Here is a 112,782-nt window from a genome sequence, read left to right as displayed (position 1 = left end):
GCGGTCGAGCAGAAGCTGCGCGAAGCGCTGGATGGTCAGCACATCTCGATCGTCAACGTCAGCGGCGGGCAGACCCTGCTGGAACTGCGTGGGCCGAAGGTGCGTGAGGTGCTGATGAAGTCCACCAGCTACGACGTGCACCCGAGCAACTTCCCGGTCGGCAAGGCGGTGGGCACCCACTTCGCCAAGTCGCAACTGGTGATCCGCCACACCGCCGAAGACACCTGGGAACTGCTGATTCGCCGCAGCTTCTCCGATTACTTCTGGCTGTGGCTGCAGGACGCCAGCGCCGAATACGGCTTGGCGATCAAGGCCTGACGGCAACAAACATCCTGTGGGAGGGGCTTTAGCCGCAACTGTTCTCGTGGTTAAAGCCGATCGCGGCTAAAGCCCCTCTCACGAGTTCCACCGAGGGACTGACCATGAGCCGCACCCCCGATACCTGGATTCTCACCGCCCACTGCCCGAGCGTGCTCGGCACGGTGGATGCGGTGACGCGCTTTCTGTTCGAGCAGCGCTGCTACGTCACCGAACACCACTCCTTCGATGATCGCCTGTCGGCAAGATTCTTTATTCGCGTGGAATTCCGTCAGCCGGATGACTTTGACGAGCAGGCCTTTCGCGCCGGTCTGAACGATCGCCTGAGCGCCTTCGGCATGCAGGTTGAACTGACCCCGCCGGGCTACCGGGCCAAGGTGGTGCTGATGGTCAGCAAGGCCGATCACTGCCTCAACGACCTGCTCTACCGCCAGCGCATCGGCCATTTGGCCATGGACGTGGTGGCGGTGGTGTCCAACCACCCGGATCTGGAGCCGCTGGCACGCTGGCACGACATCCCCTATTACCACTTCCCGCTCGACCCGCAAGACAAGCCGGCGCAGGAAAGCAGGGTGCTGCAGGTGATCGAGGACAGCGGTGCCGAGCTGGTGGTACTCGCCCGTTATATGCAGGTGCTCTCACCCGAGCTGTGCCGCCGGCTGGACGGCTGGGCGATCAATATTCACCACTCGCTGCTGCCCGGTTTCAAGGGCGCCAAGCCCTATCACCAGGCCTACGAGAAGGGCGTCAAGCTGGTCGGCGCCACCGCGCATTACATCAACAACGACCTCGACGAGGGGCCGATCATCGCCCAGGGCGTAGAGCCGGTGGACCATGCCCACTACCCCGAAGACCTGATCGCCAAGGGCCGCGATATCGAGTGCCAGACCCTGGCCAAGGCCATCGGCTATCACCTTGAGCGCCGCGTCTTCCTCAATGACGGCCGCACGGTGGTGCTGCACGCCTAAGCCGCAGCGCTGGAAGTTCCCGCTACGGGTGGATCACCGACTGCCAAGTCCTCGGCCTACCCGGCAACAGACTTAAACGCTCCAGTACAAGGCCGCGCGACCGTTGGCTGCGCCTTTGTATTCACAACAAGAAAGGAGAAATACGTATGTCTGGTAATCGTGGCGTCGTCTATCTCGGCGCTGGCAAGGTCGAAGTGCAGAAAATCGACTATCCGAAAATGCAGGATCCGCGCGGTCGCAAGATCGAGCACGGGGTCATCCTGCGTGTGGTCTCCACCAATATCTGCGGCTCCGACCAGCATATGGTGCGCGGTCGCACGACAGCGCAAGTGGGCCTGGTGCTGGGCCACGAGATCACCGGTGAGGTGGTCGAGAAGGGCAGCGACGTGGAAAACCTGAAGATCGGTGATCTGGTTTCGGTGCCGTTCAACGTCGCCTGCGGCCGCTGCCGCAGCTGCAAGGAAATGCACACCGGCGTCTGCCTGACCGTCAACCCGGCGCGTGCCGGTGGTGCCTATGGTTATGTCGACATGGGTGACTGGACCGGTGGTCAGGCCGAGTATGTGCTGGTGCCCTACGCCGATTTCAACCTGCTCAAACTGCCGGACCGCGACAAGGCCATGGAGAAGATCCGCGACCTGACCTGCCTGTCCGACATCCTGCCGACCGGTTATCACGGGGCTGTGACTGCTGGAGTGGGGCCGGGCAGCAGCGTGTATATCGCCGGTGCCGGCCCGGTGGGTCTGGCGGCCGCCGCTTCGGCACGCTTGCTCGGTGCGGCGGTGGTGATCGTCGGCGACGTCAACCCGGTGCGTCTGGCCCATGCCAAGGCCCAGGGCTTCGAGATCGCCGACCTGTCTCAGGACACTCCGCTGCACGAACAGATCGCCGCGCTGCTGGGCGAGCCGGAAGTCGATTGCGCCGTCGATGCGGTGGGCTTTGAGGCCCGTGGTCACGGCCATGCAGGCGTGCAACACGAAGCGCCAGCCACCGTGCTCAACTCGCTGATGGGCGTGGTGCGGGTGGCTGGCAAGATCGGTATTCCCGGTCTGTATGTCACCGAAGATCCGGGCGCGGTGGACGCGGCGGCGAAGATTGGTTCCCTGAGCATCCGCTTCGGCCTCGGCTGGGCCAAGTCGCACAGCTTCCACACCGGCCAGACCCCGGTGATGAAATACAACCGCCAGTTGATGCAGGCGATCATGTGGGACCGCATCAATATCGCCGAAGTGGTTGGCGTGCAGGTCATCAGCCTGGACGACGCACCGCGCGGTTACGGCGAGTTCGATGCCGGCGTGCCGAAGAAGTTCGTCATCGACCCGCACAAGCTGTTCAGCGCGGCCTGATTGCCCTCAGCGATGCAGGCGGGCAGCTAGTTTGCCCGCCTGTCGTGGTATGCACGCCCCTCAACCGAGGAGCGTGCTCGCGTTCTGCTTGTCTTCTGCTCCGTCCAAATAGAACCCGAAAAGTGGCTAAAGTAAGTGCACGGCACGGCTGCTCAGTGCTCACTTTCCAGGGCAGGATCTTATGCGGGCGATCTGCTTCATCCTCTGTTGGCTTTGGATCAGCTGCCAGGCATGGGCTACGGACTGGTACCCCGTGGAGGTGCTGGCCGATGGGGTATCGCAGCAGTATCAGCCTTTGTCGCAAGCGGCCAAACCCTGGCGGGTCTGTGCATTGTTGCCGCATGGCAAGGATCGCTATTGGTGGGGTGTGGCCTGGGGCCTGGATGAGGAGGCAGCGCGCCAAGGTGTGCGGCTAGGCATCTATGAGGCCGGTGGCTATGAAAACCCGCAGGTGCAAGCGCAGCAGTTGCGCACCTGTCAGCAGCTCAATGCCGATGCCTATGTAATTGCGGCGATTGATGCCCAGGCCCTCTGTGCGCCCATCGCCCAGCTGGTCGAACAGGGCAAGCCGGTGATCGATCTGGTCAATGGCATCGCCTGTCCGGGGCTGAGCGCCAGCTCCAGCGTGGACTTTGCCGATATGACCGGCGCTGCTCTGACCTATATCGATGACCATCGCTCGCCAGGGCCTTTCAGCCTGGGCTGGTTACCCGGGCCGCAAGGCGCAGGCTGGGTGCTGGATTCGGAAAAGGCACTGCGTCAGGCTGAGCAGAGCAAGCCGATGACCGTGCAACACGGTGGCTATGGCCCGGTGGATCGTGCCAGCCAGGCGCAACTGGTGCGCGAGCTGCTCAGGCAGCATCCGCGCCTCGACTACCTGCTGGGTAATGCTGAGGCTGCCGGCTTTGCCGCGCAGCTGGTGCAGACCTCAGGGCAGAACTACCAGGCCCGGGTTCTGGCTACCTACACCACGGAACGGATTGTCGAGCAGATTCGTGATGGCTTTATTGTTGCCGCGCCCACCGATTCCCCGGTGCTGCAGGCACGGATTGCGGTAGACCTGGCGGTGCGCGCGCTGGAAGGTCGTGCGCATGCACGGCGGGTCGGTCCGATGATCGAGATGCTCGATCAGGCCAGCCTGGAGCAGTTCGATATCAGCCGTCTGATGCCGCCGCCGGAGCATTGGATGATTCGCCGTGAGCTGCCGCAGTAGTTGATCAGCAGCGGTGCCTGGTCAGCAGGGCTGTTCGGCGCGAATCTGCGCGATCCGCGCATCCTTGTCTTGCCACATCTGCGTGACCCAGTTCTGCACAAACTGACGGAATACCGGGTCGTTTTCGTAGTCGCCCTGCCACAGCGCCGGGTCCAGTTCGCGGGTCTGGATATCGACGATCACCTTGTCCACCTGACCACTGACCAGCTCCCAGAAGCCGGGCACATGCGTGCCTGGATAGACCACGGTCACGTCCAGCACGGTGTCCAGTTGCTCGCCGAGTGCGGCCAGAACAAAGGCCACACCACCGGCCTTGGGCTTGAGCAGATACTGATAGGGCGAGCCTTGTTGGGCCTGTTTGGCTGGGGTGCAGCGGGTGCCTTCGAGGTAGTTGACCACGGTGACCGGCAAGTCCTTGAACTTCTCGCAGGCGCGCTTGGTGATCTCCAGGTCCTGGCCCTTGAGTTCGGGATGTTTGGCCAGAAATGCCTTGGAATAACGGCGCATAAAGGGGTAGTCCAGCGCCCAGAACGCCAGGCCGAGGAAGGGTACCCAGATCAGCTGCTGCTTGAGGAAGAACTTGAAGTAGGGCGTCTTGCGGTTGAAGGCCTGTACCAGCGCAGGAATATCGACCCATGACTGGTGGTTGCTGATCACCAGATAGGAGGTGCTCTGACGCAGGTCGGCACTGCCGCGAATATCCCAGTGCACCGGGAGCAGGCTGGCGAAGATCAGCTTGTTCAGCTCTGCCCAGGTTTCTGCTACCCACATCACCCCGCGTGAGCTGGTCGTTTTCAGTGCCTTGCCGGGCAGGACGAACTTGCCGAGGGCGATTAGCAATAGCGGGCCGATCAGTATCAGCGTGTTGAGGAGCAGCAGAATAATGACACAAAGACCGGTCAACAGGCGGCGCATGGCAACTCCTTAGGGTGCGCTTGAGCGGCAATGATAAGCAGTCGTGCCAAGGCTTCCAAGCCGCTGATCTGCAACTGATGTCCAATGGCCATTGGTTGTATCAAGTCAGCGTAATGCTGGCTATTGTTCATCTATTCTTGTCCGACAAGAGCCGGGTTACTTTCTCGTCTGAGGGCACCCATGTTGAAGTGCATTGCTGTGACCGATGTACGCGTCGGTATGTATGTTCACGAGTTCTGTGGCGCATGGATGGACCACCCCTTCTGGAAGTCCAAGTTTCTGCTCAAGTCTGAAAAAGACCTGCAGCGGATCAAGGCCAGCAGCATTGGTGAGCTGTGGATCGATGTCAGCAAAGGTCTGGATGTCGAGGACGGCACCGTCAGTGTCAGTCCCGAGGAGGTCGCAGCCCAAGCCGAGGCCGCTCTCTTGGCTGCGGTGCAGAGCCCGCCAGTCAACCTGGCGGTGTCGATGGAGGATGAGGTGCAGCGTGCGGCCAAGCTCTGCGACCGCTCCAAGGCTGCGGTGGTCAGCATGTTTGGCGATGCGCGCATGGGCCAAGCCTTGCAGTTTGAGCAGGCCGGGGAGTTGGTCGAGGAGATTTCCGCCTCGATCATGCGTCACCCCAATGCGCTGATCAGCCTGGCGCGGCTAAAAAACGCCGATGAATACACCTATATGCATTCGGTGGCGGTCTGCGCACTGATGATCGCCCTGGCGCGCAGTCTGGGCCTGAATGAGGGGCAGGTGCGTGAGGCCGGGCTGGCCGGTTTGCTCCACGACATCGGCAAGATGGCGATTCCAAATGATGTGCTGAACAAGCCCGGCAAGCTGACCGACAACGAGTTCGCTCAGGTGCGCGACCACCCCGAAGCGGGCTCGCGCATGCTGATTGATAGCAAACAAGTCAGCGCGCTGGTGCTGGACGTGTGCCTGCATCACCACGAAAAGGTTGATGGCAGTGGCTATCCGCACCGTCTGGTCGGTGAGCAGATCAGCCTGTACGCGCGCATGGGCGCAGTGTGCGACGTGTATGACGCGATCACTTCCAACCGACCGTACAAGCAGGGTTGGGATCCAGCCGAGTCGATCCGCAAGATGGCCGAGTGGAAGGGCCATTTTGATCCTGTGGTGTTCCAGGCCTTTGTCAAAACCGTAGGCATCTACCCGGTGGGTTCGCTGGTGCGTCTGGAGAGCGGGCGCATCGGCGTGGTCATGGAACAACAGGCGAAGTCTCTGCTCGCGCCGAGGGTCAAGGTGTTCTTCTCGGCCAAATCGAAAACCCCGATCCCGCAGGAAATTCTTGACCTGAGCAAGCTGGTTGGGCGCGACAGGATTGTCGGTCGTGAGTCTGCCGAAGAATGGGGCTTCCGCGATGTCGAGGAACTCTGGAGCGGTATTTCCCGCTAGGTTTTTCGACCGCTAGCGCTGCTCGCGACCGGGTAACGGGCCGTGGTCCGGCCACTCATCTATGCTCATTAAACATTACCGTCTGCAGGCGCGCTGCTTGGGCGTGCTTCTTGCTTGAAGTTTTGCTTTGGCGCGCCCCTGAAGTTGGCGCGCTCAACAGGTTGAGGTGTGTATGACTGGAGTACTCAAACCGGGTGTGCGGTTGCTGGAACGTTTCAGTTTCGCGCGCAAGTTTCAGTTGGTGTTTGTCCTGTTCGCTTTGCCGCTGGGCTTCTCTCTGTGGGTTATCAGTGGCAACTATCAGGATCGACTCAACGCCATCGATAACGAACTGGAAGGTATCAATGCCCTGCAGGGCATGGCTGACGTGCAGCAGGAGCTGATAGAGCAACGCACGTTGCTGTCACGCTGGAAGGGCACCGAGAAAGCCGCCGAAGCACTACTGCGTGAACAGGCCAATGGTCTTGGCCCAGTCCTGCAGGCTCTGCAGCAACCGCTTGAGTCCGAGCTGTTGAGTGATCAGGCGCGCCAGCATTTGCAGAGTCTCAGCGCCGGTCAGGCCGAGCTGAGTGTCGATGTACTGGGTAAGCTGGCCTTGCCCGATGCCCTCGAACGTTACCAAAAGAACCTGCTGAGCCTGCTGGCCCTGCGCGAGCAGGTAGCAACCGACAGCGGGTTGATCCTCGATCCGCAGCTCGACACCTACCTGATGATGGAGCAGCTGACCTACACCTTGCCGCGTCTGCTCGAACAATTGGGCAGCTTTACCAGTCAGGGCTACGGCGCGGTGGTGTCGCAGCATTTCACCTTGCAGAGCCGGGTGCTGATCCGTGATTTGCGCCGCAGCCTGGATGAGTCGCGCAGCCAACTGCTCAAGGCCCAGGCCACGCTCAAGCTGGAGGCGCCGCGTGCCATGCGCCAGCTGCAGGGGCCCTATGATGAGGCTCTGCAGGGTTACGAAGCCTTTCTCACGGGCATTGACCGCGACATGTTCGAGGCCAGTCCCATGGCCCTGACCCCGGAGCAGTTTGTGCAACGCACCGATGCCCTGCAGGGCCAATTGCTCAGTCTGCAGGCCGCGTTGTACCAGCAGTTTGCTGCCAGTCTTGGTGATTACCGGCGCAAGGCCCTGACCGCGATGATCGAAGTGGTCGGCGTGTTCAGCCTGCTGACCCTGCTGGCGCTGTATGTATTGTTCTGCCTCAACGCCTCGATCCGGCGTAGCACCGCTGGCATCATTGATGCTGCCGAAGGTCTGCGCGATGGTGACCTGCGCGTGCGCATGCAGGTGCATGGCGCGGATGACCTGGCGAGTATCGCGATGGCGCTGAATACCGCGGTTGGCCAGTTGCGCGACTCCATGCAGGGCGTCAATCAGCAGAGCCAGCAACTTGGTGACACGGTGCAAATGCTTAACGGCGAGGCGCGCAATGCCCTGGAATCGGTGGAACAGCAGCAGGCGCAGATGAGCCAGATTGCTGCTGCCGCCACCGAAATGGCCGCCACCGCGCAAAGCGTGGCGCAGAGCTGCGAGCAGGCCGCGGTGGAAGCCAGCCAGACCCGTGAGATCGCCAACCAGAGCAATCAGCGCAGCGCGCGTACCAGCGAGAGCATGCGCCAGCTCAGCAGTCGCCTGGGCGACAGCGCTACCACGCTGCAACAGTTACGCAGCCAGACCGAGCAGATCACCCGGGTGGTGGACGTGATCAAGGGCATCGCCGAGCAAACCAACCTGCTGGCGCTCAACGCGGCCATCGAAGCGGCGCGTGCAGGCGATCAGGGCCGCGGCTTTGCTGTGGTGGCCGACGAGGTGCGTTCGCTGTCGCAACGCACGCAGAACTCCACGGCGGAAATCGCCGAAACCGTGGCCAACCTGCACCGCGTGGTCGGCCAGTCGGTGACCCAGATGGAAGATGCCGTGCGTCAGGCAGAAGGTGATGTCGGCAGCGTGCTGGCCATGGGCGAGGACCTGAATGCCATTGTCGAGTCGGTGCAGCTGGTGACTGACCGCCTGGCGCAAATTGCCACTGCCGCCGAGCAGCAGGCGGCCACTGCTGATGAAGTCAGCGGCAATATCCAGCAGGTTGATCACGCGGCCAGCACCTTGCTGGAAGGGGCGCAGGCGGTGAGCAATGCCGCCGAACAGCTGCGTCAGGGCAGTCAGGCGTTGGAGCACAATACTGGGCGCTTCAAGCTGGACTGAGGCCGTAGGGTGGGTGAGGTTCTGCGTTCAGCCTTTACGCTGGCCGCAGTGTAGGTTGGGTTGAGTCGCGCAGCGGCGAAGCCCAACGATATGGCCGCCACTTGTTGGGCTTCGCTGCGCTCAACGCCAACCTACGAGTCGGGCTGCACCGGCGGCATGCTTGACGCTGGCAGCGGCCTGCCGCAGGCTCCTCGCCGAGTTGCCACGAGCAGGACGCCAATGCCGCATATTCTGATTGTCGAAGACGAAGCCGCCATCGCCGATACCCTGATTTTCGCCCTGCAGAGCGAAGGCTTTACCACCACCTGGCTGAGCCTGGCCGAGCAGGCTCTGGCCGAACAGCAGCGCAATCCGGCCGACTTGCTGATTCTCGATGTCGGCCTGCCGGATATCAGCGGCTTTGAGGCCTGCAAGCGGCTGCGGCGGTTCTCCGAGGTGCCGGTGATTTTTCTCACCGCGCGCAGCGAAGAAATCGACCGGGTGGTGGGCCTGGAAATCGGTGCCGACGATTACGTGGTCAAACCCTTTAGCCCGCGTGAAGTCGCGGCGCGGGTCAAGGCCATCCTCAAGCGCATGGCACCGCGTGAAGCGCCGGCCACCAACTCCGACAGTGGCCCGTTCCAGCTGGATATCGAGCGGGTGCAAATCCATTACCACGGCCAGCTACTGAGTCTCACGCGTCACGAGTTCCGTTTGCTGCAAAGCCTGCTGGCGCAACCCGAGCGGGTGTTCTCCCGCGAGCAGTTGCTTGACGGATTGGGCGTGGCCGCCGATGTCGGCTACGAGCGCACCATCGACAGTCATATCAAAAGCCTGCGCGCCAAGCTGCGTCAGGTGGCTGCTGCGGCTGAGCCGATCCAGACTCACCGCGGCCTGGGCTATAGCTACTCGCCGAGGCACGCCTGATGCCCTTGGGGATTCGCATCTTTCTGGTGTACTTCCTGTTTGTCGGGCTGGCCGGCTGGTTTGTACTGAGCACGGTGATGGACGAAATCCGCCCCGGCGTGCGCCAGAGCACCGAGGAAACCCTGGTCGACACCGCCAACCTGCTGGCGGAAATTCTGCGTGATGAGGTCAAGGCCGGGCGTCTGCAGCAGAGCCGCCTGCCCGCGTTGCTGCAAGCCTACGGTCAGCGTCAACCGCAGGCGCAGATCTGGGGTGTGGAGAAGACTCAGGTCAACCACCGCATCTATGTCACCGACGCCAAGGGCATTGTGTTGCTCGACTCCACCGGCGCGGCGGTGGGCGAGGACTATTCGCGCTGGAACGACGTGCTGCGCACCCTGCGCGGCGAGTACGGCGCGCGCTCGACCAAGGAAGACCCGAACGATCCCGACTCCTCGGTGATGTACGTGGCCGCACCGATCATGGATGGCGCACAGATTATCGGCGTGGTCTCGGTGGCCAAGCCCAATCGCACCCTGCAGCCCTATATCGAACGCTCCGAGCAGCGTCTGGCCTGGCTCGGCGGCGGCTTGATCGTGCTCGGTCTGTTGATCGGTGCGCTGTTGTCCTGGTGGCTCAGCGGCGCCTTGCGCAAGCTGACCCGCTACGCCCAGGCGGTCAGCGCCGGGCAGCGTGCCGAACTGCCCAGCGTGCGCGGTGGTGAGCTGGCGCAACTGGCCGAAGCCATCGAGCGCATGCGCACCGAGCTGGAAGGCAAGGCCTATGTCGAGCGCTACGTGCACACCCTGACTCATGAGTTGAAAAGCCCGCTGGCGGCGATTCGCGGTGCAGCGGAATTGCTCGATAGTGAAATGCCCGCGCCACAACGGCAGCGCTTTGTGGCCAATATCGAGCAGGAAAGTGCACGCATGCAGCAGTTGATCGAGCGCCTGCTGCACCTGGCTCAGGTCGAACAGCGCCAGGGCCTGGAAGAGCAGGTGGCGGTGCCACTGCAGGCGCTGGCCGACTCGCTGTTGCAGGCGCAGATGGCGCGTATTGAAGCCGCCGGCCTGCAGATTGAAAACCATATCGGTGCTGAATTAAGCGCGCGTGGTGAGGCCTTTCTGCTGCGTCAGGCGCTGGCCAATCTGCTGGATAACGCGCTGGACTTCACCCCACCAGGCGGGCTGATCCGCTTTAGTGCTGAGGCCCGCTCCGGGCAGGTTGAGTTGCGCCTGTTCAACCAGGGCGAGGCGATTCCTGATTACGCCCTGGCGCGCCTGAGCGAGCGGTTCTACTCCCTGGCGCGCCCCGGCAGCGGGCGCAAGAGCACCGGTTTGGGGCTGAATTTTGTTGAGGAAGTCATGCAGCTGCACGGCGGCGCATTACACATCGGTAATGTCGCAGGCGGAGTCGAGGTGCAACTGCGTCTGCCGCTATTTCCGGGCAATTGACGCGTTGCTTGGCACCGACCTTGCTGGCCTGCAATGGTTGCGCTGAGCCCGCGCAGATGCTCTGATCGGGTCATCGGGTTGGCCAGCAATGGCCGGCCTGCGCACTATCCTCAATGCCAATAAGAAACAGAGCAGGAGCCGCTGCATGAAAACAGTTGCCGAGATTCTTCGCGCCAAGCCCCAGGCCGCCGTGTACAGCGTCACGCCCAGTACTTCGGTGCTCGATGCTATCAAGCTGATGGCCGAGAAAGGCATTGGTGCACTGGTGGTGCTGGATGAAAAAGGTCGCCTGGCTGGCATCGTCAGCGAGCGTGACTACGCGCGCAAAGTGGCGCTGCTGGAGCGCTCCGCATTCAGTGCGATGATCAGCGAAATTATGACCGCAGATGTCCTGACCGTCGGCCTGCGCGACACCTCGCAGCACTGCATGCAACTGATGACCGACCGCCACCTGCGCCACCTGCCCGTATTGGCGGAAGGCGAACTGATCGGCCTGCTATCGATTGGTGACCTGGTCAAACACACCATCGCCGAACAGGCCAGCCTGATTCAGCAACTGGAACAGTACATTCGCGGCGAGTAAAGCCGCGTAACAGGGATAGGTTGATGGATATCCGCAGTGTCGGCGCCGGTGAGCTGGATGCGCTGCTCGCCCTGTATGAGCATTTACATCCTGAGGATCAACCGCTGCCCGCACGCGATCAGGTTGAGGTGGTGTGGCAGGCGATCATCGCCAACCCCGCCCAGCAGTGTTTTGGCCTGTACTGCGATGCGCAGCTGGTGGCCAGCTGCAGCATCAACCTGGTGGCCAACCTGACCCGCGGCTGCCGGCCCTTTGCCCTGATCGAAAATGTAGTCACCCATCGCGAGCATCGCGGGTGTGGCTATGGTCAGGCGTTGCTGGCGCACGCCAAAGCGTTTGCCTGGGGCCAGGGCTGCTACAAGGTCATGCTGATGACCAGCAGCAAGGACCCCGCCACCCTGCGTTTCTATGAGCGCGCCGGATTTGATCGGCATGACAAGCAGGCCTTTATTGCCAAGCCTCCGGTTTAGCTCGCTTCGCGGCGCTGCGGCTGATCCTGATGCAGAAAGCGCGTGTAGATGTCCCGTGGTGGTGCCAGTTGCAGTTGCGCGATGATCCGGCCGACGGCGCCACGGTGGTAGCCGCCGTGGGTGACGATATGCGCGAGCATTTCCTCGCGGCTCATGCAGCCGGTATCACCATCGACAAACGTGAAGCTCAGGCGCTCGGCCAACTGTTGGGCGCTTAGTCTTGCGGCATAGTCCAGATACCAGCGATCCGTCTCCTGCACCGCCTGCTGCAGTGCTGCCAGCGTGGGTGTTTCCGCTGTGTTGGTGGCGCTGTAGCTGTGGTTGATGCCTTGCAGGTTGGCGACAAATATCCGCTCGACCACGTGGATGTGATTGAGGATGCGCAGGGCGGCGTGCAGCTCGCTTTGTTGGGTGAGCGGATCAAGTCGCTGCAACTCAGCAAAGAGTTCCTGATTGGCCCAGGCCTTGTAATGCAGCAAGGAGCTGAGCAGGGCGTGGTTGCTCATTGGCGTGCTCCGGACGCAGCGTCGCTGTACGGCGAAGCGGGATTTGGCAAGGCGCGAAGCACCAGGTACAGCAACGGCCCTACTGATACGAAAACCAGGGTCAGGGCAAAGAATGGCAGCAGGTAGAGCAACGACTTGCCTCGCGCACGGCCATCTCGATACATCCACACACACGCCAGTGCCGCGAGGATATACAGATCGATCACCACCTGGGCGGTATCGGGTCTGGACATCAACTGCATGCCAAATTGCAGCAGCGAATGTTCTGCGTGCAGCATCACGTACAGGGTGTAGGCGCTGAAGGCCAGCAGGGTGATCAGCGGCAGTGCGAGCTTTTTCATGGTGCCATCCTTGGGTTGTTGTCAGTCGAGGGAGCCGGGGGAGTTATCAGCCTGGCACGCGGGTGGCTGAGCTATTCAGCTGCACCGTCGCCATCACGGCTTGAGCATTCTCCAGCAGGCAGGAGTAGTGCGCTTGTTCGGCACAACTGATCATCGTGTTGGCATTGCGCAGATGCTCCTGCAGGTAACTCGACATGGCAATGGGTGCCCAGTTATCTGCGTCGCCATGCCACAGGCTGACTGCTGCCGTGACGTTATCCAGTTCTGCCGCCCAGGGCTCGACGTAGAGTTTTACGTCACGCACATAGCTGCGAGTGCCATGTTTGAAACACGCGCGCTGAATATCTGCCAGCCAGGTCTGGGTGTCGGCTTGATGCAGTAACTCGGGGTCTTTGCCGCCAGCGCCGCTGAACAGCAACTTCAGCAGCAGGTGCGGGCTGACTTTCGCCAGCAGTGCCTGATACCCGGCAAAGGCCCGGAACAGCCATGGGTAATGCTGCGCCCAAAGGAAGGTATAACGGCCCGCGCCCATACCGACGCTATTGCTGGGAGTTTCCAGCGGTGCGGCGGCCGATAGCAGGTACACCTCAGCTACCCGCTCTCCCAGCAGCGCGGCGACCCGCAACGCCAGGCAGGCCCCAATGGAAAAACCGAGCAGGCGAATCGGCTGGCCCGCCGCGCGATCACTGATCTGTTGCGCCAGTTGTTGCAGATATGCCGTGCTGCCGAGTTCGCCGGGCAGATTGCGCTCCACCACCAGCAGCTGGATGCCGTGCGCCAAGGCAGCCTGATGCAGCATCACCGCCTCAACCGCTGCGCCCGGCACGCCATGGAAGTAGAACAATGGCTGTCCATCGGGGCAGCCGTATGCAGTTGGGTTCACGCCTTATCCCCTCGCATCAGCCGTTATGGTTAAACGGCATCTTCGCGTTGTAGTCGATGCAGCCTGTGTGGCGTTACTCGCTAAATCGCGGTTGGCAGCGTACTTCGGACTTTACCGAATTGGCGATAAAGCACTCTTCATGGGCCTGGTGGTGCATGTGCTCAATCTGTTCGCGGCTGGGTAGGCGTTCGCCAGAAAAGCTGACCGCAGGGCGCAGGGTGACCTGGGCGATAAACAGCTTGCCGGCAGCATTTTCCTGCATCAGACCGCTGGCACTGTCGCGGTAGTCATCGACGCAGAAGCGGCGCTTGGCGGCGATGGAGAGAAACCACAGCATATGGCAGCTGGCGAGTGAGGCGACAAAGGCTTCCTCGGGGTCGACGGCGTTGGCATCCGACATCGGCAGCGGCACCACATGCGGTGAGGACGAGCCGGCGACCTCCAGGCCACCATCAAAACGCAGCAGATGCTTGCGGCTGTAGCGGTTGCCGAGAAAGTCCTGCTCGCCGCGTTGCCAGATCACCTCAGCGACATACTCCGTCACGTTTATTCTCCTGATGCAGTTGGGTTAGCAGGCCGTTGAAGGTACAGGCAATAGCAATCCAGGTGGTTCCAGCAGGCCTGGGCACTTACCACCAGCCGTTATCGTTCAGCAGCATCTTCTTGTAGTAATCGATATTGGCGCGCGTGGCGAATACCGCGCTGATGCCATAGCCCAGCGCGTTGGCGACTTTGCTGTAGCCGAGATAGTCCAGGCCGATGCCGAGGATGATCACCACCGCCGCGCAGACGAAGAACAGCGCCAGACCCTTTTTCCACATGCCCTTGATGGCGTAGTAGATCGGCCCGAAGAAGAACGCCAGAAAGTTGAAGCTGAAGGCCTTGCGCCGCTCCTCGGCGGGAAGCTCCTTGAACTTGGGCATCTTGATGCCGCCGGCATGGTGGATCGCGCTAAAGCGCTGCTTCCATTTATCCGAGATGGGGAGTGCGGCGATCTGCTCGTCGGAAACCAGTGATTCTGCGTCGGCGACGCTGGCTTGCGGGGTGGCGTAGGGGTTGTGCTGGGTCATGGCCGTTCATCCTTAAGTGGCGATCAGCGGCACGCTACGCATTTCTTTAAATACTGTCCATTTGTGCCCTGGCGGTTTGTGTTGTTGCGCGACTATTTCTGCCTGGCTGAGTGACCTTAGCCGATAAAGGGCCCGGGGCTGCTGCCTGCCCCGGGATCAGGCGAATTACTCGTAGCGCCAGTAAAGGGTCACACCGGAGAAGCTGGAGTAGCCACGCACACCGATATGCCAAGTACCGGCGGCAGGGTTTTCCTGGGTGCAGGTTTCCTGGTTGCCGTCGAGGTAGGGCCTGCAGGTCCATTGGCTGGTGCTGGGTTGGCTGCCCAGGCGGGTGTAAAGGTCGGCATCACCGCTGCCGCCGCTGATTCGTACGGTCAGACGCTGGGCGCCGCTTGGCACGACCACGTTGTAACGTACCCAGGCGTCCCGCGCGCCGGAGAGGTTGGGGTAGGTCTTTTCCTCGCCATTGTCGCCACCCGTGGCATCACAGCCACGCTGGGCGATCAGGTCGCTGGCGCGTTTGGCTTTGACGATTCCGTAGCCGTAGTAGGGGTCGCGGCCTGGAGTGCCACGGTCTTCGGCGGTGCTGTTGACCACCTTGCGAATCTGCGCAGGGGTGCATTGACGGTGCTGACTCCACACCAGGGCGTAGACCGCTGAAACATGCGGTGTAGCCATCGAGGTGCCGTTGTAGCTCGCATAGTTGTTGCCAGGCAGGGTGGAGCGCACACCAACCCCGGGCGCGGCGACTTCGACCTGATTGTTATATTGCGAAAACGAGGCACGATTACCGCTGCTGTCGACCGCCGCAACCGATACGACAGAGTCGTAGGAGGCCGGGTAGGAGAGGGTGCTATTACCACTGTTACCGGCTGCTGCGACGACCAGTACACCGTTCTGGTAAGCCGCATCCATGGCATTACGCTCGGTTACCGACGAGGCGCCACCGCCCAGGCTCATGCTGATCACCGTCGAACCCGCCGCGCGGCACTGCTGGATGGCCATCACCAGATCAGAGCCGTAGGCCCAGTTGCCACTGTTATTGAATACTTTGACGATATGCAGGCCGAGGTTGCCCGATGGGCTGACGCCGACCACGCCGAGATCATTGCCACCCAGTGCGGCGATGGTCCCTGCAACGTGAGTGCCGTGGCCATCGCCATCTTCGTACCAGTTGCCACTGTCGACGCTGCCATAGCCGTCATTACCGGTGATGCCGGCTGATGGCAGATCCTGATGGCCGAGGTCGTAACCAGAGTCGACGATGCACACCTTCATATTGGAAATGGCGTTATCCGGTAGCAGATCGGCCTGCACCATGGGAATGCCATAGGGCACTTGTTCGGCCATCAGATAGCGGCGCGGGTCGAGCTCGATATAGTCGACGGCCGGGTTGGCCTGCAGTTGCTTGAGTTGCGCTGGGCTGAGGTGTGCCACGCTAGCGGCCTGACTGTCCAGGTGCATCAGCGGTTGTACCTGCGCCTGGCTGAGCAGGCGCTGCGCGGCGAGGCTTTCGAATTTGCCTGCGCTTAGAGGTTGCGGCTGGTTGGCCTGACTCATCGGCGAGGGCGTCAGCTCCTTGTATTTGATGATGTAGCGCGGTGACTGCTGATCATCGACGGCGATCTGCGCCTGGGCCGCGAAGCTGGGTTTTTCATCGGCCTGGGCGTAGGCCCAGCCTGCGCTGAGCAACAGCAGTAAGGCAGTGGTGCGTTGGAATCCTTGCATGGTTATCTCCCAATTGTGTGCCGCGTAGTGCAGCTGCCAGAACCCTAGGAGACTGTGTTGAAAAGCCAAGGCCGTTCGTCGCTTTTTATTTAAAAATAATCAATTAAATCAGATGCTTAAGTCGATAGCGTGCCGCCCGTCCAGCTGTCGAGACGGGGAGTGAAGCGCACTGTTTGCTAGCTGTCTCCGGGCGCCGCTATACCGGCCCAGGGTCAGTGTTGTGATGCGCGCAACGCGGGGTGAGCGCCTATACGTCAGTGTCTGGGCATACCTGCGGCTCCACAAAGACATACGCCAAGGCGCAGTGCATGCGCCTGTGTCGTACGTGTGTTCAGGGGGATGGGGTGTTCGCGCCGGCCAAACAGCCCGGCGGGCGCGGCGCTTATCTCAGTCGGCTATCCAGGCGTCTTGCCAATGGCTACCGATACCGGGCTCGAACTGGGTCGAGGCCGCTGACCATTGCGTGCAATAGCCACTCTGCGGAAAGGGACGACACTGATACAGCTGTCCCGTCTTGGGTTGCAGCACCCGGGTGCCGGCCGTGTAACTGCGCAGACCGTCCGGGAAGGTGAAGTCGTAGTTGGCGCTGCCATCGTCTGCGACGAACATCATGTCGAAGGTTTTCTGCAGCACTTGTTCGCTGCCAGCGACCTTGCCACTGACCACCAGTTGGTGATGACCGGGCACAGGGTTCTCGACATTGATGCTCAAGGGCTGGCTGCCGTTGGCCAGTTCGGTTGCGGCAAAGCCTTTGGCATTGCCGTCGTGGTCGTAGACGTAGCTGCTGATCTGCAGCGCGCCCACGGCGGTGACGTTGAATTCGAGGCGCAGCTGGCCGTTACGGATGCGGTAGCTGGGCTGCAGACCATCGACCAGCAGATCGTGGTCCGGTGCAGTAGCCTTGTCGATCTGCACCTCGATGCGCTGGATGCCGCTATCGGCGCGGGCGAACAGGCTGTTCTGGCCGTACACCGGCAAGATGGCACCGTCGCTGCCGCGCTGACCGGCCTTGAGCAGGCTCTGCTGCTGGTTGATCCGGCTGGCCAGCAGATAGGTCCACTGGTTGCGTTGGCCCTGCTCGCTGGTTTCAACCTGCAGCCGCGTCTGCAAGTCACTGCGCTCGCCGTTGGCATCGAAGACCCGGGTCATCGCCTGGTCGCCGACTTGCAGGTCTACCGAGGGGTAGAGCATGCCCTTGGCTTGCCATGTGGAGGGATCGGGCGGGGTGGTGACATCACCGAACATCACATCCATCACGTTGTAGAAACTCATCGGCGTGTCGCCAACTTCCCACACCCCGAGGATCACCTGGTAGCCCTCGCGCGGCGGTACATCGCAGTTATGGGTGACCTCCTGCGGCGGCTGTTGCATGCCGCCATCGACCACGCAGAAGGGTACCGGCTCGAACGCGGCACGGTTTAACGGCTGATTGGCCAGCCAGTCGGGGCGGGTGATGTAGTAGCGCCAGTTGCGTGTGACGTGGTTGGCGGTAAAACGCCAGGTGAAGTTCGTCGGGCCTGCAGTGATCGGGCGCTTGGCCCAGCGGCTGACGGTCTGTTCATTGAGGGGGGAGAATTGCGCTAGGCCGGCACTGGCGATCTGGCCATCGGCGGGGCCGTTTTGCGGGAAGCCGGAGTAGCCTTCCAGGCTTTGCGGTTCCCATTGCACGGCACCGCATTGGCTGTTTTCACCGAGCTTGCACAGATAGCCACGTGCTTCAGGCTGTTTGATATAACCGTGGGCGAATACGTTGCTGCTACCGAGCATTAATAGTGCGCTGGCCGCGCAAGTCCATTGGCGCTTATTCATGACTGTCCCTTATCAGATTGGATAAATCTTGGTGAAGCCGCTTACCGGTCGCCTTGTGAGCAACAAGTGAGTTAGCACTCTAGTGCAGAAAACTCTGGCTTCCAGTGGAATGGACGAACGGTCGCAGGTGTCTGCCGCCGAAGTCATTTACACGTTGTGGCAGACCGATCTCCACACACTCTCCATCTGCCCTCCATAAAGCCACCATTTGCGCTACCCAGACTCTGCCTACCTAAACCGTATCGGAGAGTTGCACCATGAGCCGCATTCTGGGTTTCAAGCTGGGCGCTATTGCCCTGCTGATTTTGTTATTGCTGGTCCCGCTGTCGATGATCGACGGGCTAGTGGACGAGCGGCAGTATCAGCGCGCAGAGGTGCTGCAGGACATCGCGCGCAGTTCCAGCTACCGCCAGCAGCTCACCGGGCCGATTCTGGTGGTGCCTTACACCAAGGTCTGGCATGTGTGGAAAACCCACGTGGCAACCGGTGAGCGCTACCAGGAAGAAAAAAAGCAGCACGGCCGTCTGTACTTCCTGCCGGAGCGCTTTGTGCTCAACGGTCATGTCTCCACCGAGGAGCGTGCACGCGGCATCTACAAGGCGCTGCTGTACCGCAGCGACAACCAGATCAGTGGCGCATTCAAACTACCGGCGCGTTTGGGATTGGGTGATGATCTGGGCCTGTATCAGTTTGATCGGCCGTTTCTCTCGGTCGGTATCAGCGATATCCGCGGTATCAGCAATGATCTGCAGCTGCGCTTCAACGGCGTGAACCTGAGCTTTGCTCCTGGCAGTGCCGAAGAGCGTTTCGGCGCAGGAGTGCATGCACCGCTGCCGGCACTGGATACCCAGGGTGGGCAGGTGCTGGAGTTCGCTTTCGACCTGAAATTGCAGGGTACCGAGCAGCTGAGTATCACCCCTGTGGGACGTGATAGTCAGGTCGAGCTGACCTCCAGTTGGCCGCATCCAAGCTTTGTCGGCGAATACCTGCCGAGCAGCCGTGAAGTGTCGGCCAAGGGCTTTAAGGCGCACTGGCAGACCAGTTTCTTCGCCACCAACCTGCAAGAAACCCTGAATGACTGCGTGCGCCAGGAGCACTGCGCGGTGCTGGCTAATCGCAGCTTCGGCGTAAGTTTTGTCGACGCGGTGGACCAGTACCTGAAGACTGAGCGGGCGATCAAATACGCGCTGCTGTTTATCGGCCTGACCTTCGCCGTGTTCTTCCTCTTTGAAGTGCTCAAACGCATGGCTGTGCACCCGGTGCAGTACGCCCTGGTGGGCATGTCGCTGGCGTTGTTCTACCTGCTGCTGTTGTCGCTGTCCGAGCACCTGAGTTTTGCCCTGGCCTACGGTATTGCCGCGACTGCCTGTGTGCTGCTGATCGGTTTCTACGTCAGTCATGTGCTGCACAGCGTCCAGCGTGGGGTGGGTTTTGGCGCCCTGCTGGCGCTGCTCTACGGCATGTTGTTCGGCCTGCTCGGGGCCGAAGATTACGCCTTGCTGATGGGCTCGGTGCTGGTGTTCGGCGTGCTTGCCGGGGTGATGGTGCTGACCCGCAAACTCGACTGGTACGGCGTCGGCCGCCTGCCACTGGCCAACCCAGCCAGCGACCTTTGACGAATCGCGGCGCGGGCCCAGTCTGCGCCGCTTCTTTACCTGTGCGGGAGTTGAGCATGATGCGTTTATTGATGCAGTTTTCTGCTTGTTTCGCCCTGGGGTTGGCGGTGGCCTTTATGGTGCTGCTGGGCCTGATGTTCTGTGGCCAGTTTGACCTGATCAAAGGCCTGCAACTGACCGGCCAACCCCTGGCGCAGATGAGCCTGGTGCTGTTGCCGGAGGCGTTCTGGGAGAGCCTGACTGGCCTGGCCAACGCCCCGCAGAACCGCGAGGTGCAGTCCTTTCTCAGTCTGTGCACGGCACTGGGTCAGGTGGGGCTGCTGCTGGCGTTTGGCTTCTTTCGTCTGTGGTATGTGCGATGAGCGGGCATATCGGCTTGCGCGAAGAGTCGCGCGCCGGGCACTTGCTGGCGCGGCGGATCGCGCGGTTGTTTGCTGCTACAGCGGGCCAGCAGGGGAAGCGCATAACTGGCAAGCCGGCAGGGGTTGGCGATGCGCTTGCGCGTTCTGGATCAAGGCGGCTTGAGGCGCGTGGCTAGGCGCTGTGCGAGGGCGTTTAGCGGGTCTTAGCTGTTATGTCGTTCGACTAACGTCCTAGGGCTGCTGTCGATTCTTTCGATTGGTAAGTTAACTAGTTGTTGCATAAGGATAAATTTTTAATTGAGGAGCATTGCCAGGCGGCTAATACCAATGTCTATCTGTCGGCCCTAGTGGCCTGCTGCTAGCTTGAAGGTGCACGAGAATAACAATAACCGGAGGAGTTTATGACTTCTGATCAAGCTAACGCTGCAGCGTACTGGAAGGCGAATGTTCGGTTGATTACCTGGAGCCTGATTATCTGGGCCCTGGTGTCTTACGGCTTCGCCATACTTCTTCGCCCGATGCTGGCAGGTATTTCTGTCGGCGGTACCGACCTTGGCTTCTGGTTCGCCCAGCAAGGTTCGATCATCACCTTTATCGTGATCATTTTCGTCTACGCCTGGAAAATGAACAGACTCGATAAACAATTCGGTGTCGAGGAATAATCCATGAGCCAGTTTGTAATCAATATGCTGTTTGTGGGCGCTTCCTTCGCGCTCTACTTCGGCATCGCTGTCTGGGCACGTGCCGGTTCGACCAAGGAATTCTATGTCGCCGGCGGTGGTGTTCACCCCGTCACCAATGGCATGGCAACTGCGGCCGACTGGATGTCCGCGGCATCTTTTATTTCCATGGCCGGTCTGATCGCCGCTGGCGGTTATGCCAACTCAACCTTCCTGATGGGCTGGACCGGTGGTTATGTGCTGCTGGCCATGCTGCTGGCGCCGTACCTGCGCAAATTCGGCAAATTCACTGTGCCGGACTTTATCGGTGATCGCTTCTACAGCAACGGCGCACGCCTGGCTGCAGTGGTCTGCCTGATCATCATCTGCGTGACCTACGTAATCGGTCAGATGGCGGGTGCTGGTGTGGCGTTCTCGCGCTTCCTCGAAGTGAGCAACTCCACCGGTATCTGGATCGCGGCCGGCGTGGTGTTCTGCTACGCGGTGTTCGGCGGAATGAAGGGCATTACCTACACCCAGGTTGCCCAGTACGTGGTGTTGATCATCGCCTACACCATTCCGGCGGTATTTATCTCCCTGCAACTGACGGGCAATCCGATTCCGATGTTCGGCATGTTCAGCGAGCACACTGAGTCAGGCGTGCCGCTGCTGCAGAAGCTCAATGAAGTCGTCGCGGGGCTGGGCTTTACCGACTACACCGCCGATGTCAGCAACAAGCTGAACATGGTGCTCTTTACCATGTCGCTGATGATTGGTACGGCCGGTCTGCCGCACGTAATCATTCGCTTCTTTACCGTGCCGAAAGTTGCCGATGCACGTTGGTCGGCTGGTTGGACCCTGGTGTTTATCGCCTTGCTGTACCTCACGGCTCCAGCCGTGGCGTCCATGGCGCGTCTGAACCTGCTGACCACTGTCTATCCTCAGGGTGCCGAAGCGCCAGCGCTGGCGTATGAAGAGCGTCCGGAGTGGGTCAAGACCTGGGAAACCACCGGTCTGATCAAGTGGGAAGACAAGAATGCTGACGGTCGCATCCAGCTGTACAACGATGCTGCGCCTGCCTTCACCCCAACCGCCGAAACTCGCGGCTGGAAGGGCAACGAGCTGACCGTGAACAACGACATTTTGGTACTGGCTAACCCGGAGATCGCCAACCTGCCGGGTTGGGTGATTGGCCTGATTGCCGCGGGTGCCATTGCCGCCGCGTTGTCGACGGCTGCCGGTTTGCTGCTGGCGATTTCCTCGGCGGTGAGTCATGACCTGATCAAGAACATGATCAATCCGAAGATCAGCGAGAAGGGGGAAATGCGCGCTGCACGCATCTCCATGGCCATCGCGATTCTGCTGGCGACCTATCTGGGGCTCAATCCGCCAGGTTTTGCCGCGCAGGTGGTGGCACTGGCCTTCGGTATTGCCGCGGCGACGCTGTTCCCGGCGTTGATGATGGGGATCTTCTCCAAGCGGGTAAACGACAAGGGCGCAATTGCCGGCATGCTGGTAGGCCTGGTATTCACCGTCGTTTATATCTTCCTGTACCTGGGCTGGTTCTTCATCCCTGGCACGGCGACCTTCGCCAACACCCCGGATAACTGGATGTTCGGCATCTCGCCGCTGTCCATTGGTACTGTCGGTGCTCTGATCAACTTCGCGGTTGCCTATGCCGTGTCGCTGGTCAGCGTTGCACCGCCGAAGGAAATTCAGGAGCTGGTGGAAAGCGTGCGTACTCCCAAAGGTGCTGGTGGCGCATTGAGCCACTGAGCATAATCCCCCGGATCATGTTTGATCAGGGTCTTATCAGCGGGCCTCCTTAGGAGGCCCGTTTTATTTCCAGCTATCCATGGCAGCCACACGTGGTTGCGTCGCGGCGCAAGGTTATCGACTGCGCCGGGTTTTTATTATCGGGAGTCATTCAATGCTGTGGACAATACTTGCCATCGTGGTGTCAGGGCTGGGGGCGGCTGGTATTGCCATGCTGCTGCGCAAACTCACGCGCAACCGCTTGCCGAAGTGGATCATTCCGGCGTTTGGCGGTTTGGGCATGCTGAGCTACCAGGTTTACTACGAGTACTCCTGGTTTGAGCACCAGCTGCAGCGTCAGCCGGCGGAGTCGGTGCTGGTAGCCAGTGAAAACGGCGAGGTGTTCTGGCGGCCCTGGACGTTTTACTGGCCGATGACCACGGCATTCACCGTGCTCGACAGCAAAAGCGTGCAGCGCCAGGAAACAGAGGCCGGGGTGATCAGCGCCTTTAACCTGTACCGCTTTGAAAAGCAGCACATCGACCATGTCAGCCATCAGGCGCATCTGCTCAATTGCAGCACGGCAGAGCTGCTGCCCTTGAGCGCAGAGAAAAAGCCGCTGCTGGATCAGTTGAGGGTCGTTGCCAAAGAGGATGCGCTCTACCGGCAGGTTTGCCAGTAGCACCGCTGCATCGTCAAATCCGCTTGCTAATCACCGGCTAGCCCTGGCTTCGTTCAGAGCTATGGGCGCCGGACTCGGCTGCGCGGTAGCAGCGGCCAGCACGCAATCGCAGCCGGCAGCCCGAGGCCAAGCCAGGCCATGGCATCCCAGCCGCTATCACCCAATAGCGCACTGATCAGACCGATGGCGCTGAGCAGGCCAATCAGCAGCGGCAAGGCGAAGGTCGATTGACGCCAGTTCATGCTGTTGCCTCCGCGCGCCCAGGTTGTGTCGCCGGGGGTCGCCGGCGTACCCACCAGAGGTAAAGGCCGCTGCCGAGGACGATGATGGTCAGCACGTCCAGCACCGCCCAGAGCACTTTCATCGGCATGCCGCCGTAGTCGCCAAAGTGCAGTGGCTGCGACATCGACAGCGCATCCATGTACCAGGGCCGTTGGCCGATTGCGGTGACGTCGAGGCTGCGCGCATCAATCAGCACCGGCGTCCACAGGTGGGCGGTGAGGTGCGTACTGCCCTTCATAAATACGCTGTAGTGGTGCTCGCTGGAAAAGCGAGTGCCGGGGAAGGCGATAAAGTCCGGCTGCATCTCCGGCGTGGCTTGCGCAGCAATAGTCAGCACCTGATTGACTGGTGCACGCTCGGTCAACGGCGGCGCATCGCGGTACGGCGCGACCATCGCAGCCAGGGACTCGGTGCGCCAGGCGCTGATCAGCAAGTCGGCGCAGGCGCTGATCACCCCGGTCACGCCCACCACCAGTGCCCAGGTCAGGGTGACGATACCGATCAGGTTGTGCAGATCGAGCCAACGCGTGCGGGTGGATTTCTCCCGGCGCACTTCGGCGAATTTCAGCCGGCGCATAAACGGCGCATAGAGCACCGCACCGGAGATGATCGCCACCACGAACAGCAGTCCCATAAACGCCAGCAGCAGCTTGCCCGGCAGGCCGGCGAACATATCCACATGCAGGCGCAGGATGACCATCAGGATGCCGCCATTGGCTGCCGGCATCTCAACCGCCTCGCCGCTGCGTGCATCAAGCATAAAGGCGTGTGAGGAATTCGGTTCGGTGCCGGCCGTGGCCGCGGTAATCGCCACCACGCCGTTGGGTTCGTCGTCCTCGAAACCGAAATACTGCACCACTTCGCCAGGACGATAACGTTCGGCAGCTTCGACCAGCTGTTGCAGGCTCAGATGCGGCGTGTCGGCTGGCAGCTCACGCAGTTCGGGCGCTTCGCCGAGCAGGCGCTCCAGCTCGTGGTGGAAGATCAACGGCAGGCCAGTGAGGGCCAGCAGCAACAGAAACAAGGTGCAGACCAGGCTGGTCCAGGTGTGCACGGCGGACCAGCGGCGGATGGTGGTGGCTTTCATCGGCATATCCAGAAATGCCTACGCCGCCCGGTATGGCGGCGCAGGGTTGCTGCGTGGGGGCTTACCAGGCGTAGTTGAGGCTGGCGGTCACGCGGCGAGGATCGCCGGCATAGCAGTAAAAACCGTCGCAGGTGGCCAGGTATTCCTTGTCGAACAGGTTGTTGGCGTTGAGCGATACGCTGGCACCGTGCAGGCCGGCATCGAGCTGGCCGAGGTCGTAGCGCACAGCGGCGTCGTAGACGGTGTAGGCGTTGGCGTGACCATCCGCGGTGTCACGCACAAAGCCGATGCTGCCGACAGAAATATTGTCGGTGGCGCCGACGTAGCGCGTGCCGAAGCCAACACCGAAGCCGGCCAGCGGACCCGCTGTCCAGTCATAGTCGGCCCAGATTGCCGCTTGATGCTCGGGGGTCAGCGGCAGCGCGCGGTTCTTGTCGCGTGGATCACCGACTTTGCTCATCTTGCTGTTGGCGTAGGTGTAAGAAGCGGTCAGCTTGAAGTTTGCGGTCACGTTGCCGATCGCTTCCAGCTCGAAACCGCGGACTTGCACTTCCTCCAGGGGCTGGGTGGCCCCCAGCGTGTTGGTGCTGACGATGTTCTGCCGTTTCAGGTCATAAGCCGCGGCGGTGAACAGCATGTCGCTGCCCGGCGGCTGATACTTGATCCCCAATTCATACTGTTTGCCCGTGCTCGGCTGGAATGCTTTGCCCTCACTGCCACCGGCTTCTGCCTGGAAGGATTCGGCGTAAGACATGTAAGGGGTGAAGCCGGAATCGAACACGTAGCTCAACGCTGCGTTGCCGCTGAATTGGCTGTCGCGACGGCTGTCTTGGGCGTCATTGGCGTTGTGGAACACCGAGTCGGTATCCAATCTGTCCCAGCGGCCGCCCAGGGTCAGGCGCCAGGCGTCGAGTGCCATCTGATCCTGCAGATAGAGGCCGGTGCTTGTGCGCTTCTGGTTGTAGTTCTGGTAGGCCGTGTAGGCGACACCGCTGAAGTCTTGGCCGTAAATCGGGCGAATGATGTTGCTGCTGGGAGCCGTGCCGTACAGCCAGCGGTAATCGGTGTTGACGCGCAGATAATCCACGCCGAGCAACAGCGTGTGGCCGATAGTGCCCGTGTTGAAGTCGGCCTGGAAGTTGTTGTCCACGGCGAAGTGGCTGATGTTTTCGTCGTACACGTTGGCGCCGCGCGCCACTGTGCCGTCAGCGGCCACCGCAGTGGCCCAGCCGCCAGCGGTGATGATCTGGTTATCCAGTTCGAGCTTGCTATAGCGCAGGTTCTGATTGAACTGCCAGATGTCGTTGATACGGTGCTCGAAGGCGTAGCCCAGGGCGTAGAACGTCTTGTCGTAGAACTCCCAGTCAGGGTCGCCAAGGTTCTTGTTGTAGTCGACCTTGCCGGCTGGGGTGTTCAGCCTGGTGCTTTGCAGGGGCAGGAACTGGCTGGTGCCGCCGGTATCGTCACGGTTGAACTGGCCGAGAAAGGTCAGTTTGCTGTCGTCGGCAATGTTCCACGTCAGGCTGGGCGCGAGGTTGAAACGCTGGTCGTCCATATGCTCGATAACGGTGCCACTGTCACGGCCGGTACCACTGAGACGGTAGAGAACGCGACCGTCATCGTCGATCTTGCCGGTGCTGTCGAAGCTGATCTGCTTGTGGTTGTAGTTACCGACTTGCACCTGCACTTCATGGCGGCTTTCGGCCTGCGGGCGGCGGCTGACGGCATCGACCAGGCCGCCGGGCGGAGTCTGGCCGTACACGGCTGAGGCAGGGCCGCGCAGTACGGCGACGCGTTCCAGGTTCCAGGTTTCCAGCTTGGCCATGGTGTAGCTGCCCTTGGGCAGCGGCAGGCCGTCGAGCATCTGGATCGGCTCGAAACCGCGAATCTTCATCCAGTCGGCACGGCTGTCGCTGCCGTAACTGCTGGCAACCACGCCCGGCATATAGCGCACGGCATCATCCAGGTTCTGCACCTTGCGGTCCTGCATCTGCTCGCGGGTGGCCACCGAGATCGAGCGCGGTGCTTCCAGCAGCGGTGTGTCGGTCTTGCTGCCTGCCGCGGTGCGCGATGCCAGGTAGCCGGGCGCAGGGCCCCAGGCGCTTTCCATATTCTGCGCGGCGGTCACCGTAACGTCCGGCAAGGCCACGGCTGCTTGCGGCACGGGCGCCAGGCTGTAGCTGCCGGCGCTGTTCTGTTGCAGCTGCAGGCCGCTGCCTTGCAGCGCCTGGTGCAGGGCGTCGAGGGCGTCGTAATCACCTGTCACCGGGGCCGATTGCTTGCCTGCGGTCAGCGCCGGGTCGATGCTCAGAACGATGCCGGCCTGGCTGGCGATCTGCGTCAGGGTGCTGGCCAGGGGCGCGGCTGGCAGCTGGTAGCTATCCGCCAGGGCCGGTGTGCAGACGCTGGCGAGGCTGATGGCAGCGGCCAGCAGGCCGGGGCGAAACAGGGGCAGGGCGCGGGTCATTACGAAACTCTCCTAAGCGGGAATGCATCTCAATGACCTGTTGCCGAAGCAGAATGGAAAAGTGACAGGGCCGGCTGAAATTATTTTTATGGCGATATTCCAGGGCGCTGTTATCGACCTCTAACCGGGCGCGGGTTCTCTGTGGGAGGGGCTTTAGCCGCGACATTGCAATGTCGCGGCTAAAGCCCCTCCCACGTCTGTCCCTGTCCGTCTGATTTTTAGGCGGCTCTTTACTGTGCGGCTGGGACGACCTTGGTCCACCAGTTACCAAAGCGTTCGATCTTCACCGGCAAACTCGGTGGCAGGGCGGACAAGGCCTTGTCGCTGTCGTGCAGGGGGAAGCTGCCGCTGATGCGCAGGTCGGCCAGGCTTGGATCGAGGCCCAGGTAACCGCTGCGGTATTCGCCCAGGGCGTCGAGCAGGTCTTCCAGGCGCAGGTTGTCCGCTACCAGCATGCCGTGGCTCCAGGCTGCAGCGCTGAGCGGCGCAGGCAGCACGCTGCCCAGGCGCTGGCGTTGCATCAGCACCTGTTCGCCGCTGTGGATAATCCGTTCGCTACTGCCTTCGGCCGGGTGTGCGGCGACGGCCGACTGCAGCACGGTCAGGCGTGTGCTGCTGCCTTCGCGGCGCACCAGAAAGCGTGTGCCGAGGGCGCGCAGGCTGCCGTGCTCAGTCAGCACCACGAAGGGGCGCGAATCACCGTGCGCGGTCTGCACGAGGATTTCACCGCTGTGCAGGCGCACCGCGCGTTGGCTATCGCTGAATTGGATATCCACGGCGCTGGCGCTGTTCAGGTGCACCAGGCTGTGGTCGCTGAGCAGCAGTTCGCGCTGTTCGCCACGGCCGGTGTGTTCATCGGCCAGGTAGTCGCCGAGCGGGCGCTGCTGTGCCAACAGGCCGAGCGCCAGCGCGCTGCTCAGCAGCAGGCCGAGTGCGGTGCCGCCTATGCGCCGCAGACCTCTGCTGCGCGCACTGTGCAGCAAGGCTTGGCGCGCCGGTGCGGCGGCGGCCGAAGCCAGGCGGATATCCAGGCCATTGAGCTGCTGCCAGACCCGCGTATGTTCGGGATGCGCCGCCAGCCATGCGGCGAACGCATGCTGTTGTTCAGCACTGACCGAGCCAGAGTCCAGGCACAGTTGCCATTCGATGGCGGCATCCAGTACCTGAGCTGATACCGCGCTCATTGCGGTGCCCCGTACAGGGCGATGTAGCACTGACGCAGGCCTTGGGCCAGGTACTGGCGCACGCGGGATACGGAAACGCCGAGGCGCTCGGCGATCTCCGCGTGGCCCATGCCGTCCAGGCGGTTATGCAGAAAGGCCGCGCGGGCGTTGTTCGACAGCTGGCCGAGCAGGCGGTCGATCTCGCGCAGTGCGTCCAGGGCCAGCGCCTGTTCTTCGGCGCTGGGTTGTACGTCGTGCGGTTGCTGGCCGAGTTCTTCCAGGTAAGCCCGTTCCAGCGCGCTACGGCGGAAGTGGTCGATCAGCAGCCCTTTGGCGATGGTGGTCAGCAGCGCACGCGGCGCGCGGGCCTGGTCCAGATCACTGCGGCCGAGCAGGCGGACAAAGGTGTCCTGGCTGAGGTCTTCAGCGCGTTCCGGGCTGTACAGGCTTTTGCGCAGCCAGCCGAGCAGCCAATCGCGGTGATCGCGATAGAACAGGCCAACAAGTTGCTGGTGGGTGGAATCGCCGGCCGACACGCGGACCTCGCAACAGGAGATAGGAAACAAATCGAGAATTATTCGCATATGATGACAGGGCCGCCCCCTGTGCTGCAATCAGCCGTTGGGCTGCTGCGATGGGTGGTTGCACCGTGCCATGCCAGCGCCATGGCATAGATGCAGATCAATATCTGCCGACAACTGGCGCGCTAGAGTGGTCGGCCCTGTTGGCTGAGCGCTTGACCCATGGCACCGACTCCGCGTTACCCCGAGCTGCTCTCGCCAGCCGGAACCCTGAAGAACATGCGTTACGCCTTCGCTTACGGCGCGGATGCGGTGTACGCCGGGCAGCCCCGTTACAGCCTGCGGGTACGCAATAACGAGTTCGACCACGGCAACCTTGAGGCAGGCATCCGCGAGGCCCATGCCCAGGGCAAGCAGTTCTATGTGGTGGTCAATATCGCGCCACATAACGCCAAGCTGAAGACCTTTCTGCGCGACCTGCTGCCGGTGGTGCTGATGGGCCCGGATGCGCTGATCATGTCCGACCCCGGTTTGATCATGCTGGTGCGTGAGCACTTCCCACAGATGCCGATTCACCTGTCGGTGCAGGCCAATGCGGTGAACTGGGCCAGCGTGCAGTTCTGGAAGCAGCAGGGCCTCTCCCGGGTGATTTTGTCGCGCGAGCTGTCGCTGGAAGAAATCGCCGAGATTCGTAGCGAAGTGCCGGGTATGGAGCTCGAGGTCTTCGTCCATGGCGCGCTGTGCATGGCCTATTCCGGGCGTTGCCTGCTGTCGGGTTACATCAACAAGCGCGATCCCAACCAGGGCAGCTGCACCAACGCCTGCCGCTGGCAGTATCAGGCCCAACCCGCCGGCGAGAACGAGTTGGGCGATGTGGTGCAGCTGGTCGAGCCGACCCTGGGCGTGGGGGCGCCAACCGAGCAGCTGTTTCTGCTGGAAGATGCCAGTCGCCCTGGCGAGCAGATGGCCGCCTTCGAGGACGAGCACGGCACCTACATCATGAACTCCAAGGACCTGCGCGCGGTGCAGCATGTCGAGCGTCTGGTGCGCATGGGCGTGCACTCGCTGAAAATCGAGGGGCGTACCAAGTCCCACTACTATGTGGCGCGTACCGCTCAGGTGTACCGCAAGGCTATTGATGATGCGGTCGCCGGCAGGCCCTTCGACAAGAGCCTGATGAACACCCTGGAATCCCTCGCCCATCGCGGCTACACCGAGGGTTTTCTGCGCCGTCATGTGCACGATGAATATCAGAACTACGAACGCGGAAGCTCGGTGTCGGACCAGCAGCAGTTTGTCGGCGAACTGACTGGCGAGCGCCGTGGCGAGTTGGCTGAAGTGCGGGTAAAAAACCGCTTTGCCGTGGGCGATGGCCTGGAGCTGATGACGCCTCAGGGCAATCTGCGCTTTACCCTCGAACAACTGGAAAACCGTCAGGGTCATGGCATGGCGGTCGCCCCGGGCGACGGCCACATCCTGTACCTGCCAGTGCCGGCCGAGGTGCAGCTGGACTATGGCCTGTTGATGCGCGATCTATAGGGCTATTGGCGGGTACGCAAAGCGTTATTCGCCCTGCAGATGCAGCGTAGGGTGGATGATGCTCTTTTCATCCGCCGCAGGGCAGCGCCGCAATCCCGGTGGATGGGTAAAGCGTCATCCACCCTACGAGGTGGAGGCTGAGGAACTACATCGAATAGGCGCGCTGACGGCGGCGGCTGTTGAGGGCCTGGAGCAGGGCCGGCAGGTTGTCCAGCTGCTGCTGGCGGGCCTTGCTCAGCAGGATCAGGGCCAGCTCGGCGGTGGCCAGTGCATCAGCGCTGGCGTGGTGACGCTGCTGAACCTGCAGGCCGAAATGCGCGGTCCAGTCATCCAGGCCGGCGAGGCCCGGTTTGGCCTGGGGGCAGACCAGTGGGGCGATCTCGGCCACATCGAAGAAGGCATGGCGCAGACGATAGCCCAGGCTCTGCCGTAGAGCGCGAGCAAGCATGCGCTGGTCGAATTCGGCGTGGAAGGCCAGCAAAGGGCTGTCGCTTACGAACTCCATAAAGTCCAGCAGGGCCTCGGCCGGTTCCACGCCGTTGGCGATCTGGCTGGGGGCGATGCCGTGGATCAGGGTGCTGGCGCTGGCCTGGTGGCCGTCGCGCTGCAGGGTGCACTCGAACTGCTGGCTAAGATCGATGGCGCCGTTGTCGATCACCACCGCGCCAATCGACAGCACCTGATCGCGGCGCATATTCAGCCCGCTGGTTTCCAGATCCAGCACCACAAAGCGCTGCTGGCGCAGGCTGCGTTCGTCCAGTGCGGCCGGCTCGTGCAGCAGGCGGCGGCGTTCCAGCTGGCGTTGGGTCAGTGCCGGGCCACGCCCGCTAAACCAGGTGAACTTGCTCATAGTTGATACCTCACAGCCAGGCTGCTCTGCAGCCGCTGCGCCTGGCGGAAAGATTCACGCAGGATGCGCCGGTCGAGGTGGTTGAGGTGATCGGGATCGACGCGGTTGGAATAGGCTTGGCCATTGCGTGCCTGCAGCTGGTGCTGCTGCATACGGGCCTGCTGAATGTAGTGGTATGCCTCTTCATAGGCCGCGCCATCTTGCGCTTCGATTACCCCATGCTGAATCAGCGCGCGCAGACGCTCGAGGGTGTTGCAGGTGTCTACGCCATGGGCCAGGGCCAGTAGGCGAGCGCCGTCGACAAAGGGTGTCAGCCCTTGCACCTTGAGGTCCAGAGTGTCCTTTTCGGCCCCTGTGCGCGCCACTACAAAGTCGCGAAACATGCCAACTGGCGGACGCTGGCGCAGGGCGTTTTCCGCCAGCATGCGTTGAAACAGGCTATTGCCGGCCACCTGCTGCAGCAGACCCTGGCGCAGCTGTTCGCAGCCCTGCGGCTCGCCCCATACTGCGCGCAGGTCGAAATAGATGCTCGACGCCAGCAGATTCTCCGGCGTGGCCTCCTGGACAAAGCTGCTGAAGCGCCGTGACCACTCCTGGCGCGACAGGCACAGCTCGGGGTTGCCGGCCATGATATTGCCTTTGCACAGGGTAAAGCCGCACTGCGCCAGGCGCTGGTTGATCTCTTGGGCCAGCGGCAGCAGGCGGCCGCGAATGGTAGCGGCCTCGGCTGCGTCGGCGGCTTCAAAGAGGATGCCGTTATCCTGATCGGTGTGCAGGGTCTGCTCACTGCGTCCTTCGCTGCCGAATACCAGCCAGGTAAATGGCACGCCCGGGTCGCCCAGGTCTTCCAGAGTCAGTTCGATCACCCGGCAAACCGTGTGATCGTTGAGCAGGGTGATCAGCTGGGTGATCTGCGTCGAGCTGGCGCCGTGGGCGAGCATGCTGTCGACCAGTTGGCGCACATCGCTGCGCAGCGCTGCCAGGGTTTCCACCCGTCCGGCGTGGCGAATGGTGCGCGCCAGGTGCACCAGATCGACCCGCTGCAGGCTGAACAGATCACGCTCGGAAATCACCCCGCACAGCTGGCCATGCTCAACCAGGCAGACATGGGCAATATGCCGTTCGGTCATGGCCATTGCCGCATCGAAGGCGCTGGCGTCTGGCGGCAGATGGAAGGGCGATTGGGTCATCAGGCGGTCGATAGGCTGGGTCAGGTCGACGCCATCGGCTACGACGCGGCGCAGGTCGCGAAGGGTGAAGATGCCCAGCGGTTTCAGCTTGGAATCAACGATCACGATGCTGCCGACCTGCTGCTCGTGCATCAGCTTGACCGCATCGCGCAGTGGCATGTCCGGGGCGCAGCTGATCGGGGGGCGCATGGCCAGTTGGCCGAGGCGGGTGTCGAGGGAATACTGCGCGCCGAGGGTTTCCACCGCGCGCATCTGCACCTGCTGGTTGACCTGGTCGAGCAGGCTGCTGACCCCGCGCAAGGCAAAGTCGCGCAGCGGGTTGGACAGCGAGAACAGCTTGATAAAGGCCGGCTTGTTCAGCAGCAGGCAGAAGGTGTCTTCGGCAGCCAGGTGCTCGGTACGGGTGGCACGTTCGCCGATCAGCGCGGCCAGCGGAAAGCATTCACCGGTGGTGATTTCGAACGTGGTTTCTGTGCCGCGCCGCGCGGAATGCGGGCGCTCGCCATGCACGCGGCCCTGTTTGACGATATAGAAGTGTTCAACCGGACCATCGGTTGGCTTGATGATGGTTTCACCTTCGCCATAGAAACGCAGCTGACAGTTCTCCACCAGATACGCCAGGTGCGCGGTATCCATCTGGTTGAACGGCGGGAATTTCTGCAGAAAGGCCATGGTGCCATGAATGTTCTGCAGCACCGCCGTCTTGCCTGCCTGGGCGATTGCGTCTGCGCTGCTCATGGGCGGCCTCGGGAGTTGGCTGTATAGACATGATCGGCCTTTGCTGTCGCCTGGGCCATTGGACATAAGTCTAGGACGCAGCCCCTGTAAGTCGTCGAGCCCGGGCCGGTTAATTGCCAACAATAAAAAACCGCCCGGGAGGGCGGTTTTTTAAGTGCTACAGCAGCGGGTTACAGGTCGTTGGCGGCCTTGAACTCGCGGCGGCGGCGGTGCAGGACCGGCTCGGTGTAGCCGTTCGGCTGCTTGGTGCCTTCGACCACCAGTTCCAGGGCAGCCTGGAAGGCGATGTTGCTGTCGAAGTTCGGTGCCAGCGGACGGTACAGCGGGTCATTGGCGTTCTGACGGTCAACCACCGGCGCCATGCGCTTGAGGCTGGCGACGATCTGCTCTTCGGTAACGATGCCGTGGCGCAGCCAGTTGGCCAGCAGCTGGCTGGAGATGCGCAGGGTGGCGCGGTCTTCCATCAGGCCGACGTCGTTGATGTCCGGCACCTTGGAGCAGCCGACGCCCTGGTCGATCCAGCGCACCACGTAGCCGAGGATGCCCTGGGAGTTGTTGTCCAGTTCGTTCTGGATCTCGTCAGCCGACCAGTTGGTGTCCTTGGCCAGCGGAATGCTCAGGATGTCGTCGATGGACGCGCGCTCACGCTTGGCCAGTTCTGCCTGACGGGCGAACACGTCGACCTTGTGGTAGTGCAGCGCGTGCAGCGCGGCAGCGGTCGGCGACGGTACCCAGGCAGTGTTGGCGCCAGCCAGTGGGTGAGCGATCTTCTGCTCGAGCATGGCGGCCATCAGGTCAGGCATGGCCCACATGCCTTTACCGATCTGCGCGCGACCTTGCAGGCCGGTGGCCAGGCCGATGTCGACGTTCCAGTTCTCGTAGGCGCTGATCCACTTCTCGGCCTTCATGGCGGCTTTACGCACCACGGCGCCGGCTTCCATGGATGTGTGGATTTCGTCACCGGTACGGTCAAGGAAGCCAGTGTTGATAAACACCACGCGCTCACTGGCGGCCTTGATGCACGCCTTGAGGTTGACAGTGGTGCGGCGCTCTTCGTCCATGATGCCGACTTTCAGGGTGTTGCGCGTCAGGCCGAGAACGTCTTCAACGCGGCCGAAGATCTCGGTGGTGAAGGCCACTTCTTCCGGGCCGTGCATTTTCGGTTTAACGATGTAGACCGAGCCGGTGCGGGTGTTCTTGCGGCTGGTGTTGCCATTCAGGTTGTGGATGGCGATCAGGCTGGTGAACAGCGCGTCCTGGATGCCTTCCGGAATCTCGTTGCCCTGGGCGTCGAGGATCGCCGGGTTGGTCATCAGGTGGCCGACGTTACGCACGAACAGCAGGCTGCGACCGTGCAGGGTCAGCTCGCTACCGTCGGTCTTGGTGTAGACGCGGTCCGGGTTCATGGTGCGGGTGAAGGTCTGGCCGCCTTTGACCACTTCTTCCGCCAGGTCGCCCTTCATCAGGCCGAGCCAGTTCTTGTAGATCACCACTTTGTCGTCGGCATCGACGGCGGCTACGGAGTCTTCGCAGTCCATGATGGTGGTCAGCGCAGCTTCCATCAGCACGTCTTTAACGCCGGCGGCATCGGTCTGGCCGATCGGGCTGTTGGCGTCGATCTGGATTTCGAAGTGCAGGCCGTTGTGCTTGAGCAGGACGGCGACAGGCGCATCGGCTGCACCCTGGAAACCGATCAGCTGCGCGTCGTCACGCAGGCCACTGTTGCTGCCGCCTTTAAGGCTGACAACCAGCTTGCCGGCTTCGATGCGGTAACCCGTGGAATCGACATGGGAGCCAGCAGCCAGCGGCGCGGCTTCGTCGAGGAAGGCGCGGGCGAAGGCAATCACTTTGTCGCCACGAACTTTGTTGTAGCCACGGCCTTTCTCGGCGCCGCCTTCTTCGCTGATCACGTCAGTGCCGTACAGCGCGTCGTACAGCGAGCCCCAGCGGGCGTTGGAGGCGTTGAGGGCGAAGCGCGCGTTCATCACCGGTACGACCAGCTGCGGGCCGGCCAGGCGGGCGATTTCTTCGTCGACGTTCTGTGTGGTGGCCTGGAAGTCTGCCGGCTCTGGCAGCAGGTAACCGATTTCCTCGAGGAAGGCTTTGTAGGCAGCGGCGTCATGGGCCTGGCCTGCGCGGGCCTGGTGCCAGCCGTCGATCTGCGCTTGAATCGCATCGCGTTTGGCGAGCAGCGCACGGTTTTTCGGGGCCAGGTCATTGATGACCGCTTCGGCACCTGCCCAGAACTTGTCGGCAGCAATGCCGGTACCGGGGATGGCTTCGTTATTCACGAAGTCGAACAGCACTTTGGCAACCTGCAGGCTGCCTACTTGAACGCGTTCAGTCATCACTTGCCTCACTCTGCTCAGCTCTACTCAATAGCCGCGTCGGACATGGGAAATACGTCATGTAGTCCGAGGCGCGGCATACTACATCAAGATCCGGGGAAAATCAGTGGGTGCGCGTCGCTCTGCGACCAAGAAGTGCTTTGCAGTCACTGTGTGTGGCGTATTGTCGCGGTAAACTTTGAATATTGTTTCATAAAAGTTAAAAAACAGTACACAGTTTATTGCGCATGTTTCTCGATCTACTGCTATAGGCGCGCCTGCCTATACTGCTGCTCCACCGTTTATGGAGTGCGATCACCATGCATATACAGGCAGCCACTGCCGTGGATCTGGATGAACTGGCCGAGCTGTTTGGCGCGTATTTGTGCTTCTATGAGGTGGGCAAACCTCAGCCGCAGGTGCGGGACTTTCTCGCTGCGCGCCTGCGCAACAGGGATTCGATCATCCTGCTGGCGCGCGATAAGCAAGGTGTGGCGCAAGGCTTCGTCCAGCTCTATGCCTTTTTCTCTTCGCTGGCACTACAGCCAGCCTGGCTGCTGAGTGACCTGTACGTTAGCGAGCAGGTGCGCCGCCAGGGTGTTGGCGAAGCGCTGATGAACGCCGCCCGCGCCCATGCCGAGGCCACAGGAGCCTGCGGTTTGCAGTTGGAGACAGCAAAGAGCAATCTGCCAGGACAAGCCCTCTACGAACGCCTGGGTTATGTGCGTGATGAGGTGTTCTATACCTATTGGTTGGCGCTCAAATAGGCCTCGTATAAGGAGTTGTTTATGGATCATCTGGTATTGACGGTTATTGCTCAGGATCAGCCGGGGCTGGTCGAGCGCATTGCCCAGTGCATCAGCGAACACGGCGGTAACTGGCTGGAAAGCCGCATGTCGCGCATGGCCGGGCAGTTCGCCGGGATCCTGCGCGTCGATGTACCTCTGGACGCACATTCCGGCCTGGTCACCGCGCTGGAAGGCCTGCAGGCGCAGGGCATCCGCGTGCAAGTCGCCGCAGGCGGCATTGAGCCGGCAAGCGCTTGGCAGGCTATTCGCCTGGAGCTGGTAGGCAATGATCGGCCGGGCATCGTGCGCGACATCACTCGCCTGCTTAGCAGCCACGGGGTCAACGTCGAGAGCTTGAACACCGAAGTGGTGCCGGCGCCGATGAGTGGCGAGTTGCTGTTCCAGGCCCAGGCTGTGTTGGGCGTGCCACAGAGTCTGAGCCTGGAGCAGTTGCAGACCCATCTGGAAACCCTGGCGGATGATCTGATGGTTGAGCTAAAGCTGCACGTGGAGGACTGACGCCGAGGTTTATCCACGATCGATGTGGATAACTCTGTGCGTAGCATGAGGAGCCCCGGAGCACCGCCTAGTGCCCCGGGGCTTTTTGCTAAGTGCTTATTTTTTAAGCACTTAGCGGCGGGTTGTGCACAAAGGCCGGGGATGCTTCTGTGGATAAGCCGGGGGCAACTGGCTGCAGGCCTGCCGCCTCGGGCGTTACAGTCCGCTGATTGTTTTTTAATCAGCCTGGCGTTTACGCAAACTGAGCCAGGCATCGACGCTGTAAATCGCCAGGCCCGCCCAGATGCAGATAAAGGCCAGCAGCTTGCTTGGGTCGAAATGCTCATCAAACAGAAAGATCGCCTGCAGTAGCACCAGGGTCGGTGCCAGGTACTGCAGAAAGCCCAGGGTGGTGTAGGGCAGATGGCGGGCGGCGGCGTTGAAACACACCAGCGGCACCAGGGTGATCGGCCCTGCGGCGATCAGCCAAAGGGCTTCCGGGGTACTCCAGAAGTCAGCCTGGGTGCTCATCGCTGCCGGGTGCAGCATTAACCAACCCAGAGCCAGCGGTAGCAGTAGCCAGGTTTCCACCACCAGGCCGGGCAGTGCAGCCACCGGCGCCTGTTTGCGGATAATCCCGTAGAAGCCAAAGGTCAGCGCCAGCACCAGGGATACCCAGGGAATGCTGCCGACCTGCCACAGCTGCTGCAATACACCCAGCGCGGCCAGGGCCACGGCCAGCCACTGCAGGCGGCGTAAGCGCTCACCGAGAATCAACATGCCCAGCAGCACGTTGACCAGCGGGTTGATGTAGTAGCCCAGGCTGGCTTCGAGCATGCGCTCGTTATTCACCGCCCACACATAGACCAGCCAGTTGCTGGCAATCAGCACGCCGCTGAGGGCCAGCACGGCAAAGCGTTTGGGGTTATTCAGCAGCTCGCGCAGCCAGCCGGGATGCTTCCACACCAGCAGCAACAGCGCGCCGAACAGCGCCGACCAGAGTGCGCGATGAACGATGATTTCCAGCGCGGGCACGCTCTGAATCGCTTTGAAGTAGAGCGGGAACAGGCCCCAGATGATGTAGGCGGTCAGGCCGAGAATATACCCGCGACGCGGGTTGGCGGTGGCCATGCAGGGTCCTTGCTTAGGCGGCTAACGAGAGGCTTGCGATTCTAGTCGGCGTAGCAGGGACTTGTCTGGGCGTTCAACTTTGTTATTAACGCCACATGACTAATTAGCGTAAGCCTGGCTTTACAGGGCCTTGGCAACTGTTATGGCGCGTGGTCGCACAACTCGGCTGTCGCGCTCTCCAGTTGCAGCGCCCCGCTGTAGCTGAGCAGGTTGCCAAGCAGGGGCAGGCTGAAGCCGACGTAGAAGTGATAGCGGCCATTTTCAATACGTTTGTAGGCCTCGGTACGTGGCAGTAGCCATAGTGGAATGCGCACACCGTGCAGCCAGGCCTTGAGCGGTCGCCAGTACCAGCCGCCTTGGCGAATATCTACCGCCAAGGCCAGTGTCAGTGCCCCGGTGGATTCCAGCCAATAACCGTCTGGCCAGCTGCCACTGGGCTGAAAGCGTGAGTAGAGCACGGCGGAGTCGGCGAAGCAGCGGTTCCAGTGCAGGCAGTCATCTGTACCATGGATATCCACTTGGAATGCCACAGGTGTGTGCTCCGTTGGAATGCCCAAGCGCATCGCCAGGCGTGCTCCGACGATTCCGGCAAGACCGCGACCTAGTTGCAGATCGACCTGTCCATGCAGCTTGCCGCCCTGCTGGTGTAGCTGTTGTAGCAAAGGGTTTAGTTGAACAAAGCCCGCACCAAACCAGCGTTCGACGATGGACATAGAGAACTCTTTTCTCGATTAGAGGTGTTGCCGGTTTAGAACAGCTTTAGCGGTTCTTCATCCAGTGCGGACAGCTGCTCACGCAGGATCAGAATCTGATCGCCCCAGTAACGCTCGCTGCCAAACCAGGGGAAGCTCATGGGGAAGGCCGGGTCGTCCCAGCGGCGTGCCAGCCAGGCGCTGTAGTGCATCAGGCGCAGGGCGCGCAGGCCCTCGATCAGTGGCAGTTCGCGCGGGTTGAAGTCGTGGAACTCCTGATAACCGTCCATCAGCTCCGACAACTGGCCGAGGCGCTCATGGCGTTCGCCGGCCAGCATCATCCACAGGTCTTGCACGGCCGGGCCCATGCGGCAGTCGTCGAGGTCGACCATGTGGAAGGTGTCGTCGCGGCACAGCAGGTTGCCCGGGTGGCAATCGCCGTGCAGGCGGATCGCCTGCACCGGATTGGCGGTGAACAGCGTATCCAGGCGCCCCAGCAGATCCCGCGCCACCGACTCGTACGCCGGCAGCAGGCTGCGCGGAATAAAGTTGCCATCCAGCAGGGTGGCCAGCGAGGCGTGGCCGAAGTTGCTGACCTGCAAGGCTTCACGGTGGGCAAACGGCTTGAGTGAGCCGACGGCGTGCAGGCGACCAAGCAGTTGGCCGAGGCGGTACAGTTGGTCGAGGTTGCCGGGTTCCGGCGCGCGGCCGCCACGCCGGGGGAACAGCGCAAAACGAAAGCCGGCGTAGCTGAACAGGGTTCCACCGTCGCGTACCAGGGGCGCCACCACCGGTACTTCGCATTCGGCCAGCTCGAAGGTGAAACTGTGCTCTTCGCGAATCGCCTCATCGCTCCAGCGGTCCGGGCGATAGAACTTGGCGATCAGCGGCGTTTCGTCCTCGATGCCCACTTGATAGACGCGGTTTTCATAGCTGTTCAGCGCCAGTACGCGGGCGTCGCTGAGATAGCCGATGCTCTCCACGGCATCCAGCACCAGGTCGGGTGTGAGTGCGGCAAATGGATGGGACATGGGCGACTCCGGGGTAATTGGTCGCAAAGTGTAACCCTTAACCGCTGTTGGCAGCTCAGTCGCCAGGCTTTGGCGTGCGCGCCAGGCAGTACACATCGATCCGCGCAGCGCCGGCCTTTTTCAGTAGTCGCGCCAGGCTTTCGGCGGTGGCGCCGGTGGTCAGCACATCATCGACCAGTGCCACGTGCAGGCCGCTGATTGCGCTACCCGGCGCCAGGGCAAAGGCCTTGCGCAGGTTGCGTTTACGCGTGGCGGCATCCAGTTGCTGTTGCGCCGGGGTGTCGATCACCCGTAGTAGCCAGTGCGTCTGCAGCGGCAGTTGTAGGCTGGTGCTCAGCCATTGAGCGAGCAAACCAGCCTGATTAAAGCCGCGCTGGCGTTGGCGTTTGTCCGCCAGGGGCACTGGCAGCAGCAGGTCGGGACGCGGCAACCCTTCATCGAAGGCATGCTGCAGATGGTGTGACAAAAGCTCACCGAGCAGACGTCCCAATGGCCACTTGGCCTGATGCTTGAAACGGGTAATCAGGCTGTCGACGGGGAAGGCGTAACGCCAGGGCACTTCAACCTTGCTGAAGCTCGGCGGCTTGTTCAGGCAGGCTCCGCAGACCAGGCCTTGACTGGGCAGCGGCAGGGCACAGATCTGGCAATGCCCGCCAAGCCAGGGCAGCTCGGCTTCGCAGCTGGTGCAGATGGCCAGCGCGGCATCTGCGGTTTCATCGCAAAGTAGGCAGGTTTGCTTGCTTTTTAACCAGTTGTAAACCGGGTGCTGTGGGTTGGGTTGACAGCGCATACGCCTTCCATAACTATGCCGAACATCCGTGTCGCGTCCGCTGAATCTAGCAGGGCGCAGCCAACAATAAGGAATTACCGATGAGCGCCACCACCGCCGCCAACCTGCGTCACGACTGGACTCTTAATGAGGTCAAGGCGCTCTTCGAACAACCGTTCAACGACCTGCTGTTCCAGGCGCAAACTGTGCATCGCGCGCATTTCGACCCGAACCGCGTGCAGGTCTCGACCCTGCTGTCGATCAAAACCGGTGCCTGCCCGGAAGACTGCAAGTACTGCCCGCAGTCCGGCCACTACAACACCGGCCTGGAAAAGGAAAAACTGCTGGAAGTGCAGAAGGTGCTGGAGGCCGCCGCTGAGGCCAAGGCCATCGGCTCGACCCGTTTCTGCATGGGCGCGGCCTGGAAGCACCCGTCGGCCAAAGACATGCCCTACGTGCTGAAAATGGTCGAGGGCGTCAAAGCCCTAGGCCTGGAAACCTGCATGACCCTGGGCAAGCTGGATAAAGAGCAGACCCAGGCCCTGGCCGCTGCCGGCCTCGACTATTACAACCACAATCTGGACACCTCGCCGGAGTTCTACGGCAATATCATCACCACCCGCACTTACGGTGAGCGCTTGGAAACCCTGGCCTATGTGCGTGATTCGGGGATGAAGATCTGCTCCGGCGGCATCCTCGGCATGGGTGAGTCGCTGGACGATCGTGCTGGCCTGCTGATCCAGCTGGCCAACCTGCCGGAGCACCCGGAGTCGGTGCCGATCAACATGCTGGTGAAAGTCAAAGGTACGCCGCTGGCCGATGAGCAGGATGTCGATCCGTTCGACTTTATCCGCATGCTCGCGGTGGCGCGGATCATGATGCCGCAATCCCATGTGCGCTTGTCGGCCGGCCGCGAGGCGATGAATGAGCAGATGCAGGCCCTGGCGTTCTTCGCCGGCGCCAACTCGATCTTCTACGGTGAGAAGCTGCTGACCACCGCCAACCCGCAAGCCAATCAGGACATGCAGCTGTTTGCTCGCCTCGGCATCAAACCGGAAGAGCGCGAAGAGCATGCTGATGAAGTCCATCAGGCGGCCATTGAACAGGCGCTGGTCGAACAGCGTGACTCCAAGCTGTTCTATAACGCCGCTTCGGCCTGACGCCGCGTTTGGTGGATGGATAAAGCGCCATTCACCCTACGTTGAACCTGACCTCTTCGTGGGGGGGTAACCCGCTTGCGGTTATCCACCAGCTGCCGGTATTTGTGCCCATGAGCTTCGATCTATCTGCTCGCCTCGCTGAGCGCCGCGCTGCCAACCTCTATCGCCAACGCCCGCTGCTGGAGTCACCCCAGGGGCCGCTGGTACAGGTCGATGGTCGGCAACTGCTGGCCTTCTGTTCCAACGATTACCTCGGCCTGGCCAATCACCCGCAGGTGATTGAAGCCTGGCGCGCGGGTGCGGAGAAATGGGGCGTGGGCGGCGGTGCCTCGCATCTGGTGATCGGCCACAGCACGCCCCACCACCAGCTCGAAGAAGCGCTGGCCGAGTTCACCGGACGCCCTCGCGCGCTGCTGTTCTCCACCGGCTACATGGCCAACCTCGGTGCGGTCACCGCACTGGTCGGGCAGGGCGATAGCGTACTGGAGGATCGGCTAAACCACGCGTCCCTGCTGGATGCCGGCTTGCTCAGTGGTGCGCGGTTTTCCCGTTACCTGCATAACGATGGCGTCAGCTTGGCCAATCGTTTGCGCAAGGTGACCGGCAATACCCTGATCGTCACCGACGGTGTGTTCAGCATGGACGGTGATCTGGCCGACCTGCCATCGCTGTGCGCTGAAGCGCGCCGCGCGGGTGCCTGGGTGATGGTCGATGATGCCCACGGTTTCGGCTCGCTGGGTGCTGCAACCGGCGGGGGCATTGTCGAGCACTTCGGCCTGGGCCTGGATGATGTGCAGGTGCTGGTCGGCACGCTGGGCAAAGCCTTCGGTACGGCCGGTGCCTTTGTTGCTGGCAGTGACGACCTGATTGAGGCCCTGGTGCAGTTCGCCCGCCCCTATATCTACACCACCAGCCAGCCGCCGGCGCTGGCCTGCGCCACCCTGAAAAGTCTGGAGTTGCTACGCAGCGAGCATTGGCGGCGTGAACACCTGAATGCCCTGATCAAGCGTTTTCGCGAAGGTGCGCAGGCCATCGGTCTGGAGCTGGTGGACAGTGAAACGCCGATTCAGCCGATCCTGATCGGCGACAGTGGCCGCGCCCTGCAGCTGTCACAGATGCTGCGCGATCGCGGTTTGCTGGTGACGGCGATTCGGCCGCCCACTGTACCCGCCGGCAGTGCTCGCCTGCGTGTCACGCTGTCCGCTGCGCACAGCCTGGCGCAGCTGGAACTGCTGCTGGAAGCCCTGGCCGAATGCTGGCCGGTGCTGACTGGCGAGGTGGCCGTGCATGCGTGATCGACTGATTCTGCTGCCCGGCTGGAGCTTGGGTACTGCGCCCTTGCAGCCGCTGGTCGAGGCTTTGCGCGGCCTCGATCCGCGCTTGCATGTCGACATCGAGCCTTTGCCGACGCTGGATTCCAGTGATCCGGACGACTGGCTGGATGAACTGGATGCCATGCTGCCTCAGGATGCCTGGCTCGGCGGCTGGTCCCTCGGCGGCATGCTTGCCGCTGAGCTGGCGGCGCGCCGCGGCGAGCGTTGCAGCGGCTTGCTGACCCTGGCCAGCAACCTGCGCTTTGTGGCGCAGTCAGATTGGCCTGCGGCTATGTCGGCTGAAACCTTTAGTGCTTTCCGTCAGGGCTGCGCCGCTGATGCGCTCGCCACTTTGAAGCGGTTTGCCCTGCTTTGCGCCCAGGGCGCGGTGGAGGCTCGCGGTCTGTCGCGGCAGTTGCTGGCGGCGGCTCCGCAGGTGCAGCCCGAGGTACTGCTGGCCGGGCTGGATTTGCTCGCCAATCTGGATACGCGGGCAGCGCTGCAGGCCTTTGTCGGCCCGCAGCTGCATCTGTATGCCGGCGCCGATGCGCTGGTTCCAGCCAGCGCCGCGCAGGCCTTGCTGGAGTTGTTGCCGGATGTCGAGATCGGCCTGATTGATAACACCAGCCACGCCTTTGTCCTTGAGCGACCGCATGAGCTTGCGGCGGCGATCCAGGCTTTTCTGCATGAGGCCGGTGATGACTAATCTGGCCCATGACCCACTCGGCGGCCTGCCGGATAAACGTCAGGTGGCGGCGTCGTTTTCCCGCGCAGCGCAAAGCTACGACAGCGTGGCGGCTCTGCAGCGCAACGTGGGGCAGCTGCTGCTGGCGCAGTTGCCGGCTACGATCAACCCGGCGCGTTGGCTCGATCTGGGGTGCGGCACCGGCTATTTCAGCCGTGCGCTGAGCGAGCGTTTTCCGCTCAGTCAGGGCGTGGCTGTGGATATCGCCGAAGGCATGCTGCAGCACGCTCGGCCGCTGGGCGGCGCGCAGCAGTTTATTGCCGGCGATGCCGAGCGCCTGCCGTTGCGCGAGGCGTCCTGCGACCTGCTGTTTTCCAGTTTGGCGCTGCAATGGTGTGCGGATTTCTCCGCGGTGCTCAGTGAGGCCGAACGGGTGTTGCGCCCTGGCGGTGTGTTGGCGTTTAGCAGCCTGTGTGTTGGCACCCTGCAGGAGCTGCGCGACAGCTGGCAGGCCGTGGATGGCTTTGTCCACGTCAACCGCTTCCGCCGTTTCGAGGATTACCAGCGCCTGTGCGGCGACAGCGGGCTGGCGCTGCTCTGCCTGCAAACCACGCCTGAGACGCTTTATTACCCCGATGTGCGCAGCCTGACCCATGAGCTGAAAGCCCTGGGGGCGCACAACCTCAACCCCGGCCGGCCCGGCGGTTTGACCGGGCGGGCGCGCATGCTGGCGCTGCTTAACGCCTATGAGCAGTTCCGCCAGCCACAAGGCCTGCCGGCGACCTATCAGGTGGTCTACGGCGTACTGCGCAAAAGTTGAGATAAGCGCAGCCTGTCCTGAGTGACCCCAGAAAGACGCCAATACTCCTTACCAGAGATCGTTATGAGCCAAGCATTTTTCGTGACCGGCACCGACACCGAAATCGGCAAAACCACCATCGCTGCCGGGCTGCTGCACGCCGCACGAATGGCGGGTCTGTCGACTGCTGCGGCCAAACCGGTGGCATCCGGCTGCATGCGCACAGCGGATGGTCTGCGCAATGATGACGCCCTGGCGTTGCTCGGCGAATGCACCCTGGCGCTGCGCTATGAAGAGGTCAATCCGCTGGCCTTCGAGCCGGCGATTGCCCCACATCTGGCTGCGCGCGAGGTCGGTGTATTGCTGGATGTTGCCGCGCTGCAGGGGCCGGTGCAGGCGATTCTGGACAAGCAGGCGGACTTCACCCTGGTCGAAGGGGCGGGCGGCTGGCGGGTGCCGTTGGCTGGTCAGGAAACCCTGTCGGATCTGGCGATTGCCCTGCAGTTGCCGGTGATCCTGGTGGTCGGCGTGCGTCTGGGCTGCATCAATCAGGCGCTGCTCAGCGTCGAGGCCATCCTGCGTGACGGCCTGCAGTTGGCGGGCTGGGTGGCCAATCTGGTCGACCCGCACACCTCGCGGCTTGAAGACAATCTGGCGACCCTGGCCGAGCGGCTGCCTGCGCCTAGTCTGGGTTATCTGCCGCGCCTGGCCGAAGCCACGCCGTCTGCGGTTTCTGGCTATCTCAATCTCGATCTATTGCACCGCGCGCTATAAGCAGGCCAAGTGCCATAGCCTTTTGCTTGTACGTTTTTCGAGCAAATTCTGCTTCAATTGAAGCCGTTAGTGGTTTGCTACAGCGGGAGCTTGGGCATGGAAATTTCAGGAAGCGCCTTCAACTCGGGCATCAGCACCATTCAGTCCGGCCAGCGCCGGGTCGATCAGGCTGCGGCGGATATCGCCAGCAATGCGGTTACCCAGCCACAACAGCCGACCTCCACGCCGCCGGCCAATCAGGTCAACCCTGCGCCGAGTTCGGCCGAGCAGACACGCCCTGATCTGGCGGAAAGCCTGGTTGCTCTGCGCCAAGGTCAGAATGAAGCAGAAGCAGGTGCCAAGGTGGTAAAAACCGCCGATGAAGTGCTCGGTACCCTGATCGATACAACGGCCTGAGTCGCCCGCCCCGAGCGTACTCATGCCTGGCAATGAGGCAGCAGTTGTGGGGCGAGGAGTCATTGCATGCAGATTGGCGGCGCAACGTCTTATCCTGCGCCTGCAGCAACCCTACTGCCGGCCCGGCCTCTTGCGTCCAATATTTCCCCTGATGTGTCCCCCGAGATCACCCGCGCCGCTCAGGCGCCGATAACCGCTGCCCAGCCGCTGGCCGATGAGCAATCGGCTTCGTCGCGTGAAGAAGCGGATAAACCAGCCGATTCCTCTGCCAATCCCGAGCAGGCCAAGAGCCGCGAAGGCGAGTCCAGCCCGCAGCAGCAACGTCTTGAGCAGCTGGAAGTCGCCAAGCTGGTCAGTCGTGATCAGGAAGTACGCACCCACGAGCAGTCGCATGCGGCTGTCGGTGGCCGCTATGCCGGTGCGCCGAGCTACACCTATGAGCGTGGTCCGGATGGTAAGCGCTACGCGGTGGGCGGTGAGGTGAGCATCGACACCAGTCCGATCCCGAATGACCCCGAAGCTACCTTGCGCAAGATGGAAATCGTCATCCGTGCTGCACTGGCCCCTGCTGAGCCCTCGGCGCAGGATCGGCAAGTGGCCGCGCAAGCGCAGTTAAAGATGGCCGAGGCCCGTGTCGAGCTGGCGCAACAGCAGCGCAGTGAGGTGGCGGCCGCCAGTGAAGCGCGTGCCGAGCAGCGTAAAAAAGAGGACGAAGAGAAGCCTGATGAGGAGGGAAAACCCACCAAGGCTGTCCAGCAGAATCTGCCGCCACCACCTAGTCTTGAACTGTACAGGCAGCTCAGCGGTTTGCAGACGCCGGCCCCGGTTGTCGATCTGGTGACCTGAACGGTGCTTGGGGTGCTTGACATTAAATAGGCATAAACGTATGTTTCAAACGCTTGTTTGATTAGCTCGATTGCCAAGGGGCAGGCGAGCGCCGGGATTGCTCCCGAAAACGACCGAATATCCGGTCACCTACACACTAAGAATCCACCGCAGAGGTTAACCGCTATGCCTGATTACAAGGCCCCCTTGCGTGATATCCGTTTCGTACGCGACGAACTGCTCGGCTACGAAGCGCATTATCAGAGCCTGCCTGGCTGCCAGGACGCTACTCCGGACATGGTCGACGCCATCCTTGAAGAAGGCGCCAAGTTCTGTGAGCAAGTGCTGTCGCCACTGAACCGTGTAGGTGACACCGAAGGCTGCACCTGGTCCCCGGAAGGCGTGAAAACCCCTACTGGTTTTAAAGAAGCCTATCAGCAGTACGTTGAAGGCGGCTGGCCGAGCCTGGCGCACGACGTTGATCATGGCGGCCAAGGTTTGCCTGAATCGCTGGGTCTGGTGCTGAGCGAAATGGTCGGTTCTTCCAACTGGTCGTGGGGTATGTACCCAGGTCTGTCGCACGGCGCGATGAACACCATCTCCGAGCACGGCACCGACGAGCAGAAGCACACCTACCTGACCAAGCTGGTATCCGGTGAGTGGACTGGCACCATGTGCCTGACCGAGCCGCATTGCGGCACCGACCTGGGCATGCTGCGTACCAAGGCCGAGCCTCAGGCTGACGGTTCGTACAAGGTTTCCGGTACCAAGATCTTCATCTCCGCTGGCGAACACGACATGGCCGATAACATCGTCCACATCGTGCTGGCCCGCTTGCCCGACGCGCCGCAAGGCACCAAAGGCATCTCGCTGTTTATCGTGCCGAAGTTCTCGGTCAACGCTGACGGCACTGTAGGCGCGCGTAACGCCGTTTCCTGTGGCTCGATTGAGCACAAGATGGGTATCCACGGTAACGCCACCTGCGTAATGAACTTTGACGGCGCCACCGGTTATCTGATCGGCCCAGCCAACAAAGGTCTGAACTGCATGTTCACCTTTATGAACACGGCGCGCCTGGGTACTGCTCTGCAGGGTCTGGCTCACGCTGAAGTCGGCTTCCAGGGTGGTCTGAAGTACGCTCGCGAGCGTCTGCAGATGCGTTCCCTGACTGGCCCGAAAGCGCCGGACAAAGCCGCTGACCCGATCATCGTCCACCCGGACGTGCGTCGCATGCTGCTGACCATGAAAGCCTTCGCCGAAGGCAACCGTGCAATGGTGTACTTCACTGCCAAGCAGGTAGACATCGTCAAGTACAGCAAAGATGAAGCCGAGAAGAAGCAAGCTGACGCACTGTTGGCTTTCCTTACCCCGATCGCCAAAGCATTCATGACCGAAGTCGGCTTCGAAGCGGCCAACCACGGTATCCAGATCTATGGCGGCCACGGCTTTATCGCCGAGTGGGGCATGGAGCAGAACGTTCGCGACAGCCGTATCTCTATGCTGTACGAAGGCACCACCGGTATCCAGGCACTCGACCTGCTGGGCCGTAAAGTGCTGCAGACTCAAGGCGAAGCGCTGAAAGGCTTCACCAAGATCGTGCACAAGTTCTGCCAGGCCAACGAAGCCAACGACGCCGTCAAAGCGTTCGTCGAGCCTCTGGCCAAGCTGAACAAGGAGTGGGGCGACCTGACCATGAAAGTGGGCATGGCTGCGATGAAAGACCGCGAAGAAGTCGGTGCCGCTTCGGTGGATTACCTGATGTACTCCGGCTACGTCTGCCTGGCTTACTTCTGGGCCGATATGGCGCGACTGGCTGCCGAGAAGCTGGCTGCTGGCGCTGAAGACGAAGCCTTCTACAAGGCCAAGCTGCAGACCGCTCGTTTCTACTTCGCGCGCATTCTGCCGCGTACCCGTGGCCACGTAGATGCCATGCTGTCCGGCGCCAATAACCTGATGGAAATGGACGAAGAGCACTTTGCTCTGGGCTACTAAGCCCTAGGTTCCACCGCAGGTCAAAAACCGCTGCCCCTTGGGGTGGCGGTTTTTTTATGGCCTGCCATCCATGGCAGCCACCCTTCGGGCCGTCGCTACGCGACGTTAAAAATGGCTCCCGGCCATTTTTTATGTTCAGCACATCGATGTGCTTCACCCCTTTGGGGCTTGCGCGCAAAAGCGCTCCCGGCGCTTTTGTGACCCGCCATTGCTGGCAGCCTCCCTTCGGGCCGTCGCTGCGCGACGTTAACAACTATTCCAGACAGTTTTGTTGGGCGAATAAAAAGTCCCAGGTAGCTTGTCGATTTGCCTGTCAGGTTCCGTGCGCAACGCGTTCGTTACAGGCAAACTGCGCGGCGTTGCCCACTTTTTATCGCTGTGTGGAGCCCGTCTTGTCGCGTCTTGCTGCTGTGCGCTTCAGTCATTTCCTGCCTTCGCTGCTGCTTCTGTTCGGCGGTTTGCTGTTGGCGCGGTTGGCGGTGTTGAGCGAGTTTTTCACCTCGCTGTTCAACGTATTGCCGACGCTTCTGCTGTTGCTTGGAGGGGCGTTCTGCCTGGTCTATGGCCGCCAGCGCGAAGTGTTTCTGCTGTTGACGCTGTACCTCGGCTACTTCCTGCTCGATACCCAGGTTGATCATTTCCGTGCCACGGGGCAGGTACGCAGTGATGCGGCGCTGATCTTTCATCTGTGCAGCCTGTTGCTGCCACTGCTCTACAGCCTCTATGCCGCCTGGCAGGAGCGTACCCACCTGCTGCAGGATCTGATTGCCCGGGCTGCTGTTCTGCTGGCAGTCGTTGCGGTCGCGGTGGGCCTGGCGCAGCGCTTTCCGCAAGCGTTGCTGCACTGGTTGTCGCTGGTGCGCTGGCCGGCGCTGCAGGTCGAGTGGCTGGCGCTGGTGCAGCTGGCCTATCCGGTATTTATCCTCGGCCTGATTCTGCTGCTGGTGCAGTATCTGCGTACGCCACGGCCGTTGCATGCGGCGCAGCTGCTGGGTTTGTGCGGCCTGCTGTGGATGCTGCCGAACACTTTTATTCTGCCCAATGCGCTGAATGTGATGAGTAGCCAGATCATGCTGATTCTGGTCGCTGCCGTGGCGCACGAGGCCTATCAGATGGCCTTTCGTGACGAGCTCACTGGCCTGCCGGGGCGTCGCGCCTTGAATGAACGCCTGCAGCGCTTGGGCCGCAGCTATGTGATCGCCATGGCCGACGTCGATCACTTCAAGAAATTCAACGACACCCATGGTCACGATGTTGGCGATCAGGTGCTGCGTCTGGTCGCCACCCAGCTGCGCAAGATCGGCGGCGGGGGCAAGGCCTACCGCTATGGTGGTGAGGAGTTCACCCTGGTGTTCCCCGGCAAGACGCTCGAGGAATGCCTGCCTCACCTTGAAGTGGTGCGCCAGGCTATCGAGGCTTACCGCATCCAGCTACGCGACAAACAGCAGCGTCCGCAGGACGACAGGCAGGGCCGCACGCGCCGAGCCGGCAGCGCGGCCAATCAGGTTTCGGTGACGGTCAGCATGGGCGTGGCCGAACGCGGGCTGGAGCAGCGCAGCCCGGAAGAGGTGCTCAAGGCCGCCGACCAGGCGCTGTATAACGCCAAGAGCGCCGGGCGTAACTGCGTGCGCAGTTATGGCCAGAAGCGCGGGGCGGTCAAGGTGGATACCGCGCGGGGTTAAGGCCGCCTGCTAATGGCAGTGTATTCAGCATCCGCACTGTGATTGTTGGGGGGCCGCGTGAGCCTTAGCGTAGAGCACTAACCCACGCTCTAGCTGACGGAGAAACCAGCATGCCCGAGTACAAAGCTCCCCTGCGCGATATGCACTTTCTGATCGACGAAGTCTTCGACTTTCATGCCGGTTACGCCGCGATGGGTGCGAGCGATGCTACCCCGGACATGGTCAGTGCGATTCTCGAAGAAGGCGCGAAATTCTGTGAGCAGGTGCTGGCACCGTTGAACCGCAGCGGTGATGAAGAAGAGTGCCAATTCAACAATGGCCACGTGACCACGCCCAAGGGCTTCAAGGAGGCCTTTGCCCAGTATGTCGAAGGCGGCTGGAATGGCCTGGCTGCTGATCCAGCATACGGCGGTCAGGGCCTGCCGCATTCCCTCGGTTTGCTGATCGGCGAAATGGTCGGCGCCAGCAACACCTCTTGGGGCATGTACCCGGGGCTGACCCACGGTGCGATGTCGGCCATTCACGCCCACGGCAGCGAAGCGCAGAAACAGACCTACCTGAGCAAACTCACCGAAGGCCGCTGGACCGGCACCATGTGCCTGACCGAAGCCCATTGCGGCACCGACTTGGGCCTGATCAAGACTCGCGCCGTGCCCCAGGCGGATGGCAGCTATGCGGTCAGCGGCAGCAAGATATTTATCTCCGCCGGCGAGCACGACATGAGCGAGAACATCGTGCACCTGGTGCTGGCCAAGTTGCCCGACGCACCGGCTGGCACCAAGGGCATCTCGCTGTTTATCGTGCCCAAGTTTCTGCCTGACGCGGCAGGCGAAGCCGGCGCGCGCAATGGCGTAAGTTGCGGCTCGATCGAACACAAGATGGGCATCAAGGCCTCGGCCACCTGCGTGATGAACTTTGACAGCGCTACCGGTTACCTGATCGGCGAGGCCAACAAGGGGCTCAACTGCATGTTCACCATGATGAACCATGCACGCCTGGGCACTGGCATGCAGGGCCTGTGTCTGGGGGAAACCAGCTTTCAGGGCGCGATCAAGTACGCCACTGAGCGTCTGCAGATGCGTGCGCTGACCGGGCCCAAGGCGCCGGATAAGGCCGCCGACCCGATCATCGTCCACCCCGATGTGCGACGCATGCTGCTGACCATGAAAGCCTTCAACGAAGGCAATCGCGCACTGGCCTATTTCACTGCGCAGCTGATTGACCAGGCGCACCGTGGCGACAGCGCCGAGCAACGCGAGGAGGCCGAGAACCTGCTGGCCTTCCTCACGCCGATCTGCAAGGCCTTTATGACCGAGACCGGCCTGGAGGTGACCAACCACGGCATGCAGGTATTCGGCGGCCATGGTTTTATCCGCGAGTGGGGTATGGAGCAGCTGGTGCGCGACTGCCGCATCGCACCTATCTATGAAGGCACCAACGGCATCCAGGCCCTCGACCTGCTCGGGCGCAAGGTGCTCGGCAGCCAGGGTAAGCTGCTGCGCGGCTTTACCAAGATCGTCCACAAGTTCTGCGAGGCCCAGGCCGAGCATCCGCAGCTCAAGGGCTATGTCGCCCAGCTGGCGACGCTGAACCAGCAGTGGGGCGCGCTGACCCAGAAGATCGGCATGGCGGCGATGAAGAACCCGGACGAAGTCGGCGCGGCGTCGGTGGATTACCTGATGTATTCCGGTTACGTCACCCTGGCGTACTTCTGGCTGCGCATGGCCCTGGTGGCCGAGCAGAAGCTGGCTGCGGGCGCGGGTGAGGCCGCGTTCTACCAGGCCAAACTACAAACAGCGCACTTCTACTTCGCACGTATCCTGCCACGCACCCTCAGTCATGAGGTGGCCATGCTGTCTGGGGCGGACAACCTGATGGCAATGAAAGCAGGCGACTTTGCCCTGGACTGCTAAGCACTGGCGTGATGTCGGCTGGGAAAGCCGCTGCCCGAGAAGGCAGCGGTTTTTTCTCTGCATTGTGCGTGCTTGAACTTGGCGTATTCCTACTTCGCGCGTGTTGCCCAATTGGATGGCGCTGTCGCAACCGATCTATGTGCGTCATGTCTATGCGACGAGTTTGTCGGCGCATCTTTGTCACCTGGTTAGCTTGTTCAAGATGCACTTGCAGGGTATGGCTTGTCTGCTCAGCTAACGCAGCAACGCCGGCTATGTTGCCGGCGTTGCGCGTGTGCCCTGGTGGGCTTATTGCTCCTGAGTGTTGGCGGCCTGTTCGATACCGGCCTGTACCAGGTGCCGGTCATTGTGACCGCCGACCCGTAGTACGCCGATATTGAACAGTTGCTCCTGCTGAGTGGCGGCGTCCTGTTGCTGGGTCAGCTCGTCCTTGATGCCGAACAACAAATCCACCGGTGACTTGGACAGGTTGAGGCCGAGGTCGGCGCGGTAGTCCTTGCTGTCGAGGGCGCTGCTGCTGACAGTCGAGCCGCCGAGGTCGACTGCACCGTTACTGGCTTTGAGGGTTGCGCCAGTCAGTTGGGTCGTACCGCCGACCTGTAGCTCGATCCCTTGGCTGGCGCTGATACCCGAGGCCGAGGTAACGGCATCCTTGTCGACATGGCTGACGTCCAGATACAGGGTCGGAGTGAGCGCTGCCGTGTTGCTCTTGTCACCGAACAGCACGTTGCCCACCTTGTCGGCCACTGTCTTGCCGGTACTGGTTTTGTCGTTCACCGCGTAGCTGCCTTCCTTGCTGCCGCCGAGTTTGTCCTTGAGCTTGGCCAAACCGTTGGTGGCGGCGCCGGCCTTGTCAGCCAGGTAGCCCTTGGCCTGATCCAGCTTGTTGCCCAGGGCGCTGCGCGGTTCTGGATTGACGTCGTAGCTGCCGCTGCGCGAGAGCGCGTCAGTCAGCTTGTCCTTGGCAATGCCGGCCTGGCTGACCAGGCTATCCTTGGCGTCACCCAGCTTGCCGGCGACCTTGTCCACTCCGTTTTCCAGCTTCCCGCGATGCTGGTCGAAGGCGGCTTGGCTCTTCTCCTTGAGCGGGTCGGCGAGGGGGCCGGTGGTTTTGCCGAGTTTCTCCACCAGACCGGGCTGGTTCTTCTCGCCGGCGAGGCGCAGGTCGATGCCCAGTTTGAGGCGCTGCTCGCTGTCCTTGCGGCTCTCGACGCTCAGGTTACCGCCGATCTGGCCCCCGACCCGATCCGCCTCGATGGTCGCACCGGCCAGGCGGGTATCGCCCTGACTGTTCAGCGTCACCCGCTCGGCCTGGATCTGGCTGTTGTGTTGGGTGGTGCTGTCGAGTTTGTCGACATCGATCTTGACCCGACCGTAGACGCCGTAGTTGTCCTGGTCAGTGTCCTTGCTGGCGCCCTGATTCTGATAGGTCTTGCCGCCGCTACCGCCCAGGCCGAGGCCAAGACCCCAGGTGTTGCGGTGCTCGGTTGACTGCGCCGACTCTTGCAGGATGTCACCCTGGCTGGCATTCAGGTCGACGCTCTGAGCGTTGATCCGGGTGCCTTGCAGATGCAGTGCCTGGGTGTCTGCGGCCGCCGCGCTCAGCTCGACCCGACCCTGGCTGTACAGCGTGCCGCCTTTGGCTGTCAGGCTGTTTTCCTGCACCCTGCCGATGGCGAACTGGCCGCCGACGCTGGCGCCTGAGTTGCTGGTCTCCGCCCCCTTGGTCTTGCTCGCGCCGAGGCTCAGACCACCGCCGAGGTTGCTGCCTTCGGCTCGGTGGCTGTTGGTGGCTGCTTGGAAGTCCAGCTGGCCGGCAGCGTTCAGACGAACGTCCCCCACCTGCTGCTCGGCGCTACCGAACTGGCTGCCTTGCAAGTGCAGATCGCCACCACTGTCCAGCACGATGGGGCCGTTACCGGCGAACGTGGCGACCTGGGCCTGGCTGTCCTGGCTACTCAGACGCTGGTCGTTGACCAGGAAGCTGGCCGAAACGCTACCGCCCTTGCCGCCCGAACCCTTGCTCATGCCAGCTTGCAGGCTGGCGTCGCCCTTCAGGCTGTGACTGTCGCTGGCTTGTCGGTCGTTGGCCTGGTTCAGCACCAGGTCGCCGCCGGCTTGCAGCTGCACGCCGCCCTGGCCGCCATTGAAACGGCTGCCTTCGTACGCGCCGTCGGTGCCCAGCTGGACCTGAATACCCTGGCTACCGCTGAGGCTGCCGAGCACTGCCTTACTGTCGCTGCTGCTGCTCTCGGCAGAGCCACCAATGCCGCTGAGACGGCCGTTGATGTCCTTGCCGGTGGTGGTGTAGACGCGCAGCGTGGTCTTCACGCTGAGGTTGTCGGCGCTCGTACTGTGGCTGTCGCTGGCGGCGTTCAGGGTATGGCTACCGGCATTGATCTGCAGTTGGCCTTGATCGGCGCGATACTGGGTGCCCTGGTCCTGTACATGTCCGGCGACGTCCAGCTGCAGCTGGCCGGCGCTGAACTGGCTGACCACGGCCGTGCTGCCTTGTTGCTGGCTATGGCTGTTCTGGTAGGCAATGTCAAGGTCGAGGCCGAGGTTGGGCTGCTCGAAGGCATCGAGCAGGCCTGGCTGATAGAAGTTGCGTTGGGCCACGCCTTCTACGGCTTTCTCGATGGGCCGCGTAATGCCCTTGTACTCAATGTTCGCCCCCAGATCGACGCTCCAGCCTTGCTCGTCGCGGGTGCTGCTATGGCTATTTTGTGCGGCCCGGTTATCCACCGTTCCGGCGCTGATGTGGAGGCTATCGCCAGCGCCGAGTTGCGCTCCTTGGCTGGTCAGGGTGCCACTGCCGTTACCGGCGTCGATGCGCAGTTGCCCGGCGGAAGCAATGCCGCTGGTCTTGGCCGTGCTGCCCGTGGCACTGCTGTCGAGCGTCTGTTGCCCACCCTCCCAGCCGCTGCCGGCGCGATCCAGTCCGCCGGTGTAGTAGAAACCCACGCCAGTGGTGGTTTGGCTGCTGTCGCTGTGGCTGCTGTCATGGGCCGCTAGCAGGTTGACGTCCCTGGCGGCCAGGCTGGCGCCGCCTTGGCCGGCGCCGATCTGCGAACCCTGCAAGGTCAGCTCGGCCTGGCTCGCTAGCGCTACCGTACCGCCCTTGAGCTCGCTGCCCTGATGGCTGGTGGTGTCGCTGTTGCGGGTTTCCTCGACCTGCTCATAGCGGATTCCCGCGCGATACTGCCGCGAGCCTTTCTGCGTGTCGGTCGCGACCTGGGTTTCCTTGGCGTAGGCGGAGAAGCCGTGGCTGTCGGTGGTGACGGTGGTTTGTTCGGTGTTTTTCGCCGCCAGCACATCGATGTTGCCCACCGCATCGAGCTTGAGCTTGTCGGCGGCCTCGACCAAGGCGCCGACCACGGACAGGTCGGCGGCACTCTTGAGCTGCAGGTTGCTGTCGGAGTTCAGCTCACTGCGCACCAGGGTGCTACTGGCGACCCGGCTGCGTTGCTCATCCTTGACCAGGCCGAACAGCTTGCTGTCCTTGTTATGCTGATTGCTCAAGGAGCTGTCCTGCACACCGTCGATGGTCAGGCTGCCCTGTTGGCTGATCACGCTGGCGTCGGTCTTGCCGCGCACCTGGCTGCCGCTGATGCGCACGTCGTCGGCGGCGATTAGCAGTTTGCCCTGGGCATTGACCTCGCTGCGCTGGTTGAGGGTCTGGGCCTTGTCGCCGCTGCCATTCTTGCCAAAGAAGCTGCCGCCGGTGAGGTCGCCGGAGTAGCTGCTGTTGCTGTTGCTCTGGCTGCGCGTGGCCGTGTCGATCTCGATTTTCTGCTTGCTGCCGAGGATCAGGTCGCCGCCGCTTTGTACCACGGCACCCTCCAGGCGCAAGTTGGCGCCGCTCTGGACTGCCGCGTCGCCGCCGGCCTTGAGCTGGCTGGCGATGCTGCGCTCGCTGCGGGAGCTGTTGTCCCAGTTGGCTTTCCACAGGTGCTTGCGATGGTTGCCGCGGTCACGGTGTTCGCTGACCTCGTTGGCTGCGCTGAGCGTCAGGTCGCCGCTACTGTCGACTTTGAGCTGTTTACCGGCCGTGACGCTGGAGCCTTGCAGGCGGGTGTCGGCGCCGGCCTGCAGGCTGGCATCGCGACTGGCCTTGATGGTGCTGCCGTGTTGGCGGGAGTCGCGGTCGGTGATGGTCTGGTCGTAGGTCTCGTAGGTGATGCCCCAGAACTTGTTGTTCCAGTTGTTGCGCGACTCGCGTAGCTGCTTGCTCTCCAGGCTGCTCAAGGTCAGGTTGCGCCCGGCGCTGAGTTGCACGTCGCGCCCGCTGACCTCGCTGGCGGCTAGGCCGAGGTCGGCGGCGGCCTTGAGGGCCACGTCGCCCTGGCTGCTGCGCACGTTGGCCAGGCGGCCGTTGAGGCTGTTGTCCTGGGCCGCTTGGCCGCTGATGGTCAGGTCGCCAGCCGAGCTGATGCTGACGCCGTCGCGCCCGTCGATCTGAGTCGGGCCAACCTTGACCCCGGCGCCTTCAGCGGTGCTGACGATATTGATGCGTCCGGCTTGCATGGCGCCGAACAGGCTGGCGTCGATGCGCTGGCCGGGGCCAGCACTGGCCGTGGCGCTGGCGTGCACCTGGCCATCGGTGTAGCCGACCTGGTTCCGTCCGGCGGTCAGGTTCAGCTCATCGCGGGCGCGAATTTGTCCCTGACTATCAATTTGGGGAGCCAGCAGGTCCAGTCGACCGTCGTCGTTGCGCAGCCCCCCGGCCTGGATGGTGAGCTTGCCGTTGGCATTCTGCGTGTTCAGCCCTTGCAGTTGACCGTCCTGCAGTTCGGGCTTGCCCACCACCAGGCTGGCGCGTGGTGCGTTGATAAAGCTGGCGCCGTTGACGCTGATGCCATTGGGGTTGGCCAGGACATAGTCGGCGGGGCGACCGAAGATCTCCTGGGCACCGTTGATCTGCGAGGCGTTGCGGCTGATCACTTCGTTGAGGATCACGCTGGCGGCCTGGCTCTGCAGTTGCGGGTTGGCCGCCAGCTGTCCGGCCAGGATTGATTGTCCATTGCTCAAGGCGTTGTTCAGCACCAGCCCCTGACGGTCGACGTTAAAGTCGAGGAACTGGTTGTGCGACAACCCGGAGGCGTTGGGGGCGACGATGTTGATCACCGGTACGCCTTGCTGGTTGTGAATCTGCGGCGTGCCGCCGGGGCCGTTAGCGGCAGCCAGGCCGGCGGCGAAGGCCGGTTGCAGCGATTGAAACAGCATCAGGCCGGCGATGGACCAGCGCAGCCTGCCTCTGGGCGAGAGCAGAAATACTTCCGTGTTGTTGGGCATAAACACCTTCATTTTGTGGAGAGGAATAGGAGTGCGCGTCTTCGTATGGCCACAGGCTTCGCGCGTAGACCCGCGGCTCTGTCGGGCGATGAGCTAGAGCGACAGGCTCAGGCGCATCAGCCAGATTTCTGGTTCGTGAGTGAAGGTTTGCGGGCGGTGCAGGCTGCGCTGGTAATCCAGGTCCAGCCGCAGGTCGTGCCAGTTCAGGCTCAGGCCAGCACTGGCGCCGGCCAGCTGCTCCGGAGCGACGCCGTGATCGGCCTTGACCCAGCCGCTATCCAGGCCCAGGCGCGGCGTTAGCAGCAGCCCATGCTCGAGCTGCTGTGGCAGTCGCAGGGTGTTGCGCCAGATGGCCGCGCTGGCGCCGGAGGCCGAGTTGCGGCGAAACCCCCGTACCGCCGAGTCGTCGCTGGCCAGGACTTGCTCGATGGCCGGCAGTGGGTCGGGGCTGTACTGCAGCGATAACTGGCTGTGCCACTGCCAGGGCTGAGTGGCGAGCAGGCCATTGCGCCATTGACCGAGGCTGGCGCGCCATTTGCGAAATTGCGGGCGTGGCAGGTCGTCGAACAGGCGTTCATCGTCGCGATCGGCACCGAACCAGGTCAGGCCTTGGGCATAGCCGAGATCAAGGTTCCACGTGGCGTTGTCCAGCCAGAATAGGCTGACGCCGGCCTCGGCCACGGTCAGGGTCGGGCTCTGGATCTGCAAGCGCTGGTTGAGGAACAGACTTTCGACACGCTTGTGCGCGAGCTGCAGGTTGCCGCTCAACTGATGGCGCTGGCCGCGCCACAGAACCCGGTCCAGACGCAGGCTGAGCTGGTCGGTGCGGCCCTCGCTGTCCACGGTCTGCTGGCTCAGGTGCACCGGCGCCCAGTATTCGGCGCGGCTGGCGAATAGAGCCAGGTTCCAGTAGCCATAGGGCACGCTGTAGTAAAGGTTGCGACTGCGACTGAAGCGGGCGTCGCTGTTGAGCGTGTCGCTCAGGCTCAGATTGAAGTAGTCGTTGAGCTCCAGTGGGCTGTCCAGACTTAGACTGAGCGTGGCTCGGTCGCGCCCGGTGCTGGCGCTGCCGAGGTTGTCCAGACCGACATCCAGCCCCCAGCGTTTCATCAGGGCGCGTGGGCGGATGATGATGCGCGAGCCGCCTTGCAGCGTGCCGGGGGCGATGTCGGCTGTGAGATCGAAGGCACGCAGACGATTGAGCTGGTCGAGGCCCTGTTCCAAATCGCGCAGATTCAGCGGCTTGCCGAGCATGCCGGGGAAGGCGCTACGCAGTGACACCGCTAGCGTTTGGTCGGCCAGTTCGATGGATTCGACGAAACCCTCTTCGACCAGAATATCCAGCGACTGACCGGCTGCCGGGGGGCTGCTGAGGTAAGGGCGGCTGGCGATATAACCGGCCTCGACATACGCCTGTGTGATGGTACTGAGCAACTGGTTGATCTGCCCGACGCCCATGCAGGGGGCGATCAGGGGTTGCAGTCGCGCATCCAGCTCGGAGCGCTCAAGCAGGGTGACACCGCCAATTCGGGTGCCACTCAAGGGCCAGCACTGGCTGTCTTGCTCGGCGTTCGTTGGCTGTGCCTGTACGGCGCTGTCGGTGGAAAAAGCGCCACGTTCGAGCTGGCGCTGGCGCTGCTGCTGTTGCAGTTGTCTGAGTTCGTGCTGTTGCTGTTGCTGCTGACGCAAGCCCTCAGTGTTCTGGGCAGGAGTTTCTGCCGCAAACAGCTGTGGGCTGGCGGCTAGCCACAAATTACAGAGCAGAGGCAGGTGCAAACGCAAACGGCAGGCGCCAAGAAAAGCTTTAAACACGCATACATCCTTGTCGTAATTGATTAAGCGGCGAAACGCTGACAATTGATGGATGGCAAACACTAATCTGGACTAGACCAGTATTGCCCCGTGCTTAAGTAGAGTTGACGTGAGCCTGGTTGTTACATCACGAAAGCTGCTCGAGGGGGGATTCCTGAAAATGAGAACTGTTTGGCGTATTCCAGGCCGCTTATGGGGAGTTATCCCGCTGGCTTAAGCGGGCTTCGCCGACATGTGTCGTTAAACTCAGAATTGGGACGGTGGAGTGGCGTTGCTTCTGACGAGTGGTAGTTAGCTCAGGGGCTGTGAGGTATCGGTGCTGCGGCTTTTGATACTGCTTGTGAATTAGCGGTCACGACGCGACCCTATGTGTCTGAAAAGTTGTTCGGGTAAACTCAAAACACTTCTGTATACCCGTTGGTTTGTTCGAGGATTGCCCCATGGCTGACTACAAAGCTCCCCTGCGCGATATGCGCTTCGTGCTCAATGAAGTGTTTGAAGTTTCCAAGCTGTGGGCCCAGTTGCCGGCCCTGGCTGAAGTGGTCGATGAAGACACTGCAGCGGCCATTCTCGAAGAAGCCGGCAAGGTCACCGGCGGCGTGATTGCCCCGCTGAACCGCAGCGGCGACGAAGAAGGCTGCTCCTGGGTCAACGGCTCGGTGAAAACCCCAGCCGGCTTCCCGGATGCCTACAAAACCTACGCCGAAGGCGGCTGGGTCGGCGTCGGTGGTGACCCGGTGTTCGGCGGTATGGGCATGCCCAAGGCGATCTCGGCCCAGGTCGAGGAAATGGTCAACTCGGCCAACCTGTCGTTCGGCCTGTACCCGATGCTCACGGCCGGTGCCTGCCTGTCGATCAATGCCCACGCCAGCGAAGAGCTGAAAGAAAAATACCTGCCGAACATGTATTCCGGCGTCTGGGCGGGCTCCATGTGCCTGACCGAACCGCATGCGGGTACAGACCTGGGCATCATCCGCACCAAGGCCGAGCCGCAGGCTGATGGCAGCTTCAAGGTGTCCGGCACCAAGATCTTTATCACCGGCGGTGAGCACGACCTGACCGAGAACATCATTCACCTGGTACTGGCCAAGCTGCCGGACGCTCCAGCGGGCCCGAAAGGCATCTCGCTGTTCCTGGTGCCGAAGGTCATGGTCAACTCCGACGGTTCCCTGGGTGAGAAGAACTCGCTGTCCTGCGGTTCCATTGAGCACAAGATGGGCATCAAGGCCTCGGCCACCTGCGTGATGAACTTCGACGGAGCCACCGGCTGGATCGTCGATGCGCCGAACAAGGGCCTCGCGGCGATGTTCACCATGATGAACTACGAGCGCCTGGGCGTTGGCATCCAGGGTCTGTCTCTGGGCGAGCGCAGCTACCAGAACGCCGTGGAATACGCCCGCGACCGTATTCAGAGCCGTGCGCCGACTGGCCCGGTAGCCAAGGACAAAGCCGCCGACCCGATCATCGTGCACCCGGACGTACGTCGCATGCTGCTGACCATGAAAGCGCTGAACGAAGGCGGTCGTGCCTTCTCCAGCTACGTGGCTATGCAGCTCGACACCGCCAAGTTCAGCGAAGACGCCGCCACCCGCAAGCGCGCGGAAGAGCTGGTTGCTCTGCTGACCCCGGTAGCCAAGGCCTTCCTCACCGACATGGCGCTGGAAACCACCACCCATGGCCAGCAGATTTTTGGCGGCCACGGTTATATCCGTGAGTGGGGCCAGGAACAGCTGATCCGCGACTGCCGCATCACCCAGATCTACGAAGGCACCAACGGTATCCAGGCACTCGATCTGGTCGGGCGTAAAGTGGTCGGCAGCGGCGGTGCGTTCTACAAGCACTTCGCTGAAGAGATCAAAGCTTTCACCGATTCCGCCGATAGCAGCTTGGCCGAGTTTATCGAGCCGCTGAAAGGCGCTATCGCCAATCTGGAGCTGATGACTGCCGATCTGCTGGAACGCGCCAAGGCCAACCCGAACGAAGTCGGCGCTGCCTCGGTCGAGTACTTGCAGGTGTTCGGCTACACCGCCTACGCCTACATGTGGGCCCTGATGGCACGCACCGCACTGGCCAAGCAGGACCAGGACGAGTTCTACGTCAGCAAGCTGGGCACCGCGCGTTTCTTCTTCGCCCGCCTGCTGCCGCGCATCCACTCGCTGACCGCATCGGTTAAAGCCGGTAGCGAGAGCTTGTATCTGCTCGACGCCGCGCAGTTCTAAGACACTGTCTCGGATCTGCTGCGCGTCGGCGATACTGCGTTGAAAACAGCCGCGGAATGCTCATTTACAGCCAGTAAACTCCGCTTCCTTGGCTGTTTTCGCCTTGTCTCGCTCTAGCTCGCGAGACCCGAAACAGTGTCTACGCCTTACTTGTAGCGCAAAAGCCCCGGCCCAGTGCCGGGGCTTTTGCGTTTAAGGGCCTGGATTTGTCTGGCGCTAAACCCAGTTGTCGCTTAGCAGATCAATTGCCTCCTGCCCGGCGCTGGCCAGCTCAAGTCGCGCCAGATAGAGGCCGCTACGGCCCTGGCTGGTCAGCCGCCAGGGGCCGACTTCGTCTTCCAGCAGCAAGCCTTGGCCGGCGTTCAGGCTCACGGGCGCGGTCTCGGCGCTGGCGCACGTCAGACCAGCGCCGCTGCAGCAGTAGATAAACAGCACGGCGCTGCTGTCGAGCCACTGCTGGCCCTGCAGTTCGCGGTATTCCAGGCGGTGTTGCCAGCGATTACGACGGCTCATCAGATTGAAGTCCTGCACCGGGCCATCAAGCAGCTCGGCCTGCACATCCAGCTCGCCGGGAAAGGCTACCACCGGAGTGTGGCTATCGAGTTCAAGGCTGATCTGCTCGGGCAGATTCAGGCGCAGGCCGGCGCCGCTGAGCAGGCCCAGGCTGCGGTCGATGCCGGGGTAATGAGAGAAGGGGCCGGCACTTTCCACCCGCGCGCTGCTGATACGCCACTCAAAGTTGCTTAGATCCGCGTCAGTCGGCGCGATGGCCAATTCCAGGGTCACGCCCTTACCGTTCTTCCACGGCAGTTGGCGGGCGGTGCTGCTGTCGATAATCCGGATGCTCATGGCGGTTGCTCATGCAGGCTGTTTGTATATGTATATACATTAACGTTTTGCGGCTGCACAGATCCAGCATGAGTCGAGCGCTGCCGTTGGTCTGCTGCAGGGCTTTGCTGTTGAACAGTATGCGCCGTCTATCTCGGTGATTTCTTTGGTTATGCCTTCGCGCGGGCACATGACGGTTGTAGCACGGCAGTGATTTTTCGGTGACGAACGGGGTTGACGACTGCATGGTCGAATTTTATTGTATATACAAGTTAGCTCAAGGAGAGTCCCATGTCCCCGTCCGCCCCGCGCCTGCTGTGGCGCAAGCTCTGCCTCTTTGATGGCCTGACCACGCTGGCTGAGCCGACCAATCTGCTGGTGGCGGATGGCAAGGTCGCGGGGCTGTGGCCTACCAGCGCGTTTCCTGAAGCTATGGCTGAAGGCGCGGTCGAAGCCGGGCGTGGCGGGGTAATGACCCCGGGTCTGGTGGATTGCCATACGCATCTGGTGTACGCCGGCAACCGCGCCGGCGAGTTCGAGCAGCGCCTCGAAGGTGCCAGCTATGCCGAGATCGCCAAGGCCGGCGGCGGCATTCTCAGTACCGTGCGCGCCACCCGGGCAGCCAGCGAGGACGAGCTGCTGGCGCAGAGCCTGCCGCGTTTGCAGGCGCTGTTGGACGACGGTGTGACCACCCTGGAAATCAAATCCGGCTATGGCCTGAGCACCGCTGATGAATTGAAGATGCTGCGCGTTGCCCGCCGCCTCGGCGAGTTGCTGCCGCTGCGCATCACCACCACCTTGCTCGGCGCCCACGCCTTGCCGCCGGAGTTCGCCGGCGACAGCGATGGCTATATCGCCTTGGTGTGCAACGAGATGATCCCGGCGGCCGTTGCCGAAGGTCTGGTCGATGCGGTGGATGTGTTCTGCGAAAACATCGCCTTTAGCCCGGCGCAGTGCGAGCTGGTGTTCCAGGCTGCGCAACGTCACGGCCTGCCGGTCAAGGTGCACGCCGAGCAGCTGTCCAACCAGGGTGCCAGCGCTCTGGCTGCGCGTTATCACGGCCTCTCGGCCGACCATATCGAGTTTCTCGACGAGGCCGGGGTGCAGGCCATGGCTGCCGCCGGCACCGTGGCCACCCTGTTGCCGGGGGCCTTTTATACCCTGCGGGAAACCCAGCTGCCGCCCATCGCGTTGCTGCGTCAGCACAACGTGCCGATGGCCCTGGCCAGCGATGCCAACCCCGGCACCTCGCCGATCTGCTTTCCGACTCTGACCCTCAACCAGGCCTGCACCCTGTTCCGTTTGACCCCGCGTGAAGCCCTGGCCGGTATGACCGCCCATGCCGCCCGCGCCCTCGGCCGCCCAGATCTCGGGCGGATTGAGGTTGGAGCTCCCGCCGATCTGTGCCTGTGGGATGTGCAGCAACCCGCCGAGCTGGCCTATGCGGTCCAGCCGGGCCGGCTGCGTCAGCGCATCTTCAACGGCGCCATTAGCTACAGCAAAGAGGTCAACCGCCATGCACGCTGATCGCAACTCCATGAACCTCTGGCAGGGCCGCATCGACCCGGAAGCCGACAGCCCGCGCTGGCATCAGCGCATTCAGGAGCTGAGCGCCGACAGCCAGTCTGGCGTCGCCCTACTCGGTTTTGCCAGCGACGAAGGCGTGCGCCGCAACCATGGCCGCGTTGGCGCGGTAAATGGTCCGCTGGCGATACGCAAGGCGTTGGCCAACCTGGCCTGGCATCGCCAGGGTGCGGCCTATGACGCCGGTGATGTGCTGTGCGCCGATGGCGATCTGGAGAGCGCCCAGGCGCGCCTCGGTCACAACGTCTGCGCACTGCTGGATGCCGGGCATCTGCCGGTCGTTCTAGGTGGCGGCCATGAGGTGGCTTTCGGTAGCTGGCAGGGTATCGCCGAACACTTGGCCGGCGGAACCACACGGATGGCCGCCCCACGCATCGGTATTATCAATTTCGACGCCCATTTCGACTTGCGCGACCCGGCCCATGCCCGCTCCTCCGGCACGCCCTTCGCCCAGATCGCCGAGCAGTGCGCCGCCCGTGGCTGGCCGTTCGCCTACGCTTGCCTCGGTGTCAGCCGCGCCAGCAACACCCGCGCCTTGTTCCAGCGCGCCGCCGAACTGAACGTGCTGGTGCGTGAAGACCGTGAAATTCGCGAAGGCAGCCTGGCGGCCATCAGCGCCGAACTGTCGGCCTTTATCGCCGCTTGCGACGCCATCTACCTGACCATCGATATCGACGTGCTGCCGGCCTGCGAGGCTCCCGGCGTCAGCGCCCCGGCAGCCCGTGGCGTGCCTCTGGCGCTGCTCGAACCGCTGCTGGAAACCGTGCGCGACAGCGGCAAGTTGCGCCTGATGGACCTGGCCGAACTCAACCCCGAACACGATATCGACAGCCGCACCGCCAAGGTTGCGGCGCGCCTGATCCACCTGTTGACCCTGACCGGCTAAACGCTACTTGGCCACTTCCCTGACAACAATAAATACAGAGGAATGCACAGATGACACCTTTCACCCAGCACCGCCACGGCGGCAGCCCGGCACTCCGTTTGTTGCGCGCGGAGAGCCGTCATGTCTGAACAGCTCGCGGCGTTCGCCAGCGTGTCCAAAGGCCGTGCCCTGGCCCGATTGCTCGGCTACAGCCTGATCGGTCTGTTGATCTTCTTTGTGCCGTTCGAGATCGGCGGCCGCTCGACCATTCTGCTCGACCATAGCGCCAGCGCCCTGCAAACCCATACCCGGCCGCTGGTGATCACTATTGCCATGCTGTTTATGCTCTACGGCGCGCTGCAACCCTGGTTCAGCGGCAGCTGGCGCGGCGACCTGACGCGCACCGTGTTTAGCGTGCTCAAGGTGTTCGGTCTGCTGATCGGCGTGGCCTATCTGTTCCGTGTCGGGCCTGAAGCGCTGTATCAGCCGGGCATGCTGCCGTTTCTGTTCGACAAGCTGGTGCTCAGCCTGGCGCTGATCGTGCCGCTCGGTGCCCTGGCCCTGGTGTTTCTGATCGGCTTCGGCCTGCTCGAACTGGTCGGCGTGCTGATGCAGCCGGTGATGCGGCCGATCTGGCGCACGCCGGGCAAGTCGGCAATCGATGCCGTGGCCTCGTTTGTTGGCAGCTACTCGGTGGGCCTGCTGATCACCGACCGCATGTACCAGCAGGGCCACTACAGCGTGCGTGAGGCGGCGATTATCGCCACCGGCTTCTCCACGGTGTCGGCGCCTTTTATGGTGATCATCGCCAAGACCCTGGGCCTGATGGAAATCTGGAACCTGTATTTCTGGAGCGCGATGCTGGTGACCTTTGCCGTTACCGCCGTCAGCGCGCGCATCTACCCGCTGTCGCGTCTGCCTACTGAAAGCCGTCCCGAGCCGCAGCTGCAAGCGGGCGAAAGCCGTATCGGCAGCGCCTGGCGTGCTGGCCTGAGCCAGGCGGCCAGTGCGCCCTCGCTGCTTAGCGCGTTGCGCGAGACCTTTGTCGATGGCCTGCGCATGACCGCCTCGATTCTGCCGAGCATTCTCGCCGTCGGCCTGCTCGGTTTGCTCGCCGCCAAATACACCCCGCTGTTCGATGCCCTGGGCGTGCTGTTCTACCCGCTGACCTGGCTGTTTGGCCTGAACGAGCCGATGCACGTGGCCCGCGCCATTTCCTCCAGTCTGGCGGAGATGTTTCTGCCGGCCATGTTGCTGAAAGACGCCGACATGCTGGTCAAGTTCGTCACCGCCATCGTCTCGGTGAGCAGCGTGCTGTTTCTCTCGGCCTCGATTCCCTGCGTGCTGGCCACGCGAATTCCCCTGCGTCTGCGCGACCTGTTGCTGGTGTGGCTGCAGCGCACGTTCTTAAGCCTGTTGTTCAGCATTCCGCTGGCCTACCTGGCGCTCTATATGGGCTGGCTATAAGCCGCCCGCACCTAACGATCTGTTGATAAGGAGCCTCTTATGAGCCGTTTCCGCGATACCGAAATCCGCGCCGCCCGTGGCACCACGCTGACCGCCAAGAGCTGGCTGACCGAAGCGCCGCTGCGCATGCTGATGAACAACCTCGACCCGGAAGTGGCCGAGAACCCCAAGGAGCTGGTGGTGTATGGCGGCATCGGCCGCGCCGCGCGCAACTGGGAATGCTACGACAAGATCGTCGAGGTGCTGACCCGCCTGGAAGATAACCAGACCCTGCTGATCCAGTCCGGAAAGCCGGTCGGCGTGTTCGAGACCCACAAGGACGCGCCGCGGGTGCTGCTGGCCAACTCCAACCTGGTGCCGCACTGGGCCACCTGGGAACACTTCAACGAACTGGATGCCAAGGGCCTGGCCATGTACGGCCAGATGACCGCCGGCAGCTGGATCTATATCGGCAGCCAGGGCATCGTCCAGGGTACCTATGAAACCTTTGTCGAGGCCGGTCGCCAGCATTACGGCGGCAACCTCAAGGGCCGTTGGGTACTGACTGCCGGCCTCGGCGGCATGGGCGGCGCGCAACCACTGGCGGCGACCCTGGCCGGCGCCTGCTCGCTGAATATCGAGTGCCAGCAGTCGCGTATCGATTTCCGCCTGAAGACCCGTTATGTCGACGAGCAGGCCAGCGACCTGGACGATGCCCTGGCGCGACTCGACAAGTACTGCAGCGAAGGCAAGGCCATCTCCATCGCCCTGTGCGGCAACGCGGCTGAAATATTGCCGGAACTGGTCAAACGCGGCGTGCGCCCGGATATGGTCACCGACCAGACCAGCGCCCACGACCCGCGCCACGGCTATCTGCCGATCGGCTGGAGCTGGGACGAGTACGTGGCCCGTGGCAAGACCGAGGAAACCGTGGTGGTCAAGGCCGCCAAGCAGTCCATGGCCGTGCATGTACGCGCCATGCTGGCCTTCCAGCAGATGGGCGTGCCGACTTTCGACTACGGCAACAATATTCGCCAGATGGCCCTGCAGGAGGGCGTCGACAACGCCTTCGACTTCCCTGGTTTCGTCCCGGCCTATATCCGTCCGCTGTTCTGCCAGGGTATCGGCCCGTTCCGCTGGGTGGCGCTGTCCGGCGACCCGGAAGACATCTACAAGACCGACGCCAAGGTCAAGGAGCTGATCCCGGACGACGCCCACCTGCACAACTGGCTGGACATGGCCCGCGAGCGCATCAGCTTCCAGGGGCTGCCGGCCCGTATCTGCTGGGTCGGCTTGAAGGACCGCGCCCGTCTGGCCCAGGCCTTCAACGACATGGTGGCGAGCGGCGAGCTGAAGGCGCCTATCGTGATTGGTCGCGACCATCTCGACTCCGGTTCGGTATCCAGCCCCAACCGTGAAACCGAGGCCATGCAGGACGGCTCCGATGCCGTGTCCGACTGGCCGCTGCTCAACGCCCTGCTGAATACCGCGGGCGGTGCGACCTGGGTGTCGCTGCACCATGGTGGCGGCGTCGGCATGGGCTACTCGCAGCATTCCGGCGTGGTGATAGTCGCCGACGGTACGCCGGAGGCCCGCGCCCGTCTCGGCCGCGTATTGCGCAACGACCCAGGCACCGGGGTGATGCGCCACGCCGATGCCGGATATGAGATTGCCGTAGAGTGCGCTCGCGAGCAGGGCCTTGACCTGCCGATGATCGCCGCTACCCAAGGAGCCCAAGCATGAGCCTGTTCACCCTGCACCCCGGCCAGTTGACCCTGGCCCATCTGCGCGCCGCCTACCAGGCACCGCTGCGCCTGAACCTGGCAGCGTCGGCCTACCCGGCCATCGAGGCCAGTGTGGCTTGCGTCAACGGCATCATCGCCGAAGGCCGCACCGCCTACGGCATCAATACCGGTTTCGGTCTGCTGGCCTCGACCCGCATTGCCACCGAGGACCTGGAAAAGCTGCAGCGCTCCCTGGTGCTGTCGCACGCCGCCGGCATCGGTGCGCCGCTGGACGACGCCATGGTTCGGCTGATCATGCTGCTGAAGGTCAACAGCCTGGCGCGCGGCTTCTCTGGCATTCGCCGGCAGGTAATCGAGGCGCTGATCGCCCTGATCAATGCCGAGGTTTACCCGCATATCCCCGTCAAAGGCTCGGTCGGTGCCTCCGGCGACCTCGCGCCGCTGGCGCATATGTCGCTGGTACTGCTCGGTGAAAGCCAGGCGCGGCACAAGGGTCAGTGGCTGCCAGCCACCGAAGCCCTGGCCATCGCCGGTCTGCAGCCGATGACCCTGGCCGCCAAGGAAGGTCTGGCGCTGCTCAATGGCACCCAGGTGTCCACGGCCTATGCCTTGCGCGGGTTGTTCGAGGCAGAAGACCTGTTCGCTGCGGCCAGCGTCTGCGGCGGCCTGACTGTCGAGGCCGCCTTGGGCTCGCGTGCGCCGTTTGATGCGCGCATCCATGCTGCGCGTGGTCAGCGCGGGCAGATCGACGCGGCGGCGGTTTATCGTCATCTGCTGGGTGACAGCAGCGAAGTGGGCCGCTCTCACGAAGCCTGCGACAAGGTGCAGGACCCATACTCGTTGCGTTGCCAGCCGCAGGTGATGGGCGCCTGCCTGACTCAGTTGCGCCAGGCCGCCGAGGTGCTGGCGGTGGAAGCCAACGCGGTATCGGATAACCCGCTGGTGTTCGCTGCCGAAGGCGAGGTTATTTCCGGTGGCAACTTCCACGCCGAGCCGGTGGCCATGGCCGCCGACAATATCGCCCTGGCCATTGCTGAGATCGCCTCGCTGAGCGAACGGCGAACTTCACTGATGATGGACAAACATATGTCGCAGCTGCCGCCGTTTCTGGTGGCCAATGGCGGGGTTAATTCCGGCTTTATGATCGCCCAGGTTACCGCCGCCGCCTTGGCCAGCGAAAACAAGGCCCTGGCCCATCCGCACAGCGTCGACAGCCTGCCAACTTCGGCCAACCAGGAAGATCACGTGTCCATGGCCCCGGCCGCTGGCAAGCGCCTGTGGGAGATGGCCGCCAACACCCGTGGCGTGCTGGCCATCGAATGGCTGGGGGCCTGCCAGGGCCTGGACTTCCGCGAAGGGCTGGAAAGCTCGCCGTTGCTGGAACAGGCGCGTCGGGCCCTGCGTGCGCAGGTGCCGTATTACGTGGAAGACCGCTTCTTCGCCCCGGATATCGAAGCGGCTAATGCCTTGCTCGCCGAGCGTGTGTTGACCCCGCTGTTGCCGAACGGGGTATTGCCATCGTTGGCGTGAGCCGTGCGGCCCTTTCCATGGTGGGAGAGGGCAGGTAAGCCGGTTATTATCCGCGCACCGGGACCACCCCAAGGAGCCGCTGTGAGCAGTACAACCCCGCGCTACAAGGCGATTGAAGCGTTTCTGCTGGAACGCATCCACAGCGGCGCTTATCCGGTCAATCATCAGATTCCGCCGGAAGAGCAGCTGGCGCGGGATTTCGGGGTCAGCCGGATGACCGCCAACAAGGCCATTCGCGACCTGGTGCAGAAGGGCTACCTGCTGCGCCAGGCCGGGCTGGGCACCTTCGTCACCGACCGCAAGGCCGAGTCATCGCTGCATGAAGTACTGAATATCGCCAATGAAGTGCGCGGTCGTGGGCATGCCTACAGCAACGACATCATTCGCTGTGAGGCGCTGGCGGCGGATGATGAGGTGGCACTGCGCCTGGGTCTGCGGCTGGGTGCGGAGGTGTTTCACAGCATTCTGGTGCACCGTGAGGATGGTGTGCCGATCCAGTTGGAAGACCGCTTCGTCAATCCGCGCTGGGTGCCGCATTACCTGGACAGTGATTTTTCCCGGCAGACGCCCAACGAGGTGCTGGTCAGCAGCTGCCCGATCTCCGATGTTGAGCATGTGGTCGAGGCGGTGTTGGTCGATCAGCAGGTGGCCGACTGGCTGGCTATCGAAGTGGCCGCGCCGTGTCTGAGTGTGATCCGTCGAACCTGGTCGGATGAGCATCTGATCAGCTACGCCCGGCTGATCCATCCGGGCGATCGCTATAAATTGCGTTCATCGCATAAGCCGCGGCACTAAAGCCGATCAGTTATTGATCTGCTGCTCGACCAGTTCGGGGTTGTCGATAAAGCGGTTGCGGGTGCCTTGCAGGCTGGCAATCTTGTCGTTGCGTTCCTTTTCTTCGGCGTCCGGTGGGTCCATCTGGTGCCACTTCTTGTACACCTGCACCTGGCCGACGATGGGCAGGTCGTACTCGACATGCATATAGAAGATCGCCCGTGCCACGTTGCCCTTGGCTTCATCGCGCGGTTCCACTAACTGGAAGCTGGTTTTCATGTCGCAGCCGATGTCGGCGAACTTGCTCGGTACGCTGTCATCCAGATCGCCGAACTGCGCATTGCGCCGCACCAGCTCGACGCGGGTTAGCGCCGGGTAAAGGTTGTGCAGGTCGGCGGCCATATAGACGTAGCGCGGGTTCATGATTCCGCACTGGCGGTCAGTGACGCAGCGCAGCGCGCTTTTCAGTTGTTTGCTGCTGTAGATCGGGCTGGCCTTGAGCTGGCCGCTTTCTTCAGTGAACTCTTTACCGCAGTACAGCGTGCTGCCGCCCTGGCCGTAAAGTTGGCTCCAGAACAGTTGCACGGCGGCTTTGGGATCGGAAAGCTGGTTCTGCCCGTTGGCCAGAGTGGGTAGGCTGATGCTGGCTGTCAGGCAGCCGATGGCAATAAGCAATGAGCGCATGTGTGGCCCCAATGACCGCCGTTGACGGGGTCTGTTGTTTTTGTAAGACAAGATCGAGTCTAACAAGACCTGCGTCACAAAATAAAGCCGAGCGTTTGCTTGGTTTTACTCGCAAAGGTGCTCTGTAGGCTATGGCTTACACGGCGTGCTGCAGATCGCCACTATGCCGGGTACCGGCCGGCGACTAATCTGCTCCCCATGGACGTCGCGCAGGAAGCGCACTTTAGCAACAAGGATACGTGGGACAGCTGCCAGGACGGCAAGCAGATCAAGGATGTCAACAAACAGTCTGCAAAGGCCCCGCAATGCGGGGTTTTCTTTTTTATGGCCTGCCATTCATGGCCGCCACCCTTCTCGATATATCGAAGTTATCGCGTTAGCACGCTGAATACCGCGCTCGCCCGAGCAATACGCACCGACTCGACGACAAAGTAGCAATTGGCAAACGCCAGGCTTTTGCCGACCCTCTGCACATCGCTTTCGATGGTTATCCAGTCGCCAAGTCTGGCAGTGCCGGCGTAATCGATAGTCAGGCTGGTGGTGACTATGGGGGTGGGCGGTTCCTCGGCGAAAGCGCTGTTATAGCCCAGGGCCACATCGGCCAGGCTGCTGAGCACACCGCCATGCACCAGGCCGCGGGCATTGCAGTGTTTCTCCTCGGCTCTCAGGCCAATTACCAGGCCCGTGGCGCTGCGCTGGTTGTAGATCGGCCCGAGCAGATCAAGGAAGGGGCTGCTTCTGAATAGCGGGCTAAAGCCTGCGGGAACCATGCTCATCAGCGAAACCTCCTGTGCTAGGGGCTGTTCAGGCAGCCTGGCGCTGGGTCTGTAGTTCGGCAAACCAGTTCAGGGTCTGCTCCCACAGCGACTGCGCGGCCGGGCGGAAATAACCCATATGGCCGATTGCGCCGAGGCCGCTGGCCTGCGAGTCGATATCCAGCGCCTGGTAGGGCGCGGCGCTGTAGGCGGCCATAAAGGCATCGCGCGAGGCGGGCGGGGCCCACAGGTCGTCCAGGGCGTTGGCGGCAATGATCGGCGTGCTGACCTGAGCGAAACGCTCGGCGAGGCCTGGCATCTGCGGGTCTTCGAAGAAGTAGCGCGGATAGCTGCACCAGCGTTTCCACTGCTTGTACACGCCCAGCGGTAAATCCTCGCCCATGCCCAGCTTGCTCCAGGCCAGGTAGCCTTTGTAACGGGTCAGCAGTGGACCGATCAGCCGCCACATGGTCAGCACACGCAGTTGTTCGGCCTTGGGCATCCAGCCGTGCCAGCCGGCACCGGTGCCGAAGGTGTAGAAGCCCTGGACCTGATCATGGTTCGGCAGCAGGCCGAAGGCATGCCCGCCAAAGGAATGGCCAACCATATACAGCGGTCGCTGCGGATGACGGTGCTGATCAACGGCCGCCGCCAGATCGAGATGTGCCCAGTCCAGATAATCCATGGCAAAGCCGCGCAGGCTGGCCGGTTTTGATTGGCCGATGCCACGGTAATCAAGGGTCAGGGTGCTGTAGCCGCGCTGCGCCGCGTATTCGGCAAAGCGTCGGTAGAAACCCTGGGGCACGCCGGTAGCGCCGGCAATCACCAGCTGCGCGACCGGCTCCGGGGCGTGATACAGGGTGGCGGTCAGCGGATAACCGTCGAGCGCCGGCAGCTGCACGGTCTCGCTAAGAATGGCAGGGGTATTCATGGGCGGACTCCTCCCGGAAACTGTTCGCGGGTCAGGTTGAACAGGGCAGTGGCGGCACGCTTGAGTGGCTCGCTGCTACCGGCCACGCGGGCTTGCAGCAGCCCGCCTTCATACAGCGCGACAAACAGCGCGGCGAGGTTATCCGCCTGTTCGCAGGGGTAGCCGTAGGCATGCAGTTGCGCACTCAACGCCAGGCGCACAGCGGTGAAGCTGCGCTGCAGGGCGGCGCGAATCTCCACATCCTCCGGGCCGCTTTCCAGGGCGATGGTGGCCAGCGGGCAACCGCGTTCAAACTGGCTGTTCTCCAGTTGCAGCAGCGCGCCTTGCAACCAGTTGTGCAGCGCCTTTAGGGGATCGGTTTGCTGAGTAAAAAGCTGGCTGAACAGGCTGTCGATATGCCGGCTGATATGGTCGATAGCCGCCACCGCCAGCTCGCTTTTACCGCCAGGGAAGTGGTGATACAGGCTGCCCTTGGGCGCGCCGGCAATTTCCAGCAGCTCACTCAGACCAACGCCGTGCAGCCCCTTGCGTTGCAGGGCGTCGGCCATGGCGTGAATCAGCTTGTCGCGGGTCGAAGTCTTTTTCATGGGCTAAATATATAGACCGGTCGGTCTATTTTGCCAAGCGGTTTTTTCCGTCATAGCCAGGTGGCATGACGCGACATAAGTTGGCTTTGCCGCCAAAGCAGCCTCTGGTGTGTTGCTAGGGTGCGCCGGTGAGCATTCGTTGCGGCGCTTTTCCGCTACCATCTGCTTCTCTCCCGCATGCGATAAGGATTTCCCCTCATGTCCATCTCCACGCTGATTTTCCTGGCGGTTGTTGCCGCGCTGATCTTTTACGTGATTGGTATCTACAACCAGCTGGTGACCTTGCGTAACCGCTTTCAGAACGCCTTTGCGCAGATCGAGGTGCAGCTCAAGCGCCGTTATGACCTGATCCCCAATCTGGTGGAAACCGCCAAGGGCTATATGGCCCATGAGCGGGAAACCCTGGAGGCGGTGATTGCCGCGCGTAACAACGCAGTAACTGGGCTCAAGGCCGCTGCAGCGCAGCCGGGCAATGCGCAGAGCATGGCGCAGCTGGGTGGTGCGGAAGGGTTGCTGAACAGCGCCCTGGGTCGCCTTAATGTCACGCTTGAGGCTTATCCCGACCTCAAGGCCTCGGCGAATATGCAGCAGCTCAGTGAAGAGCTGAGCAGCACCGAGAACAAGGTGGCCTTTGCCCGGCAGGCCTTCAACGATGCGGTGATGGCCTACAACACCTACAAGCAGGCGTTCCCGCCGGTATTGCTGGCTGCCAGCTTTGGCCACGCCCAGGACGCCAGCCTGCTGGAGTTCGCCGACAGCGCAGCGATTCAGGAAGCGCCGAAGGTGTCGTTCTAGGTTAAGGGCTCGGCACGATGAATTTCTTCGAGCAACAGGATCGCGCCCGGCGTAACAGCGGGCGTCTGCTGATTCTGATGGCACTGGCGGTGCTCAGTCTGATCACCCTGACCAGTCTGGTGCTGGGCTTGGTCTGGCAGCTCTTTGGCCAGAGCCACGCGTCGTTGTGGGTGGCCAGTGACGCGCCGAACAGCGTATTGCCCAGTTGGCCGCTGGTGGGTTGCGTCGCGCTGGTGGTGATCGGTGTGGTGCTGTTGGGCAGCCTGTACAAACAGCTGCAGCTGAGCCGTGGTGGCCAGGCGATTGCCGAACGCCTGGGCGGACGCCTGATCAACCTGTCGCCGCAGAACCTCGAAGAGCGCCGGCTGCTCAATGTGGTGGAGGAAATGGCGTTGGCCTCGGGCACCGCGGTGCCGCCGGTGTATGTGCTTGATGATGCCGGGATCAACGCCTTTGCCGCCGGCCTGACGCCGCAGGATGCGGTGATCGGAATTACCCGAGGGGCGATCTGTCAGCTCAGTCGCGATGAGTTGCAGGGGGTGATCGCCCATGAGTTCAGTCATATATTTCACGGCGATATGCGCCTCAATACGCGCCTGGTCTCGGTGCTGCACGGCATTCTGCTGCTGGGGCTGATTGGCAGTTTTCTGCTGCGCAGCAGCGGGCGCGGCAGCCGCTCCAGTCGCGACAACTCGGTGGCGGTCGTGCTCGCCATCGGCGTTACGCTGTGGGTGCTGGGTTATGCCGGGACCTTTTTTGGCAATCTGATTAAGGCTGCCGTGAGTCGCCAGCGCGAGTTTCTCGCCGATGCTTCGGCAGTGCAGTACACCCGCAATCCGGACAGCATCGCCGGGGCGTTAAAGAAGATTGGCGGCAACCTGTATGGCTCGCAGCTGCAGGCCGGGCATGCCGCCGAATTCAGCCATATGTACTTTGCCGCCGGCGTCCGTCAGGCGCTGGACGGCATGCTGGCCACCCACCCGCCCCTGGATCAGCGCATCCGCCGTATTACGCCGGGCTGGGATGGTCGTTATCCGCATGTGGCAGAAATCAGCGCGGTAACGCCGGCGACAGTGGCCAGCGATTCAACTGTGGAGATGCATGACCTGAGCGCCTTTGCAGCGGGCTTGAGCGCAGCTTCGGCGAGCGAAGCGATTGGCGCCATTGGCGATCCGCTGGCAACCCATCTGCAGGCCGCGCGCAGCACCCTGGCGCATTTGGATATTGCCCTGAGCGAGGCGGCGCACTGCTGCAGTGGCGCTCAGGCATTGCTTTACGGCTTGCTGCTCGATCCAATTGAGGCGCAAGCGACGCAGCAATTACAGCTGTTACAGCCGCGTATCGCTGGCGAGGTTGCCGCGCAGCTTGAGCAGCTGCGCGAACCGCTGCGTCAGCTGGCGCCTGGCATGCGTTTGCCGCTGTTGGACCTGGCCATGCCCGCCCTCAAGCAGCTGGCTGCCGATCAGTTCACCGCGCTCAAGGCCAACCTGGCTCTGTTGATTCGCGCCGATGGCCGGGTCGCTCTGCTGGAGTGGACGCTGCTGCGCATTGTCGAGCGCAACGTCGAAGGCGCGCGCGCGCAAACCAGCCGCTATCAGCTGCCGGAGCTGGCCGCTGAAGCCTGCGTGGTGCTGTCATTGCTGGCCCGTGCCGGCGGAGTGGATGAGTCAGCCGCGCAGCTCGCGTTCAAGCATGCCAGCAGTGAGCTGCCGTTCCCGCTCGAGCAACTGCTGCCGGCCAGCTCCAGCAATTTATCGGCGCTTGAACCTGCGCTGCGGCGCCTGAGCCTGCTCTGGCCGTTGCAAAAGCCGCAGTTGCTCAAGGCCATGGCGCGTTGCATTGAGCATGACGGCCAGATCAACGCCGCCGAAGCTGAGCTGATGCGTGCGGTGGCGGATATTCTCGATTGCCCGATGCCGCCTTTGCTCGCCACGCACGGCTGACCGCCTGGCGGTGCCGCTTGACCCTGCGCCGCTGCGGGTAGACTGTAAAACGGCGGCGCGCTGTCATGCCCCGGTCATCAAACCGGGCAATCCTGAACCTGCGCAATGGAATGCGCGGTCACTCTGTCGCCGGTCAATAACAACCACCTTCAGGGCGCTCGCCCCTTCATTGCACTGCCTCCTGACCCCGTCACGCCGCTGTTGAGCGGCAAGGAGAGAGCCATGAACCTGTTGCAACCTATCACCGCCGGGCTGTTTGATCCGCATCTACAGCTCGAAGCAGAGCCTGATACGCATGAGGCTGAGTTACGCGGTGCCAGCCTCCACGCGGAAATCATCCACGCCATCGCCGCTATCGACCAACTGACGGCACACTGGCAGCGGCCACCTGAACCACCGCAGTTGCGCTAAGTAGTCCCGCGCCAGGCGGTGTGCCTCTCGCCTGGCGCTTTAGCTCTCCGCCGTCACAAAAGCCTGCATCAGATCCTCACGAAACGCTCGCTGCGCATCGCTGGGGTGCTGGCCGCGATGGCCGGCCAGGAGAAACTGCACCTCAAAACTCAGCTCCTCGACCAGTAATGCGTGCAGGCGACCGCTGGCCAGCCAGGGCGCGGCGATATGTTCGGGGAGGTAGCCGATATGCCGGCCAGAGAGGATAAATGCCAGCGCACCGTCGAGTTGCTCGGTCTGCGCCGAACTGGGTGAGCTTTGAAACGGCTCGCGCACCTGCACAAAGCGGTAGGGGTGCTGCACCCGGTCAGCCTGCTGCAGATCGTCCAGGCTGATCTGCGCGCGCCTGAACAGCGCATGCCCTTTGGCGCAAAACAGCACCTGGCGTTCACGAAACAGCGGTTGATAATCCAGCGCGGTCTGGTTGCCGGAGAAATAGCCGATGGCCAGGTGCAGCTGGCCCTGCAACAGGCGCCGTTCCAGCTCGGCCGGCATGGCCGTGAGCAGCTCAATCTGCACCGACTGGTTGCGTCCGCGAAAGCGGCCAATGGCCTCGGCCATCTGCTCCAGCACGCTGGCTGCCAGGCCTTCGGACAAACCGATACGCAGCTCGCCCAACAGTTTGTCGGCCATGCCCTGGGCTTCGCCCTTGAAGGTGTCGATGGCGCTGAACAGTTTGCGCGTGGCGCTCAGCACTTGCTCGCCTTTGGGCGTCAGACGAAAACCGCCCTTGCCGCGCTCGCACAGGCGAAAACCCAGGCGGGTTTCCAACTTTGCCATCTGCGTGCTGATGGTCGACTGACCAATCCCCAGCTCGCCTTGCGCGGCACTGAAACCGCCGCACTCCACCACGGTGACAAACAGGCGCAGCAACTGCAGGTCAAGGTCACGTAACTGGCTGAGCATACCGGCTCCAAACATTGCTGATGGTCGATGCGCCAGTAGATCACTTGATTTTTCTTCAATGCAACTCGCCTAGCGGGTCATCTTCTTTACAAACACCACGACAAACAGCGCCATGGTAAAGCTGCCGGCAAAGGCCTCGAATGCGGCAATCGGGCGGGCCAGGCCGTGGGGCGTGATGTCGCCGTAGCCGAGGGTGGTGAAGGTCACCACGCTGAAGTAGAGGCAGTCGCCGAGGTCATCCAGGTTGGCCAGCCAGCCGCGTTCCAGAGCAAGGCCCAGGGTTTGCCCGGTGTGTTGTACGCCGACCAGAAAGTAAAGCAGGCCGCAGAAAACGATCAGTGCGATGGAGAACAGCACGACGTTCAGCGGCTTTTCGCCGTAGCCGCTAAACAAGTCGACCAGCCAGGACAGCAGGCGTCTACCGCCGTAGCGCGGCAGTTGCCTGCGGCGCATAACCATTTCGCGGTGGAAGAACAGCCCGGCCTGCTCGAACAGCCCGGCTTTCTCCAGGTGCAGGCGCAGGTTGCGGTAGGTTTCCTCGGCCTCTTCAAAACAGCGCCGGGCGGCTTCAGTGTCGCCGAGGCGCTGGTACGCGCTGCCCTGGCGCTCCTGGCGCAGGCGCCGATCCCAGATCACGTTGTCCAGGCGTGCGCCGTCGAGTTGCACGCCCAATAGGTTGCAGTCGCGCAGGTCACAGCAATGCAGATTGGCGCCGCGCAGATCAGCTTTCATCAGCGAGCTGCCGCGCAGGTCGAGGCCAAACAGGTGGGCTTTCTGCAGGTCGGCGCGGTACAGGTCGCTATCGCGCAGGTCGTAGCCCGTGCGCTGGTTGTGGTTGACCAGATCGATGCCGGCCAGCTGTGCGTACTTGAGTTGAAAACCACGCATCGGGGCGCCACTTTGCGCGCGCTGGTGCAGGGCGGCGCAGAGTCCTTCGGCGTCACGTTTGTCCTGCTCGGCATCAAGCCAGAAGCGTTCATCGACCTGCAGCTCGCTCATCGCGCCGCTCTCCTGGGTGGTCTAGCAAGACTAGTCGGCTGCTGGCGCAGCGGGCGCGTTCATCCGCTTAAACATTGATAGATGGCAATGTCAGCGTAGGCCACTTCATATTTATCCAAAGCAAACCGCGCGGCAGGATGACCTCAGCCCACTAACCGCCGATGAGGTTGTTCGCCATGCGTTCGCTCATGCCCCTGTTACTGCTGTGTTGCGCAGTCGCCGCGCAGGCCGAAGAGAAAGCCTTGAACCTGTACAGCTGGTCCGCCTACCTGCCGGAGCAAGCCCTGCAGCGCTTCAAGGATGAGACCGGGATTAGGGTCAAATACGACATCTTCGACAGTGCCGAAGCCCTGGACAGCAAGCTGCTCACTGGCGGCAGCGGTTATGACGTCGTCTTCCCGGCCTCCAGCGGCCTGGCGCGGGCGATTCAGGCCAAGGCCGTGCAGCCGCTGGACCGCACGCAACTGCCGCATCTGGAGAATCTTGCCCCGGCGCTGTTGGCCAAGCTCGCCAGTGCCGACCCAGGCAACCAGTACGGCCTGCCGTACACCTGGGGCACGGTCGGCGTCGGTTTCAACCGTCAGGCGTTGGAGCAACGCTTGCCAGGCGTGCCGTTGAACAGCCTGGATCTGCTGTTCAAACCCGAGTACGCCGGCAAGCTCAAGGACTGCGGCATCGCGGTGATCGACTCGCCGCAGGAAGTGATCAGCATCGTCCTCAACTACTTGGGCAAAGACCCTTACAGCAGCGAGCGCGCTGACCTCGATGCCGTGGCGCAGTTGCTAGCCCAGCTGCAACCGAACCTGCGCTATGTCGGCGCCGGGCGGCATATCAATGACCTGGCCAAGGGCGAAATCTGCCTGGCGCTGACCTACAACGGCGACGCTTACATGGCGGCGGCCAACGCCGCGGAGGCCAAGCAGCCGTTCGAGGTGCAGTACCGCATCCCGCGTGAAGGCACGCTGCTGTGGTTCGACACCATGGCCATCCCGGCCGATGCGCCGCACCCCAAGGCTGCCCATGCTTTTATCGACTACATGCTGCGCCCCGAGGCCATCGCCGAGCTGACCAACAGCGTGTTCTTCGCCAATGCCAACCAGGCCGCCACGGCGCTGGTCGACCCGGCGATCAGTGGCGATGCCGATATTTATCCAGGTGAAGCGGTGCGCGCGCGGCTGTTTGCCGAGCAATTGATGCCGCTGCGCCAACAGCGTGAGCGCACGCGCATCTGGACCACTTTCCGCAGTCAGTATTGAGGACAAGGCAATGGAAGCATTCAACGGCAACGACCTGGCCTTTACCCGCGACAGCCTCTACGGCACCTTCTCCGAACCGACCTATGCGGGCGTTACCAGCTTTATGCGCCGGCGCTACAGCCGCGATTTGCAGGGCGTGGACCTGGTGGTCAGCGGCGTGCCCTTCGACACCGCCACCACCAACCGCCCCGGCACCCGCTTCGGTCCGCGTGCGATTCGCGCGGCGTCGATCACCAGCGCCTGGGAGCGGCATTACCCCTGGGAATTCGACCCCTTCGACCACCTGGCGGTGATCGACTATGGCGACTGCAATTTTGATCACGCTCTGCCGCACAGGATTCCGGCGGCCATTGAGGCGCATGCCGAGCATATCGTCCAGGCCGGCTGCGCCATGCTCACCTTGGGCGGCGACCACTTCATCAGCTACCCGCTGCTCAAGGCCCATGCGCGCAAACATGGCGCGCTGTCGCTGGTGCACTTCGATGCGCACAGCGACACCTGGCCGGACAGCGACGACAGCGAGCAGGGCGTCAGCCACGGCACCATGTTCTACCACGCCGCCCGCGAGGGCCTGGTCGATCCATCACGCTCGGTGCAAATCGGCCTGCGCACCACCAATGACGACGTGATGGGCTTTCAGGTGCTGGATGCACGCCAGGTGCACAGTAGTACGCCGGAGCAGATCGCCGCGCAGATCCGCGCGCGCGTCGGTGATAACCCGGTGTACCTGACCTTCGATATCGACTGCCTCGACCCGGCCTTTGCCCCCGGCACTGGCACGCCGGTGTGCGGCGGCCTGAGCAGCCATCAGGCGCTGGAGATTCTCCGTGCCCTGCGTGGGATCAATCTGGTCGGCATGGATGTGGTGGAAGTTTCGCCGCCTTACGACCATGCCGAAGTCACCGCCCTGGCCGGCGCTACCGTGGCGATGGAATTGGTGTGCTTGTATGCCGCACGGCACAAAGTGGGCGAGCGTTGAGAGGGAAATACGTAGGGTGGAAATCGCTGTGTATTTCCACCACTGGCATTCGCCTCGGCCGCCAATGGTGGACCGGTAAAGCGGGGGCCCCCCCACGATTCTGATGGGGCCCGCACCTACAAGAACTGAGCATGTCGACCAAAGCCAATTCAGGCTTCGCGATAAAAAAAACGGGCCCAGCGGGCCCGTAAACTCACACTCAAACGTTAGTCAGCATTCAATCGCTCGCTCAGGCCCATGGCTGCCGGCAGAAACAGCCGCGCATCCATAAGCTGTGGCGCATGCACGATGGGGGTGAAATCCATGCGGTCGAGGATGTCGCGCTGGATATCCACGCCCGGTGCCACTTCGATCAGCTCCAGGCCGTCCAGGGTCAGACGGAGCACGCAGCGCTCGGTGACATACAGCACCGGCTGGCCGCGTTCGGCGGCCTGATGGCCGGCGAAAGTACGGTGTTCTACCTCTGCGACGAACTTGCGCAGCTCGCCGTCCTTGATGATGCGCAGTTGGCCGTCCTCGATGCGGATATCCTGCGGCCCGGCGCTGAAGGTGCCGAGGAATACCACCTGCTTGGCGTTCTGGCTGATATTGATAAAACCGCCGGCCCCGGCCAGGCGTGAGCCGAACTTGGACACGTTGAGGTTGCCCGCCGCATCGGCCTGGGCCAGGCCGAGAAAGGCGATATCCAGGCCGCCACCGTCGTAGAAGTCGAACTGATAAGGCTGGTCGAGCAGCGCGCTGTGGTTGCTGGCCGCGCCAAAATCCAGCCCCGAAGCGGGTATGCCGCCGATAACACCCGGCTCGGCGGTCAAGGTCAGGCGCTCGATCACGCCTTCTTCGGCGGCCACCGCTGCCACGCCTTCCGGCATGCCGATACCGAGATTGACCACCGCACCGGCCTGCAGCTCCAGTGCTGCACGGCGGGCGATCAGTTTGCGCACATCCAGCGGCATAGCCTTGAGGCTGTCCATCGGTACGCGGGTTTCACCGGCGAAGGCCGGGTTGTAGGCGGTGGCGAAGGTCTGCTGATGGTTCTGCGGCTCGGCCAGCACCACGCAGTCCACCAGGATGCCGGGGATTTTCACCTCGCGGGCATTCAACGAGCCGCGTTCGACAATGCGTTCGACCTGGGCGATCACCAGCCCGCCCGAGTTGCGCGCGGCCATGGCGATGGCCAGGCTCTCGATGGTCAGCGCCTCGCGCTCGAAGCTCAGGTTTCCGTCGGCATCGCTGCTGGTGGCGCGCACCACCGCCACGTGGATGGGGAAGGTCGGGTAGAACAGGTAGTCCTCACCGTCGATCGGCATCAGCCGTACCAACTCGGTGGTGGTACACGCATTGAGCTTGCCGCCGCCGTGGCGCGGATCGACATAGGTGCCTAGGCCGACCCGCGACAGCTGTCCCGGCTTGCCGGCGGCAATGTCGCGAAACAGCTGGGAGATCACCCCCTGCGGCAGGTTGTAGGCCTCGATGCGGTTTTCTACCACCAGCTTCTGCAGCCCCGGTACCAGGCCCCAGTGACCGCCGATCACTCGGCGCACCAGGCCCTCATGGGCCAGATGGTTGAGGCCGCGACTTTTGCCGTCGCCTTGGCCGGCGGCATACACCAGGGTCAGGTTGCGTGGGGTCTGTTCAGCAAGAAAGCGCTGCTCCAGGGCAATGGCGATTTCCTCGGCGAAACCGATGCCGACAAAGCCGCCAGTGGCCAGGTTGGCGTTATCGGGGATGCGCGCCACGGCAGCGGCGGCGGTCATGATCTTGCTCATGGCGGGTACTCGAAAAACGATTGAACAAATTGCACTACGGGGCTGCGAAGCGTGGTCAGCCTGCGCCCAGGCGAGGATGGCTGCGTGAGCCAGCCGTGCCTGAGTGCAGGTGCTTGAGCTGGCCCTGTCAGAAACTGCCGAACAGGGTGCCCAGGGTGATCACCACGGCCAGTGCCACCATCGGGAAGGCCACGGTGTTGACGAAGATAAATTTGTACGACTCGCGGTGGGTCAGTTTGCAGATCGCCAGCAGCGAGATCACCGCGCCGTTGTGCGGCAGGGTGTCCATGCAGCCGGAGGCCATCGCGGCAACGCGGTGCAGCAGCTCGGGGCTGATGCCGGCGGCGTTGGCCAGGGTCAGGTACTGCTCGCCGAGGGTTTTCAGCGCAATCGACATACCGCCAGACGCCGAGCCGGTGATGCCGGCGAGGATATTCACCGCCACCGCTTCGGAGATCAGTGGATTATCGGAGACGCCGAGCACCAGGTCGCGGATGATCACAAAGCCGGCCAGGGAGGCGATCACCGTGCCGTAGCCCACTTCGGCGGCAGTGTTGAGAATCGGCAGCATGGAGCCGAAGGCGCCGTCGTTTACGCTCTTTTTCAGGTCCATCCAGCGCTGCCAATGCATCGCGATCAACAGCAGGATGGCCGCACTCAGGGCGACGATGATCGACCAGATACCGATCAGCGATTTTGCATCCTGCAGGCCACCGAATTCCGGTTTGGCCAGGTAGCTGGTGTCGAGGCTCGGCAGAATTTGCTTGGCCATCAGGAAGTTCAGCACGATCACCACGAAGATCGGCAGCAGCGCCAGCCAGAAGCCCGGGATCGCCCGGTTGTCCTCGGCCACCGGCTCATCGCGGTGCTCGCCGTAGCCTTCGCCGGCGGCCATCAGCTTGCGCGACTGCGCGGTGAGCCACCAGGTGCCGAGGCCGAACATGATCAGCCCGGCGATCACGCCGAGACCCGGTGCGGCAAAGGCGTCGGTGCCGAAAAACGGGTTGGGAATGGCGTTCTGGATGGCCGGGGTGCCGGGCAGGGCGGTCATGGTGAAGGTAAACGAACCAAGGGCGATGGCGCCGGGGATCAGCCGCTTGGGAATGCCCGCCTCGCGGAACAGTGCGGCGCCAATCGGGTACACGGCGAATGCCACGACAAACAGCGACACGCCACCGTAGGTGAGGATGCCGCACGCCAGCACGATGGCCAGAATCGCTCGCTCGCTGCCGACCTTGGCGACGATGCCATGGGCGATGGCGCGGGCTGAGCCTGAATCATCCATCAGCTTGCCGAACAACGCGCCGAGCAGAAACAGCGGGAAAAATTGCATCACGTAGCCGCCCATGGCCTTCATAAAAACCTGGGTGTAGGTGGGCAGTAGCAGGCCGATATCGCCGGCAAACAGCAAGGCCAGCAACGCGAGCAGTGGGGCGAGGATCAGCACGTTGATGCCGCGGTAGGCGAGGTACATCAACAATGCGAGGGAAATCAGAATACCGAGGGTACCCATGGCTGGTTCCTTTTGTTGTTGTTTTAAGCAGCGCTCTATGGCGACGCTGATGAGCTTGCTCGTGAAATCAGGCAGCGAGGCAAAGCGTTAAGCAGACTAGAGCGAAAGCTGTGCCAGATAGCCCTACGACTTTGGTCGAAGTGGGTGAAAGGCTTGCAGTTGATGGATTGCCTGGGTTCTCGGGTGATTTGGCGAGGTTGCGGGGGAGAAGGGTGTGTCTTTATTTCTGGAATTAGTCCAGGAAAATGGATTGATAGAGTCGCAAAAATTCCAGGAATCTGGATTTGTGTTGTGTGCTGCACAGACCGTGGGAAGGGGCTTTAGCCGCGATAACAGTATTTAAAAGCTCGCCGCTAAAGCGCCTCCCACAGGTAATGCGTTCACATTAGGCGGGGCTGAGTCTGGCTTAGCCGTGCTTCCCCAACCCATGCAGCGCCAGTTTGGCGTACAGCCCCGCGCGGGAAATGCCCAGGTGTTCCGCTGCCTGTTGGCGGTTGCCTGCGGTGGCGTGCAGGGCTTCGATCAGCGCCTGGCGCTCGGCCTGTGCCAGTTGCTCCGCCAATGTTTGCGTCACGCTGGCCGCTGGCGGTGGTGCAGGGGTGTGTACCGCCGGCGTCACCGGATCGACCAACAATGCCCGCACGGTTTGTGCGTCCAGGCACCCGTCGACATCCAATTGCGCACGTTCCAGCAGGTTGCGCAGCTCACGCACATTGCCGCGCCAGGGCTGTGCGCTGAGCAGGGCGAGGGCGTCGTCGCCGACTTCCAGCGGGGCCTGGGCCGAGCGGTTGGCGATATCGTCGAGCAGGTGTTCCAGCAGCGCCGGAATATCTTCGCGGCGCTCGCGCAGCGGCGGCACGCGCAGGGCCAGCACGTTGAGGCGGTAGTAGAGGTCGTCACGGAACTGCCCGGCGGCGACTTTGGCTTCCAGGTCGATATGCGTGGCAGCGATCACCCGCACATTCAGCGGTTTGACCTGATTGGAACCGAGCGGCTCGACCTCCTGCTCTTGCAACACGCGCAGCAGCTTGGCCTGCAGCGGCAGCGGCAGGTCGCCGATTTCATCGAGAAACAGCGTGCCGCCGTTGGCCACCTCGAACTTGCCGATCCGCGCCTTGCGATCCGCGCCGGTAAAGGCGCCGGGCGCGGTGCCGAACAACTCAGCCTCGACCAGGGTTTCCGGAATCGCCGCAACGTTGACCGCGACAAACGGCCCGTTGGCCCGTGGCGACAGGTTGTGGATGCCCTGGGCCAGCAGCTCCTTGCCGGTGCCGGTTTCGCCGCGCAGCAGCACCGTGGCGTCCAGTTGCGCGGCGCGCCGGGCCTGGCGTTTGACCTCGCTGGCTGCGCTGCTGGCACCGATAAATCCGGCGATGGTGTAACGCGCGCGGCGCGCCCTGGCCAGCTCGTGCTGAGTGGCGACCAGTTGGCTCTGCAGGGTGTTGAACTTGGCCATCAGCGGTTTGAGGTGACGGGCGCGGTCGAACAGTACAAAGCCCAGTGCGCCGACCAGGGTGCCGTCCTCATCGCGCAGCGGAATACGGGTAACCACAAAGTGCTCGCTGCCGAAGGCCATCAGATCGAGCATGCTCGGCTGGCCGCTTTCCACTACCTCGCGCAGGCGGCTGGCCGGCAGCACTTCTTCGATCTCCTTGCCGAGCACGCTGCGTGGGTCGCTGATGCCGACCTTCTCGGCGTACTTGTCGTTGATCCAGACGATGCGCGCCTGGCGGTTGACCGCGATGGTGCCCTCGCATTGCGCGTTCAGGTGGTCGAACAGCAGGGGCATGGCTACGGCACGAAAACGCTCAGGCGAAACGCCGATGATCAGGCCGTGTTGGTCGAGGTCGTCGCGGGCAATGGCCATGGTGGCTGCGCATCCAGAATCAGGTGCGGCCGATTATGGGTGGCGCTGCGCGCAGGGGGCAACCGGCGGGAGGTACGCGAACTGCCGAGCAAGGCTCTATGAAAGGTTTGCGGGCCTATGCAGCAAGTGGCCCGCGATGCTTACGTAAGCCGATAGGCCGACGGTTCATGTCACGCTATCTGGTCAAGGCCCTGGCAGTTGAGGCACAGTGAGCCATCAAACCGCCATCTATGCAGTGCCGGGCCATGTTTTTTCGACCACGAACCAAACCGGGCAATGACAACAGTGCTGCCGTCGACGACTTGCAGGATGTCGGCCAGCGCTCGTTGATCCGCATGATCTTTGCCACCACCGGGCTGACTCTCGGGGTGTTCTGCGTGCTGCAATTCATGGCCGGCAACTACCTGTTTGCCAGCTTTGAACTGCTGGCCACTGGTGTCCTGTTGTGGGGCGCCTGGCGCGTTGTCCGGGTGCGCAACCTGCTGCCCTGGATCTACCTCTACCTGCTGCCGACCTTCAGCTTTCTGCTGTATATCATCGTTATTCCCAACGCCTCGAAAACCGCTTTTGTCTGGGTCTACAGCATCCCCGTGCTGTCCTACCTGCTGCTGGGACGCAAGCGTGGCAGCCTGCTGGCGCTGCCCTTCGTGATCGGCGCCTGCCTGCTGTACCTCTACACCTACCCGATCCAGCTGGATGCCGAAAGCCTGATCGATCTGGGCAACGCGGTATTCTGCGGTGTGATGATCATCATCTTCGTGCACCTTTATGAAACCCGCCGCGCCACCGCTCATCAGCAGTTGCAGCATATGGCGCGCACCGACGCGCTGACCGGCGTGGCCAGCCGTGGCAGCTTCCAACAGAGCCTGGAACAGAGCATCCGCGAAGCGCAGCGCAGCCAGGCCAAGCTGGTGCTGGTGGTGCTGGATGTCGATTATTTCAAGGCGGTAAATGACCAGTACGGCCACGATGCCGGCGACCAGGCCCTGCGCTATATCTGCAACAGCCTTAGCCAACGCTTGCGCGCCACCGACACCCTCGGTCGCCTGGGTGGCGAAGAGTTCGGCCTGCTGTTGCGCAATACCGATGGTCAGGGCGCCGAACCGCTGGTGGAAGGCCTGCGCGCGCAGCTGTGTAGCCAGCCGATGCGTTACGGCGATCAGGACATTGCCCTGTCGGCCACCTTTGGCCTGGCCGAATGGCCCGTCGATGGTCGCACCGCCGAGCAGCTGTACCGCTGCGCCGATCAGCGCCTTTATCGTGGCAAGGAGCTGGGCCGCAATCGCCTGGTGGGGCGCGGCAGTTCGCCGGACAAACACAGCGGCGAATAAGCCCGGCCAGCGTCGCGCGCAATCGCGCAGAGTGCCCCTGTTGCGCCGTCTACACTCAACTCGGCTTATCGATAAACCGCCGGGTTGGCATGCCCCGGCAACCTCCTTGGCGTTGCAATTGGTCACTCAAGGACTTTCCATGACCGTCCTTTCCGCCTTTTTCAAACAGGTCATCAAGCTCTGGCATTCGCCCGATCTGGCGCTGATCGGGCAGCGCCGCGAACGGCGCATGCGTATGCTCGCCAGCCTGGTACTGCTGCTGGTCGGCAGCTTCTGGGGCATCTTCTTCAGCCTGCGCGGCGAGTGGGGCATCGTGATGATGGATCTGCTGATGATCCTCTGCGGCCTTAGCGTATTTATCCTCACCCTGCGCAACCGCGTTCGCCTGGCCAACCTGCTGCTGTTCGGCGTGATCATCCTGGTGATTGTTGGCACCACCTTGTTGATGGACCCGCACACCGCCGCCGCGCCGCGCGCGACCCACCTGTATCTGCTGCCGATTGCCGTGGCGGCGCTGATGGCCTTTCGCGATGAGCGCCTGTGGCTGCGCTACGGCGTTGCACTGTTATGCCTTGGGTTATTTATCGTGCTGGCCTCCTCATCCTGGAGCCCGACCAGCGCCTACCACCTGCCGGATGAGGTGCGGGTGAGCGGTTCCTGGGTGCAGAGCGTGGCGGCCATGCTGATGCTGTTTGCCCTGCTGCACATCCTGCAAAGCGACGCCGCCGAGCGCTCGCTGCTCGACCGCGACCTGCATGCCGCGCTGCGTGAACAACAGTTTGTGCTGCACTACCAGGCGCAACTGCACAGCAGCGGCAAAGTCACTGGGGCCGAAGTGCTGATCCGTTGGCAGCACCCGCAACGCGGGCTGGTGCCGCCCGCCGAATTTATCGGCCATGCCGAGAAAACCGGACTGATTATCCCGATTGGCCAATGGGTGCTGGAGCAGGCCTTCACCCAACTGCGCGTCTGGAAGGACGACCCGCTGTATTGCGACATCAGCCTGGCGGTGAATATCAGCCAGAAGCAGTTTCGCCAGGCCAGCTTTGTCACCGACATGCTCGCGCTGATCGAAACCTACGGCATCGATGCGCGCCGCCTCGAACTGGAACTGACCGAAACCCTGATCGTTCACGACATCGACGACCTGATGTGCAAGATGGCCGTACTGGTCGAGCGCGGCGTGCGCTTCTCCTTGGATGACTTCGGCACCGGCTTCTCCTCCCTCAGCCACCTCAAGCGCCTGCCCCTCAACACCCTGAAGATCGACCGCTCCTTTGTCAGCGACCTGCTTACCGACGCCAACAGCCAAGCCATCGTGCGCACCGTAATCGCCCTGGCGCAAAGCATGGGCATGACGGTGATCGCCGAAGGCGTGGAGACCCAGGCGCAGCAGCAGTTTTTGCTCAGTAATGGTTGCATGCAGTTTCAGGGCTATCTATTTAGCAAGCCGCTGCCGTTGCAGGCCTTTACAGCGTTTGTGGAGAGGCAGAATGGCTGAGGGCTAGGTGTGGGCTGATTGGCCGCTTATGGGCAACAAAGCAAAAGCCGCGCAGTGCGCGGCTTTTTGTTTGGGTAATGCTCATGGCCTGCTGCAAGCCGCCTTCGTAGGGTGGGTTAGCCGCATCTGGCGATTGCCAGGCATCACCCCACTCGGCCTGCAGCGTAACCCACCATCGGTGCAACGCTTATTCGGTGACCACAAGGTTATAGACTCGGCTTGCTCTACGCCCAGTACATTGGGTGCCGTACGTACCAGCGGACATGTGCACTTCATAGGTGCCGGCCTTGAGCGGTGTACCGGTGATAAGGCCATGCGAGTCGCGGTCTTGGTGTTCGACCCAAAGCCCTTCAGGCAGGGCGTGGGCATCACTCACATAGATGCCATGAACGGGCGTCGAGGTGTTGATCACTTCGAGTCGCACGCTATAGGGCCTGCCCGCTATAGCTATTGGTAGGCCCTCGGGAAGTAGCGTGGGCTCGGGCTGCATGGCACAGCCCGCCAGCGTGTTGGCAAAGATACCTGCTTCGCAGCCAGCAAGCGGTAGCGTTAAACAGAGGGCAAAAAATAGTTTCCGCAGCATATGAGAGTCCTTCCTGGTCATGGGTTCGGCTGAATACGATGCCGCCGAATACGTCCTTGAGAAGCTGCTTGAGCGTATAGCCCGCGTTACCTGGTGCATGGATTGCCCCCAGGAGAAGAGTTTGGAATCGACGATGACTTCCACTGTTGCCATGCATTATTTGGGTTCAGCGGCGGGGTTAAATATGAAGGGCCTGGTCAGCAGCGCTCGCGCGAGCGCCTATTGACTGCGAGGAATAATCAGACACGCGACGGCAGTGTCAGTGCCGTCGCGTGCTTGGTTTAGCTGGCGAGGAAGTCGAAGTTCCACAGGCCGTTGTTGCGGGTCAGGGTGACATCCACTTCGGTGGCCGTGATGGGCGCGATGTACTGCGTCATGTCAGAGAAGTTCTGCACGATGTAGGTCTCTCCGACCATGGGCGGTGTCGCGACCATGAAGTAGAAGTGAGGCAGGTATTCGAAGCTGACCGTCATGCGTGCATCCACCTTGGGCATGGTGACTACGGGGCGGCCATTAACATACCAATTGCTGTCGAGCTGGATAAACGGATTGGTCTTGTTGATCACCCCACATTGCTGCGGGGTTAGCTTGTCCTGCGCCAGTGAGGTTGGCGCAGCTTCGAGAAACGGCGACAAGCCACTTGGGCTAACTGCTTGGATTAGCTCCCCCGGAGAAATAGTGCGGCGCCCCGAGACAATGGTATTGCCCGGTTTGTCCCCGAGCGTGGTGACATCGGTTTCAATCACTGCTTGATAGTCGAACGACTCGGTTGCACCGGCCGAACCCGTTAATACCTGCCATGCATGAATTTTGTAATCCCGCTGTGGTCGCTGAGGCTTGAGGAAGACCAATACAGTCTTGCCTTCCATATCGTCGACAGCGAAGTTCACGTTGAATACGGTCATGGTCAATCTCCTTTTGTTCCGATTGCAGCCGCAGCTGAACTGCTGGGGCTTGCTGCATTGACGAGGTAGAGCGGCGCTTGTGAAAAACGCAGTGCACTTCACAGGAAGGTGATGAGTGCCGTCTGGCCTGCGGGGGCTAATCCCCGCTTACCAGAAAGGATGCTCATCATGAACAATCGCAAGCTCAAGCTATTCCCTGCCGGTCTGCTGGTACTACTGTTCAGTGTGTCTGCGTTTGCGCAGATCGACTGTGTCAATGGTTCTGCCGCTGTGGCCAATGTGCTGCTCAACCCCGGTGCAGCTAACAGCAATCTCAACCCCTACATCAACCAGCGTCACGTGTTCTGTGGAGAGCTGAGGGCCAATAACACCGCAACGGGTTATCACTCACGGCCTGGGGGGCATGACCCAATTTTGGCTCCGGCGGTGCTCGCTGCGCGAGTGACCGGAGCCGTTGCGCAATCCGCTCACTATCCGGATGTGTATCGAGGCGTAGGCATTCAGGTGCGTCAGGTGCTAGGCGCCTGGTTTAACAAACAGCCGAATTTCTCGACGTTTTTTCCTGATCATTGCACTCAGGCGCAGGTGGTGGCCTCGATCGGTTATGCCTACAGCCAAGACCCGCAAGTCGCTAGCGCGCCGTTTCATGGGCCCTCTGCGCCCAATGCTGGCGCGCCGCTTTACTGCACCAGTAACGACGGTTCTCTATTGCAGGTGCAGGGTTATCTCAATTCGATTGGCGGCAACTGGATTGTGAACACCGCTTATCCGCAAATGTAGAGATAGTGTGCAGGGTAGGCGCTAAGCCGCCCTGCACGGTTTTAACCGCTTGATTCTTGTGTAGCGTTTTTACGCTTGAGGGGCCGTAGCCCCTAGGCAATGCACGCATATCGCATGTTGCAGGTGAACCATCCGTTTGGCGCTTTGCACGGGGGGATTCACAAAGCTTGCGGTACTCCGTCTGGAGGAAGGGACAGCCGTCCCTTACATCAGAAAGGAGTCTAACCATGCACATGTTTCCTACCTTCCCCCTCGGCGTAGCCGCAGTAATGTTCAGCGTGTCAGCTGCGGCGCAAATTAATTGCTCCGCTGGTGCGCCAGGGGTTAACCCTGTGCCGATCCAAGTCGGCAATGCGCCGATAGCCAACAGCCGGATCAACCCACAACTGAATCAACGACACATCTTTTGTGGCGAGATCAATGCTGGCGGCAATGCCGTTGGCTACCACTCCCGGCCAAACGGCCACGATGCACTGTTGGGCACACGACCAGGCTCGCCAGTCGCTGCGCAAATTACCGCGGGGCAGCGTTTTATCGTGCCACCGGGCAACAATCATCCCGCGCCGTATCGTTATGTTGGCAATGGCGTGCGGGTATTCAATGTAGCCACTAATGCTTGGGTGCTTAAAGCAGGTCCCTCGACCTTCTATCCGGACAGCTGTAGCCAGCAGGAGGTAGTGGCGTCGATTCGCTATGCCTATATGCACCCTTATAGCGCTGCCCCGGCGGGGCCGAATAATCCGTTTAGCGGTCCTTCAGCACCCAGCCTAGATGCGCCAGGCTATTGCACGGGGGCAGGCGGGCAGCCTTTTACCGTGGGTGGTTACTTGAATCTCATCGGCGGTCAGTGGGTGGTTAACTCGGCTTACCCGATTGCGATGTTTTAGTGGCCTTTATTGAGTTGTAGAAGGCTTTGTCGGGCGCACTTCTGCCGCAAGCTGCTATTCAGCGGTGTAGTGCGCCCTTATTAGTGGGGCTCGTGTGTGGTGGGGCGGAATGAGGGGCCCTCGGTAGAGGGCGATGAGCACCAGGTGTGTATGGCTTAAGTGCTGGAGGCGTTATAGACGGCGGGTGACATGCCGAATGTGGACAGTGACGGGGCTTAAATTGCGCGGATGAGAAAGTGCACGTATTGATTTTTGCCGCGACTTTCCTCGCTTAGGCGCACAAGTGCGGGCTCGCCGGTGGGGCTCTGTGGCGCTGAACTGTCCTGTGTTTGGTTTTGGCTTGAGCCTTGGCCGCCTTGCTGGGCAACTTGCAACGCTGAGCCGGCCTTTTGATAACTGTGTACGTGCGTTTGCAGGGCGTCGTATTGCACTGAACCTACCGCGTTGCCTGCCCAGCCACCGGCTTCTTGCGCGGGGCGCTTGTCAGCATCGGGGTCACGCTGTTGCTCGGCACCGTTCGGGCCAATGGGGTCGGTGGCTGCGCCGTTGACACCACGTAGCACTCGGCCACGGTAGTCCGGTAGCAGAAAGAAGCCTGCTTGCACCTGCCCTTGTTGGTCCAGCGCCTGGCCGTAGAGGTAACCAATTGCGCGAAATAGTCGTGGGTAACGCGCCACGGCAACACGCCTGCCGTCGCAGAGCAGCCAGCCGAGTCGGGCTAGGTGCAGTGCGTATGCCGCCAGTGCGGGTGGTGGATAAGTGGCATTGGTGGGCTGGTCTAAGCCCGTTGGCGCGGCATAACTGATCACGCTGCCGACTGGCAGTGTGCTGGGTGGTACCCACGAGGCGGGGCCGGGCGTTAAGGTGCTGAGCATGATGATTGCAGCTCCAACTGTTCGGCGAGATAGCGATGACAGGTTTCCACGTTGAAGCGCCAGCATTGATCTTGCGCTGGCGGCTGCGTGTGCAGGTCTTGCCAGAGGTTGTAGAGGGCAGCGTCCTCGGCAAATACCGGCACCTGCGTGTCGTCGCCCAGCCATAGCCGGCCACCGCTGCGCAGTAAGTAGAACAACCGTGCGGCGCTGGTGTTGTCGAGCGCTAAGGTCATGCGCAATTGCGCCGCCTGCAGCAGCGCGATACTGGCCTGCGGACGATTCGGCTCGCTGTGCAATGGCAGCCAGTCCGCCGGTTGTGTAGCGCTGGCGTAAGCCAATATGGCCTGCTGCCACGGCAGGGCGCGGCACAGCCAAGGCTGCAGTTGTTGCGCGCGGCGCAGGTTCAGGTCGTGGCTGTCCGGGTAATGGCTCTGTACTGCCTGCAGAATGCTGCCTTGTAGCCGGTTAACCAAGCAGCCAGCAACGCCGCCGGGTTGCTCGGCGCAGAAGCGTTGCAAGGTGATGGCCAGTTCGACCAGCGCTTCTTGGTAGGCTTCGAGTAGTTGGTTATAAGCCTGCGTTTGCCAGTCCGTCCGTTGCACCGCGTAATGCTGTGCGCTGCAGGTGAGTTGCAGGCTGATGGCTAGCGCGTCGTTGGCTGTGACCAGCGTGAAGGGAACCTCGCCACTCAAACCGATGAGCTCGACCGGCTGTGGTGTATCCAGCGTCAGCGCCTTGCCGGCAATCAATAGGCTGCCAGTGCTGCCGCTGGCGGCGGCAAACTGCAGGCTGTTGGACTGATAGCCCGGTGGAATCGTTAAGGTGCCGCAGGTCTTCGGTGGTGTGCTGCTCAAGTCTTGGCTGATGCGCAGGGTTTTCTGCGGGGCGGTGAGTAGACGCTGCAAATTGTAGCGTTGCGCCAGCGCCAGATAGCTCTGCTGGTTGAGCTCGGCGGGGCTGCTCACGCCCGGCACAGTATCTGTTGTCACCCAGGGCGGTACAGGAATGGTTTGGCGCTGCCCGTATTGGGCGTTGAGGGCCGTGAGCAATACTTGGCCTGGGTTATCTAGTGTCCAGTGGAACAGCAGGCGTGGCCCAAGATCACGCAAGCGCGCGTCACGCTGTTCTACAAGCCAATGATAAAAGCCCCGTCGGGCCTGCTCGCCTAGATTATTTAGTCGCTGCCAGCTGCTACTTTTCCATGCGCTGCGTAACAGCCGTTCGCGCCGCGTGCGCAGCGTGTGCTGGGTTTGGCTGAGCGCGCGCTCGAACAGCTGCTGAACCTCAGTACGCGCCTGCTGTACCGGTTGAAAATCAGAGCCATCGAGTGTGCCGGGGGCGACCAGATAGTTACCGTTGACGGTTACGCTGAGCCCATCTGCACCATACTGCTCGGCCAGGTCATTAAATTGAGTGCGGGTGACCAGTTGCGGCTGATCCAAGAGCTGTTGCTGCGTCGTGCTGTGCTGCTGTTGCTCGGCGTGCACTTGCGTGGCGTCGTGCTGCCGTTCGCTCAGGCTGGTTTGGCGGCTGACGCGTTTACCGAGCTGCTCCCCCGGCAACAGGTTGATCGCTTCGGCAATTGAGCCCAAGGCATAGCCGCAGATGCGTTCGGCGAATTGGTAGAGTTGCCCTGCCCCCAGCAGCAATCCCGGTGGGGCTTGCATCGTTTGGCCTTGGGGGAGTGGGAACACAGGCGTGGGCAGTTGAGCTTGCGCGTGTTGGGCCGCGCTAATCTGCGCACCAGTTAGCAAGGCCTGCGGTGCTGTGGTTAGCCCTTGCACCAGGGCCAGTACGCGCAAACCACGTAGCAGGTCATTGAGCGTTGGGGACTGGCTGTAGTCCAGTACCAGCAGGCTCAGATAACTGTTGGCCAAACGCTGCCACTGTATGGCGAAAGCGGGCTGGTTGAGCACATCGTCTGGCGGCATGCCGAACAGCTGGGTCAAGGCGGCGATCAGCGCATCACGACTGCTCAGTGGTTGTACCAGTACGGCATCGGCTTCAGGGCTGGCCAGGCATGCGAAAGGTGCTGGCAAGGTGTCTAAATCTGCGACGAACTGGCCTTCCCACGGGGCCTGGTTGGTGAAAAAGGCATTGGCTAATTGTTGTAAGGATTCCAGTGAGTGTTCATCTGCGGTGCTGAGTAGCTGTTGATAAAAGCTCGAGGTGTTGGCCAACGCTAGTAGTCGCAGTAGTGCGGGAGCTTGCGTGTCAGCCGCTGGCGGTACCAGCAGGGTGAGAAAGCCCAGCTGCCGAAATGGCGCTAGGCCACTCACCTGATTTTCGTCAGGCTGCTGCATTGCCTCTGCAGGCGGCGTGGGCGTGGGCGTTGGTGGTGCGGTGGGTGGCCAGCTGTCCAGCTGCTGTGTGATAAAGCTGCCGGGCAAGAGCGGCAAGTTGGCCGAGCAATGGTAAGCGCCGTCGCGGCCGATATCGAGCCGGTAAGCACACTCAGAACGGCTGAAAGGGGCTGGCAGATTTGTCGCCCATTCGGTGCTGCTCCCGCTTAGACTGGCTGTATCCAACCGCATGCCCGGTGCTTTCAGTGTGATGTCAATGACAGGCGAGGCGCTACCGTGTTGCCAGAGAGACCACTGACCTTGCCACGGTGTGGGTACTTGTAACTCGCCGTTACGCGGAGGCACCATTTGGTTGCCCGGCAAGGTTAGTAGTGGCCCCCAGCCGCTTTGTATAAAAGCATCAGCCGCGATATAGCTCGCACTGAACAGCCACTCCTTAGAACCTTGTTGCAGTAGGCTTAAGGCCAGCGACTGAGTGCCGCTCGGTACTTTCAATAGAAAGCCTGCTTGTGCATTGCTTTGGCTAAGGCTAAAGCCTAAACCATCATCTTCGGCGTTGACGTAACCCTCTAGACGGGGGCCGTCATCACTACGCAGCCAGCGCCAAGAAACCTCAAGTAGACCGACCTCGCAGTGCTTCAGCACGGTGGTTGTTTGGGATGTCATAGGTCACCTCCCTGCATATCGAACGGGCACAGCCAGCCACGCAACTGCTGTCGTGCGAGCTGTACACGTTTACGTGCGTTGGGCTCGCTGATCGCGAGTACCGCCGCCATGTCGCCATACTCAACTCCACCGATGCAGCGCTGCTCCAGTGCTTCGCTCAGTGGTTCGGGCAGCCGCTGTATAGCCGCGCTCAGCGCTTCCAGAGCTTCGTGCAGACAAGCAGTATGTTCTGGGCTGCCCTGTGCAGGGTGCAGCTGGGTTTCGTCAAACAGGGCGTTGTCGATCCAGTCGATGTTGCAGGTGGGTAAGGTTTGGCGTAATCGATCGATGCAGTGATTGTGCGTTACTCGGCGTAGCCATGCCGGTACGTTATGGATGTTGCTGAGACGCTCAGGCTCTTTTTCTAGTAGGTGAAACAAACGCAGTCTTAGCTCGCTAAGCGCATCTTCAGCGTCATGCGGGCTTTGAATAACCTGCTGGCAGCGCCGCTTCATGATCGTTTCATTGGCCATCAAGAATCTCCAAATGGCAGCCTGGGTTACGCGATGAGCCACGCGTGCGTCGATCTCCATGAGCCTCGTCATGATCATTCCTTGATTGCTCGTGACGTCGGAACCGGAATGCGCTTCGCGGAGCGGTTCTAGGTGCCGACCGAACATGAATGACGTAGCTGCGACTGAACTTGTGAAGAACTTAAGCGGTGCACGCGTAGTGCTAGGCCGCCGACAGTTTATGGTCGGCGTAAAGGAGCCATGTGCGACATTGAACGGCAGAGGAAGAAGGCCGGGCCGTATGGAGATTGAGCCGCTGTGCTTTTCTGCAGGCATGAAAAAGCCGCGCAGTGCGCGGCTTTAAGGTGGTGGGCCCACACGGACTCGAACCGTGGACCAAAGGATTATGAGTCCTCTGCTCTAACCAACTGAGCTATGGGCCCTCAGAGGCGGGCGGATTATACCGGTGCCTTCTCGGCAGCGCCAACCGAATGGCGCGGGGTGAGGAAGTTTTGTGCGAAGGCGTCCGCATGGATGGCGCGGCTGATGACGAAACCCTGGATTTGCTCGCAGCCTTCGGCGGCGAGGAACAGTTCCTGGGCTTTGGTCTCTACCCCTTCGGCGATCACCGTCAGTTGCATGCTGCGACCCAGGGCGATGATGGCGCGCACGATGGCGACGTCGTTGCTGTCATTGGGCAGGCCGCGCACGAAGGATTGGTCGATTTTCAGGGTGTCGACCGGCAAGCGCTTGAGGTAGCTGAGCGAGGAGTAGCCGGTGCCGAAGTCGTCGATAGCCAGTTGAATACCCAGGCTTTTCAGTTGATGTAGCAGGTTCAGGGCTTCTTCGGCCTGGTTCATGATGAAGCTTTCGGTGATTTCCAGTTGCAGCAGTTCCGGCGCCAGCTTGTGGTCTTCCAGCAGGCTGGAAATGCGTACCAGCAGGTGCGGCTGGCGCAGTTGCACGCCGGTCAGGTTGACCGACAGCGGGCCGAATGGGGCGTGCTGTTGTTGCCATTGCTGCATTTGCCAACAGGCCTGGCGCAGTACCCAGTCGCCGAGGGCGATGATCAGGCCGGTTTCTTCGGCCAGGGGAATAAAGCGATCCGGCGGGATTTCGCCGAAAAGCGGGTGATGCCAACGCACCAGCGCTTCGGCGCCGATCAGGCGGTTGCTGCTGAGGCTGCGTTTGGGTTGGTAGTAGAGCTGCAGCTGTTCCAGCTCAATGGCGCGGCGCAGTTCGCGCTCCAGGGCCATGCGTTCGGTGGCCTGGAAGGTCAGGTCGCGGGTGTACAACTCGACGCGGTTGCGCCCGCGCGCCTTGGAGCGGTACATGGCGGCGTCGGCATTTTTCACCAGGGTGGCGACATCATCGCCGTCATCCGGGTAGCGGCTGATGCCGATGCTGGCGCTGATAAACAGCTCCTGTTCGTCGAACCGGAAGGGCAGGCTGAAGCAGTCGAGCAGCTTGTGCGCCACCAGCTCGGCATCGTCATCATGTTGCAGGCCGGGCAGCAGGATGATGAATTCATCACCGCCGAGGCGGGCCACGGTGTCGATATCGCGCAGGTGGGCCTTCAGACGTTCGGCAATGCTCTTCAGCAGTTCGTCGCCGACCGGGTGGCCGAGGCTGTCGTTGATGTGTTTGAAGCGGTCCAGGTCGATAAACAGTACGGCGCCCATGCGTTTGTCGATGTGTGCATCTTCGAGGGCGGCGCGCAGGCGGGCTTCGAACAGCATGCGGTTGGGCAGGCCGGTGAGTGGGTCGTGATGGGCCTGGTGATCGAGGCTGGCCTGGGCGTGCTTGAGCGAGCTGATATCGGCAAATACGCCGACAAAGTGGGTGATCTGCTGGTCGCTGTCGCGCACGGCGCTGATGGTCAGCCATTCCGGGTAGAGTTCGCCGTTTTTGCGCTTGTTCCAGATCTCGCCTTGCCAGTGCCCGGAGGCGCTGAGGTTGTGCCACATGGCGGCGTAGAACGCGCTGTCGTGGTTGCCGGAGGCGAGCAGGCGCGGCGACTGGCCGAGGGCTTCGGCTTCGCTGTAGCCGGTGATGGTGGTGAAAGCACGATTGACCGCGGTGATGCGCTGCTGCAGGTCGGTGATCATCACGCCTTCGGCAGTGCTTTCGAAGACGGTGGCAGCTTGCTTGAGGTTTTCCTGCATCTGCTCGCGTTCGGTAATGTCGCGCGCGATGGTCAGCATGCAGGTATCGCCTTCGATGGGGATCGGTTGCACCGACATCTCGCAAGTGCGCAGTGAGCCGTTGCGGGTGCGAATAAGGGCACGGAAGTCGCGCACTGAACCGTGCTTTTGCACGTGCTCGAACATGCGGGTGCGGTCGTCCGGGTCGGCCCAGATGCCCAGCTGCAGGGTGGAGCTGTCGGTTGCCTCATTGATGCTGTAGCCGGTGATGCGGCTGAAGCCTTCGTTGACGTCCAGCAGCTGACCATCGCTCAGGCGGGTGATCAATAGACCGTCGGGAGAGGCGTGGAAGGCCTTGGCGAATTTGTCTTCGGACAGCTTGAGGCGCTGCTGGGTGTCTTTCAGCTCGCTGACGTCACGTACCGCTACGACCAGGGTGCTGCTGTCGTCCAGGCTGACACGTTGTGCGGAAATCAGTGCGGTGAACTGGCTGCCGTCGCGGCGGCGGAATGTGCCTTCGATGTTGTGCGCATTACCCTTGCGCAGCATTTCCAGAATGCGTGGGCCGATGCCTTGTTCGATCCACAGGTTCAGCTCCGAGCTGGTGTGGCCGATGGCTTCGGCGGCGCTGATGCCGAACTGTTGCTCGAAGGTGTTGTTGACCGCCAGCAGGCGGCCGTCCTGCAGGTTGAGCAGGGCGATGATGTCCGGGCAGTTGTGGAATACCGAGGCGAATTTCTGCTCTGACAGGGCCAGGGCCTGTTCGGTGCGCTTGGTTTCGGTGATGTCGATCAGCAGGCCGCGCAGCATCGGGCCGCCATCCTGCGACGACAGTGTGACAATGTCGCGTACCCAGACCTCGCGGCCGTCGGCGGCGAGCATGCGGTAATCCAGGCTGTGGTCGCGGCCCGCCTGAGTTTCGCTGCGGCAGTAGTCGAGGGTGCGATGCGCGTCGTCGGGGTGCAGGATGCGTTCGATAAAGCCAGGTTGCAGCCAGTCCTGCGGCGGATAGCCAAGCAGGCGCTCCGCCTGGGGGGCGACATAGGTGTAGCGGAAGTCGCTGGGATCCATCTGCCAGGCAACCGCGTTGAGGCTTTCCACCAGGCCGCGGTAGTGCTGCTCGCTATTGCGCAATTCGCCTTCCAATAGGGCGCGGTTGTGCATCTCACTGCGCAGGCGGTGATTGATGCGCAGGATGCTGAAGATGATCAGCAGGGCTGCCAACAACCCAGGCAGGCCAAACAGCAGCAGGCTGCGCCAGAACGGACGCTCGTCAAGCGGGTCGCCCACCCAGCGCTGCTGGATTTCTGCAATCTCGCTCGGGGTGAGTTCGCTCAACAGCTTGTCGAGAATGCCGGCCAGGATGGCTTGGTCCTTGGGCACGGCCATGGCCAGTTGGTAGCGATAGGGCGTCTGGCCGCTGATGACAATGCCATCGAGCTTGAGCTGGCGCAGATGCCAGACGCTGGAGGCAAGGTCCCCGACCATCGCGTCGGCTTGCCCAGAGGCCAATACCTGCAGGGCGGCGGCCACGCTGGGGCGCGGCCAGAGGCGCAGCTCGGGGTGTTTGTCGCGCAGCAGTTCGTGGGTGGCGTAGCTGTCAACCACGGCAACTCGCAGCCCCTGCAGTTCGCGCAGTCTGCGCGGTTGTGGGCCTTGTTCCTGGCTGAGAATAACAATCGGGAAGTCGAGGTAGGGGCGGGTGAACGTCAAGTACTGCTGGCGTTCGGGGGTGGCCATCAGGCTGGGCAGCAGGTGCAGCTTGCCGGTTCTGGCATCGGCCAGTACTTGGCGCCAGTTTTGTGCGGGGGCCGGACGCAGGCTGATCGACAGGCGCTCTTCGATCAGCCTTACATAGTCGGCGGCAAGGCCCTGGTAGAGGCCGTCGTCATCGATAAATTCGTAAGGGTGCCAGTCGCGGTCAACGCCCAGACTCAGTTGCGGATGCTCGGCCAGCCATGTTTGCTCGGCGGGCGTCAGCTCAAGGCTGAGCGCGGGCATGGCCCAGCACGCCAGACACAACAGGAGGGTGGCTGCAACACGCGGCATGAGCTGACTCGTTCGCTGGGCAATTGGGAAAAGTGTAGACCCGCCAGGCAGGCCTTGGTAGTTGCCCAGAATGCAAAACCCCCGGCAGGGCCGGGGGTTCTGGTGTTACTCGTCGAGGAAGGAGCGCAGGTGCTCGCTTCTCGTCGGGTGGCGCAGCTTGCGTAACGCCTTGGCTTCGATCTGACGAATCCGCTCGCGGGTTACATCGAACTGCTTACCGACTTCCTCAAGGGTGTGGTCGGTATTCATGTCGATGCCGAAGCGCATACGCAGCACCTTGGCTTCACGCGCGGTGAGGCCGGAGAGGACTTCGCGAGTGGCTTCTTTGAGGCTCTCAACAGTGGCCACATCGATTGGCGACTGCATGGTCGAGTCTTCGATGAAGTCGCCCAGATGGGAGTCTTCGTCGTCACCGATCGGGGTTTCCATGGAGATCGGCTCTTTAGCGATCTTGAGTACCTTGCGGATCTTGTCCTCAGGCATCTCCATGCGTTCACCCAGCTCTTCCGGGGTCGGTTCGCGACCCATTTCCTGCAGCATCTGCCGGGAAATACGGTTGAGCTTGTTGATCGTCTCGATCATGTGCACCGGGATACGGATGGTGCGCGCCTGGTCGGCGATTGAGCGAGTGATCGCCTGGCGGATCCACCAGGTGGCGTAGGTCGAGAACTTGTAACCGCGACGGTATTCGAACTTGTCCACCGCCTTCATCAGGCCGATGTTGCCTTCCTGGATCAGGTCGAGGAACTGCAGGCCACGGTTGGTGTACTTCTTGGCGATGGAGATCACCAGACGCAAGTTCGCTTCAACCATCTCTTTCTTCGCGCGACGGGCCTTGGCCTCGCCGATCGACATGCGACGGTTGATGTCCTTGATTTCAGCCAGGGTCAGCTCGCACTCGGCTTCCAGGGCGGACAGCTTCTGCTGGCAGCGCTGGATGTCGCCTTGCAGGTTGCCAATGGCTTCGGCGTACTTGGCTTTGCCTTTGGCCAGGCCAGCAGACCATTCGGCGTCGATTTCATTGCCTGGGAACAGGCGCAGGAAATCGGCGCGCGGCATACGTGCATCACGTACGCAGAGTTGCATGATGGCGCGTTCCTGAGCGCGTAGGCGCTCCAGAGAGCTGCGTACACGCACAACCAATGCATCGTACTGTTTAGGTACGAGCTTGATTGGCATGAACAGCTCGGCCATTTCTTTCAGCGCGGCAGTGCCTTGCTTACTGTTGCGGCCGTGCTTTTTCAGAGCTTTCTTGGCGAGCTCCAGGGCGTCACCGATCGCGGTGAAGCGGCGCAGGGCCTCTTCAGGATCCGGACCGCCGTCGCCTTCTTCTTCCTCGTCATCGCTGGCTTCGGCGTCGTCGTCGTCAGTTTCTTCGGCAGCGTCGCCGTCTTTAACTGGGACAGGCGCCGCGGCTTCAGCGGGAACAATGCCGTCATCCGGGTCGATATAGCCGCTGAGAACCTCAACCAGGCGGCCACCATCGGTGGTCACACGGTTGTACTCGGCCAGAATGCTGTCGACAGTGCCGGGGAAATGGGCAATAGCGCCCATCACTTCACGGATGCCTTCCTCAATGCGTTTGGCGATTTCGATCTCGCCTTCGCGGGTCAGCAATTCCACGGTGCCCATTTCACGCATGTACATGCGCACAGGGTCCGTCGTGCGGCCGATATCGGTCTCTACCGCTGCCAGCGCGGCAGCTGCTTCTTCAGCAGCTGCCTCGTCGGTATCGGCGTCGGCCAACATAAGGGCGTCCGCATCCGGAGCACTCTCGTGTACGGGGATCCCCATGTCGTTGATCATGCGGATGATGTCTTCCACCTGCTCCGGATCAGAAATATCTTCCGGTAGGTGGTCGTTGACCTCTGCGTAAGTCAGATACTTCTGCTCACGACCCAGGGTGATCAACTCTTTGATACGAGACTGCTGTTGCGCTTTTCCGGACATAACACCCTATCCACTGAAGGTCTTGGCGGGCAAAAAACAAGCCGCGGATTATACCCGAGTAACACCCCTAAGCGCCAGTTGGACTCGGGATTACCGGTGATGCATTACGGCTCAGCAAGCTGCGCAGCTGATCTTTCTCTTCTGCGCTCAACTCGCTTTGACGGGCTTTGCGCAGCAAATGTTCCAGGCTGCGCTCGCGTTGGCGGGCTACTAAACTAGTTATAGTGTCGAAAAACTGTTGTTCAAGGTTGTCGGCTGAAATCAACCATTCCTTTTCTGCCAGGGCGCGCAATAGACGGCCCTGTTCGGTGCCGTGCCAGCGTGCGATCAGTTGCAGTGAGCGCAGGTTGGGGCTCTTCTGCAGGGCGCCAAGCAGGGCGACCAGTAATTGGGCGTATGTATCGTCTTCGGCGGCGAAGTGGCTGACATCTTCGATCTTCTGCGCCAGTTGCGGGTGGTGCAGCAGGGTGCGCAGCGCGCTCAGGTGTGGCGATTCGACGCTGACGGCGGTGCGCGGTGCGCGTGGCGCGAATTCGCCCTGGCCCTTCTTGCTCCACTTGCCGCCGTCTTTCTTCCAGCTGCCCTTGCCTTTGTTGCGTTCAAACTCTGGCGCGGGGCTGGGGTTTTCGTATTCGTTGCGGCTCGGTTCGACATCGTAATAGGCGTTGTCGGGAATCTCGGGGTAATCCGGGTAGTCGCTGGGCGGTGCGCTGCTCTGGCTCGGTTGGCTAGTGCGTACGGCGGGAGCCATCTGTTGCAGGGCTTCGCCGGACAGGCCGGTGATTTCGCTCAGGCGCTGGCGCATCAGGGCGCGCAGGTTGTTGCCGGGGATCTTGTCGATCAACGGCGCGGCCAGGGTCATCAGATGCGCCTTGCCCTCCAGGGATCTGGGGTCGGCTTCTTCAGTGAGTTGCTGGAAGAAATAGTCGGCCAGTGGTTGCGCGTGCTGGTTGATCCGGGCGCGGAAGGCGTCGGTGCCTTCGCTGCGTACCAGGGTGTCCGGATCTTCGCCGTCGGGCAGAAATAGAAAGCGTGCACGTCGGCCGTCCTGCAGGCTCGACAGGGTTGCCTCCAGTGCGCGCCAGGCGGCGTTGCGACCGGCGGCGTCGCCATCGAAGCAGAACAATACGCTCGGCACTACGCGAAACAGGCGTTTGAGGTGCTCTTCGCTGGTGGCGGTGCCAAGAGTTGCCACAGCGTTACGCAGGCCTTGTTGGGCTAGGGCGATGACGTCCATGTAGCCCTCAACCACCATGATTTCGTCAAGGTCGCGGTTGTGCTTGCGTGCCTCGAACAGTCCGTAGAGCTCCTGGCTCTTGTGGAACACCGGGGTTTCCGGGGAGTTCAGGTATTTTGGCTTTTCGTCGCCCAGTACTCGCCCGCCGAAGGCGATTACCCGGCCACGGCTGTCGCGGATGGGGAACATGATGCGGTCGCGGAAGCGGTCGTAGCGCTTGCCACTTTCGGCGTTTTCCACCAGCAGGCCGGCGTCGATCATGGCCTTTTGCTGCAGGCTGTCGCTGGCCAGGTGCTTGAGCAGGTTATCCCAGCCGGGCGGGGCGAAGCCCATGCCGAAGTCGCGGGCGATCTCGCCGGACAGGCCGCGGCCTTTGAGGTACTCAATCGCGGCTTTGCGTTGCGGATGGTTTTTCAATGCCTGCTTGTAGAACTCGGCGGCGGCAGTCAGCAGCGGGTAAAGCGGTGAGTCGGTGGGCTGGCGCGGCTTGTTGTTACGTCCGCCTTCCTCGCGCGGCACTTCCATGCCGGCGCGCTTGGCCAGGTCCTCGATGGCCTGGGGGAAATCCAGCTGGTCGTGGTCCATGACAAAACCCAGGGCGTTGCCGCCGGCCCCGCAGCCAAAGCAGTAATAGAACTGTTTGTCCGGGCTGACGCTGAACGAAGGGGTTTTTTCTTTATGGAAGGGGCAGCAGGCGGTGTAGTTTTTGCCGGCTTTTTTCAGCTGGATGCGCGAGGCGACCACGTCGACGATGTCGGTGCGGTTGAGCAGGTCATCGATAAACGACTGTGGGATCAGGCCGGCCATAGGCACTCAGAATACTGTCATGCGCCGAGGCAGAACAGGTCGGGGCAAAAACTAAAAGACTCCGATCGTCACCCGAAGGTGGCGCGGAGTCTAAAAGCGAAACCCGGCCGAAGCCGGGTGTCAGGCGCTGCTTGTAGCTAATCGTCCAGGCGAAAGCCGTGGAGCTTAGTACAGGCGAACGCTGCGGCGCTGCTCGCGCTGCACTTTCTTGGCGTGACGCTTAACAGCAGCTGCTGCTTTACGCTTACGCTCGGAAGTCGGCTTTTCGTAGAATTCACGGCTGCGAACTTCAGCCAGAACACCGGCTTTTTCGCAGGAGCGCTTGAAACGACGCAGAGCTACGTCGAAGGGTTCGTTCTCTTTAACTTTGACGGCTGGCATCCAGGGCGTACCTTCTTTATTACCGGGGGGTAACGTTGCTCCTGGCAAATGGCGCTGGAGAACGTAGGTTTTTAAGGGTTGCGGATGTTACCGCCTCATCGCGCGGAATGCAAAGCCTCTGATCGAAAAGCGCTGGCCGGCTCGCGTCAGCGGCCATTATCATGCGCGCCTTCGAAGTTGCACACACTACTACAAGGCACTGCCCATGCTGGTTCTGGGATTGGAAACCTCCTGCGACGAAACCGGTGTCGCGCTTTACGACAGCGAGGGTGGCCTGCTGGCCGATGCGTTGTTCAGTCAGATTGATCTGCACCGTGTGTATGGCGGCGTAGTACCGGAACTGGCCTCCCGCGATCACGTCAAGCGCATGCTGCCGTTGATCCGTCAGGTGTTGAGCGAGGCCGACTGCGTTGCGACTGACATCGACGCCATCGCCTACACCGCCGGTCCTGGCCTGGTTGGCGCGCTGCTGGTGGGAGCGTCCTGTGCGCAGGCGCTGGCCTTTGCCTGGGACATTCCGGCGCTCGGTGTGCATCATATGGAAGGCCACCTGCTGGCGCCGATGCTGGAGGAGCAACCACCGGCTTTCCCGTTCGTCGCTTTGTTGGTGTCGGGCGGGCATACCCAGCTGGTTCGCGTCGATGGCATCGGTCAGTACCAGCTGCTTGGTGAGTCTCTGGATGATGCGGCGGGCGAGGCATTCGACAAGACTGCCAAACTGATGGGCTTGCAGTACCCAGGTGGTCCCGAGATTGCCCGCTTAGCGCTGAAAGGCACGCCGGGGCGCTTCAAGTTTCCGCGGCCGATGACCGATCGCCCTGGGCTGGAGTTCAGCTTTAGCGGCCTGAAGACCTTTACCCTGAACACCTGGCAGCAGTGCCAGGCTGCGGGCGACAACTCTGAGCAGACCCGTTGCGACATCGCCCTGGCGTTCCAGCAGGCGGTGGTCGATACCCTCACCATTAAATGCAAGCGCGCACTCAAGCAAACCGGGTTGAATAACCTGGTGATCGCCGGTGGGGTGAGTGCCAACCAGGCGCTGCGTCAGTCGCTGGAAAAGATGCTCGCTGAGTTGAAGGGCGGCGTGTTCTACGCCCGTCCGGCGTTCTGCACCGATAACGGCGCGATGATTGCCTATGCCGGCTGCCAGCGTTTGCTGGCGGGGCAGCATGAGGATTTTAGCATCAAGGTGCAGGCGCGTTGGCCTATGGAACAACTGCCGGCGCTGTAAGCCGGCCGGATCCACTCGTTCGATTTAGAAATGCCGCTCACGGCCGGCGAACAGATCGCGTAAATTGCCGCGATGGCGCCAGACGATCAGCCCGGTCAGTGCGCAGACGGGAAGCAGTGCGTCGGGTTGTTGCCAGGCCAGCAATGGCAGGGTCAGCGGTGTGGCGATCAGCGCGGCCAGCGAACTGGTGCGGGTCAGGACAAACGTCAGTAACCAGGCGGCAACGGCCAGCAGGGCGGCCGGCGGGTATAGGCCCAGGAGCATGCCGGCGGCCGTGGCAACACCTTTGCCGCCACGGAAGTTGAAGTACAACGGATACAGGTGGCCGACAACGGCTGCCAGGCCGACCCAGGCCTGCTGCTGCAGGCTGAAGTCGAGCAGGCTGGCGATCAGTACCGGCAGCAGGCCTTTGAGCAGGTCGCCGATCAGCGTGAGGATGGCCAGGCGTTTGCCGGCGACCCGGAACATATTGGTGGCGCCGGGGTTGCCCGAACCACTGGCGCGCGGGTCTGGCCCGCCGCTTAGGCGACTGAGCAGAATGGCGAAGGACAACGAGCCGAGCAGGTAGGCGAGGGACGCCAACAGCCAAAACATGGTATCCATTCCGGGGCAAGGGAGCCCTGATTCTAACTAGGTGCGGCAGCCTTGTCGTGCCACGGAGAGCGTGCTTGGACACAGTTTTTATCGAGGGTCTGGAAGTCGACACGGTGATTGGCGCCTACGACTGGGAGCGCACCATTCGCCAGTGTTTGCGTCTGGACCTGTACCTGGGTTGGGATAACCGTCCCGCTGCTGCCGGTGACGAGCTGGACAAGGCACTGGATTACGCCAAGGTCTCGCAGCGGATTCAGGCGTTTGCCCGCGAGTCGCAATTTATCCTGGTGGAAACCTTTGCCGAGCGGTTGGTCGAGTTGCTGATAGCTGAGTTCCAGATTCCCTGGGTGCGGCTCAAGCTGACCAAGCCCGGCGCGGTGCCGGCGGCCAGTGGTGGGGTGGGCGTGGAGATCGAGCGCGGATGTCGCTAACTCCCGTATTACTCGGTCTGGGCAGCAATATCGGCCGCGAAGCACACCTGTGTGCTGGCCTCGATGCGCTTGCTGGCCTGCTCAGTGAGATGCGCTGTTCGCCGGTATTCGAAAGCCAGGCGGTGGGCATCAAGAGCGGGCCGTTCTTCAATCTGGTGGTGGCCGGCTACAGCGACCTGCCGCTGGGTGAGCTGGACCGACGGCTGAAATTTATCGAAGCCGACAACGGCCGCTATGCGCCTGAGCGTAAGGGATTGCCGCTGGATATCGACGTGCTGCTGTATGGCGATCTGGTCGGCAACTTCGACGGCTTGATCCTGCCGCGTGCAGAAATCCTCAAGAACGCCTTCGTCCTCTGGCCGCTTGCCTTGTTGGTACCGGATGTTCTGCACCCGGCGCAGCAGCGCAGTTTTGCCGAGCTCTGGCAGTTAGCGCAGATTGACCAGCAGCTGTGGCCGGTGGCATTCAGCTGGCGCGAGCAACAGCTGACGCCGGCTGCTCTGTGCACCGAGTACCCGGCCGGGCACTGATCAAGGCGTGCTGACGATAATCGCCACGCGGCGATTTTCGCTGCGCCCTTCGGCGGTGTTGTTGTCGGCGATCGGTTTGCTCTGGCCCATGCCGTATGCTGTGATCAATCGAGCATCCATTCCCGCGCTTTGCATTACGGCCGCGACTGTCCTGGCGCGGCGCAGCGACAGCTGTTCGTTATAAGCCGCCTGGCCGACATTGTCGGTGTGGCCTTCCAGTCGTACCTGCTGAATGCCGACGCCCAGCAGTGCCTGGGTGATTTGCGTCAGTTGTGCGGTGCTGGCGCTGGAGACGACTTCCGAGTCGGTATCGAACAGTACTTTGCCGGAGAGGCCGAGTTCCCAGCCATCTTCGGTCCACTGGAAGCCATGGCTTTTGAGCAAGGCCACCTGCTCGGCACTGAGGCCTTTGGGTGTGCTCTGGCAGCCGCTGATGAGCAGTGCCGCGCCGAGCACGCCGATAAAGATCAAACGCATTAAGCTGCGCAAGATGAAGCTCCTTTTCAGTTGGTAAGTGAGTCCTGGCTTTTGGCCATGGTTCGCCCGCCCTGGCTGCGCTTAGCGTGGTACATGGCAACGTCCGCCTCGTGTACCAGGGCTTCGGGGTTGTCGGCGTGCTCCGGGTAGAGGGCGATGCCGATGCTCAGCGAGGTGGTGATGCTGCCGCCTTCGGGCAGTGCGATGGGCTGATGCATGCTGTCGATGATCTTGTCGGCGATCAGCACGGCATCGTCTTCCTGGTGAATGGGTTTGAGCAGCACGGCAAACTCGTCGCCGCCCAGGCGCGCAACGGTGTCGCCCTCACGCAATTGGGCGCGCAGGCGCTGCGCAATGGCGATCAGCACGGCATCGCCGGCGGCGTGGCCGAGCTGATCGTTGATTTCCTTGAAACGGTTACTGTCGAGAAACAGCACAGCCATTTGCGTCTGGCTGTCGCGGGCTTCGCGCATGCTGCCGAGCAGGCGGGATTCGAAGAAGGCGCGGTTGGGCAGGCCGGTCAAGGCATCGTGGCTGGCCTGATGCGCCAGCGAGGCGTTCTCGCGTTCCAATTGATGCTGCCAGGATTCCAGTTGATCGAGCAGGGCGTTGAAGTCTTCGGCCAGCTCGTTGAGGTCGGCGATATGGGTAGCTGGCACGCGCTGGTTGAAGGTGCGCTCCACGGAAATGTTGTGCGCCACCTGCGACAGGTTGCGTAGCGGTTGGGTAATCGCCCGCTGTATGCGTTTGGAGCCATAGGTGGCGCCCAGCGCACTGAGTGCCAGGCTAGCCAGCAGGCCAAGCAGGCCGCCGATCAGGAAGCGCAGCAGGGTGGTGCCTTGACCGCTTAGATGCAGTGCGCCGATCTGTTGGCCCTGGTAGGTGATGGGTTGAATCACCTCCTCGGGCAGCAACAGGCGGGCGATCGATTGTTCGGCGCTGTTGAGTACGGTGTTATTGGGGGCGTCGAGGCTGGCGAGCAATTCGCCGTCTTTATCGAAGACCGCCACCTGGGCGATTTCTTCGGTCTTGCAGATCTGTTCCAGGGCATCGCGCACCGCGGTGCGGTCGTTGAATACCACCGCGGCTTCCAGGGTATAGGCCAGAGAGCGGGCGATCAGTTGCAGGTTATGGCTGGCGTAGGTGCTGAGCGCGAGCAGGCTGACCAGGGTCAGCGACAGGCTGGTCAGGCTCATGGCCAGCAGGGCGACGCGCAGATGGGCGTTATGCAGCAGGCGGCGCAGGCTTGGGCGCTGCTGGCTGATTTCGGGCTTTCTGCGGTTCATTGATGCGGTCCTGCGCGCTTACCCAGCTGTAGTACATTCGGGTGAATGCGAATGCCACTGCGTGCGACGGCATCGAGGTTGACCTTGAACGCCACATGATCATCGCTGATATCGAGGCAGAACAGGCTGCCCTCGCTGCAGGCCTGGCTGGTTTCGCTGATGGTCAGAATCGGTTTGCCAACCAGGCGACTGAACAAGGTTACGCGCTGGCTCTCCTCGATCACCCCGAGGTAGACGGCTTCGCAGTCGGTTGCCAGCAGCGGGCTGTCGACCAGCAGGCGCTTGGCCTGTACTGGCTGGCTGGATTCCAGTTCGTGGTTCTGCCACAGCAGGTCGGCGTATTCGGTCGGTGCAATCACACATAGACGCAGCGCTTCTGGCTGCTGCGGCCAGCGCGCATAACTGAGGATGCCGTGTACCACATGGGCAACCTGAGTGGCACGCAGCGTGGCGCTGTCCGCATCGCTTGATTCGGCGCGGGCCAGCATTGGCAAGAGTGCCAGTAGGGTGCAGCAGAGAGCTTTTCGGTTGGCGCGCATAAACACTGGACGATTCAGGTACAAGGTATAGGTCTCCGGCGTGGCCTGTTCGGCGCTGAGGCGACGCGCGTTGGCGCGTGGCGAGGCAGGCTCTTTTAAGTAAAGCTCACACGCTTATATTTTGGCGTCAAAATTTATGCGTAATATGGCTGGAGGCCTAGTGCTGCAAGGCCTTCAGCCTATCAGTGTGCTGCGCGTAACGCTACGCTTGAGGACGGTTCTGGCGAAATTGCTGAAGCGCCTGCAGGCGTTCTTCCTGCAGTGCGTTGCCCAGTTCGGCCCCTTGCAGGCCTCGCTTGAGCAGCGGTTGCACAGCCACTGCACGGGCGGCGTGCATGGCGGCCCGCAAGTACTCAGCCTGCGGGTAGGTGCGTTGTTCCAGACCGAGACGGCCGCGGGCGTCCATTTCACAGGCCGCGATAAATTCTTCGAAGCGTTGCGGGCGGCGGAACACGTCGAAGCCCTGTAGCAGTTTGAGCAGGGTCGAAGCCTTCAGTTCCAGAGCGCGGTGGCCGTGGGTGTGGAATTCACCAACCTGCAAGGCCAGTTCCTGGCAATCCTTGGGTGCCTTGCAACGCTGGTTGATCGAGCGGATCAGCTTCAGCCCGGTGTGTTCGTGGGCGATATGTCGGGGCCATTCGGCCTCCGGCGTCAGACCTTTGCCAACATCGTGCAACAGACAGGCCCAGCGTACGGTAAGCGGTTGCTGGTGTTCGGCGCACTGGCGCAGCACGCTGAGTACATGTTCGCCGGTGTCGATCTCCGGATGATGGGCGGCGGGTTGTGGCACGCCGAACAGCGCGTCGACCTCGGGCAGCAGTTCACGCATGGCGCCGCAGTCGCGCAGCACCTGGATAAATACATCGGGGCGCGGCTCCATCAGCGCGCGGGAGATTTCCTTCCAGCTACGTTCCGCTGTCAGTGCGTTGAGTTCACCGGACTCACTCAGCTCGCGCATCAGCACCATGGTTTCAGGCGCTACGCTGAAGCCCAGTGGCGCATAGCGGGCGGCAAAGCGGGCGACGCGCAGTACGCGCAGCGGGTCTTCGGCGAAGGCCGGGGAGACGTGGCGCAGCAGTCGGGCTTCGAGGTCGCGCTGGCCACCGTAGGGATCGATCAGCGTGCCGTGATCGTCCTCGGCCATGGCATTGACGGTCAGGTCGCGGCGGATCAGGTCTTCTTCCAGGGTGACTTCGGGGCTGGCAAAGAAGGTAAAGCCGCCGTAGCCGCGTCCGCTTTTGCGCTCGGTGCGGGCCAGGGCATATTCCTCGCCGCTCTGCGGATGCAGAAATACCGGGAAGTCAGCACCCACCGGGCGATAGCCCAATTCGAGCATTTGCTCGGCGCTGGCGCCGACCACTACCCAGTCGATCTCGCTGACTTCACGACCTAACAGGCGATCACGTACTGCGCCGCCGACTTTGTAAATCTGCATCATGGTTCCTCCGCTAAGTGCGGAGAATAGCGGCTGGGCGCTGACGAGGGGTAGCCTGGATGCAGTTCTGAGGGGCCAGCGTGTTCCCAGATTGCATCCGGGTTACGGGCTGGCTAGGGGAATTTGCTGCAAGAGTGCTTGGGTGGCGCGCTCGAGTAGTTCGGCGCTGTCTTTGGCGGGGCTCAGGCCGGTGTTGACCAAGCCTTCCCAGAGGATGTGCTGTTCCGGGGTTGTCAGGCGGATGCGCAGGGTGCCGGTTTCATCGCGCAGGCGGTGGATCGCCTGGTAAGGGCCGAGCGGGGTGGGTGGGGCGGCCTCGACCTTGAAGTCCAGCGGACTGTCCTGCACGGCCAGCCAGTAATACACCTGAATCTGCGCCTGCGGACTGGCTTGGTAACCACGGGCGCTCAAGCCCGCGCGCAGCAACTGTTCAAGTTGCGCATAGCGCTCGGCAAAGGGGACGTCGCCTTCTACGGCCTGTTCGGCGGCGATCAGGCTGAAGCTGCGTTTGCCCGTCAGTTCGGCGCTGGCGGGTGTCAGTACCTGGGCGCGGGGCAGTTGGCTGCTGCAGGTGGCCAGTGCCAGGCACAGTAGTAATACGATAAACAGGCGCATCGGCAGATTCCCGGTTGGTCTGCTGCGCATGCTGGTGCTTGGCATCCTGGGCGCGCAACCGATCAAATGGGCGGGATCATCAGGTCGAGGCGTGGGTAGTCGCTGTCATGTTCGGTTTCATGCTTGGGCGGTACATGCTGGGTGCCGATCAGTTGTTCGCCCTGGTACATCTCCAGATGGATATTGAAACCCCACAGGCGATGCAGGTGTTTCAGCACCTCCTCGGTGGAGCTGCCCAGCGGTTTGCGATCGTGCTGCTGGTGGCGCAGGGTCAGCGAGCGGTCGCCGCGGCGGTCGATGCTCCAGATCTGCACGTTGGGCTCGCGGTTGCCCAGATTGTATTGCGCGGCCAGTGTTTCGCGAATGGCCTGGTAGCCGGGTTCGTCGTGGATCGCCGGCACAACCAGTTCGTCTTTCTGATCATCATCGAGAATGCTGAACAGCTTGAGGTCGCGGATCACCTTGGGCGAAAGGTACTGCAGGATAAAGCTTTCGTCCTTGAAGCTGTTCATGGCGAATTTCAGGGAACTTAGCCAGTCGCTGCCGGCAATCTCCGGGAACCAGCGGCGATCCTCTTCCGTCGGATCTTCGCAGATGCGGCGGATGTCGCGGTACATGGCAAAGCCCAGGGCATAGGGGTTGATGCCGCTGTAGTAGGGGCTGTCGAACGGCGGCTGGTAGACCACGCTGGTGTGCGACTGCAGGAACTCCATCATAAAACCTTCAGTCACCAGGCCTTCGTCATACAGGTCGTTCATCAGGGTGTAGTGCCAGAAGGTCGCCCAGCCTTCGTTCATCACCTGGGTCTGGCGCTGCGGGTAGAAGTACTGGGCGATCTTGCGCACGATGCGGATGATCTCGCGCTGCCAGGGCTCCAGCAGCGGCGCGTGCTTTTCCAGAAAGTACAGGATGTTTTCCTGCGGCTCGGCGGGGAAGCGCTTGTTGTCCTTGTCACCGCCCTTGCTGGCGTTTTTCGGGATGGTGCGCCAGAGGTCGTTGATCTGCTTCTGCAGGTGTTCTTCGCGGTCCTTCATGCGCCGCCGTTCTTCCTCGGCGGAAATCGGGTAGGGGCGTTTGTACCGGTCGACACCGTAGTTCATCAGGGCATGACAGGAGTCGAGCAGGTCTTCCACCGCGTCAATGCCATAACGCTCTTCACATTGCATGATGTACTGCTTGGCAAACACCAGGTAGTCGATGATCGAACTGGCGTCGGTCCAGGTGCGGAACAGGTAGTTGCCCTTGAAGAAGCTGTTATGGCCGTAGCAGGCGTGGGCAATTACCAGGGCCTGCATGCAGATGGTGTTTTCTTCCATCAGGTAAGCGATGCACGGGTCGGAGTTGATCACGATCTCGTAGGCCAAGCCCATCTGCCCGCGCTTGTAGCCCTTTTCGGTGCTGAGGAAGTGCTTGCCGTAGGACCAGTGGTGATAGCCCAGC

Annotated in this window: 95 protein-coding genes and 1 tRNA gene (2 of these 96 only partly in view); 47 read left to right on the top strand and 49 right to left on the bottom strand. The window is 61.8% G+C overall.

Annotation, left to right across the window (positions count from 1 at the left end):
- The 4 genes from ACIN8IBEIGE_RS11645 to torT all read left to right on the top strand — a co-directional run.
- On the top strand, positions 1 to 318 hold the 3' portion of the coding sequence (locus tag ACIN8IBEIGE_RS11645; protein WP_160014766.1) for a sarcosine oxidase subunit gamma. The gene continues 315 nt to the left of window position 1, outside the view; only the last 318 of its 633 coding nucleotides appear in the window; its start codon lies off the left edge, out of view; its stop codon occupies positions 316 to 318.
- Between the two features lie 104 nt (positions 319 to 422).
- Positions 423 to 1,286: a formyltetrahydrofolate deformylase gene (gene purU, locus ACIN8IBEIGE_RS11640; RefSeq protein WP_160014765.1), complete on the top strand. Its 864-nt coding sequence runs from the start codon at positions 423 to 425 to the stop codon at positions 1,284 to 1,286.
- A 146-nt stretch (positions 1,287 to 1,432) separates the two neighbouring features.
- Positions 1,433 to 2,632: a formaldehyde dehydrogenase, glutathione-independent gene (fdhA, locus tag ACIN8IBEIGE_RS11635; protein WP_160014764.1), complete on the top strand. Its 1,200-nt coding sequence runs from the start codon at positions 1,433 to 1,435 to the stop codon at positions 2,630 to 2,632.
- A gap of 181 nt (positions 2,633 to 2,813) precedes the next feature.
- Positions 2,814 to 3,845, top strand: a complete 1,032-nt coding sequence (gene torT, locus ACIN8IBEIGE_RS11630; RefSeq protein ID WP_256665126.1) for a TMAO reductase system periplasmic protein TorT — start codon at positions 2,814 to 2,816, stop codon at positions 3,843 to 3,845.
- 21 nt (positions 3,846 to 3,866) lie between these two features.
- Here the strand turns inward: torT and ACIN8IBEIGE_RS11625 are convergent, their stop codons facing one another.
- Entirely contained in the window at positions 3,867 to 4,760 is an 894-nt protein-coding gene (locus ACIN8IBEIGE_RS11625; RefSeq protein WP_160014763.1) for an acyltransferase, read from the bottom strand.
- A 180-nt stretch (positions 4,761 to 4,940) separates the two neighbouring features.
- Here ACIN8IBEIGE_RS11625 and ACIN8IBEIGE_RS11620 point away from each other — a divergent pair, with 180 nt between their 5' ends.
- The 6 genes from ACIN8IBEIGE_RS11620 (at position 4,941) to ACIN8IBEIGE_RS11595 (ending at position 11,762) form a co-directional block, all read left to right on the top strand.
- Positions 4,941 to 6,167 (top strand): HD-GYP domain-containing protein, encoded by a 1,227-nt coding sequence (locus ACIN8IBEIGE_RS11620; RefSeq protein WP_160014762.1) that lies wholly within the window; start codon positions 4,941 to 4,943, stop codon positions 6,165 to 6,167.
- Between the two features lie 172 nt (positions 6,168 to 6,339).
- A complete protein-coding gene (locus ACIN8IBEIGE_RS11615) occupies positions 6,340 to 8,370 on the top strand; it encodes a methyl-accepting chemotaxis protein (RefSeq protein WP_160014761.1) in 2,031 nt (676 codons plus the stop codon).
- Positions 8,371 to 8,589: 219 nt separating this feature from the next.
- Positions 8,590 to 9,276, top strand: coding sequence for a two-component system response regulator CreB (creB, locus tag ACIN8IBEIGE_RS11610; RefSeq protein ID WP_160014760.1), 687 nt, complete (start codon positions 8,590 to 8,592; stop codon positions 9,274 to 9,276).
- Complete coding sequence (gene creC, locus ACIN8IBEIGE_RS11605) at positions 9,276 to 10,709, top strand: two-component system sensor histidine kinase CreC (RefSeq protein WP_160014759.1); 1,434 nt, start codon at positions 9,276 to 9,278, stop codon at positions 10,707 to 10,709. The genes creB and creC overlap by 1 nt, the downstream gene beginning before the upstream one ends.
- Positions 10,710 to 10,854: 145 nt before the next feature.
- A complete protein-coding gene (locus ACIN8IBEIGE_RS11600; protein WP_160014758.1) occupies positions 10,855 to 11,292 on the top strand; it encodes a CBS domain-containing protein in 438 nt (145 codons plus the stop codon).
- A 23-nt stretch (positions 11,293 to 11,315) separates the two neighbouring features.
- Complete coding sequence (locus ACIN8IBEIGE_RS11595; protein WP_160014757.1) at positions 11,316 to 11,762, top strand: GNAT family N-acetyltransferase; 447 nt, start codon at positions 11,316 to 11,318, stop codon at positions 11,760 to 11,762.
- Here the strand turns inward: ACIN8IBEIGE_RS11595 and ACIN8IBEIGE_RS11590 are convergent.
- The 7 genes from ACIN8IBEIGE_RS11590 to gbpA all read right to left on the bottom strand — a co-directional run bounded on the left by ACIN8IBEIGE_RS11590 (position 11,759) and on the right by gbpA (position 18,099).
- A complete protein-coding gene (locus ACIN8IBEIGE_RS11590; RefSeq protein WP_160014756.1) occupies positions 11,759 to 12,268 on the bottom strand; it encodes a DinB family protein in 510 nt (169 codons plus the stop codon). The two genes, ACIN8IBEIGE_RS11595 and ACIN8IBEIGE_RS11590, sit on opposite strands and share 4 nt — an antisense overlap.
- Positions 12,265 to 12,609 carry a DUF2834 domain-containing protein gene (locus ACIN8IBEIGE_RS11585; protein WP_160014755.1) on the bottom strand — a complete coding sequence of 115 codons (345 nt, stop codon included), beginning with the start codon at positions 12,607 to 12,609 and terminating at the stop codon, positions 12,265 to 12,267. The genes ACIN8IBEIGE_RS11590 and ACIN8IBEIGE_RS11585 overlap by 4 nt, the downstream gene beginning before the upstream one ends.
- 46 nt (positions 12,610 to 12,655) lie before the next feature.
- Positions 12,656 to 13,492 (bottom strand): alpha/beta fold hydrolase, encoded by an 837-nt coding sequence (locus ACIN8IBEIGE_RS11580; protein WP_160014754.1) that lies wholly within the window; start codon positions 13,490 to 13,492, stop codon positions 12,656 to 12,658.
- A gap of 73 nt (positions 13,493 to 13,565) precedes the next feature.
- Positions 13,566 to 14,036, bottom strand: coding sequence for an OsmC family protein (locus ACIN8IBEIGE_RS11575; RefSeq protein ID WP_160014753.1), 471 nt, complete (start codon positions 14,034 to 14,036; stop codon positions 13,566 to 13,568).
- An 85-nt stretch (positions 14,037 to 14,121) separates the two neighbouring features.
- Entirely contained in the window at positions 14,122 to 14,562 is a 441-nt protein-coding gene (locus tag ACIN8IBEIGE_RS11570) for a DUF2628 domain-containing protein (protein WP_160014752.1), read from the bottom strand.
- Between the two features lie 165 nt (positions 14,563 to 14,727).
- Positions 14,728 to 16,290 carry a S8 family serine peptidase gene (locus ACIN8IBEIGE_RS11565; RefSeq protein WP_160014751.1) on the bottom strand — a complete coding sequence of 521 codons (1,563 nt, stop codon included), beginning with the start codon at positions 16,288 to 16,290 and terminating at the stop codon, positions 14,728 to 14,730.
- Positions 16,291 to 16,677: 387 nt separating this feature from the next.
- Entirely contained in the window at positions 16,678 to 18,099 is a 1,422-nt protein-coding gene (gene gbpA / locus ACIN8IBEIGE_RS11560; RefSeq protein ID WP_160014750.1) for an N-acetylglucosamine-binding protein GbpA, read from the bottom strand.
- Positions 18,100 to 18,356: 257 nt separating this feature from the next.
- Here gbpA and creD point away from each other — a divergent pair, with 257 nt between their 5' ends.
- From creD to ACIN8IBEIGE_RS11535, 5 genes are all read left to right on the top strand, one after another.
- Positions 18,357 to 19,715, top strand: coding sequence for a cell envelope integrity protein CreD (gene creD, locus ACIN8IBEIGE_RS11555; RefSeq protein ID WP_160014749.1), 1,359 nt, complete (start codon positions 18,357 to 18,359; stop codon positions 19,713 to 19,715).
- Between the two features lie 56 nt (positions 19,716 to 19,771).
- The gene (locus tag ACIN8IBEIGE_RS11550) at positions 19,772 to 20,077 is read left to right on the top strand and encodes a hypothetical protein (RefSeq protein WP_244161121.1); all 306 of its coding nucleotides are present in this window, start codon (positions 19,772 to 19,774) and stop codon (positions 20,075 to 20,077) included.
- Between the two features lie 401 nt (positions 20,078 to 20,478).
- Positions 20,479 to 20,739 carry a DUF4212 domain-containing protein gene (locus tag ACIN8IBEIGE_RS11545; RefSeq protein WP_090379210.1) on the top strand — a complete coding sequence of 87 codons (261 nt, stop codon included), beginning with the start codon at positions 20,479 to 20,481 and terminating at the stop codon, positions 20,737 to 20,739.
- 3 nt (positions 20,740 to 20,742) lie between these two features.
- Positions 20,743 to 22,512 (top strand): sodium:solute symporter family protein, encoded by a 1,770-nt coding sequence (locus tag ACIN8IBEIGE_RS11540; protein ID WP_160014748.1) that lies wholly within the window; start codon positions 20,743 to 20,745, stop codon positions 22,510 to 22,512.
- Positions 22,513 to 22,666: 154 nt separating this feature from the next.
- A complete protein-coding gene (locus tag ACIN8IBEIGE_RS11535; protein WP_160014747.1) occupies positions 22,667 to 23,173 on the top strand; it encodes a hypothetical protein in 507 nt (168 codons plus the stop codon).
- 59 nt (positions 23,174 to 23,232) lie between these two features.
- Here the strand turns inward: ACIN8IBEIGE_RS11535 and ACIN8IBEIGE_RS11530 are convergent, their stop codons facing one another.
- The 5 genes from ACIN8IBEIGE_RS11530 to ACIN8IBEIGE_RS11510 form a co-directional block, all read right to left on the bottom strand.
- Entirely contained in the window at positions 23,233 to 23,415 is a 183-nt protein-coding gene (locus tag ACIN8IBEIGE_RS11530; RefSeq protein WP_160014746.1) for a hypothetical protein, read from the bottom strand.
- Entirely contained in the window at positions 23,412 to 24,542 is a 1,131-nt protein-coding gene (locus ACIN8IBEIGE_RS11525; RefSeq protein WP_160014745.1) for a PepSY domain-containing protein, read from the bottom strand. Before ACIN8IBEIGE_RS11525 ends, ACIN8IBEIGE_RS11530 begins: the two co-directional genes overlap by 4 nt.
- A 61-nt stretch (positions 24,543 to 24,603) precedes the next feature.
- Entirely contained in the window at positions 24,604 to 27,009 is a 2,406-nt protein-coding gene (locus tag ACIN8IBEIGE_RS11520) for a TonB-dependent siderophore receptor (RefSeq protein ID WP_160014744.1), read from the bottom strand.
- A 230-nt stretch (positions 27,010 to 27,239) separates the two neighbouring features.
- On the bottom strand, positions 27,240 to 28,193 hold the full coding sequence (locus tag ACIN8IBEIGE_RS11515) for a FecR family protein (RefSeq protein WP_160014743.1): 954 nt from the start codon (positions 28,191 to 28,193) through the stop codon (positions 27,240 to 27,242).
- Positions 28,190 to 28,708, bottom strand: coding sequence for an RNA polymerase sigma factor (locus ACIN8IBEIGE_RS11510; RefSeq protein ID WP_160014742.1), 519 nt, complete (start codon positions 28,706 to 28,708; stop codon positions 28,190 to 28,192). The genes ACIN8IBEIGE_RS11515 and ACIN8IBEIGE_RS11510 overlap by 4 nt, the downstream gene beginning before the upstream one ends.
- Before the next feature lie 207 nt (positions 28,709 to 28,915).
- Here ACIN8IBEIGE_RS11510 and yegQ point away from each other — a divergent pair, with 207 nt between their 5' ends.
- A complete protein-coding gene (gene yegQ, locus ACIN8IBEIGE_RS11505; RefSeq protein ID WP_160014741.1) occupies positions 28,916 to 30,232 on the top strand; it encodes a tRNA 5-hydroxyuridine modification protein YegQ in 1,317 nt (438 codons plus the stop codon).
- Positions 30,233 to 30,377: 145 nt separating this feature from the next.
- Here yegQ and ACIN8IBEIGE_RS11500 read toward each other — a convergent pair whose 3' ends face one another.
- The 3 genes from ACIN8IBEIGE_RS11500 to ACIN8IBEIGE_RS11490 form a co-directional block, all read right to left on the bottom strand.
- On the bottom strand, positions 30,378 to 31,082 hold the full coding sequence (locus ACIN8IBEIGE_RS11500; RefSeq protein WP_160014740.1) for a PolC-type DNA polymerase III: 705 nt from the start codon (positions 31,080 to 31,082) through the stop codon (positions 30,378 to 30,380).
- Positions 31,079 to 33,010 carry a putative nucleotidyltransferase substrate binding domain-containing protein gene (locus tag ACIN8IBEIGE_RS11495; RefSeq protein ID WP_160014739.1) on the bottom strand — a complete coding sequence of 644 codons (1,932 nt, stop codon included), beginning with the start codon at positions 33,008 to 33,010 and terminating at the stop codon, positions 31,079 to 31,081. Before ACIN8IBEIGE_RS11495 ends, ACIN8IBEIGE_RS11500 begins: the two co-directional genes overlap by 4 nt.
- 170 nt (positions 33,011 to 33,180) lie before the next feature.
- Positions 33,181 to 35,358 (bottom strand): malate synthase G, encoded by a 2,178-nt coding sequence (locus ACIN8IBEIGE_RS11490; protein WP_160014738.1) that lies wholly within the window; start codon positions 35,356 to 35,358, stop codon positions 33,181 to 33,183.
- 299 nt (positions 35,359 to 35,657) lie between these two features.
- On the opposite strand from ACIN8IBEIGE_RS11490, the gene ACIN8IBEIGE_RS11485 reads away from it, so the two are divergent.
- A complete protein-coding gene (locus ACIN8IBEIGE_RS11485; RefSeq protein ID WP_160014737.1) occupies positions 35,658 to 36,104 on the top strand; it encodes an N-acetyltransferase in 447 nt (148 codons plus the stop codon).
- A gap of 21 nt (positions 36,105 to 36,125) precedes the next feature.
- On the top strand, positions 36,126 to 36,644 hold the full coding sequence (locus ACIN8IBEIGE_RS11480; RefSeq protein WP_160014736.1) for a glycine cleavage system protein R: 519 nt from the start codon (positions 36,126 to 36,128) through the stop codon (positions 36,642 to 36,644).
- A gap of 216 nt (positions 36,645 to 36,860) precedes the next feature.
- On the opposite strand, the gene rarD is transcribed toward ACIN8IBEIGE_RS11480, so the two are convergent.
- The 4 genes from rarD to ACIN8IBEIGE_RS11460 form a co-directional block, all read right to left on the bottom strand.
- Positions 36,861 to 37,754, bottom strand: a complete 894-nt coding sequence (gene rarD, locus ACIN8IBEIGE_RS11475) for an EamA family transporter RarD (RefSeq protein ID WP_160014735.1) — start codon at positions 37,752 to 37,754, stop codon at positions 36,861 to 36,863.
- A 140-nt stretch (positions 37,755 to 37,894) separates the two neighbouring features.
- A complete protein-coding gene (locus tag ACIN8IBEIGE_RS11470; protein WP_160014734.1) occupies positions 37,895 to 38,467 on the bottom strand; it encodes a DUF4166 domain-containing protein in 573 nt (190 codons plus the stop codon).
- Between the two features lie 35 nt (positions 38,468 to 38,502).
- Positions 38,503 to 39,477, bottom strand: a complete 975-nt coding sequence (locus ACIN8IBEIGE_RS11465) for a serine/threonine protein kinase (RefSeq protein ID WP_160014733.1) — start codon at positions 39,475 to 39,477, stop codon at positions 38,503 to 38,505.
- Positions 39,478 to 39,532: 55 nt separating this feature from the next.
- Positions 39,533 to 40,267, bottom strand: coding sequence for a ComF family protein (locus tag ACIN8IBEIGE_RS11460; RefSeq protein WP_160014732.1), 735 nt, complete (start codon positions 40,265 to 40,267; stop codon positions 39,533 to 39,535).
- An 80-nt stretch (positions 40,268 to 40,347) separates the two neighbouring features.
- Here ACIN8IBEIGE_RS11460 and bioB point away from each other — a divergent pair, with 80 nt between their 5' ends.
- The 10 genes from bioB (at position 40,348) to ACIN8IBEIGE_RS11410 (ending at position 51,785) form a co-directional block, all read left to right on the top strand.
- Complete coding sequence (gene bioB, locus ACIN8IBEIGE_RS11455; protein ID WP_160014731.1) at positions 40,348 to 41,406, top strand: biotin synthase BioB; 1,059 nt, start codon at positions 40,348 to 40,350, stop codon at positions 41,404 to 41,406.
- 110 nt (positions 41,407 to 41,516) lie between these two features.
- Positions 41,517 to 42,701, top strand: coding sequence for an 8-amino-7-oxononanoate synthase (gene bioF / locus ACIN8IBEIGE_RS11450; protein ID WP_160014730.1), 1,185 nt, complete (start codon positions 41,517 to 41,519; stop codon positions 42,699 to 42,701).
- Positions 42,694 to 43,425, top strand: a complete 732-nt coding sequence (locus ACIN8IBEIGE_RS11445) for an alpha/beta fold hydrolase (protein ID WP_160014729.1) — start codon at positions 42,694 to 42,696, stop codon at positions 43,423 to 43,425. The genes bioF and ACIN8IBEIGE_RS11445 overlap by 8 nt, the downstream gene beginning before the upstream one ends.
- Positions 43,418 to 44,224, top strand: a complete 807-nt coding sequence (gene bioC / locus ACIN8IBEIGE_RS11440; RefSeq protein WP_160014728.1) for a malonyl-ACP O-methyltransferase BioC — start codon at positions 43,418 to 43,420, stop codon at positions 44,222 to 44,224. The genes ACIN8IBEIGE_RS11445 and bioC overlap by 8 nt, the downstream gene beginning before the upstream one ends.
- Positions 44,225 to 44,287: 63 nt before the next feature.
- Complete coding sequence (bioD, locus tag ACIN8IBEIGE_RS11435) at positions 44,288 to 44,977, top strand: dethiobiotin synthase (RefSeq protein ID WP_160014727.1); 690 nt, start codon at positions 44,288 to 44,290, stop codon at positions 44,975 to 44,977.
- Positions 44,978 to 45,073: 96 nt separating this feature from the next.
- Positions 45,074 to 45,373 carry a hypothetical protein gene (locus tag ACIN8IBEIGE_RS11430; protein ID WP_160014726.1) on the top strand — a complete coding sequence of 100 codons (300 nt, stop codon included), beginning with the start codon at positions 45,074 to 45,076 and terminating at the stop codon, positions 45,371 to 45,373.
- A gap of 66 nt (positions 45,374 to 45,439) precedes the next feature.
- Entirely contained in the window at positions 45,440 to 46,219 is a 780-nt protein-coding gene (locus tag ACIN8IBEIGE_RS11425) for a putative metalloprotease CJM1_0395 family protein (RefSeq protein WP_160014725.1), read from the top strand.
- A gap of 165 nt (positions 46,220 to 46,384) precedes the next feature.
- The gene (locus ACIN8IBEIGE_RS11420; protein WP_090377670.1) at positions 46,385 to 48,190 is read left to right on the top strand and encodes a phenylacyl-CoA dehydrogenase; all 1,806 of its coding nucleotides are present in this window, start codon (positions 46,385 to 46,387) and stop codon (positions 48,188 to 48,190) included.
- A gap of 392 nt (positions 48,191 to 48,582) precedes the next feature.
- Complete coding sequence (locus ACIN8IBEIGE_RS11415) at positions 48,583 to 49,872, top strand: GGDEF domain-containing protein (RefSeq protein WP_160014724.1); 1,290 nt, start codon at positions 48,583 to 48,585, stop codon at positions 49,870 to 49,872.
- Between the two features lie 110 nt (positions 49,873 to 49,982).
- Complete coding sequence (locus ACIN8IBEIGE_RS11410) at positions 49,983 to 51,785, top strand: acyl-CoA dehydrogenase C-terminal domain-containing protein (RefSeq protein WP_160014723.1); 1,803 nt, start codon at positions 49,983 to 49,985, stop codon at positions 51,783 to 51,785.
- A gap of 288 nt (positions 51,786 to 52,073) precedes the next feature.
- Here ACIN8IBEIGE_RS11410 and ACIN8IBEIGE_RS11405 read toward each other — a convergent pair whose 3' ends face one another.
- Together ACIN8IBEIGE_RS11405 and ACIN8IBEIGE_RS11400 are read right to left on the bottom strand one after the other, a co-directional pair.
- On the bottom strand, positions 52,074 to 57,080 hold the full coding sequence (locus ACIN8IBEIGE_RS11405; protein ID WP_160014722.1) for a hemagglutinin repeat-containing protein: 5,007 nt from the start codon (positions 57,078 to 57,080) through the stop codon (positions 52,074 to 52,076).
- A 93-nt stretch (positions 57,081 to 57,173) separates the two neighbouring features.
- Positions 57,174 to 58,892 carry a ShlB/FhaC/HecB family hemolysin secretion/activation protein gene (locus ACIN8IBEIGE_RS11400; protein ID WP_160014721.1) on the bottom strand — a complete coding sequence of 573 codons (1,719 nt, stop codon included), beginning with the start codon at positions 58,890 to 58,892 and terminating at the stop codon, positions 57,174 to 57,176.
- Positions 58,893 to 59,332: 440 nt separating this feature from the next.
- Between ACIN8IBEIGE_RS11400 and ACIN8IBEIGE_RS11395 the strand changes: the two genes are divergently transcribed.
- Entirely contained in the window at positions 59,333 to 61,111 is a 1,779-nt protein-coding gene (locus ACIN8IBEIGE_RS11395; RefSeq protein WP_160014720.1) for an acyl-CoA dehydrogenase C-terminal domain-containing protein, read from the top strand.
- A 216-nt stretch (positions 61,112 to 61,327) separates the two neighbouring features.
- Here the strand turns inward: ACIN8IBEIGE_RS11395 and ACIN8IBEIGE_RS11390 are convergent, their stop codons facing one another.
- Complete coding sequence (locus ACIN8IBEIGE_RS11390) at positions 61,328 to 61,960, bottom strand: HutD family protein (RefSeq protein WP_160014719.1); 633 nt, start codon at positions 61,958 to 61,960, stop codon at positions 61,328 to 61,330.
- 270 nt (positions 61,961 to 62,230) lie between these two features.
- Here ACIN8IBEIGE_RS11390 and hutI point away from each other — a divergent pair, with 270 nt between their 5' ends.
- The 6 genes from hutI to hutC all read left to right on the top strand — a co-directional run bounded on the left by hutI (position 62,231) and on the right by hutC (position 69,904).
- A complete protein-coding gene (gene hutI, locus ACIN8IBEIGE_RS11385) occupies positions 62,231 to 63,466 on the top strand; it encodes an imidazolonepropionase (protein WP_160014718.1) in 1,236 nt (411 codons plus the stop codon).
- A complete protein-coding gene (gene hutG / locus ACIN8IBEIGE_RS11380) occupies positions 63,456 to 64,409 on the top strand; it encodes a formimidoylglutamase (protein ID WP_160014717.1) in 954 nt (317 codons plus the stop codon). Before hutI ends, hutG begins: the two co-directional genes overlap by 11 nt.
- A gap of 120 nt (positions 64,410 to 64,529) precedes the next feature.
- A complete protein-coding gene (locus ACIN8IBEIGE_RS11375; RefSeq protein ID WP_160014716.1) occupies positions 64,530 to 65,855 on the top strand; it encodes a YjiH family protein in 1,326 nt (441 codons plus the stop codon).
- A 39-nt stretch (positions 65,856 to 65,894) separates the two neighbouring features.
- Positions 65,895 to 67,577 carry a urocanate hydratase gene (gene hutU / locus ACIN8IBEIGE_RS11370; RefSeq protein ID WP_160014715.1) on the top strand — a complete coding sequence of 561 codons (1,683 nt, stop codon included), beginning with the start codon at positions 65,895 to 65,897 and terminating at the stop codon, positions 67,575 to 67,577.
- Positions 67,574 to 69,109, top strand: a complete 1,536-nt coding sequence (gene hutH / locus ACIN8IBEIGE_RS11365; protein WP_160014714.1) for a histidine ammonia-lyase — start codon at positions 67,574 to 67,576, stop codon at positions 69,107 to 69,109. Before hutU ends, hutH begins: the two co-directional genes overlap by 4 nt.
- Positions 69,110 to 69,190: 81 nt before the next feature.
- On the top strand, positions 69,191 to 69,904 hold the full coding sequence (hutC, locus tag ACIN8IBEIGE_RS11360; RefSeq protein ID WP_160014713.1) for a histidine utilization repressor: 714 nt from the start codon (positions 69,191 to 69,193) through the stop codon (positions 69,902 to 69,904).
- Positions 69,905 to 69,910: 6 nt separating this feature from the next.
- Here the strand turns inward: hutC and ACIN8IBEIGE_RS11355 are convergent, their stop codons facing one another.
- The 4 genes from ACIN8IBEIGE_RS11355 to ACIN8IBEIGE_RS11340 all read right to left on the bottom strand — a co-directional run bounded on the left by ACIN8IBEIGE_RS11355 (position 69,911) and on the right by ACIN8IBEIGE_RS11340 (position 72,840).
- Complete coding sequence (locus ACIN8IBEIGE_RS11355) at positions 69,911 to 70,567, bottom strand: endonuclease I family protein (protein ID WP_160014712.1); 657 nt, start codon at positions 70,565 to 70,567, stop codon at positions 69,911 to 69,913.
- A gap of 368 nt (positions 70,568 to 70,935) precedes the next feature.
- Positions 70,936 to 71,343: a PaaI family thioesterase gene (locus tag ACIN8IBEIGE_RS11350; protein WP_160014711.1), complete on the bottom strand. Its 408-nt coding sequence runs from the start codon at positions 71,341 to 71,343 to the stop codon at positions 70,936 to 70,938.
- Positions 71,344 to 71,371: 28 nt separating this feature from the next.
- Positions 71,372 to 72,253, bottom strand: a complete 882-nt coding sequence (locus ACIN8IBEIGE_RS11345) for an alpha/beta fold hydrolase (protein ID WP_160014710.1) — start codon at positions 72,251 to 72,253, stop codon at positions 71,372 to 71,374.
- Positions 72,250 to 72,840, bottom strand: coding sequence for a TetR/AcrR family transcriptional regulator (locus ACIN8IBEIGE_RS11340; RefSeq protein ID WP_160014709.1), 591 nt, complete (start codon positions 72,838 to 72,840; stop codon positions 72,250 to 72,252). Before ACIN8IBEIGE_RS11340 ends, ACIN8IBEIGE_RS11345 begins: the two co-directional genes overlap by 4 nt.
- A 198-nt stretch (positions 72,841 to 73,038) precedes the next feature.
- On the opposite strand from ACIN8IBEIGE_RS11340, the gene ACIN8IBEIGE_RS11335 reads away from it, so the two are divergent.
- From ACIN8IBEIGE_RS11335 to ACIN8IBEIGE_RS11325, 3 genes are all read left to right on the top strand, one after another.
- Positions 73,039 to 73,635, top strand: a complete 597-nt coding sequence (locus ACIN8IBEIGE_RS11335) for a LemA family protein (protein WP_160014708.1) — start codon at positions 73,039 to 73,041, stop codon at positions 73,633 to 73,635.
- Between the two features lie 17 nt (positions 73,636 to 73,652).
- On the top strand, positions 73,653 to 75,578 hold the full coding sequence (locus ACIN8IBEIGE_RS11330) for a M48 family metallopeptidase (protein WP_160014707.1): 1,926 nt from the start codon (positions 73,653 to 73,655) through the stop codon (positions 75,576 to 75,578).
- A gap of 222 nt (positions 75,579 to 75,800) precedes the next feature.
- Positions 75,801 to 75,989 carry a hypothetical protein gene (locus tag ACIN8IBEIGE_RS11325; RefSeq protein WP_160014706.1) on the top strand — a complete coding sequence of 63 codons (189 nt, stop codon included), beginning with the start codon at positions 75,801 to 75,803 and terminating at the stop codon, positions 75,987 to 75,989.
- A gap of 39 nt (positions 75,990 to 76,028) precedes the next feature.
- On the opposite strand, the gene ACIN8IBEIGE_RS11320 is transcribed toward ACIN8IBEIGE_RS11325, so the two are convergent.
- Entirely contained in the window at positions 76,029 to 76,934 is a 906-nt protein-coding gene (locus ACIN8IBEIGE_RS11320) for a LysR family transcriptional regulator (RefSeq protein WP_160014705.1), read from the bottom strand.
- Between the two features lie 69 nt (positions 76,935 to 77,003).
- On the bottom strand, positions 77,004 to 77,933 hold the full coding sequence (locus tag ACIN8IBEIGE_RS11315; protein WP_160014704.1) for an ion channel: 930 nt from the start codon (positions 77,931 to 77,933) through the stop codon (positions 77,004 to 77,006).
- A 176-nt stretch (positions 77,934 to 78,109) separates the two neighbouring features.
- Here ACIN8IBEIGE_RS11315 and ACIN8IBEIGE_RS11310 point away from each other — a divergent pair, with 176 nt between their 5' ends.
- Positions 78,110 to 79,189 (top strand): extracellular solute-binding protein, encoded by a 1,080-nt coding sequence (locus ACIN8IBEIGE_RS11310; protein ID WP_160014703.1) that lies wholly within the window; start codon positions 78,110 to 78,112, stop codon positions 79,187 to 79,189.
- 10 nt (positions 79,190 to 79,199) lie between these two features.
- Positions 79,200 to 80,168 (top strand): agmatinase, encoded by a 969-nt coding sequence (speB, locus tag ACIN8IBEIGE_RS11305; RefSeq protein WP_160014702.1) that lies wholly within the window; start codon positions 79,200 to 79,202, stop codon positions 80,166 to 80,168.
- A gap of 206 nt (positions 80,169 to 80,374) precedes the next feature.
- Here the strand turns inward: speB and ACIN8IBEIGE_RS11300 are convergent, their stop codons facing one another.
- From ACIN8IBEIGE_RS11300 to ACIN8IBEIGE_RS11290, 3 genes are all read right to left on the bottom strand, one after another.
- Complete coding sequence (locus ACIN8IBEIGE_RS11300) at positions 80,375 to 81,934, bottom strand: acyl CoA:acetate/3-ketoacid CoA transferase (RefSeq protein WP_160014701.1); 1,560 nt, start codon at positions 81,932 to 81,934, stop codon at positions 80,375 to 80,377.
- 127 nt (positions 81,935 to 82,061) lie between these two features.
- The gene (locus ACIN8IBEIGE_RS11295) at positions 82,062 to 83,447 is read right to left on the bottom strand and encodes a GntP family permease (protein ID WP_160014700.1); all 1,386 of its coding nucleotides are present in this window, start codon (positions 83,445 to 83,447) and stop codon (positions 82,062 to 82,064) included.
- Between the two features lie 406 nt (positions 83,448 to 83,853).
- Positions 83,854 to 85,314, bottom strand: coding sequence for a sigma-54-dependent Fis family transcriptional regulator (locus ACIN8IBEIGE_RS11290; protein WP_160014699.1), 1,461 nt, complete (start codon positions 85,312 to 85,314; stop codon positions 83,854 to 83,856).
- A gap of 245 nt (positions 85,315 to 85,559) precedes the next feature.
- Here ACIN8IBEIGE_RS11290 and ACIN8IBEIGE_RS11285 point away from each other — a divergent pair, with 245 nt between their 5' ends.
- Both ACIN8IBEIGE_RS11285 and ACIN8IBEIGE_RS11280 read left to right on the top strand, forming a co-directional pair.
- The gene (locus ACIN8IBEIGE_RS11285; protein ID WP_160014698.1) at positions 85,560 to 86,645 is read left to right on the top strand and encodes a GGDEF domain-containing protein; all 1,086 of its coding nucleotides are present in this window, start codon (positions 85,560 to 85,562) and stop codon (positions 86,643 to 86,645) included.
- 139 nt (positions 86,646 to 86,784) lie between these two features.
- On the top strand, positions 86,785 to 88,146 hold the full coding sequence (locus ACIN8IBEIGE_RS11280; protein WP_160014697.1) for a bifunctional diguanylate cyclase/phosphodiesterase: 1,362 nt from the start codon (positions 86,785 to 86,787) through the stop codon (positions 88,144 to 88,146).
- 187 nt (positions 88,147 to 88,333) lie between these two features.
- Here ACIN8IBEIGE_RS11280 and ACIN8IBEIGE_RS11275 read toward each other — a convergent pair whose 3' ends face one another.
- Entirely contained in the window at positions 88,334 to 88,729 is a 396-nt protein-coding gene (locus ACIN8IBEIGE_RS11275) for a putative Ig domain-containing protein (RefSeq protein WP_160014696.1), read from the bottom strand.
- Between the two features lie 281 nt (positions 88,730 to 89,010).
- Complete coding sequence (locus tag ACIN8IBEIGE_RS11270; protein ID WP_160014695.1) at positions 89,011 to 89,634, bottom strand: hypothetical protein; 624 nt, start codon at positions 89,632 to 89,634, stop codon at positions 89,011 to 89,013.
- Positions 89,635 to 89,745: 111 nt separating this feature from the next.
- Here ACIN8IBEIGE_RS11270 and ACIN8IBEIGE_RS11265 point away from each other — a divergent pair, with 111 nt between their 5' ends.
- Together ACIN8IBEIGE_RS11265 and ACIN8IBEIGE_RS11260 are read left to right on the top strand one after the other, a co-directional pair.
- Positions 89,746 to 90,414 (top strand): EndoU domain-containing protein, encoded by a 669-nt coding sequence (locus tag ACIN8IBEIGE_RS11265; RefSeq protein ID WP_160014694.1) that lies wholly within the window; start codon positions 89,746 to 89,748, stop codon positions 90,412 to 90,414.
- Positions 90,415 to 90,641: 227 nt separating this feature from the next.
- Positions 90,642 to 91,301: an EndoU domain-containing protein gene (locus ACIN8IBEIGE_RS11260; protein WP_160014693.1), complete on the top strand. Its 660-nt coding sequence runs from the start codon at positions 90,642 to 90,644 to the stop codon at positions 91,299 to 91,301.
- Positions 91,302 to 91,516: 215 nt separating this feature from the next.
- Here ACIN8IBEIGE_RS11260 and ACIN8IBEIGE_RS11255 read toward each other — a convergent pair whose 3' ends face one another.
- From ACIN8IBEIGE_RS11255 to rpsU, 8 genes are all read right to left on the bottom strand, one after another.
- Entirely contained in the window at positions 91,517 to 92,176 is a 660-nt protein-coding gene (locus ACIN8IBEIGE_RS11255; protein WP_160014692.1) for a phage tail protein, read from the bottom strand.
- On the bottom strand, positions 92,161 to 94,479 hold the full coding sequence (locus ACIN8IBEIGE_RS11250) for a hypothetical protein (protein WP_160014691.1): 2,319 nt from the start codon (positions 94,477 to 94,479) through the stop codon (positions 92,161 to 92,163). Before ACIN8IBEIGE_RS11250 ends, ACIN8IBEIGE_RS11255 begins: the two co-directional genes overlap by 16 nt.
- 662 nt (positions 94,480 to 95,141) lie before the next feature.
- On the bottom strand, positions 95,142 to 95,657 hold the full coding sequence (locus ACIN8IBEIGE_RS11245; protein WP_160014690.1) for an RNA polymerase sigma factor: 516 nt from the start codon (positions 95,655 to 95,657) through the stop codon (positions 95,142 to 95,144).
- A gap of 345 nt (positions 95,658 to 96,002) precedes the next feature.
- Positions 96,003 to 96,079, bottom strand: a tRNA-Ile gene (locus ACIN8IBEIGE_RS11240).
- Positions 96,080 to 96,094: 15 nt separating this feature from the next.
- On the bottom strand, positions 96,095 to 99,829 hold the full coding sequence (locus tag ACIN8IBEIGE_RS11235) for a bifunctional diguanylate cyclase/phosphodiesterase (protein WP_160014689.1): 3,735 nt from the start codon (positions 99,827 to 99,829) through the stop codon (positions 96,095 to 96,097).
- A 105-nt stretch (positions 99,830 to 99,934) separates the two neighbouring features.
- Positions 99,935 to 101,779: an RNA polymerase sigma factor RpoD gene (rpoD, locus tag ACIN8IBEIGE_RS11230; RefSeq protein WP_160014688.1), complete on the bottom strand. Its 1,845-nt coding sequence runs from the start codon at positions 101,777 to 101,779 to the stop codon at positions 99,935 to 99,937.
- Positions 101,780 to 101,846: 67 nt separating this feature from the next.
- The gene (dnaG, locus tag ACIN8IBEIGE_RS11225) at positions 101,847 to 103,823 is read right to left on the bottom strand and encodes a DNA primase (protein ID WP_160014687.1); all 1,977 of its coding nucleotides are present in this window, start codon (positions 103,821 to 103,823) and stop codon (positions 101,847 to 101,849) included.
- A gap of 165 nt (positions 103,824 to 103,988) precedes the next feature.
- Positions 103,989 to 104,204: a 30S ribosomal protein S21 gene (gene rpsU, locus ACIN8IBEIGE_RS11220; RefSeq protein WP_003296736.1), complete on the bottom strand. Its 216-nt coding sequence runs from the start codon at positions 104,202 to 104,204 to the stop codon at positions 103,989 to 103,991.
- 205 nt (positions 104,205 to 104,409) lie between these two features.
- Between rpsU and tsaD the strand changes: the two genes are divergently transcribed.
- Positions 104,410 to 105,435, top strand: coding sequence for a tRNA (adenosine(37)-N6)-threonylcarbamoyltransferase complex transferase subunit TsaD (gene tsaD, locus ACIN8IBEIGE_RS11215; protein ID WP_160014686.1), 1,026 nt, complete (start codon positions 104,410 to 104,412; stop codon positions 105,433 to 105,435).
- A 24-nt stretch (positions 105,436 to 105,459) separates the two neighbouring features.
- Here tsaD and plsY read toward each other — a convergent pair whose 3' ends face one another.
- Positions 105,460 to 106,029, bottom strand: a complete 570-nt coding sequence (gene plsY, locus ACIN8IBEIGE_RS11210; protein WP_160014685.1) for a glycerol-3-phosphate 1-O-acyltransferase PlsY — start codon at positions 106,027 to 106,029, stop codon at positions 105,460 to 105,462.
- A 74-nt stretch (positions 106,030 to 106,103) separates the two neighbouring features.
- Between plsY and folB the strand changes: the two genes are divergently transcribed.
- Both folB and folK read left to right on the top strand, forming a co-directional pair.
- Positions 106,104 to 106,460 (top strand): dihydroneopterin aldolase, encoded by a 357-nt coding sequence (gene folB, locus ACIN8IBEIGE_RS11205; protein WP_160014684.1) that lies wholly within the window; start codon positions 106,104 to 106,106, stop codon positions 106,458 to 106,460.
- Positions 106,451 to 106,990, top strand: a complete 540-nt coding sequence (gene folK, locus ACIN8IBEIGE_RS11200) for a 2-amino-4-hydroxy-6-hydroxymethyldihydropteridine diphosphokinase (protein WP_160014683.1) — start codon at positions 106,451 to 106,453, stop codon at positions 106,988 to 106,990. Before folB ends, folK begins: the two co-directional genes overlap by 10 nt.
- On the opposite strand, the gene ACIN8IBEIGE_RS11195 is transcribed toward folK, so the two are convergent.
- The 6 genes from ACIN8IBEIGE_RS11195 to ACIN8IBEIGE_RS11170 form a co-directional block, all read right to left on the bottom strand.
- Entirely contained in the window at positions 106,991 to 107,467 is a 477-nt protein-coding gene (locus ACIN8IBEIGE_RS11195) for an OmpA family protein (RefSeq protein ID WP_160016368.1), read from the bottom strand.
- A 26-nt stretch (positions 107,468 to 107,493) separates the two neighbouring features.
- On the bottom strand, positions 107,494 to 108,753 hold the full coding sequence (locus tag ACIN8IBEIGE_RS11190) for a diguanylate cyclase domain-containing protein (RefSeq protein WP_160014682.1): 1,260 nt from the start codon (positions 108,751 to 108,753) through the stop codon (positions 107,494 to 107,496).
- On the bottom strand, positions 108,750 to 109,292 hold the full coding sequence (locus tag ACIN8IBEIGE_RS11185; protein WP_160016367.1) for a YfiR family protein: 543 nt from the start codon (positions 109,290 to 109,292) through the stop codon (positions 108,750 to 108,752). Before ACIN8IBEIGE_RS11185 ends, ACIN8IBEIGE_RS11190 begins: the two co-directional genes overlap by 4 nt.
- A gap of 202 nt (positions 109,293 to 109,494) precedes the next feature.
- On the bottom strand, positions 109,495 to 110,727 hold the full coding sequence (locus ACIN8IBEIGE_RS11180) for a multifunctional CCA addition/repair protein (protein ID WP_160016366.1): 1,233 nt from the start codon (positions 110,725 to 110,727) through the stop codon (positions 109,495 to 109,497).
- A gap of 102 nt (positions 110,728 to 110,829) precedes the next feature.
- A complete protein-coding gene (locus ACIN8IBEIGE_RS11175) occupies positions 110,830 to 111,342 on the bottom strand; it encodes a DUF4136 domain-containing protein (RefSeq protein ID WP_090377530.1) in 513 nt (170 codons plus the stop codon).
- Positions 111,343 to 111,404: 62 nt separating this feature from the next.
- Positions 111,405 to 112,782: the 3' portion of a SpoVR family protein gene (locus ACIN8IBEIGE_RS11170; RefSeq protein ID WP_160014681.1), read on the bottom strand. Its footprint extends 191 nt past the window's final position; the window shows 1,378 of its 1,569 coding nt (coding positions 192–1,569); its start codon lies off the right edge, out of view — the gene reads right to left on this strand; it ends in the stop codon at positions 111,405 to 111,407.

This window comes from Pseudomonas sp. 8BK, assembly GCF_902506475.1.
GTDB classification, from domain to species: Bacteria; Pseudomonadota; Gammaproteobacteria; order Pseudomonadales; family Pseudomonadaceae; genus Aquipseudomonas; species Aquipseudomonas anguilliseptica.
The sequence above is the reverse complement of the archived record's forward strand: the minus strand, read 5'-3'. Positions and strand labels throughout refer to the sequence as shown.

What these genes read in the sequence shown, in the direction of transcription:
- purU (WP_160014765.1), top strand. Translation starts at nt 423, where the DNA reads ATGAGCCGCACCCCCGATACCTGGATTCTCACCGCCCACTGCCCGAGC.
- fdhA (WP_160014764.1), top strand. Translation starts at nt 1,433, where the DNA reads ATGTCTGGTAATCGTGGCGTCGTCTATCTCGGCGCTGGCAAGGTCGAA.
- torT (WP_256665126.1), top strand. Translation starts at nt 2,814, where the DNA reads ATGCGGGCGATCTGCTTCATCCTCTGTTGGCTTTGGATCAGCTGCCAG.
- ACIN8IBEIGE_RS11625 (WP_160014763.1), bottom strand. Translation starts at nt 4,760, where the DNA reads ATGCGCCGCCTGTTGACCGGTCTTTGTGTCATTATTCTGCTGCTCCTC.
- ACIN8IBEIGE_RS11620 (WP_160014762.1), top strand. Translation starts at nt 4,941, where the DNA reads ATGTTGAAGTGCATTGCTGTGACCGATGTACGCGTCGGTATGTATGTT.
- ACIN8IBEIGE_RS11615 (WP_160014761.1), top strand. Translation starts at nt 6,340, where the DNA reads ATGACTGGAGTACTCAAACCGGGTGTGCGGTTGCTGGAACGTTTCAGT.
- creB (WP_160014760.1), top strand. Translation starts at nt 8,590, where the DNA reads ATGCCGCATATTCTGATTGTCGAAGACGAAGCCGCCATCGCCGATACC.
- creC (WP_160014759.1), top strand. Translation starts at nt 9,276, where the DNA reads ATGCCCTTGGGGATTCGCATCTTTCTGGTGTACTTCCTGTTTGTCGGG.
- ACIN8IBEIGE_RS11600 (WP_160014758.1), top strand. Translation starts at nt 10,855, where the DNA reads ATGAAAACAGTTGCCGAGATTCTTCGCGCCAAGCCCCAGGCCGCCGTG.
- ACIN8IBEIGE_RS11595 (WP_160014757.1), top strand. Translation starts at nt 11,316, where the DNA reads ATGGATATCCGCAGTGTCGGCGCCGGTGAGCTGGATGCGCTGCTCGCC.
- ACIN8IBEIGE_RS11590 (WP_160014756.1), bottom strand. Translation starts at nt 12,268, where the DNA reads ATGAGCAACCACGCCCTGCTCAGCTCCTTGCTGCATTACAAGGCCTGG.
- ACIN8IBEIGE_RS11585 (WP_160014755.1), bottom strand. Translation starts at nt 12,609, where the DNA reads ATGAAAAAGCTCGCACTGCCGCTGATCACCCTGCTGGCCTTCAGCGCC.
- ACIN8IBEIGE_RS11570 (WP_160014752.1), bottom strand. Translation starts at nt 14,562, where the DNA reads ATGACCCAGCACAACCCCTACGCCACCCCGCAAGCCAGCGTCGCCGAC.
- ACIN8IBEIGE_RS11565 (WP_160014751.1), bottom strand. Translation starts at nt 16,290, where the DNA reads ATGCAAGGATTCCAACGCACCACTGCCTTACTGCTGTTGCTCAGCGCA.
- gbpA (WP_160014750.1), bottom strand. Translation starts at nt 18,099, where the DNA reads ATGAATAAGCGCCAATGGACTTGCGCGGCCAGCGCACTATTAATGCTC.
- creD (WP_160014749.1), top strand. Translation starts at nt 18,357, where the DNA reads ATGAGCCGCATTCTGGGTTTCAAGCTGGGCGCTATTGCCCTGCTGATT.
- ACIN8IBEIGE_RS11550 (WP_244161121.1), top strand. Translation starts at nt 19,772, where the DNA reads ATGATGCGTTTATTGATGCAGTTTTCTGCTTGTTTCGCCCTGGGGTTG.
- ACIN8IBEIGE_RS11545 (WP_090379210.1), top strand. Translation starts at nt 20,479, where the DNA reads ATGACTTCTGATCAAGCTAACGCTGCAGCGTACTGGAAGGCGAATGTT.
- ACIN8IBEIGE_RS11540 (WP_160014748.1), top strand. Translation starts at nt 20,743, where the DNA reads ATGAGCCAGTTTGTAATCAATATGCTGTTTGTGGGCGCTTCCTTCGCG.
- ACIN8IBEIGE_RS11535 (WP_160014747.1), top strand. Translation starts at nt 22,667, where the DNA reads ATGCTGTGGACAATACTTGCCATCGTGGTGTCAGGGCTGGGGGCGGCT.
- ACIN8IBEIGE_RS11530 (WP_160014746.1), bottom strand. Translation starts at nt 23,415, where the DNA reads ATGAACTGGCGTCAATCGACCTTCGCCTTGCCGCTGCTGATTGGCCTG.
- ACIN8IBEIGE_RS11525 (WP_160014745.1), bottom strand. Translation starts at nt 24,542, where the DNA reads ATGAAAGCCACCACCATCCGCCGCTGGTCCGCCGTGCACACCTGGACC.
- ACIN8IBEIGE_RS11520 (WP_160014744.1), bottom strand. Translation starts at nt 27,009, where the DNA reads ATGACCCGCGCCCTGCCCCTGTTTCGCCCCGGCCTGCTGGCCGCTGCC.
- ACIN8IBEIGE_RS11515 (WP_160014743.1), bottom strand. Translation starts at nt 28,193, where the DNA reads ATGAGCGCGGTATCAGCTCAGGTACTGGATGCCGCCATCGAATGGCAA.
- yegQ (WP_160014741.1), top strand. Translation starts at nt 28,916, where the DNA reads ATGGCACCGACTCCGCGTTACCCCGAGCTGCTCTCGCCAGCCGGAACC.
- ACIN8IBEIGE_RS11500 (WP_160014740.1), bottom strand. Translation starts at nt 31,082, where the DNA reads ATGAGCAAGTTCACCTGGTTTAGCGGGCGTGGCCCGGCACTGACCCAA.
- ACIN8IBEIGE_RS11495 (WP_160014739.1), bottom strand. Translation starts at nt 33,010, where the DNA reads ATGAGCAGCGCAGACGCAATCGCCCAGGCAGGCAAGACGGCGGTGCTG.
- ACIN8IBEIGE_RS11490 (WP_160014738.1), bottom strand. Translation starts at nt 35,358, where the DNA reads ATGACTGAACGCGTTCAAGTAGGCAGCCTGCAGGTTGCCAAAGTGCTG.
- ACIN8IBEIGE_RS11485 (WP_160014737.1), top strand. Translation starts at nt 35,658, where the DNA reads ATGCATATACAGGCAGCCACTGCCGTGGATCTGGATGAACTGGCCGAG.
- ACIN8IBEIGE_RS11480 (WP_160014736.1), top strand. Translation starts at nt 36,126, where the DNA reads ATGGATCATCTGGTATTGACGGTTATTGCTCAGGATCAGCCGGGGCTG.
- rarD (WP_160014735.1), bottom strand. Translation starts at nt 37,754, where the DNA reads ATGGCCACCGCCAACCCGCGTCGCGGGTATATTCTCGGCCTGACCGCC.
- ACIN8IBEIGE_RS11470 (WP_160014734.1), bottom strand. Translation starts at nt 38,467, where the DNA reads ATGTCCATCGTCGAACGCTGGTTTGGTGCGGGCTTTGTTCAACTAAAC.
- ACIN8IBEIGE_RS11465 (WP_160014733.1), bottom strand. Translation starts at nt 39,477, where the DNA reads ATGTCCCATCCATTTGCCGCACTCACACCCGACCTGGTGCTGGATGCC.
- ACIN8IBEIGE_RS11460 (WP_160014732.1), bottom strand. Translation starts at nt 40,267, where the DNA reads ATGCGCTGTCAACCCAACCCACAGCACCCGGTTTACAACTGGTTAAAA.
- bioB (WP_160014731.1), top strand. Translation starts at nt 40,348, where the DNA reads ATGAGCGCCACCACCGCCGCCAACCTGCGTCACGACTGGACTCTTAAT.
- bioF (WP_160014730.1), top strand. Translation starts at nt 41,517, where the DNA reads ATGAGCTTCGATCTATCTGCTCGCCTCGCTGAGCGCCGCGCTGCCAAC.
- ACIN8IBEIGE_RS11445 (WP_160014729.1), top strand. Translation starts at nt 42,694, where the DNA reads ATGCGTGATCGACTGATTCTGCTGCCCGGCTGGAGCTTGGGTACTGCG.
- bioC (WP_160014728.1), top strand. Translation starts at nt 43,418, where the DNA reads ATGACTAATCTGGCCCATGACCCACTCGGCGGCCTGCCGGATAAACGT.
- bioD (WP_160014727.1), top strand. Translation starts at nt 44,288, where the DNA reads ATGAGCCAAGCATTTTTCGTGACCGGCACCGACACCGAAATCGGCAAA.
- ACIN8IBEIGE_RS11430 (WP_160014726.1), top strand. Translation starts at nt 45,074, where the DNA reads ATGGAAATTTCAGGAAGCGCCTTCAACTCGGGCATCAGCACCATTCAG.
- ACIN8IBEIGE_RS11425 (WP_160014725.1), top strand. Translation starts at nt 45,440, where the DNA reads ATGCAGATTGGCGGCGCAACGTCTTATCCTGCGCCTGCAGCAACCCTA.
- ACIN8IBEIGE_RS11420 (WP_090377670.1), top strand. Translation starts at nt 46,385, where the DNA reads ATGCCTGATTACAAGGCCCCCTTGCGTGATATCCGTTTCGTACGCGAC.
- ACIN8IBEIGE_RS11410 (WP_160014723.1), top strand. Translation starts at nt 49,983, where the DNA reads ATGCCCGAGTACAAAGCTCCCCTGCGCGATATGCACTTTCTGATCGAC.
- ACIN8IBEIGE_RS11405 (WP_160014722.1), bottom strand. Translation starts at nt 57,080, where the DNA reads ATGCCCAACAACACGGAAGTATTTCTGCTCTCGCCCAGAGGCAGGCTG.
- ACIN8IBEIGE_RS11395 (WP_160014720.1), top strand. Translation starts at nt 59,333, where the DNA reads ATGGCTGACTACAAAGCTCCCCTGCGCGATATGCGCTTCGTGCTCAAT.
- ACIN8IBEIGE_RS11390 (WP_160014719.1), bottom strand. Translation starts at nt 61,960, where the DNA reads ATGAGCATCCGGATTATCGACAGCAGCACCGCCCGCCAACTGCCGTGG.
- hutI (WP_160014718.1), top strand. Translation starts at nt 62,231, where the DNA reads ATGTCCCCGTCCGCCCCGCGCCTGCTGTGGCGCAAGCTCTGCCTCTTT.
- hutG (WP_160014717.1), top strand. Translation starts at nt 63,456, where the DNA reads ATGCACGCTGATCGCAACTCCATGAACCTCTGGCAGGGCCGCATCGAC.
- ACIN8IBEIGE_RS11375 (WP_160014716.1), top strand. Translation starts at nt 64,530, where the DNA reads ATGTCTGAACAGCTCGCGGCGTTCGCCAGCGTGTCCAAAGGCCGTGCC.
- hutU (WP_160014715.1), top strand. Translation starts at nt 65,895, where the DNA reads ATGAGCCGTTTCCGCGATACCGAAATCCGCGCCGCCCGTGGCACCACG.
- hutH (WP_160014714.1), top strand. Translation starts at nt 67,574, where the DNA reads ATGAGCCTGTTCACCCTGCACCCCGGCCAGTTGACCCTGGCCCATCTG.
- ACIN8IBEIGE_RS11355 (WP_160014712.1), bottom strand. Translation starts at nt 70,567, where the DNA reads ATGCGCTCATTGCTTATTGCCATCGGCTGCCTGACAGCCAGCATCAGC.
- ACIN8IBEIGE_RS11350 (WP_160014711.1), bottom strand. Translation starts at nt 71,343, where the DNA reads ATGAGCATGGTTCCCGCAGGCTTTAGCCCGCTATTCAGAAGCAGCCCC.
- ACIN8IBEIGE_RS11345 (WP_160014710.1), bottom strand. Translation starts at nt 72,253, where the DNA reads ATGAATACCCCTGCCATTCTTAGCGAGACCGTGCAGCTGCCGGCGCTC.
- ACIN8IBEIGE_RS11340 (WP_160014709.1), bottom strand. Translation starts at nt 72,840, where the DNA reads ATGAAAAAGACTTCGACCCGCGACAAGCTGATTCACGCCATGGCCGAC.
- ACIN8IBEIGE_RS11335 (WP_160014708.1), top strand. Translation starts at nt 73,039, where the DNA reads ATGTCCATCTCCACGCTGATTTTCCTGGCGGTTGTTGCCGCGCTGATC.
- ACIN8IBEIGE_RS11330 (WP_160014707.1), top strand. Translation starts at nt 73,653, where the DNA reads ATGAATTTCTTCGAGCAACAGGATCGCGCCCGGCGTAACAGCGGGCGT.
- ACIN8IBEIGE_RS11325 (WP_160014706.1), top strand. Translation starts at nt 75,801, where the DNA reads ATGAACCTGTTGCAACCTATCACCGCCGGGCTGTTTGATCCGCATCTA.
- ACIN8IBEIGE_RS11320 (WP_160014705.1), bottom strand. Translation starts at nt 76,934, where the DNA reads ATGCTCAGCCAGTTACGTGACCTTGACCTGCAGTTGCTGCGCCTGTTT.
- ACIN8IBEIGE_RS11315 (WP_160014704.1), bottom strand. Translation starts at nt 77,933, where the DNA reads ATGAGCGAGCTGCAGGTCGATGAACGCTTCTGGCTTGATGCCGAGCAG.
- ACIN8IBEIGE_RS11310 (WP_160014703.1), top strand. Translation starts at nt 78,110, where the DNA reads ATGCGTTCGCTCATGCCCCTGTTACTGCTGTGTTGCGCAGTCGCCGCG.
- speB (WP_160014702.1), top strand. Translation starts at nt 79,200, where the DNA reads ATGGAAGCATTCAACGGCAACGACCTGGCCTTTACCCGCGACAGCCTC.
- ACIN8IBEIGE_RS11300 (WP_160014701.1), bottom strand. Translation starts at nt 81,934, where the DNA reads ATGAGCAAGATCATGACCGCCGCCGCTGCCGTGGCGCGCATCCCCGAT.
- ACIN8IBEIGE_RS11295 (WP_160014700.1), bottom strand. Translation starts at nt 83,447, where the DNA reads ATGGGTACCCTCGGTATTCTGATTTCCCTCGCATTGTTGATGTACCTC.
- ACIN8IBEIGE_RS11290 (WP_160014699.1), bottom strand. Translation starts at nt 85,314, where the DNA reads ATGGCCATTGCCCGCGACGACCTCGACCAACACGGCCTGATCATCGGC.
- ACIN8IBEIGE_RS11285 (WP_160014698.1), top strand. Translation starts at nt 85,560, where the DNA reads ATGTTTTTTCGACCACGAACCAAACCGGGCAATGACAACAGTGCTGCC.
- ACIN8IBEIGE_RS11280 (WP_160014697.1), top strand. Translation starts at nt 86,785, where the DNA reads ATGACCGTCCTTTCCGCCTTTTTCAAACAGGTCATCAAGCTCTGGCAT.
- ACIN8IBEIGE_RS11275 (WP_160014696.1), bottom strand. Translation starts at nt 88,729, where the DNA reads ATGCTGCGGAAACTATTTTTTGCCCTCTGTTTAACGCTACCGCTTGCT.
- ACIN8IBEIGE_RS11270 (WP_160014695.1), bottom strand. Translation starts at nt 89,634, where the DNA reads ATGACCGTATTCAACGTGAACTTCGCTGTCGACGATATGGAAGGCAAG.
- ACIN8IBEIGE_RS11265 (WP_160014694.1), top strand. Translation starts at nt 89,746, where the DNA reads ATGAGTGCCGTCTGGCCTGCGGGGGCTAATCCCCGCTTACCAGAAAGG.
- ACIN8IBEIGE_RS11260 (WP_160014693.1), top strand. Translation starts at nt 90,642, where the DNA reads ATGCACATGTTTCCTACCTTCCCCCTCGGCGTAGCCGCAGTAATGTTC.
- ACIN8IBEIGE_RS11255 (WP_160014692.1), bottom strand. Translation starts at nt 92,176, where the DNA reads ATGCTCAGCACCTTAACGCCCGGCCCCGCCTCGTGGGTACCACCCAGC.
- ACIN8IBEIGE_RS11250 (WP_160014691.1), bottom strand. Translation starts at nt 94,479, where the DNA reads ATGCAGCAGCCTGACGAAAATCAGGTGAGTGGCCTAGCGCCATTTCGG.
- ACIN8IBEIGE_RS11245 (WP_160014690.1), bottom strand. Translation starts at nt 95,657, where the DNA reads ATGGCCAATGAAACGATCATGAAGCGGCGCTGCCAGCAGGTTATTCAA.
- ACIN8IBEIGE_RS11235 (WP_160014689.1), bottom strand. Translation starts at nt 99,829, where the DNA reads ATGCCGCGTGTTGCAGCCACCCTCCTGTTGTGTCTGGCGTGCTGGGCC.
- rpoD (WP_160014688.1), bottom strand. Translation starts at nt 101,779, where the DNA reads ATGTCCGGAAAAGCGCAACAGCAGTCTCGTATCAAAGAGTTGATCACC.
- dnaG (WP_160014687.1), bottom strand. Translation starts at nt 103,823, where the DNA reads ATGGCCGGCCTGATCCCACAGTCGTTTATCGATGACCTGCTCAACCGC.
- rpsU (WP_003296736.1), bottom strand. Translation starts at nt 104,204, where the DNA reads ATGCCAGCCGTCAAAGTTAAAGAGAACGAACCCTTCGACGTAGCTCTG.
- tsaD (WP_160014686.1), top strand. Translation starts at nt 104,410, where the DNA reads ATGCTGGTTCTGGGATTGGAAACCTCCTGCGACGAAACCGGTGTCGCG.
- plsY (WP_160014685.1), bottom strand. Translation starts at nt 106,029, where the DNA reads ATGTTTTGGCTGTTGGCGTCCCTCGCCTACCTGCTCGGCTCGTTGTCC.
- folK (WP_160014683.1), top strand. Translation starts at nt 106,451, where the DNA reads ATGTCGCTAACTCCCGTATTACTCGGTCTGGGCAGCAATATCGGCCGC.
- ACIN8IBEIGE_RS11195 (WP_160016368.1), bottom strand. Translation starts at nt 107,467, where the DNA reads ATGCGTTTGATCTTTATCGGCGTGCTCGGCGCGGCACTGCTCATCAGC.
- ACIN8IBEIGE_RS11190 (WP_160014682.1), bottom strand. Translation starts at nt 108,753, where the DNA reads ATGAACCGCAGAAAGCCCGAAATCAGCCAGCAGCGCCCAAGCCTGCGC.
- ACIN8IBEIGE_RS11185 (WP_160016367.1), bottom strand. Translation starts at nt 109,292, where the DNA reads ATGCGCGCCAACCGAAAAGCTCTCTGCTGCACCCTACTGGCACTCTTG.
- ACIN8IBEIGE_RS11180 (WP_160016366.1), bottom strand. Translation starts at nt 110,727, where the DNA reads ATGCAGATTTACAAAGTCGGCGGCGCAGTACGTGATCGCCTGTTAGGT.
- ACIN8IBEIGE_RS11175 (WP_090377530.1), bottom strand. Translation starts at nt 111,342, where the DNA reads ATGCGCCTGTTTATCGTATTACTACTGTGCCTGGCACTGGCCACCTGC.